The sequence below is a fragment of the Salimicrobium album genome (genome assembly GCF_900107115.1).
Classification (GTDB): domain Bacteria; phylum Bacillota; class Bacilli; order Bacillales; family Halobacillaceae; genus Salimicrobium; species Salimicrobium album.
Window position 1 is genome coordinate 57,672 of the sequence record NZ_FNOS01000001.1, and the last position, 115,343, is coordinate 173,014.

115 protein-coding genes (2 of these 115 cut by a window edge) are annotated in these 115,343 nt (G+C 46.2%); 4 read left to right on the forward strand and 111 right to left on the reverse strand.

Annotated elements, in window-relative coordinates; translation table 11 throughout:
* A protein-coding gene (gene miaA / locus BLU03_RS00320) for a tRNA (adenosine(37)-N6)-dimethylallyltransferase MiaA (protein WP_093104813.1) crosses the window boundary here: on the reverse strand, positions 1-726 show its 5' portion. 213 nt of this gene lie to the left of the window's left edge; only the first 726 of its 939 coding nucleotides appear in the window; it begins with the start codon at positions 724-726; its stop codon lies beyond the left edge, outside the window.
* Positions 727-949: 223 nt separating this feature from the next.
* Here miaA and BLU03_RS00325 point away from each other — a divergent pair, with 223 nt between their 5' ends.
* Entirely contained in the window at positions 950-1,306 is a 357-nt protein-coding gene (locus BLU03_RS00325; protein ID WP_093104816.1) for a helix-turn-helix domain-containing protein, read from the forward strand.
* 85 nt (positions 1,307-1,391) lie between these two features.
* Here BLU03_RS00325 and mutL read toward each other — a convergent pair whose 3' ends face one another.
* The 95 genes from mutL to smc form a co-directional block, all read right to left on the reverse strand.
* Complete coding sequence (gene mutL, locus BLU03_RS00330; protein WP_093104819.1) at positions 1,392-3,212, reverse strand: DNA mismatch repair endonuclease MutL; 1,821 nt, start codon at positions 3,210-3,212, stop codon at positions 1,392-1,394.
* Positions 3,213-3,225: 13 nt separating this feature from the next.
* A complete protein-coding gene (mutS, locus tag BLU03_RS00335; protein ID WP_076570468.1) occupies positions 3,226-5,763 on the reverse strand; it encodes a DNA mismatch repair protein MutS in 2,538 nt (845 codons plus the stop codon).
* Between the two features lie 188 nt (positions 5,764-5,951).
* Positions 5,952-6,371, reverse strand: a complete 420-nt coding sequence (locus tag BLU03_RS00340) for a RicAFT regulatory complex protein RicA family protein (protein WP_008587765.1) — start codon at positions 6,369-6,371, stop codon at positions 5,952-5,954.
* Entirely contained in the window at positions 6,371-7,927 is a 1,557-nt protein-coding gene (gene miaB / locus BLU03_RS00345) for a tRNA (N6-isopentenyl adenosine(37)-C2)-methylthiotransferase MiaB (RefSeq protein WP_076570466.1), read from the reverse strand. The genes BLU03_RS00340 and miaB overlap by 1 nt, the downstream gene beginning before the upstream one ends.
* 251 nt (positions 7,928-8,178) lie before the next feature.
* Positions 8,179-8,976, reverse strand: coding sequence for a TIGR00282 family metallophosphoesterase (locus BLU03_RS00350; protein WP_093104821.1), 798 nt, complete (start codon positions 8,974-8,976; stop codon positions 8,179-8,181).
* A gap of 70 nt (positions 8,977-9,046) precedes the next feature.
* Entirely contained in the window at positions 9,047-10,609 is a 1,563-nt protein-coding gene (gene rny, locus BLU03_RS00355) for a ribonuclease Y (RefSeq protein WP_093104824.1), read from the reverse strand.
* A 182-nt stretch (positions 10,610-10,791) separates the two neighbouring features.
* Entirely contained in the window at positions 10,792-11,844 is a 1,053-nt protein-coding gene (recA, locus tag BLU03_RS00360; RefSeq protein ID WP_008587773.1) for a recombinase RecA, read from the reverse strand.
* A gap of 157 nt (positions 11,845-12,001) precedes the next feature.
* On the reverse strand, positions 12,002-13,255 hold the full coding sequence (locus tag BLU03_RS00365) for a competence/damage-inducible protein A (protein ID WP_093104827.1): 1,254 nt from the start codon (positions 13,253-13,255) through the stop codon (positions 12,002-12,004).
* The gene (pgsA, locus tag BLU03_RS00370) at positions 13,252-13,830 is read right to left on the reverse strand and encodes a CDP-diacylglycerol--glycerol-3-phosphate 3-phosphatidyltransferase (RefSeq protein WP_008587777.1); all 579 of its coding nucleotides are present in this window, start codon (positions 13,828-13,830) and stop codon (positions 13,252-13,254) included. Before pgsA ends, BLU03_RS00365 begins: the two co-directional genes overlap by 4 nt.
* Positions 13,831-13,946: 116 nt before the next feature.
* Complete coding sequence (locus BLU03_RS00375; protein WP_093104829.1) at positions 13,947-14,840, reverse strand: helix-turn-helix domain-containing protein; 894 nt, start codon at positions 14,838-14,840, stop codon at positions 13,947-13,949.
* A 15-nt stretch (positions 14,841-14,855) separates the two neighbouring features.
* Entirely contained in the window at positions 14,856-15,659 is an 804-nt protein-coding gene (locus BLU03_RS00380; RefSeq protein WP_008587782.1) for a DUF3388 domain-containing protein, read from the reverse strand.
* Positions 15,660-15,820: 161 nt separating this feature from the next.
* Positions 15,821-16,516 carry an elongation factor P 5-aminopentanone reductase gene (gene ymfI / locus BLU03_RS00385; RefSeq protein ID WP_093104832.1) on the reverse strand — a complete coding sequence of 232 codons (696 nt, stop codon included), beginning with the start codon at positions 16,514-16,516 and terminating at the stop codon, positions 15,821-15,823.
* Entirely contained in the window at positions 16,513-17,799 is a 1,287-nt protein-coding gene (gene yfmH / locus BLU03_RS00390; protein WP_076570453.1) for an EF-P 5-aminopentanol modification-associated protein YfmH, read from the reverse strand. Before yfmH ends, ymfI begins: the two co-directional genes overlap by 4 nt.
* 1 nt (position 17,800) lies before the next feature.
* Positions 17,801-19,084, reverse strand: coding sequence for an EF-P 5-aminopentanol modification-associated protein YfmF (yfmF, locus tag BLU03_RS00395; RefSeq protein ID WP_093104834.1), 1,284 nt, complete (start codon positions 19,082-19,084; stop codon positions 17,801-17,803).
* Between the two features lie 107 nt (positions 19,085-19,191).
* A complete protein-coding gene (locus BLU03_RS00400) occupies positions 19,192-20,148 on the reverse strand; it encodes an ABC transporter permease (RefSeq protein ID WP_008587792.1) in 957 nt (318 codons plus the stop codon).
* Positions 20,149-21,195: an ABC transporter permease gene (locus tag BLU03_RS00405; protein ID WP_008587794.1), complete on the reverse strand. Its 1,047-nt coding sequence runs from the start codon at positions 21,193-21,195 to the stop codon at positions 20,149-20,151.
* Positions 21,195-22,721, reverse strand: coding sequence for an ABC transporter ATP-binding protein (locus tag BLU03_RS00410; protein WP_008587795.1), 1,527 nt, complete (start codon positions 22,719-22,721; stop codon positions 21,195-21,197). Before BLU03_RS00410 ends, BLU03_RS00405 begins: the two co-directional genes overlap by 1 nt.
* 117 nt (positions 22,722-22,838) lie before the next feature.
* Positions 22,839-23,957, reverse strand: coding sequence for a BMP family lipoprotein (locus tag BLU03_RS00415; RefSeq protein WP_093104837.1), 1,119 nt, complete (start codon positions 23,955-23,957; stop codon positions 22,839-22,841).
* Between the two features lie 108 nt (positions 23,958-24,065).
* Entirely contained in the window at positions 24,066-24,791 is a 726-nt protein-coding gene (locus BLU03_RS00420) for a GntR family transcriptional regulator (protein WP_008587799.1), read from the reverse strand.
* Between the two features lie 186 nt (positions 24,792-24,977).
* Positions 24,978-27,194 (reverse strand): DNA translocase FtsK, encoded by a 2,217-nt coding sequence (locus BLU03_RS00425; RefSeq protein WP_008587801.1) that lies wholly within the window; start codon positions 27,192-27,194, stop codon positions 24,978-24,980.
* 310 nt (positions 27,195-27,504) lie between these two features.
* A complete protein-coding gene (gene dapA, locus BLU03_RS00430; RefSeq protein WP_093104839.1) occupies positions 27,505-28,374 on the reverse strand; it encodes a 4-hydroxy-tetrahydrodipicolinate synthase in 870 nt (289 codons plus the stop codon).
* 13 nt (positions 28,375-28,387) lie between these two features.
* On the reverse strand, positions 28,388-29,608 hold the full coding sequence (gene dapG, locus BLU03_RS00435; protein ID WP_008587806.1) for an aspartate kinase: 1,221 nt from the start codon (positions 29,606-29,608) through the stop codon (positions 28,388-28,390).
* 25 nt (positions 29,609-29,633) lie between these two features.
* Positions 29,634-30,680: an aspartate-semialdehyde dehydrogenase gene (gene asd / locus BLU03_RS00440; RefSeq protein ID WP_008587808.1), complete on the reverse strand. Its 1,047-nt coding sequence runs from the start codon at positions 30,678-30,680 to the stop codon at positions 29,634-29,636.
* Between the two features lie 414 nt (positions 30,681-31,094).
* The gene (gene pnp / locus BLU03_RS00445) at positions 31,095-33,227 is read right to left on the reverse strand and encodes a polyribonucleotide nucleotidyltransferase (RefSeq protein WP_093104842.1); all 2,133 of its coding nucleotides are present in this window, start codon (positions 33,225-33,227) and stop codon (positions 31,095-31,097) included.
* 112 nt (positions 33,228-33,339) lie between these two features.
* Positions 33,340-33,609, reverse strand: a complete 270-nt coding sequence (rpsO, locus tag BLU03_RS00450) for a 30S ribosomal protein S15 (RefSeq protein ID WP_008587812.1) — start codon at positions 33,607-33,609, stop codon at positions 33,340-33,342.
* Between the two features lie 124 nt (positions 33,610-33,733).
* The gene (locus BLU03_RS00455) at positions 33,734-34,504 is read right to left on the reverse strand and encodes an FAD synthetase family protein (protein WP_076570435.1); all 771 of its coding nucleotides are present in this window, start codon (positions 34,502-34,504) and stop codon (positions 33,734-33,736) included.
* Positions 34,505-34,526: 22 nt separating this feature from the next.
* Positions 34,527-35,402, reverse strand: a complete 876-nt coding sequence (truB, locus tag BLU03_RS00460; protein ID WP_093104844.1) for a tRNA pseudouridine(55) synthase TruB — start codon at positions 35,400-35,402, stop codon at positions 34,527-34,529.
* 53 nt (positions 35,403-35,455) lie between these two features.
* On the reverse strand, positions 35,456-35,809 hold the full coding sequence (rbfA, locus tag BLU03_RS00465; protein WP_008587819.1) for a 30S ribosome-binding factor RbfA: 354 nt from the start codon (positions 35,807-35,809) through the stop codon (positions 35,456-35,458).
* 18 nt (positions 35,810-35,827) lie between these two features.
* Positions 35,828-36,106, reverse strand: coding sequence for a DUF503 domain-containing protein (locus BLU03_RS00470; RefSeq protein ID WP_076570429.1), 279 nt, complete (start codon positions 36,104-36,106; stop codon positions 35,828-35,830).
* Positions 36,103-38,160: a translation initiation factor IF-2 gene (infB, locus tag BLU03_RS00475; protein ID WP_093104847.1), complete on the reverse strand. Its 2,058-nt coding sequence runs from the start codon at positions 38,158-38,160 to the stop codon at positions 36,103-36,105. Before infB ends, BLU03_RS00470 begins: the two co-directional genes overlap by 4 nt.
* Positions 38,161-38,164: 4 nt before the next feature.
* On the reverse strand, positions 38,165-38,482 hold the full coding sequence (locus BLU03_RS00480; protein ID WP_008587825.1) for a YlxQ family RNA-binding protein: 318 nt from the start codon (positions 38,480-38,482) through the stop codon (positions 38,165-38,167).
* Positions 38,475-38,750: an RNase P modulator RnpM gene (gene rnpM / locus BLU03_RS00485; RefSeq protein WP_093104850.1), complete on the reverse strand. Its 276-nt coding sequence runs from the start codon at positions 38,748-38,750 to the stop codon at positions 38,475-38,477. The genes BLU03_RS00480 and rnpM overlap by 8 nt, the downstream gene beginning before the upstream one ends.
* Positions 38,751-38,771: 21 nt before the next feature.
* On the reverse strand, positions 38,772-39,878 hold the full coding sequence (gene nusA, locus BLU03_RS00490) for a transcription termination factor NusA (protein WP_040609073.1): 1,107 nt from the start codon (positions 39,876-39,878) through the stop codon (positions 38,772-38,774).
* Between the two features lie 17 nt (positions 39,879-39,895).
* Entirely contained in the window at positions 39,896-40,369 is a 474-nt protein-coding gene (gene rimP / locus BLU03_RS00495) for a ribosome maturation factor RimP (protein ID WP_093104853.1), read from the reverse strand.
* Positions 40,370-40,569: 200 nt separating this feature from the next.
* Entirely contained in the window at positions 40,570-44,859 is a 4,290-nt protein-coding gene (locus tag BLU03_RS00500; RefSeq protein ID WP_076570650.1) for a PolC-type DNA polymerase III, read from the reverse strand.
* 57 nt (positions 44,860-44,916) lie between these two features.
* Complete coding sequence (locus tag BLU03_RS00505; RefSeq protein WP_093104856.1) at positions 44,917-46,617, reverse strand: proline--tRNA ligase; 1,701 nt, start codon at positions 46,615-46,617, stop codon at positions 44,917-44,919.
* 90 nt (positions 46,618-46,707) lie between these two features.
* The gene (gene rseP / locus BLU03_RS00510) at positions 46,708-47,964 is read right to left on the reverse strand and encodes an RIP metalloprotease RseP (protein WP_076570420.1); all 1,257 of its coding nucleotides are present in this window, start codon (positions 47,962-47,964) and stop codon (positions 46,708-46,710) included.
* A gap of 15 nt (positions 47,965-47,979) precedes the next feature.
* Positions 47,980-49,125, reverse strand: coding sequence for a 1-deoxy-D-xylulose-5-phosphate reductoisomerase (dxr, locus tag BLU03_RS00515; protein ID WP_093104858.1), 1,146 nt, complete (start codon positions 49,123-49,125; stop codon positions 47,980-47,982).
* A gap of 14 nt (positions 49,126-49,139) precedes the next feature.
* Positions 49,140-49,931 carry a phosphatidate cytidylyltransferase gene (locus BLU03_RS00520; RefSeq protein WP_008587839.1) on the reverse strand — a complete coding sequence of 264 codons (792 nt, stop codon included), beginning with the start codon at positions 49,929-49,931 and terminating at the stop codon, positions 49,140-49,142.
* A gap of 11 nt (positions 49,932-49,942) precedes the next feature.
* Positions 49,943-50,710, reverse strand: a complete 768-nt coding sequence (locus tag BLU03_RS00525) for an isoprenyl transferase (protein ID WP_008587841.1) — start codon at positions 50,708-50,710, stop codon at positions 49,943-49,945.
* Between the two features lie 133 nt (positions 50,711-50,843).
* The gene (gene frr / locus BLU03_RS00530; protein WP_008587843.1) at positions 50,844-51,401 is read right to left on the reverse strand and encodes a ribosome recycling factor; all 558 of its coding nucleotides are present in this window, start codon (positions 51,399-51,401) and stop codon (positions 50,844-50,846) included.
* Between the two features lies 1 nt (position 51,402).
* Entirely contained in the window at positions 51,403-52,125 is a 723-nt protein-coding gene (gene pyrH / locus BLU03_RS00535) for a UMP kinase (RefSeq protein ID WP_008587846.1), read from the reverse strand.
* Between the two features lie 83 nt (positions 52,126-52,208).
* Entirely contained in the window at positions 52,209-53,093 is an 885-nt protein-coding gene (tsf, locus tag BLU03_RS00540; RefSeq protein ID WP_008587848.1) for a translation elongation factor Ts, read from the reverse strand.
* A gap of 95 nt (positions 53,094-53,188) precedes the next feature.
* On the reverse strand, positions 53,189-53,944 hold the full coding sequence (rpsB, locus tag BLU03_RS00545) for a 30S ribosomal protein S2 (RefSeq protein WP_008587850.1): 756 nt from the start codon (positions 53,942-53,944) through the stop codon (positions 53,189-53,191).
* 160 nt (positions 53,945-54,104) lie between these two features.
* Entirely contained in the window at positions 54,105-54,551 is a 447-nt protein-coding gene (locus tag BLU03_RS00550) for a hypothetical protein (RefSeq protein WP_093104860.1), read from the reverse strand.
* 74 nt (positions 54,552-54,625) lie between these two features.
* Entirely contained in the window at positions 54,626-55,399 is a 774-nt protein-coding gene (locus BLU03_RS00555; protein ID WP_008587854.1) for a FliA/WhiG family RNA polymerase sigma factor, read from the reverse strand.
* Between the two features lie 31 nt (positions 55,400-55,430).
* Positions 55,431-56,150, reverse strand: a complete 720-nt coding sequence (locus BLU03_RS00560) for a P-loop NTPase family protein (RefSeq protein ID WP_008587856.1) — start codon at positions 56,148-56,150, stop codon at positions 55,431-55,433.
* Positions 56,143-57,198 carry a flagellar biosynthesis protein FlhF gene (locus BLU03_RS00565; protein WP_093104863.1) on the reverse strand — a complete coding sequence of 352 codons (1,056 nt, stop codon included), beginning with the start codon at positions 57,196-57,198 and terminating at the stop codon, positions 56,143-56,145. The genes BLU03_RS00560 and BLU03_RS00565 overlap by 8 nt, the downstream gene beginning before the upstream one ends.
* On the reverse strand, positions 57,195-59,225 hold the full coding sequence (flhA, locus tag BLU03_RS00570; protein WP_008587861.1) for a flagellar biosynthesis protein FlhA: 2,031 nt from the start codon (positions 59,223-59,225) through the stop codon (positions 57,195-57,197). Before flhA ends, BLU03_RS00565 begins: the two co-directional genes overlap by 4 nt.
* Positions 59,226-59,246: 21 nt before the next feature.
* Positions 59,247-60,329 (reverse strand): flagellar biosynthesis protein FlhB, encoded by a 1,083-nt coding sequence (gene flhB, locus BLU03_RS00575; protein WP_008587863.1) that lies wholly within the window; start codon positions 60,327-60,329, stop codon positions 59,247-59,249.
* Positions 60,330-60,333: 4 nt separating this feature from the next.
* On the reverse strand, positions 60,334-61,113 hold the full coding sequence (gene fliR, locus BLU03_RS00580) for a flagellar biosynthetic protein FliR (RefSeq protein ID WP_040609076.1): 780 nt from the start codon (positions 61,111-61,113) through the stop codon (positions 60,334-60,336).
* A 4-nt stretch (positions 61,114-61,117) separates the two neighbouring features.
* Complete coding sequence (gene fliQ / locus BLU03_RS00585) at positions 61,118-61,387, reverse strand: flagellar biosynthesis protein FliQ (RefSeq protein WP_008587867.1); 270 nt, start codon at positions 61,385-61,387, stop codon at positions 61,118-61,120.
* A 10-nt stretch (positions 61,388-61,397) separates the two neighbouring features.
* A complete protein-coding gene (gene fliP, locus BLU03_RS00590; protein ID WP_008587869.1) occupies positions 61,398-62,063 on the reverse strand; it encodes a flagellar type III secretion system pore protein FliP in 666 nt (221 codons plus the stop codon).
* Complete coding sequence (locus BLU03_RS00595) at positions 62,056-62,631, reverse strand: flagellar biosynthetic protein FliO (protein WP_008587871.1); 576 nt, start codon at positions 62,629-62,631, stop codon at positions 62,056-62,058. The genes fliP and BLU03_RS00595 overlap by 8 nt, the downstream gene beginning before the upstream one ends.
* A gap of 5 nt (positions 62,632-62,636) precedes the next feature.
* Positions 62,637-62,999 carry a response regulator gene (locus BLU03_RS00600; protein ID WP_008587872.1) on the reverse strand — a complete coding sequence of 121 codons (363 nt, stop codon included), beginning with the start codon at positions 62,997-62,999 and terminating at the stop codon, positions 62,637-62,639.
* Positions 63,000-63,020: 21 nt separating this feature from the next.
* Entirely contained in the window at positions 63,021-64,187 is a 1,167-nt protein-coding gene (fliY, locus tag BLU03_RS00605; RefSeq protein ID WP_076570412.1) for a flagellar motor switch phosphatase FliY, read from the reverse strand.
* Positions 64,177-65,181, reverse strand: a complete 1,005-nt coding sequence (fliM, locus tag BLU03_RS00610) for a flagellar motor switch protein FliM (protein ID WP_093104865.1) — start codon at positions 65,179-65,181, stop codon at positions 64,177-64,179. The genes fliY and fliM overlap by 11 nt, the downstream gene beginning before the upstream one ends.
* 27 nt (positions 65,182-65,208) lie before the next feature.
* Positions 65,209-65,625 carry a flagellar basal body-associated protein FliL gene (fliL, locus tag BLU03_RS00615; protein WP_076570409.1) on the reverse strand — a complete coding sequence of 139 codons (417 nt, stop codon included), beginning with the start codon at positions 65,623-65,625 and terminating at the stop codon, positions 65,209-65,211.
* Positions 65,625-65,837: a flagellar FlbD family protein gene (locus tag BLU03_RS00620; RefSeq protein ID WP_008587881.1), complete on the reverse strand. Its 213-nt coding sequence runs from the start codon at positions 65,835-65,837 to the stop codon at positions 65,625-65,627. Before BLU03_RS00620 ends, fliL begins: the two co-directional genes overlap by 1 nt.
* 50 nt (positions 65,838-65,887) lie before the next feature.
* The gene (gene flgG, locus BLU03_RS00625; protein WP_093104869.1) at positions 65,888-66,793 is read right to left on the reverse strand and encodes a flagellar basal body rod protein FlgG; all 906 of its coding nucleotides are present in this window, start codon (positions 66,791-66,793) and stop codon (positions 65,888-65,890) included.
* A gap of 78 nt (positions 66,794-66,871) precedes the next feature.
* The gene (locus tag BLU03_RS00630; RefSeq protein ID WP_008587885.1) at positions 66,872-67,231 is read right to left on the reverse strand and encodes a TIGR02530 family flagellar biosynthesis protein; all 360 of its coding nucleotides are present in this window, start codon (positions 67,229-67,231) and stop codon (positions 66,872-66,874) included.
* On the reverse strand, positions 67,221-67,682 hold the full coding sequence (gene flgD / locus BLU03_RS00635) for a flagellar hook assembly protein FlgD (protein ID WP_093105582.1): 462 nt from the start codon (positions 67,680-67,682) through the stop codon (positions 67,221-67,223). Before flgD ends, BLU03_RS00630 begins: the two co-directional genes overlap by 11 nt.
* A 9-nt stretch (positions 67,683-67,691) precedes the next feature.
* Positions 67,692-69,095 carry a flagellar hook-length control protein FliK gene (locus BLU03_RS00640; protein ID WP_245698681.1) on the reverse strand — a complete coding sequence of 468 codons (1,404 nt, stop codon included), beginning with the start codon at positions 69,093-69,095 and terminating at the stop codon, positions 67,692-67,694.
* 29 nt (positions 69,096-69,124) lie between these two features.
* Positions 69,125-69,700: a MotE family protein gene (locus tag BLU03_RS00645; RefSeq protein ID WP_008587891.1), complete on the reverse strand. Its 576-nt coding sequence runs from the start codon at positions 69,698-69,700 to the stop codon at positions 69,125-69,127.
* A 4-nt stretch (positions 69,701-69,704) separates the two neighbouring features.
* On the reverse strand, positions 69,705-70,151 hold the full coding sequence (gene fliJ, locus BLU03_RS00650; protein WP_008587892.1) for a flagellar export protein FliJ: 447 nt from the start codon (positions 70,149-70,151) through the stop codon (positions 69,705-69,707).
* Between the two features lie 54 nt (positions 70,152-70,205).
* A complete protein-coding gene (fliI, locus tag BLU03_RS00655) occupies positions 70,206-71,522 on the reverse strand; it encodes a flagellar protein export ATPase FliI (RefSeq protein ID WP_008587894.1) in 1,317 nt (438 codons plus the stop codon).
* Position 71,523: 1 nt separating this feature from the next.
* Entirely contained in the window at positions 71,524-72,252 is a 729-nt protein-coding gene (gene fliH / locus BLU03_RS00660) for a flagellar assembly protein FliH (RefSeq protein ID WP_176765371.1), read from the reverse strand.
* Positions 72,245-73,252 carry a flagellar motor switch protein FliG gene (fliG, locus tag BLU03_RS00665; RefSeq protein WP_008587899.1) on the reverse strand — a complete coding sequence of 336 codons (1,008 nt, stop codon included), beginning with the start codon at positions 73,250-73,252 and terminating at the stop codon, positions 72,245-72,247. The genes fliH and fliG overlap by 8 nt, the downstream gene beginning before the upstream one ends.
* A gap of 12 nt (positions 73,253-73,264) precedes the next feature.
* Positions 73,265-74,860 carry a flagellar basal-body MS-ring/collar protein FliF gene (gene fliF, locus BLU03_RS00670; RefSeq protein ID WP_093104880.1) on the reverse strand — a complete coding sequence of 532 codons (1,596 nt, stop codon included), beginning with the start codon at positions 74,858-74,860 and terminating at the stop codon, positions 73,265-73,267.
* A 49-nt stretch (positions 74,861-74,909) separates the two neighbouring features.
* The gene (gene fliE, locus BLU03_RS00675; RefSeq protein ID WP_093104883.1) at positions 74,910-75,203 is read right to left on the reverse strand and encodes a flagellar hook-basal body complex protein FliE; all 294 of its coding nucleotides are present in this window, start codon (positions 75,201-75,203) and stop codon (positions 74,910-74,912) included.
* Between the two features lie 11 nt (positions 75,204-75,214).
* Positions 75,215-75,670 (reverse strand): flagellar basal body rod protein FlgC, encoded by a 456-nt coding sequence (flgC, locus tag BLU03_RS00680; RefSeq protein ID WP_008587905.1) that lies wholly within the window; start codon positions 75,668-75,670, stop codon positions 75,215-75,217.
* On the reverse strand, positions 75,670-76,056 hold the full coding sequence (gene flgB, locus BLU03_RS00685; RefSeq protein ID WP_008587908.1) for a flagellar basal body rod protein FlgB: 387 nt from the start codon (positions 76,054-76,056) through the stop codon (positions 75,670-75,672). Before flgB ends, flgC begins: the two co-directional genes overlap by 1 nt.
* 361 nt (positions 76,057-76,417) lie before the next feature.
* Entirely contained in the window at positions 76,418-77,197 is a 780-nt protein-coding gene (gene codY, locus BLU03_RS00690) for a GTP-sensing pleiotropic transcriptional regulator CodY (protein WP_008587910.1), read from the reverse strand.
* A 16-nt stretch (positions 77,198-77,213) separates the two neighbouring features.
* Positions 77,214-78,608, reverse strand: a complete 1,395-nt coding sequence (hslU, locus tag BLU03_RS00695) for an ATP-dependent protease ATPase subunit HslU (protein ID WP_093104886.1) — start codon at positions 78,606-78,608, stop codon at positions 77,214-77,216.
* Positions 78,609-78,621: 13 nt separating this feature from the next.
* The gene (gene hslV, locus BLU03_RS00700) at positions 78,622-79,167 is read right to left on the reverse strand and encodes an ATP-dependent protease subunit HslV (protein ID WP_008587914.1); all 546 of its coding nucleotides are present in this window, start codon (positions 79,165-79,167) and stop codon (positions 78,622-78,624) included.
* Between the two features lie 11 nt (positions 79,168-79,178).
* Positions 79,179-80,087, reverse strand: a complete 909-nt coding sequence (gene xerC, locus BLU03_RS00705; RefSeq protein WP_076570387.1) for a tyrosine recombinase XerC — start codon at positions 80,085-80,087, stop codon at positions 79,179-79,181.
* A gap of 325 nt (positions 80,088-80,412) precedes the next feature.
* A complete protein-coding gene (gene topA, locus BLU03_RS00710) occupies positions 80,413-82,497 on the reverse strand; it encodes a type I DNA topoisomerase (RefSeq protein ID WP_076570385.1) in 2,085 nt (694 codons plus the stop codon).
* A gap of 97 nt (positions 82,498-82,594) precedes the next feature.
* Positions 82,595-83,455 carry a DNA-processing protein DprA gene (dprA, locus tag BLU03_RS00715; protein ID WP_008587920.1) on the reverse strand — a complete coding sequence of 287 codons (861 nt, stop codon included), beginning with the start codon at positions 83,453-83,455 and terminating at the stop codon, positions 82,595-82,597.
* A gap of 84 nt (positions 83,456-83,539) precedes the next feature.
* The gene (gene sucD / locus BLU03_RS00720; RefSeq protein WP_093104888.1) at positions 83,540-84,442 is read right to left on the reverse strand and encodes a succinate--CoA ligase subunit alpha; all 903 of its coding nucleotides are present in this window, start codon (positions 84,440-84,442) and stop codon (positions 83,540-83,542) included.
* 15 nt (positions 84,443-84,457) lie between these two features.
* Positions 84,458-85,618, reverse strand: a complete 1,161-nt coding sequence (gene sucC / locus BLU03_RS00725) for an ADP-forming succinate--CoA ligase subunit beta (protein ID WP_093104891.1) — start codon at positions 85,616-85,618, stop codon at positions 84,458-84,460.
* Positions 85,619-85,859: 241 nt separating this feature from the next.
* Positions 85,860-86,150, reverse strand: a complete 291-nt coding sequence (locus tag BLU03_RS00730) for an EscU/YscU/HrcU family type III secretion system export apparatus switch protein (RefSeq protein WP_093104894.1) — start codon at positions 86,148-86,150, stop codon at positions 85,860-85,862.
* Positions 86,147-88,105, reverse strand: a complete 1,959-nt coding sequence (locus tag BLU03_RS00735; RefSeq protein ID WP_093104896.1) for a hypothetical protein — start codon at positions 88,103-88,105, stop codon at positions 86,147-86,149. Before BLU03_RS00735 ends, BLU03_RS00730 begins: the two co-directional genes overlap by 4 nt.
* A 15-nt stretch (positions 88,106-88,120) precedes the next feature.
* Entirely contained in the window at positions 88,121-88,879 is a 759-nt protein-coding gene (locus tag BLU03_RS00740; RefSeq protein WP_076570379.1) for a ribonuclease HII, read from the reverse strand.
* A gap of 106 nt (positions 88,880-88,985) precedes the next feature.
* Positions 88,986-89,825 (reverse strand): ribosome biogenesis GTPase YlqF, encoded by an 840-nt coding sequence (gene ylqF, locus BLU03_RS00745; protein WP_093104899.1) that lies wholly within the window; start codon positions 89,823-89,825, stop codon positions 88,986-88,988.
* 13 nt (positions 89,826-89,838) lie between these two features.
* Positions 89,839-90,387 (reverse strand): signal peptidase I, encoded by a 549-nt coding sequence (gene lepB, locus BLU03_RS00750; RefSeq protein WP_008587932.1) that lies wholly within the window; start codon positions 90,385-90,387, stop codon positions 89,839-89,841.
* A gap of 151 nt (positions 90,388-90,538) precedes the next feature.
* A complete protein-coding gene (rplS, locus tag BLU03_RS00755; protein WP_008587934.1) occupies positions 90,539-90,883 on the reverse strand; it encodes a 50S ribosomal protein L19 in 345 nt (114 codons plus the stop codon).
* Between the two features lie 129 nt (positions 90,884-91,012).
* Positions 91,013-91,738 (reverse strand): tRNA (guanosine(37)-N1)-methyltransferase TrmD, encoded by a 726-nt coding sequence (gene trmD, locus BLU03_RS00760; RefSeq protein ID WP_076570376.1) that lies wholly within the window; start codon positions 91,736-91,738, stop codon positions 91,013-91,015.
* On the reverse strand, positions 91,738-92,256 hold the full coding sequence (rimM, locus tag BLU03_RS00765) for a ribosome maturation factor RimM (RefSeq protein WP_093104902.1): 519 nt from the start codon (positions 92,254-92,256) through the stop codon (positions 91,738-91,740). The genes trmD and rimM overlap by 1 nt, the downstream gene beginning before the upstream one ends.
* A complete protein-coding gene (locus tag BLU03_RS00770; protein ID WP_076570647.1) occupies positions 92,257-92,646 on the reverse strand; it encodes a YlqD family protein in 390 nt (129 codons plus the stop codon). It lies immediately after the preceding gene.
* Between the two features lie 58 nt (positions 92,647-92,704).
* On the reverse strand, positions 92,705-92,932 hold the full coding sequence (locus tag BLU03_RS00775; protein WP_076570372.1) for a KH domain-containing protein: 228 nt from the start codon (positions 92,930-92,932) through the stop codon (positions 92,705-92,707).
* A gap of 15 nt (positions 92,933-92,947) precedes the next feature.
* On the reverse strand, positions 92,948-93,220 hold the full coding sequence (gene rpsP, locus BLU03_RS00780) for a 30S ribosomal protein S16 (RefSeq protein ID WP_076570370.1): 273 nt from the start codon (positions 93,218-93,220) through the stop codon (positions 92,948-92,950).
* A gap of 85 nt (positions 93,221-93,305) precedes the next feature.
* Complete coding sequence (gene ffh, locus BLU03_RS00785; protein ID WP_008587947.1) at positions 93,306-94,646, reverse strand: signal recognition particle protein; 1,341 nt, start codon at positions 94,644-94,646, stop codon at positions 93,306-93,308.
* A 13-nt stretch (positions 94,647-94,659) separates the two neighbouring features.
* Positions 94,660-94,980: a putative DNA-binding protein gene (locus tag BLU03_RS00790; RefSeq protein ID WP_076570366.1), complete on the reverse strand. Its 321-nt coding sequence runs from the start codon at positions 94,978-94,980 to the stop codon at positions 94,660-94,662.
* Positions 94,981-95,055: 75 nt separating this feature from the next.
* Positions 95,056-96,453 (reverse strand): signal recognition particle-docking protein FtsY, encoded by a 1,398-nt coding sequence (gene ftsY / locus BLU03_RS00795; RefSeq protein ID WP_093104904.1) that lies wholly within the window; start codon positions 96,451-96,453, stop codon positions 95,056-95,058.
* A gap of 15 nt (positions 96,454-96,468) precedes the next feature.
* Positions 96,469-100,029 carry a chromosome segregation protein SMC gene (smc, locus tag BLU03_RS00800; protein WP_093104907.1) on the reverse strand — a complete coding sequence of 1,187 codons (3,561 nt, stop codon included), beginning with the start codon at positions 100,027-100,029 and terminating at the stop codon, positions 96,469-96,471.
* Positions 100,030-100,175: 146 nt separating this feature from the next.
* On the opposite strand from smc, the gene BLU03_RS00805 reads away from it, so the two are divergent.
* Positions 100,176-100,403 (forward strand): DUF1128 domain-containing protein, encoded by a 228-nt coding sequence (locus BLU03_RS00805; protein ID WP_008587955.1) that lies wholly within the window; start codon positions 100,176-100,178, stop codon positions 100,401-100,403.
* 176 nt (positions 100,404-100,579) lie between these two features.
* On the opposite strand, the gene rnc is transcribed toward BLU03_RS00805, so the two are convergent.
* From rnc to sdaAB, 9 genes are all read right to left on the reverse strand, one after another.
* On the reverse strand, positions 100,580-101,263 hold the full coding sequence (gene rnc / locus BLU03_RS00810; protein ID WP_008587957.1) for a ribonuclease III: 684 nt from the start codon (positions 101,261-101,263) through the stop codon (positions 100,580-100,582).
* 83 nt (positions 101,264-101,346) lie between these two features.
* Complete coding sequence (gene acpP / locus BLU03_RS00815) at positions 101,347-101,580, reverse strand: acyl carrier protein (RefSeq protein WP_008587958.1); 234 nt, start codon at positions 101,578-101,580, stop codon at positions 101,347-101,349.
* Positions 101,581-101,680: 100 nt separating this feature from the next.
* Entirely contained in the window at positions 101,681-102,421 is a 741-nt protein-coding gene (gene fabG, locus BLU03_RS00820; protein WP_093104910.1) for a 3-oxoacyl-[acyl-carrier-protein] reductase, read from the reverse strand.
* Positions 102,418-103,353, reverse strand: coding sequence for an ACP S-malonyltransferase (fabD, locus tag BLU03_RS00825; RefSeq protein ID WP_093104912.1), 936 nt, complete (start codon positions 103,351-103,353; stop codon positions 102,418-102,420). Before fabD ends, fabG begins: the two co-directional genes overlap by 4 nt.
* Positions 103,350-104,348, reverse strand: a complete 999-nt coding sequence (gene plsX / locus BLU03_RS00830; RefSeq protein WP_093104915.1) for a phosphate acyltransferase PlsX — start codon at positions 104,346-104,348, stop codon at positions 103,350-103,352. Before plsX ends, fabD begins: the two co-directional genes overlap by 4 nt.
* Before the next feature lie 15 nt (positions 104,349-104,363).
* Positions 104,364-104,924 (reverse strand): transcription factor FapR, encoded by a 561-nt coding sequence (gene fapR, locus BLU03_RS00835; protein ID WP_008587967.1) that lies wholly within the window; start codon positions 104,922-104,924, stop codon positions 104,364-104,366.
* Between the two features lie 82 nt (positions 104,925-105,006).
* Positions 105,007-107,043 (reverse strand): ATP-dependent DNA helicase RecG, encoded by a 2,037-nt coding sequence (recG, locus tag BLU03_RS00840; protein ID WP_008587969.1) that lies wholly within the window; start codon positions 107,041-107,043, stop codon positions 105,007-105,009.
* 21 nt (positions 107,044-107,064) lie between these two features.
* Entirely contained in the window at positions 107,065-107,934 is an 870-nt protein-coding gene (gene sdaAA / locus BLU03_RS00845) for an L-serine ammonia-lyase, iron-sulfur-dependent, subunit alpha (RefSeq protein ID WP_076570352.1), read from the reverse strand.
* Between the two features lie 13 nt (positions 107,935-107,947).
* Positions 107,948-108,610 carry an L-serine ammonia-lyase, iron-sulfur-dependent subunit beta gene (sdaAB, locus tag BLU03_RS00850; RefSeq protein WP_008587974.1) on the reverse strand — a complete coding sequence of 221 codons (663 nt, stop codon included), beginning with the start codon at positions 108,608-108,610 and terminating at the stop codon, positions 107,948-107,950.
* Between the two features lie 214 nt (positions 108,611-108,824).
* Between sdaAB and BLU03_RS00855 the strand changes: the two genes are divergently transcribed.
* Positions 108,825-110,099 carry an NCS2 family permease gene (locus BLU03_RS00855; RefSeq protein WP_076570350.1) on the forward strand — a complete coding sequence of 425 codons (1,275 nt, stop codon included), beginning with the start codon at positions 108,825-108,827 and terminating at the stop codon, positions 110,097-110,099.
* Positions 110,100-110,166: 67 nt separating this feature from the next.
* Here BLU03_RS00855 and BLU03_RS00860 read toward each other — a convergent pair whose 3' ends face one another.
* Both BLU03_RS00860 and BLU03_RS00865 read right to left on the reverse strand, forming a co-directional pair.
* Positions 110,167-111,822 carry a DAK2 domain-containing protein gene (locus BLU03_RS00860; RefSeq protein WP_008587977.1) on the reverse strand — a complete coding sequence of 552 codons (1,656 nt, stop codon included), beginning with the start codon at positions 111,820-111,822 and terminating at the stop codon, positions 110,167-110,169.
* Between the two features lie 36 nt (positions 111,823-111,858).
* Positions 111,859-112,224, reverse strand: a complete 366-nt coding sequence (locus tag BLU03_RS00865; RefSeq protein ID WP_008587979.1) for an Asp23/Gls24 family envelope stress response protein — start codon at positions 112,222-112,224, stop codon at positions 111,859-111,861.
* A gap of 187 nt (positions 112,225-112,411) precedes the next feature.
* Here BLU03_RS00865 and rpmB point away from each other — a divergent pair, with 187 nt between their 5' ends.
* On the forward strand, positions 112,412-112,600 hold the full coding sequence (gene rpmB, locus BLU03_RS00870) for a 50S ribosomal protein L28 (protein WP_008587981.1): 189 nt from the start codon (positions 112,412-112,414) through the stop codon (positions 112,598-112,600).
* Between the two features lie 33 nt (positions 112,601-112,633).
* Here rpmB and BLU03_RS00875 read toward each other — a convergent pair whose 3' ends face one another.
* The 4 genes in view from BLU03_RS00875 to pknB are tightly spaced (at most 12 nt apart) and all read right to left on the reverse strand, a layout consistent with a single transcriptional unit that may run on beyond the window.
* Positions 112,634-113,293, reverse strand: a complete 660-nt coding sequence (locus BLU03_RS00875; RefSeq protein ID WP_008589821.1) for a thiamine diphosphokinase — start codon at positions 113,291-113,293, stop codon at positions 112,634-112,636.
* A 12-nt stretch (positions 113,294-113,305) separates the two neighbouring features.
* Complete coding sequence (rpe, locus tag BLU03_RS00880) at positions 113,306-113,956, reverse strand: ribulose-phosphate 3-epimerase (RefSeq protein ID WP_076570344.1); 651 nt, start codon at positions 113,954-113,956, stop codon at positions 113,306-113,308.
* Positions 113,957-113,959: 3 nt separating this feature from the next.
* Entirely contained in the window at positions 113,960-114,826 is an 867-nt protein-coding gene (rsgA, locus tag BLU03_RS00885; RefSeq protein ID WP_076570342.1) for a ribosome small subunit-dependent GTPase A, read from the reverse strand.
* 12 nt (positions 114,827-114,838) lie between these two features.
* Positions 114,839-115,343, reverse strand: the final stretch of a protein-coding gene (gene pknB, locus BLU03_RS00890) for a Stk1 family PASTA domain-containing Ser/Thr kinase (protein ID WP_093104918.1). Its footprint extends 1,403 nt past the window's final position; the window shows 505 of its 1,908 coding nt (coding positions 1,404-1,908); its start codon lies beyond the right edge, outside the window; its stop codon occupies positions 114,839-114,841.

Genomic DNA, 115,343 nt, shown 5'->3' on the forward strand with positions numbered 1-115,343 from the left:
TTTGTAACCGATAGCTTTCATCGCCTGGGTCTCTTTCGGATATTTTTCCAGCAGATTGCTGACTTCTCCCGGAAGTCCGCCTTTGACCATGGAATTGACTCTTTGGTCAATTCTGTTATACAACATACTCCTTTCCATCTCGAGACCGATCATTCTGAAGTTGTAAAATGGAGGCTGTTGCAGTGACTCATGCTCGGATTTTGTCTTTCCGGTGACTTCATAAATTTCTAAAGCTCTAAGTACGCGTTTCGTATTATTAGGGTGAACTCTCCCCGCTTCATCCGGATCGATCAAGGTAAGCCGTTCGTGCATCTTCTCTTTGCCTTCCTGTTCGAGTTCACATGCCAGCCTTTCGCTTTTTACAGGGTCCCGCGGAGTGTCGGAAAAGGAATAATCATATAGGAGGCCCTGAATATACATACCTGTACCCCCTACTATCACTGGCACTTTCCCTCTTGAGAAAATGTCTTCGATCAGCTCTCTTCCCCGGGCCTGAAACTCGGCAGCCGAAAACGTGTCATCAGGGTACTTGATATCGGTCATGTGATGAGGCACGCCTTCCGCTTCCGAATTCGTGATTTTCGCAGTCCCTATATCCATTCCTTTATAAATCTGCATGGAATCCCCGCTGATCACCTCCCCGTCAAATGCTTTACAGACTTCTACTCCCAGTTTCGATTTCCCTACCGCAGTGGGTCCCACAATGGAGACAACTTTTCTATTCATTCAAAAATCCCCGCTTTCTAATCTGTATTTTACACCATTCCCATCCCGAACTACAGAGGTAACTGAAAACGTTATGTGTTTGTATCTGAATCCGTTACTTAAAACTAACGTTTTCGGTTACACAAAACTAAACGTTGCCGTTAGTTTTTTTAAAGATTTTCGTTAGTTTCTCTTTCCAAATCCGTTATACTGTAGTACTATAGCATTTAGGAGCGTGATATCGATGCTTAACGAGAGAATCAAAAAGTTGAGGAAAGAAAATCGTTATACACAGCAGGAACTGGCCGAAGAAATTGAAGTCACCTCCCAAGTAGTGTCCAACTGGGAGAGGGCCTACACCTTTCCTGATGTAAATGACGTCAGAAACTTAGCCAGAGCCTTACATACAACATCCGACTACCTGCTTGGTCTCTCCGATTATTCGGTGGATCAATATTCGAGAATACTTCGTCACCTGGAAGAAATAGACCTTTCCTGTCCGCTGTTTCTCCAATATGACAAATTGACGGAGCTGGATGCACAAAATATCCATCAGCTGGAAAACTACTTTCAGTTTTTACTGCAGCAACAGCAGAACTGAAGCCCCTTTTCCGGCATATATTTTCACATAAGAAAAAGGATGACGTTAAAGTAATCTTAACGTCATCCTTTTTACGTATCTGAAATTAATTCATGACCCTTTTAAACATTTTCTCAATATCATATTCGGAAAAGAAGACGATGATAGGACGGCCGTGAGGGCATGTAAAAGGATCTTCGGCAGCTGCAAGATCATCAAGTAACACTTCCATATCCCTCATCGTCAAGTGGTGGTTAGCCTTTATTGATCCTTTGCAGGACATGAGCGCCGCCGCATCATTCCGGAAGCTTTCAATGTTAATGTTGTTGGACTGTTCCAATTCCTCTACAATCTCTTCGATAATCTCTCCTTCATACCCTTTCGGAAACCATTCAGGATGAGAACGAACAATAAACGTATTCGTTCCGAACGATTCGAAGAATACACCGATGTTTTCGAGTATGTGACTGTTTTCTTCAATTTTCAATGCGGTTTTGGCAGGAAATGTGAAGGTCAACGGGACGAGCAGTTCCTGCACTGTCTGATCCGGTTCCCCCAGCTTTTTTTTGAAACGTTCGTATTTGACCCTTTCCTGTGCAGCATGCTGATCTATCATGTACATGCCTCTTTCATTCTGTGCAATAATATAAGTTCCGTGGAGCTGACCGACCGGATACATATGAGGAACTCTTTGCGTGTACTCCTCTTCTTCCTGCCGGATATCTCCGGAGTCTTTCACTGTTTCTTCTGCCGGCTCAGGTTCCAAAGGGAACGGATTTTCTTTTTCCGGCCCGGGAGTACTTTCATCTATACGTTCTGTTTCGTAACTTTGATTGCTGTTGGCTGCAATCTCAGAAACCCGCGGTTTTTCAAAAACCATGGAGGTCTGTTCCCTTTTATCTTCTTTTTTGTTGATCGTCGATGTCCCTTCCGGTATCAGCGTTTCTTCCCGGAAGGCTTGTTTAATCGTATTCTGAATAAGTTCGAAAAGTTCCTGTTCTTTGCTGAATCTGACCTCAAGTTTGGCGGGGTGAACGTTCACATCCAAAAGGGAGGGATCCATATCAATATTAATAAGGGCTACGGGGTATTTTCCTAAAGGAAGCAGCGTATCATAGCCTTTGAGAATCGCCTGGACGAGTTTAGGGTTACGGATAAACCTTCCGTTCACTATCAAAGACATATAAGCCCTTGAAGCACGGGTGATTTCCGGTCTTCCAATCAGCATCTCAAGCTTGAAATCTTTATCTTCGGCAGACGTTCTCTTCATCTTTCTTGCTACGTTGCTTCCATATATTTGAGAAAGTACCTGCAGCTGATCTCCACGTCCGCTCGTCTGGAATAACGTTTTCCCCTGATGATCCAGACTTACTTTTACGTGCGGGTTAGCGAGTGCCATACGATTCACAACGTCAGTGACGTGCCCGAGTTCAGTATGGATAGTTTTCATATACTTCAGCCTTGCAGGCGTGTTGAAAAATAATTCCTCCACTTTTATTTCCGTACCCTGTCTTGCATCGCTTGCTTCATGGTTCTTGACTTCTCCTCCCTCAAGATAAAGACTGATTCCGGAGGTGTCACCGGTGGAAGTTTTTACGCTGAGCTTACTGACAGCCGCTATACTTGCGAGAGCCTCTCCCCGAAAGCCCAATGTTTTCACATGAAACAAATCACGTTCATCTCTGATTTTTGACGTGGCGTGCCGCTGAAAAGCTCTTACCGCATCCTCTTTTTCCATACCTTTGCCGTTATCAGCGATACGGATATATTCAAGTCCGGCTTCTCTCAGTTCTACATTAACTACGGAACTTCCGGCATCTATACTGTTTTCCATCAGTTCTTTAACGACGGAGGAAGGCCTTTCCACCACCTCTCCGGCAGCTATTTTATTTGCCAGCGCATCTGGCATAACGTGAATATTATCCATATATATCCCCCCTTCATTTCACCATTTTTTGCAGTCTGTACAAGGCGTTCATCGCTTCCATAGGCGTCATTTCCATCAGTTCCAAGCTGGAAAGTTCTTTTTTCACTTCGCTATCCCCTTCATCCTCCTGTTTCCGGGGTGTCTCAGGTTCAGGGTGAAATAAAGACAGCTGGGTCTCTTTTGTATCATGACTTTCAAATTCCTCCAGAAGCCGCTCCGCTCTTGTTATCACTTCCGACGGGAGCTCAGCCAGTTCCGCCACGTGGATTCCATAACTTTTATCCGCTGCCCCTTCTTTCACCTGATGGAGAAAAACCACTTTCCCGTCCACCTCTTCCGCACGGACGTGTACGTTCTTCAGGGAACCGAGCTCGGATTCAAGTGTGGTCAGTTCATGGTAATGAGTTGAAAAAAGCGTTTTCGCTTTAATATTTTCATGGATATATTCGACAATCGACTGCGCCAGCGCCATACCATCGTACGTACTTGTTCCGCGCCCGATTTCATCAAACAGGATCATACTCCTGTTCGTAGCATGAGTGATGGCGTTATTAGCCTCCAGCATTTCCACCATGAATGTACTCTGACCGGAAATAAGGTCATCCGCTGCTCCAATTCTTGTAAATATCTGATCGAAAACAGGCAGTACTGCTTCTTCACAGGGCACGAAGGAACCGATTTGCGCCATGACGGATGTGAGCGCCATTTGTCTCATGTAAGTACTTTTCCCGGACATGTTAGGGCCGGTAATAAGAAAGATATTCGTGGACTCATCCATATAAATATCATTGGGTACGAACTCGTCCTCCATCACTTTTTCAACTACCGGGTGACGGCTATTGACAAGATGCACGGTCCGTTTTGAAGAAAAAGAGGGTCTCTCATACCCGTTCATTTCAGCTGCGTAACTGAATCCCTGCAGCACATCCAGTTCACTGATGTCTTTTGCCAATTGCTGAATCTTGTTAACATAATCTTTTACCAGTTCCCTTATCTCCAGAAACAGCTCATACTCAAGCTCAATACTTTTCTCTTCCGCCTGTAAAATAGTCGTTTCCTTTTCTTTCAATTCCGGAGTTATAAATCTTTCTGCGTTCGCGAGCGTCTGCTTCCTTTCGTACCGTTCAGGTACGTGTGTAAGATTAGCGCGGGTCACTTCTATAAAATAGCCGAATACTTTATTATATTTGATTTTCAAAGACCTGATCCCCGTCAGCTCTTTTTCTCTTTTCTCTAAATCTGCAATCCATTTCTTCCCGTTAATCTGGGCATCCCGATATTCATCCAGACTTTCGGAATATCCGCTCTTAATAATGTTCCCTTCACGGATAGTCAGTTTCGCATCCTCATGAACGCTGTTTTCAAGAAGCTGTGCAAGTTCCTCCATAGGATCCATTCGTTGAACAAACGTTTGAATAACTGACACTTCAAGGGTTGAGAGCGATGAAAGTATGGATGGGACTTTTTGTAAAGAACGCTTAAGCTGAAGCATATCTTTCGCGTTAATATTACCAAAAGCGACTCTTCCTGCCAGACGCTCCAGGTCATAAACAGAAGTCAGGTCTTCCCGGAAGGCATCCCTGTATAAGAAATTATCCATGAAACCCTGAACGATTTCCTGACGTTTCTGAATAAGTGATTCGTCAAGAAGAGGACGGTCAATCCATTTTTTCAAAAGCCTGGCTCCCATAGCTGTCACAGTGGAATCGATGACTGAAAGCAGACTTCCTTTCTTTCCTTTCTTCATCAGTGTTTCTGTCAGTTCAAGATTTCTTTTGGAATACATATCCAGCCTCATGTAATCTTTTGTTTCAATGTACTGGACGGGCTGCAGGTGACTCATCGCCCTTTTCTGGGTACGATTGATGTAATTGTATAATCTTCCGAACACGGGGGTGAGTTCTTCACTCAGATTTCTGACAAGATGATGAGAATCCTCCGGGATATGTGTCTCCTCTTCGAAAGAGACGGTACAGTCCAGTTTTTCCCGCGCTTCTTTCTGTACATTTTCGGGAATTTCCCGGCTCATTACAATTTCTTTTACCGGCTGATGATACAGTTCGCCGATCAGAGAATGGGAATCTCTTCCGATATAAGAAGCGCTGGTCTCTCCCGTAGTAAGATCTGCATAACTTAACCCGAAGGAATGATCTTCGAGCAGGGAAACCGCTGCTAAAAAGTTGTTTTCTTTCTCTTCAAGCATCGAGCCTTCCATGACTGTGCCTGGTGTAATGAGTTGGACTACCTCCCGTTTGACTACGCCTTTCGCCTGTTTCGGATCTTCCACCTGTTCGCATACGGCAATTTTGTGCCCTTTTTCCACGAGCTGTTTAATGTAATTTTCCGAAGAATGATATGGGACGCCGCACATTGGTATTTTATCACCGCCTCCGTCTCTTGCGGTAAGGGTGATTTCGAGTTCCTGAGCTGCCTTCAAAGCATCATCAAAAAACATTTCATAGAAATCTCCCAGTCTGAAGAACAGAAAAGAGTCTTTGTAATCAGCTTTTATTTTTAAATATTGTTGCATCATCGGGGTGTATGTAGACATATATCTTCCTCCAGCACGTACTTATATTCGATCTAATTATAGCATAGTTGTCATTTCCTTTAAAAAGGTCATTGTTTCGTATCCATCAGATATTTACAGTTTTTATTTTTATACTTTGGAGTTGCTACTAAGTAATTTTATGAAACAACCACAAAAAAAGAAGTCCCGATTAAAGGACTTCTTTCTCTTTAACATCCGCCGCTTGCCTGCTTGGAGCCGGTCTCTCCGCTAAGGATATTCCCTCCGGTGGACTTGATCACTTCGTTCGTAACTTCTCTTGAGATGGTACGTGAAATCATTTGCAGCAGGTCATTCACTACTACCTGGGAATGCTTGAATTCCGCGACGACCGGAATTTCATCCAGTTCATCCTGAAGCCTGTCAATTTCTTTTTCCACTTTCTCAAGAGCTTCCGTTTTTCCGTAAGCCTGGAAATTCACCGCCTGCTTCTGAAGAGCTTTGATTTTCTTGATATACAGCTGTACTTTATCGTTTTCGTTAAGTTTCGCTTCCAGCTGCTTGAAGCGGTCGATCTCCTCCAGTTCGGAAATCATCTTCGCCAAATCTTTCGCTTCCCCGAGCACCTGTTCTCTAGTATATTCTGCCATTATTCTTTCACTCCTACTGTTGTCTCTGCCATTTCGCCATCCAGAGACCAAGTTTTTGCTTTCGTGATCCTTACGGGTACAATGTTTCCAATAGCGGACTCAGGACCTATAAAGTTAACGAGCTTATTCCTTTTCGTGTAGCCTGCGAGAACGTCCGGGTTATTTTTACTTTCCCCTTCAACGAGGACGTGAACTATTTCATTTTCGTACGTTTCCATCGTTTCTCTGGCCTGTTTATTGATAAGAGCATTCAGACGCTGAAGACGCTCTTTTTTCTCTTCCATAGAAACTTTATCGCGCATTTTAGCTGCAGGCGTGTTCTCTCTCGGTGAAAAGATGAACGTGTAAGCCGCTTCAAAGCCTACTTCTTCCACAAGGGAAAGAGTTTCCTGGAACTGTTCTTCCGTTTCGTTCGGAAAGCCTACGATAATGTCCGTCGTCAGTGTGGCATCTGGCATGGCCGCCCGGATCTTCCGTACGAGTTCCATGTAGTCTTCGCGGGAATATTTTCTTCCCATTATCTTCAGAACGTCACTGCTTCCGGACTGGACAGGCAGGTGGATATGATCCAGCATGTTGCCTCCCTTGGCCAATACCTCAATGAGACGGTCGTCGAAGTCCCTCGGGTGGGAGGTCGTGAATCTGACTCTCGGTATATCGATTTTGTGAAGGTCATCCATCAGATCTCCGAGCCCATAATCCAGATCGAGATCTTTCCCGTAGGCGTTGACGTTCTGTCCGAGCAGCGTCACTTCCTTATACCCCTGGGCTGCGAGATGCCGCACCTCCTGGATGATATCTTCGGGGAGGCGGCTTCTTTCTTTGCCGCGTGTATAAGGGACGATGCAATATGTACAGAATTTGTCGCATCCATACATTACGTTAACCCAGGCTTTAATTTTACCTTTTCTGGAACGGGGGAGGTTTTCGATAATATCCCCTTCTTTGGACCATACATCTATGACCATTTCCTTGCTGAACATCGCTTCCTTCAACAACTCAGGTATTTTGTGAATGTTATGGGTACCGAAAATCATATCGATGAATGGGTGTTTCTGTAAAATACGGTTAACAACCCCTTCTTCCTGTGCCATACAGCCGCACACACCGAGGATAAGATCGGGATTCTCACGCTTCAGCGATTTCAAGTGACCGATTTCGCCGAAAACTTTGTTCTCTGCATTTTCACGGATCGCACACGTATTCAGAAGAATGATGTCCGCTTCCTCCGCCTGTTTCGTCGGTTCATATCCCATCGTCTCAAAAATTCCCGCCATGACTTCGGTGTCGTGTTCGTTCATCTGGCATCCGTAAGTACGAATTAAATACTTCCGGTCTTCCCCGACTCCCTCCATTTCCTCAGGAATCGTGAAATCATAATGAACATCAACATCTTTTTTGCGTCGGCGCTGGGCGTCCCTCATGTTCGGGGGCTGGTATGTCGTTTCGAAATATTTCATGAATTCATCCGTGCTTTTATCTTTAATCCGCTCAAGATTGTTTTTCGGATCTTTCTGTCGAACCTGATCCATCTCTTTTCTTTGTTGTTCGTTCATAATTATCCCCTTTCCACCGTGCAAATCAACTACATAATTATAACAGGTTTTTCAAGATATGATAAGCGACTATAATTAGATGGTGCAAAAAGCGACAGAAATACAAAAGGAACTGGATCTTCGCCTCGAAAACAGCCCGGGTGGAAATGAACGGACACTACACCTTTTTCTTCAGGTACGGCACGATTGTAACATCCACTGCAAAAGCTGCTTTCTTCCATCGTGAGGGAATAATTTTAATTATTCAAGTTTCAACTGAAGAACGGGTGATCATCATTTATCATAATACGTCTGATCTTTTTAGCTTTCCCAGTTTTTTCGTCCACGTCCACGACGACCCCACTGAGCTGCGTCCGTCCGTCCTTAGGTACTTCGAATCTCACCGGAAGCTGTGTCAGAAACCGTTTCATTACAGCCTCTCTTTCCATTCCGAGAATACCGTCATAAGGTCCCGTCATTCCGACATCCGAAATGTAAGCGGTTCCTTGAGGAAGAATGCGTTCATCTGCCGTCTGTACGTGGGTATGGGTTCCTACGTTAACGCTTACTCTTCCGTCTACATACCAGCCCATAGCCTGCTTTTCACTGGTAGCTTCCGCATGAAAATCGAGGAATATGATATTCGTTCTTTTTTTCGCTTCGTTAATCAGTTCATCTATTTTCCGGAAAGGATCATCCAGAGGAGCCATGAACGTACGAGCCTGGAGGTTGATCACCGCAACTTCCGCATGAGGCGTTTTGATGAATGCCAGTCCTTTCCCGGGAGTACCTTCGGGCATGTTGGCAGGTCTCACCAGATAATCAGCGTCATCTATAAATTCAAAAATCTCCTTTTTATCCCAGGCATGGTTTCCCAGTGTGACTGCCTGAGCTCCCTTCTCAAGGAAACGTCTGTAGATCTTTTCATTGATCCCTTTACCGGATGCTGCATTCTCCCCGTTTATCACGGTCATTGTAGGCTGATATTTCTGCTTAAGTTTCGGCAAATATGTATCTATCATCTCCCGGCCCGGAGAACCTACAACATCTCCTATAAACATTATTCTCATCTTCCCACTCCTATCTTCCAAGTTTAAGGTTAAACATAAAGAAAAGCGGCAAGAGCCGCTTTTCCCAGGTTTATTTTGCATACTCTACTGAGCGTGTCTCCCGAATCACGGTGACTTTGATATGCCCAGGGTAATTCAGTTCATCTTCTATACGGCCACGAATATTTCTGGCCAGTTTCGTTGCCTCTAAATCATCAATTTCATCAGGGCTTACCATGATTCTGATTTCACGACCGGCCTGAATTGCAAAAGATTTTTCTACACCATCATATGATTCCGAAATTTCTTCCAGTCTTTCCAATCGTTTAACGTAGTTTTCCAGAGTCTCGCTTCTTGCTCCGGGTCTTGCGGCAGACAATGCATCTGCAGCCGCTACCAGTACCGAGATGATCGAAGTAGGTTCTTCATCTCCATGGTGTGAAGCGATAGCATTGATCACTGTGTCGTTTTCCTTATATTTCACTGCGAGTTCCTTACCGATTTCCACGTGACTTCCTTCCACTTCATGGTCGATCGCTTTACCGATGTCATGAAGAAGACCGGCACGTTTCGCAAGCGTCACGTCTTCACCGAGCTCGGCAGCCATAAGGCCGGATAAATGCGCCACTTCCGTCGAGTGTTTCAAAACATTCTGACCGTAACTGGTACGATACTTCAGACGTCCGAGAACTTTAACCAGGTCCGGATGAAGACCGTGGACACCTACTTCAAAGGTTGTCTCTTCACCGATTTCCCGAATGTAGTCGTCTATTTCTCTTCTCGATTTCTCGACCATTTCCTCGATACGGGCCGGATGGATACGACCATCCTGTACGAGTTTTTCAAGAGAAATACGTGCAATTTCACGGCGTACCGGATCGAACCCTGAAAGAATAACCGCTTCCGGTGTATCGTCTATAATCAGATCGATTCCTGTAAGGGTCTCCAGTGTCCGGATATTCCTTCCTTCTCTCCCGATGATTCTGCCTTTCATTTCATCGTTAGGAAGATTTACGACAGATACCGTAGTTTCAGCTACATGATCGGCAGCACAGCGCTGCATAGCCAGGGAAAGAATGTTTTTCGCCTTCTTATCGGCCTCTTCTTTCGCCTTATTCTCAGCTTCCTTAACCATGAGCGAAGTTTCGTGGGAAAGATCATTTTCCACACGATCCAGGATTACCTGTTTTGCCTGATCCGCAGTCAGACCCGATATACGTTCAAGCTCCGACTGCTGTTTCTCCACGAGCTGATGCATATCCTTTTCTTCCTGTTCCAGCTGTGTCTGTCTCTCACCCAGCATATCCTCTTTCTTCTCTACAGAAAGTTCACGCTGATCGAGAGTGACACTCTTACGGTCCAGGTTCTCTTCTTTCTGGTTCAAACGATTTTCAAACTTTTGCAGTTCCGTACGCCGTTCCCTTATCTCATTTTCCGCTTCCTGACGAAACGCCTGATTCTCTTCTTTCGCTTCCAGAAGAGCCTCTTTTTTAGCTGATTCTGCATTCCTTCGACCTTCTTCAACAATTTGCTTCGCAAGACCCTCTGCGCTCGAAATCTTCGCTTCGGCAATCGACTTCCGGACGAAATAACCTGCAGCCAATCCGATGATCAGGGCAAGCAAGATGAAGATGATCGTGGATACAATACCCATAGTTTCACCTCCTCGTGCTTCTAGAGCCCATTATTAGTTTTAACCATCATTACTTTTTTGTCTGTTTCGTATCGAAATCATAAGTAACATAAATGGAATGATACACGTCTATTTTATGCCTGCCTATAAAGGATGTCAAGATAGTACAATAAAAGCAGGACTCTGTGGAGTCCTGCTTTGTATTAAACGTCCAGTGATTCCTGATCTTCCTCGGAGGATTTCTCCTCTTTTTCAGGCGCACTGTTCTCTTCGTCCATGCCATAGTGCTCACGGATCAGACGTTTCAGCTCACTGTAAACTTCCGCGTTCTCTTTCAGATACTGCTTCGCATTTTCGCGGCCCTGTCCCAGACGATCACCGTTATAAGAGTACCAGGAACCGCTCTTATTGATGAGATCGAGTTCCGTAGCTATATCCACGAGCTCTCCTTCACGGGAAATACCTTCCCCGTACATGATATCCACTTCCGCTTTACGGAAAGGAGGAGCCACTTTGTTTTTGACCACTTTAATTCTCGTTTTATTACCTATCATATCGTTCCCCTGTTTCAGCGTTTCCGCCCGGCGTACTTCCAGACGTACGGAGGAATAGAACTTAAGGGCACGACCGCCCGGTGTCGTTTCCGGACTTCCGAACATTACACCCACTTTTTCACGGATCTGGTTAATGAAAACAGCTGTCGTGTTCGATTTACTGATAGCTCCCGAAAGTTTACGAAGGGCCTGGGACATGAGTCGCGCCTGGAGTCCCACGTGTGCATCTCCCATTTCACCTTCGATTTCCGCTTTCGGTACCAGTGCTGCTACCGAGTCGACTACAATCATATCTACTGCACCGCTGCGTACCAGTGCCTCCGCAATTTCAAGTGCCTGTTCCCCGGTATCAGGCTGGGAGAGGAGCAGCTCTTCAACGTCTACTCCAAGAGCTTTGGCGTACGTAGGATCGAGAGCATGCTCGGCATCGATGAAAGCCGCCTGCCCTCCTGCAGCCTGAGCCTCTGCGATAGCGTGCAGAGCCACGGTGGTTTTACCGGAAGATTCCGGTCCGTAAATTTCCACGATTCTTCCGCGCGGGTATCCGCCCACTCCGAGAGCGACATCCAGAGCGAGTGATCCACTCGGAACGGTACTTATACGGCGACCGGCCTGATCCCCCATTTTCATAATCGATCCTTTACCGAACTGCTTCTCTATCTGTCTTAACGCCGAATCTAAGGCTTGTTTGCGTTCACTCATCAAATTCCCCTTTCCTCTTTTCTATACCCATCATAACTCTTTTCAGTCTGTTTGCCAACTAAAACGCGAATAAATGTTCCCGTTTTTTTAAGACAAAAACATATAGAAAACGAGGAAATCTGAAGGAGAAAATCCTGTTTCTATATGTTTTTCGTTCTTAAACCCCATTATTCAATGTGTGGAATAAAAGTTGATATGCTTTTTTTACTGCTTTGTTCTGTACCTGCTCCCTTGATCCCTGGAGATGTATAAAACGGTGCCACGCTCTGTCTTCCCCTATTTTCACGCCTATATAAACGCTTCCGGGATCCTGGTTTTCACTCTTGGAGGGGCCGGCCACTCCCGTAAAACTTATGCCCACGTTGGAGTTGAAAATATGCTGCGCCCTTTCGGCCATAGCTTCTGCGCATTCGGCACTGATCGTTCCGTAACGGTTCGTCACGTAAGGAGAAACGCCGAGGGCTTTTTCTTTCGCTTCTTTGGTGTAGGAGACCATTCCTCCTGTACAGACTCCAGAGGCCCCAGGGAGACTGATCATCTGATTGATGAACTGCCCCCCTGTTAAACTCTCAGCAGCCGATATTGTCCATCCACGTTCCTTCAGGAGTTCAAACACTTTCTGTTCGATAGTGATGTCATCACTGCCGTAGTAGTAGTCCCCGACTATTTCGAGAATACGCTCCCTTTCTTTTGCAAGGAGGTCATCCGCTTCTTCTAATGAAGCTCCGGAGGCCGTCAGACGGACACCCACTTCCCCGAGGGAAGCCAGCGGGGCGATAGTAGGGTTGGTCTGATTACTGATACGTTCCGAAAGAAGGTCTTCAAGAGCCGATTCCCCTATCCCGATGAACCTGAGCATTTCGGATTTGATTTCTGTACTCAGCACGTATCTCTCCCTGAGATATGGGAATACACCATCTCTCATCAGCTGCTTCATCTCTACCGGAACGCCGGGGAGAAAGACCCACACTCTGCCTTCGTGTTCCACAATCTGCCCGGGAGCCATCCCCTCTTCATTAGTAAGTATATGCGCCTGTTCAAATACCTGAGCCTGTTTATAATTATTCGATGTCATCGATTGACGATTTTTCTTATAAAAGTTCTCTATTTTTTCTTTTGCTGTCTCATCCGTCCGAAATGGCTGGCGAAAAAGAGTGTTTACCGCTTCTTTCGTAAGATCATCTTCGGTAGGACCGAGTCCTCCGGTCACTATGATGAGATTAGAACGATCATGGGCCGTACGGAAAAGAGCAGCCAGCCGGTCCTGATTATCTCCGGCGGCCGTATGATAATACACTGATATTCCGTGAAAGGCCAGCTGCTCGGAGATCCACTGCGCATTAGTATTTGCAATCTGACCGAGAAGCAGTTCTGTTCCCACACCTATTATTTCCGATTTCCACTGTGTCATTTGGAATCCCTCATTACATGCCAGTTTTTCTTAAAGTAATCATATCCTGAGTAAGCCGTAATAATCATAGCCAGGTATAGGGCGATGATACCGAGAGGAAGCCCGACGAACGCAAAGGGAAAATTGTGCAGAAGCATCAAAGATACTGCTACAATCTGAATCCACGTTTTCAGCTTGCCCATCTGACTTGCAGCAAGAACCGAACCTTCCCCGGCAGCGACCAGACGGAGACCCGTTACTGCGAATTCCCGGCTGATGATTATAATAACGATCCAGGCAGGTGCAATTCCTGCTTCCACGAGAACTATGAGAGCCGCACTCACCAGCAGTTTGTCGGCGAGAGGGTCAAGAAATTTCCCGAGATTGGTTACGAGATTATATTTACGGGCTATGTAACCGTCCACCCAGTCCGTGGTGGAAGCGATTATAAATAAGATCGCCCCCAGAAGATGGGATACCGGCAGTTCTCTTTCTCCCATATCGAATGATCCCCAGCCGAACGGGACGGAAACCAGAATAATGAAAATCGGGATCATTAAAATACGGGCTAACGTAATTTTATTGGGCAAATTCATACAAATACTCCTTTTCTGCCCAGTACGAGTACACGCCACCGGACAGTAAAATTTTATAAATACCGTTCGTGTCACCTACTAACAAGAAGCTGCCCTGTAAGGGGACAGCTTCTCATTCAGTTGAAGTTGATAAGCAGCTTCTGTGTGGATACCTCAGCAGGGAATTCAAGCTGTTCCCCGTCCACTGTAACTTTGGTTACGGCAGCGTTTCCGGTTTTCAGATATAGCTGATCTTTCCCCGATACGTCAATCTCGAGCGGACTTTCCTCTTCACTGTAAGGAATAGGATCGATAAGACCCTCCCCGTCCTCGGAAGCAGCGGCTTCCAGATAAGCAGTTCCCGAGAGTTCCACTTTCACCTTTTTATCCGAAGCGCCCTTCACGTTGTACGTGTGCTCCGGAAAGTCCCCGCTTCCTTCCTGCTCCAGCTCAACTTCAGCCGTCGGCTCGCCGGTATCTTCTCCGGAGGAGCCATTTTCCGAGTCACCGGAAGCTTCCGATGCTTCGTCATCCGAGGCCTTTTTATCGTCCTGCTTCCCGTTTTTATCTTCGGAAATGACAACTTCATCCTGCGGACCCTCATCGGCAGGGTTCGTTTCATCAGTAGTTGTGATCTGCTGAGTAAAGAAATAAACGATAAAAGCTATCAGAACTACCAGCACCCCGGTTATAACTGCCGGAAGAATTCTGGAGGTGCTGCGGGAACTCCCGCTCCCCGCAGCTGCACGTACCTCTGTTTTTTTGGATCGCGGATAAACAGCGGCACTTCTCTCATCCACGGCGGGCAATTCATTCTCATGCTCATTCATTACCTCTTCCGGGTCGAGACCGACAGCAGAGGCGTACTCCCGAATGAAAGCCCGCGTATAAAATTTTCCCGGAAGAAATTCGAAATTATTTTCTTCCATGGCCTGTAAATATTTCTGCTGAATCTTTGTGGAAGATTCAATTTCTTCCTGGGAGAGGCCCTTTGCCTGCCGGGCTTCCTTCAACCTTGAACCAAGTTCCATTCTTTTCACCAACCTTTAAAAATCAAACATATTGAAACCGTCACCGAAATCCCCGAATCCGTGCTGCTTCTGTTTTTCTGCCGTTTCATAGGTGATTTCCTGATCTTCATGACTCCTCAACTCGATAATATAATCGAAGTCATCCATCTTATATTCCGTCTCCTGCACGAATATGTCCGGATGCTCAATCACTTTCATAGCCGGGAGCCTCATGATTTCGCGCACCAGCTGCCAGTGTTCTTCATCAGCACTCCTTGCGGAAACCATCCCGTCAATAATGTACACATTCTCCGGATTGAACTCTTCTTTAATCAACTTGTTGCGCACGGTCTGTTTCAGCAGCGTGCTGGAGAGAAACAGCCATCTTTTATTCGCACTGACACTCGCAGCTACGATCGATTCTGTTTTACCCACTCTCGGCATCCCGCGGATTCCAACCATTTTGTGACCTTCTTTCATAAACAGTTCAGCCATAAAGTCGACAAGAAGCCCGAGATCTTTCCGGACGAACCGGAATGTTTTACGGTCGTCTATATCGCTATGTATATATCTTCCGTGACGAACCGCCAGCCGATCCCTTAATTTGGGTTTTCTCAGTTTTGTTACTTCTATCGTATCCATCGTATGTAATATCGATCGCAACCGGCTGATCTGCACTTCATCTTTACACAAAAGAAGCATGCCCCGATGCGAATTTTCCACTCCGTTAATGGTTATGATATTGATGGACATCATGCCGAGTAGTGAAGCAATGTCTCCCAGAAGACCAGGCCGGTTGTATTGAATCTGATATTCGAGATACCATTCCTGTTTTTCCATAATTAGAAGCTCCTCACTGTGCCGGATAATGAGACGGCTTGGACTCACTTACTATCATATATGATTTTCCCCCAATAGGAAAGAATATATGCCACAAAAATGGCAGGAACCAACCGGGGGTTTCTGCCATTTTTCACTATTAAAGATCATGCAAATCGCCATTATTTCCATCCGCCCGAGACATTGAGGATTTCTCCCGTTATATAGGAAGCCTTCTCTCCGAGTAAAAAAGAGGCGGCCGATGCAACTTCTTCCGCCCGCCCCTGCCTTCCGAGCGGAATCTCCTCCTCGATTTCCAGAACGTCCTCGTCACGGAGCAGATGGTTCATTTTTGTATCGATCATCCCGGGAGCGATACCGTTCACCCGGACACCACTCGGACCGACTTCTTTGGCTAACGCGTTGATAAAAGCCCGCTGGGCGCCTTTCACCGAGCTGTAAAGCACTTCCGTACTCGCACCCGTCTCTCCCCAGATCGACGTAATAACGAGGATATTCCCCTGCTTATCCGTTATCATGGAAGGAAGTACGTGTCTCGTAATCTGCCACATCGATTTCACATGTACATGGTGGAGATAATCCATCATTTCCTCTTCGCTGTCCTGAAACAGTCCCTGCAAAGAAATGCCCGCGGCAAACACGACCGCATCCCAGTCCCGCGAAAGACCGGAAAGAAAACTGTCGATCCCCTCCGATGAGGACAGGTCACCCTGGACAGAACAGCTTTCGTCAGGCAAAACAAAATCAGGAGGGGTGGAGTTATAGTGGACGCCGAGAGACCATCCTTCATCGAGAAGTTCCTTACAGATGGCCTTCCCTATGTCCCCGCTTCCTCCGATAACCAGACACTTGTTCATTCCTTTGGTTTCACCTGGAACGTAGTCATCTGACTTTCCTGGATCCAGTTTTCAATAAACTCTTCCATATCCTCTTTTTTCAGTGACTCGATTTCAGGTAATACATTGAACAGGTTCACACCGAGCATGTGGTAATGAGTGTACTGATTCGCGATGAATTCCAGAGAGTTAAGTGCTCTCATGAATTCCCCGATTTTTTTTCGCTTCATTTTCTCGAAATCTTCCGCGCTGATTTTTTCTTCCTTTATGGAAAGCAGCATCTTTTTCAATCTCTTGAGAAAAGCATCAGGCTTGCGGGAGTCCCCTCCAAGAATGGTGAAACCGAATTCTCTTTCCCATTCCGTTTCAAAATGAAAACTGTCATCCACCAGGCCGCTCTGGTACAGCTCATCATAAAATTTCCCGCTCGTGGAAAAATAATGGTCGAGCAGCATATCCGACAGCAGTTCGTTATGCAATATCTCTTCCCCGGACAGACCGTCCACCTGTTCTTTCAGACCTACGTAGGCTTTCGGAGTCGAAACAGCCATTTCAATAGCCTCTTCCGATTTGAACGCGGAGACTGGCTCCCGTGGGAATCTCCGGTTGATTTCGGGTGCTTCCGGAAACTCTTTCCGCTGCTGATTTTCGCGGATGAAATCCATCATCTGTTCAGGTTCGAAATTGCCCGCGATAAACAACACCATGTTCGAAGGATGATAGAACGTTTCATAACAAGTGTACAGATCATCTTTTGTAATGTGCTGGATCGAATCCACTGTACCTGCAATATCGATTTTCACCGGATGCTTATGATACAGACTTCCTATCGTCCCGAAAAATCCTCTCCAGTCAGGCTGGTCATCGTACATGCGGATTTCCTGACTGATGATCCCTTTTTCTTTTTCGACAGACTGTTCGGAAAAATAAGGATCCTGGACAAAATCGACTAACGTTCTGACATTCTCATAGACGTGAGAGGTGGCAGAGAATAAATAGGCGGTTTTCGTGAACGACGTGAACGCGTTCGCCGAAGCCCCGAGTTTCGTAAAATCCTGAAAAACGTCCCTGTCCTCTTTTTCAAACAGCTTATGCTCGAGAAAGTGGGCAATCCCCTCCGGCACGGTTACTTCTTTATCTTCGCCCAGTGGAGTGAACGTCTGATCGATCGACCCGTAGTCCGTAGTGAATATCCCGTATGTTTTCACCATTTCGGGTTTCGACAGTAGAAAAACCTGAAGTCCGTTATCCATTTTTTCTTCGTGTATCGTCTCATTGATCTGATGGAATTCCTGCGTTTTCATTTTAGGCGTCCCCTTTCTCTAAGCTGGTCAGGAAATATACAGTGTCGAGCTCTATCTTCTTCGCAATCCGCACAACATCTTCACGGCTCACTTTTTCCAGACGTTCAAAAAGTTCAGATGCTTCAATCTGTCTGCCACTCAACTGCTGATGGTAAAGAATCTCGATAAGTCCATACGGATGCTCCATCGTTTCTTTAAGCTGGTGAATGATCTGCTGTTTGGCTTCTTCAACATCCTCATTAGTAAAGTCGCCATCTTCTATAGCCTTTTTCTGATCAAGAATGATCGTTTTCGCCTGATCGTAGTCAGCCGGATCGATGCCGCTGAATACGAACATAAGGCCTTTATGACTTTCAAATCTGGAAGCCGCGTAATATGCCAGGCTATGTTTTTCGCGAACGTTCATAAATAATTTCGAACTTGGAAATCCGCCAAATATTCCGTTGAACACCTGAAGTGCATAATAATCTTCTTCTCCAAAGAAGGTGTGGGTACGGAAGCCGATATGGAGTTTCCCCTGACTCATTTCTTCTCTTTCTATGATTTCGCGTGGCTCCTCTACCTGCATATCGCTTACAGTAGTTGCAGGCGCCGGTTCAGCAGCGTGACGTACGAAATACTCATTAAATAAAGGGATCATTTCTTCCTGTGAGACATCTCCTGTAATGTACACGTCCAGCTCGTCTTTCTGCAGCATATTTTTATAGTAGGAATAAAGTTCTTCATTCGTCAAAGGTTCCAGATCTTCCAGATGGCCCTGCGCATGTACCCCGTAGGCTTCATCCTCACACATATGATCGAGGAGACGGGTGTTGGCGTAACTCATCTTATCGTCTTTTATGGAACGGATTCTTTGAGCAAGCGTCTCTTTCTCCCGCTTGAATACGGAAGCCGAAAACCCTTCCCCTTCCGATTTCGGATGGAAAAGAACGTCATTCAGGATGTGTAATGCTTTCTTAAGGATGGAGTCTTCGTCTTTCAAGTAACGGTCATTCACAACTTCCATGCGGAACGTAATTACGTGATTTTCCCCTTTTTTCGAGGCGTCTGCACTTAAAGCGGTGCCGTATAAATCCTCCAGAGCCCCCTGAAGTTTACGGGCGGAAGGAAAATTTTCCGTAGCTTTCTCCATAATGCTCGGTAACAGAGCCCGCCTGGTAATCGTTTCTTTCTCAAGAGGAGCTTTCCACTTCACTACGATGGAAACTGTCTTATATTTATTAGTGGGAAGTACGTGCAGGCGGTATCCCTGCTGTTCTTCTGTGTATTGTTTGGCTGTCTTCATTTTCTTCCTCCTATACAACAACGGTAAGTTATTTCTCCCTATCCTATGCTAAATGATGATTATCCAAAAGTAAAAACATATAGCCCGGATAATACCGGGCTATATGTTTAACGACTTCCTTTAATATAAGGTGTGCCCAGAGATTTCGGAGCTTCGGCCCGGCCGATGAACCCTGCCAGCGCTAAAATGGTGAGCGCATAAGGGAGGATCAGCAGAAACACCTGAGGGATATTGGCGAATAACGGCCAGCTCGCCCCGTTAATGCTGATGGCCTGCGCGAATCCGAAGAAAATTGCTGCTCCGAGTGCGCCAAGCGGATGCCATTTCCCGAATATAACGGCAGCAAGGGACATGAAACCCTGACCGACGATAGTAGCCTGGGAAAAAGCCTGAGCTACTGTCAGAGCGTATGCAGCGCCCCCAAGACCACCCATGGCTCCTGAGATCATGACTGCAATATAGCGCATACGGTACACTTTAATACCGTTTGTATCAGCTGCCATAGGGTGCTCCCCTACAGCCCGGAGTCTGAGCCCGAAAGAGGTCTTGAATAAAACGAACCAGCCTAACAGAGCAACAGCGATAGCGAGATACGTGGAGGGATAATTCTCAAAAAACATCCTTCCGAGAACCGGAATATCCGACAGGAACGGCACGTCCCACGTATAGAACGGGTTACTGATGATATCCGTCTGACCGCGGTCATAAAACTCGCGGGTCAGGAACAGTCCGACACCGAGCGCCAGAAAGTTGATCGCCACCCCGCTTACCACCTGGTCTGCCCGGAAAGTTATCGAAGCTACGGCATGAACGAGTGCAAATATCGCCGAGAGTACCATAGCAGCAAGCATCGAAATCCACGGGGTCATTGATCCGAACATATCCGAAAATGTGAGGTTAAACACGATTCCGACGAAAGCACCCATTACCATCAGACCTTCAAGTCCAATGTTGATAATTCCGGAACGTTCACTGAACACCCCGCCTATAGCCGTAAAAATCAGAGGAGCAGCAAATACAAGTGCAGAAGAAACCATTATAGCCAAAGCGTCTAGAAAGTCCATTTATTTACCCTCCTTACTGAATTTCAGGAACACCCAGCGGATAATGTACCCGGATGCCACGAACAGAATAATCAATGCGATTACGATATCTACAAGTTCGGTAGGAACTCCGGCCTCGGTCGGCATATTCAGGGCCCCTATTTTCAGCGTACCGAATAAGATAGCCGCCAATATCACCCCGATGGCCGTATTCGCCCCGAGCAGAGCAACCGCGATTCCGTCGAACCCGATGTTCGTAAATCCGGAACTGACAGATGCGTACTGGAATGTACCGAGACCTTCCATGGCACCCGCAAGACCCGCAAAACCTCCTGAAATCACCATGGCAACGATAATATTTCTGCCGACTTTCATTCCGGCATATTCCGATGCAAAGGGATTACTTCCGACTGCGCGGAGCTCAAAGCCCCGAGTCGTTTTGTTAAGCAAAAACCACATGGTGAATGCCATTACCAGAGCAACGATAAAACCGTAGTGGATCCGGGAATAGAAAGTCAGTTCTCTCAGCCAGGGAGCAGCTAAAGATGCCGTTTCGGCTACGTTGCTCGTCCGGTCCTCTCCGTCCGTCAGTACACTCCGGATCACAGAGTTGGAAAGATAAAGAGCTATATAGTTCATCATAATGGTTACGATGACTTCGTGGACTCCGAGTTTCGCTTTCAGCAGTCCCGGCACAAAACCCCAGATTCCACCGGCTACAGTGGCTGCGAGCAGAGCAACCAGTACGTGGACGACCGGAGGCATACCAAAAGAAGAACCTATCCAGACAGCTGCCAGCCAGCCCACAATCACCTGTCCTTCCACTCCGATATTCAGAAGGCCGGCTCTCATTGCAAAAGCAACTGCCAGTCCCGAAAGTATGTATGGTGTTACCTGTCGAACCGTCTCACCGAGGAAGTAGGCATCTCCGAACGCCCCGTTCCACATGGCGGCATAACCGGCTACCGGATTGTAGCCGAAAGCCACCATAATAACAGCTCCTGCCAGCAGGCCGAGTAAAACAGATACGATAGGTACGACTATATTAAACGTCCGATTACTGAACATTACGCTTCCCCCTGCTTTTCTGACTTTCTGCCGGCCATCAACAGGCCGAGTTCCTGCTCATCCGTTTCTTCCGGATTAACTTCCTCGATAATTTTACCATCGAACATTACGGCTATACGATCACTGACGTTCAAAATTTCATCAAGTTCAAACGATACGAGCAGAACCGCACGACCTTTGTCTCTCTCTTCGATCAATTTATTGTGTATAAACTCGATCGCTCCTACATCAAGACCCCGTGTCGGCTGCGAAGCGATCAGAAGATCCGGGGAGCGGTCAACTTCCCGTGCAATAATCGCTTTCTGCTGGTTTCCTCCTGAAAGGGAACGGGCTTTCGTGTACTCATCCGGTGTACGGACATCATATTCCTCGATCAGGGATTTCGCTTTTTTATAGATATTCTTGAAATTCAGAATTCCTCTTTTCGAGTTGGGCGCCAGATAATAGCTCTGCATCACCATATTTTCCCCTATCGGAAAGTCCAGAAGAAGTCCGTGTTTGTGCCGGTCCTGAGGAATATGTGCAACCCCTGCTTCCGTCACTTTTCTCGGTTCCAGGTTATAGATGGAACGGTTGTTAAGCGTTATTTCTCCTGAACTGCTTTTCTTCAATCCCGTAAGTGCTTCCACGAGTTCAGTCTGCCCGTTCCCATCCACACCCGCAACACCGACTATTTCGCCCTGCCTGACGTGAAGGTTCAGATCCTTTACCATTTCCACTCCACGGGAGTCTTTAACTTTGAGATTTTTGACACTTAAAGCATTCTCTCCCGGAGTCGCTTTCGTTTTCTCCGTTTTAAACGTAACTTCTCTTCCTACCATCAGGGAGGCCAGTTCCGTCGCATTCGTATCCTTTACATCCACCGTGCCTATGCCTTTCCCTTTACGGATTATGGTACATTTATCACAAACCTGCATAATTTCTTTCAGTTTGTGGGTGATCAGAATAATCGACTTTCCTTCATTCACAAGGTCTTTCATAATTTGAGTCAATTCTTTAATTTCCTGCGGGGTAAGTACTGCGGTAGGCTCATCCAGAATAAGTATTTCTGCACCCCTGTAGAGCGTTTTCAATATTTCGGCTCTCTGCTGCATACCGACGGAGATATCCCTGATCTTAGCAGTCGCATCCACATTCAACCCGTACTTTTCAGAAAGAGCCTGCACTTCTTTTTCGGCTCTTTTTATGTCGACGGTACCGGCTTTATTAGGTTCACTGCCGAGTACGATGTTCTCAGTGACGGTAAACGTATCAACCAGCATAAAATGCTGGTGTACCATGCCGATCCCGAGAGCGTTCGCAACGTTCGGATCTTCCACATTCACTTCTTTCCCCTGAATCCTGATGCTTCCCTTTTCAGGTTTATAAAGTCCGAACAGAACGTTCATCAGAGTCGATTTCCCTGCTCCATTTTCTCCTAAAAGTGCATGAATCTCCCCTTTTTGTACCTGGAGCGTAATGTCGTCATTTGCTACTATACCCGGAAACTCTTTCCTGATATTAAGCATTTCTATTACGTAGTCCATGAAATCCTCCCCCACTCATGCTTATTTCTATTTCCAGATCATCCAGAGAAGAGTTTCCCTGAATGATCTGAAGATAGAAGGAGGCCGGTCATGGAAACCGACCTCGTAAACTTCCATCTATTTCAGAGAAGAAACATACTCTTCTGTTTCATCACGGGTCATTGGCACTTCGACCTCTCCGTCAATGATTTTTTGTTTCCACTCTTCCACTGTAGATATAATTTCTTCTGTCATAGCTTCTTCATTAGTGCGTGCAAGACTTACACCTTCATCTTCGAGTCCATACTCCACGACTTCCCCTCCAGGGAATTCGCCTTCCATCGCCTGTGTGGAAACGTCCTGAACAGCGATATCGACTCTCTTAACCATAGAAGTCAAGGTAACGTTCGTGTCATCGATGGCACCTTCTTCATGCTGGTCACGGTCTACCCCGATCACCCATACTTTTTCGTCACCACCGCGAACGCGGTCTTTCGCTTCAGAAAACACTCCGTTGCCTGTACCTCCGGCTGCGTGATAAATTACATCAGCACCCTGGGAATACATGTTGGAAGCAATCAGTTTACCCTGATCGGCGGAGTTGAAGCTTTCTGCATATTGCACGTCGATTTTAATATCGGGATTTACTGTTTTCGCACCGGCACGGAAGCCGGATTCGAATTTGTTGATAAGTTCACTGTCGACACCGCCTACAAAACCAAGGTGATCCGATTCGGTTTTATTAGCTGCAGCCACTCCTGCAAGGAAAGATCCCTGATGTTCTTTAAAAGTGATGCTTGCAATATTATCTCCCTCCGCTACTGCATCAACCAGTGAGAAGTTCGTTTCAGGGAATTGCGAAGCTACTTTTTCAACGTCGGGCTGTAAAAGGAAACCGATACCGAAGATCAGATTGTAATCTTCGCGTACGAGACGGTTCAGGTTTGTGGTATAATCCGCATCACTTTCCGATTGAGCATAATCATAACCTTTATTTTCTTCAAGGTTGTTCTCTTTACCGAATTCCTGCAATCCTTCCCAGGCTGACTGGTTGAAAGATTTATCATCCACTCCTCCGGTATCCGTAACCATCGCCACGGTGAAGTCACTATTGCCGCCTTCACCGGAACCTTCCTCTTCGGATTTCGAATCGCTTCCGGAACTTTCAGAATCCCCTCCGCTGTCCGAAGAACCGCAAGCTGCAAGAAAAAGTCCAAACGTAAGTACCAGTGTCAGCAAAAATAACGTACGACGCATAATAATTCCCCCTTAATTTTTTGAACATTCAATCTTCATCAATGAGAAAGGTACATCCACCCCGAAGTCTCACCTCCTTAAAAGATTATACTATACTATTGAAACCCCTTACACTCTCCGGCGCAAAACGTGAAAGCTGAACTTATCGGCTCTGAAGTAGTTTAACGATAGAAGCAGCGGTTCATCATCTGCAGTATAATGCATCTGTTTTAAAAGAAGAAGTGCTTCCTCCGGATCGGTGTTCAAAACCGGGGAAACTATCTCATGGTATCCGACAGGTTCAATATACGTCACGGCATAAGCGATCGGCTTCTGAGTATATTCTTCGATTAATCTGAACATAGATCCTTTTTCCTTCACATCCTGCAAAGATATGACGCCCTCCGGCAGTTTGTCCACACAATAGACTACCGGTTCCCCGTCCGCAGTCCGGACCCGTTCCAGTTTGGCTATTTTATGTAACTCTTTCGGGTGAAATCTCTCCCGGTCTTCTTCCGTAGGCTCTACGAGATCCGCAGATAAATACTGGGTACCCGGGGTCATTCCGGAACTTGTGATCATACCGGTAACGCTGTCCAATTCTTCGATTCCGGCTGAAAACATCGGTTTGGGGTTAACGAAAGTGCCCACCCCGTGCCTGCGGGTCACCAGATTGTCTTCTTCAAGAATTCTTAATGCTTCTCTTAAAGTCGCACGTGATACGCCCAGTCTTTTTGAAAGCTGGAACTCGGAGGGTAATTTTTCTCTTTCTTTGTATACTTCCTCCTGTATATCCTTTTTCAACTGCTCAATCACCTGCAGATAAAGATGTCTCGGATCTTGTTTTATTGCCATATGCGCACCTCCTGCTCCTGGAAATTCGTTTCGAATGTTGGAGATCTGACCTCTGACGTTCGACACATATTATTGAAATAAATATAACACTTTTTTCCCAATAAATAAATACTATTGTTGCAACTTTAATAGTTTTTTGAATTCGAAAGGAATTCCCTCCGATATACTCCATATCGAAGGGGCTTTTTATGATTCCCTGTTTTCCTCATCCACTCCGGAAACCAGAACCGTACGTGGCTTACTGCCCTCGGAAGGTCCCACTATCCCGTTTTCTTCCATTGAATCCACAAGTCGTGCTGCTCTTGTGTAACCTACACGGAATCTCCGTTGAATCATCGAAGCACTTGCACTTTGCATCTCTACTACCATCTGAACGGCTTCCGGATACAATTCGTCGTCCACTTCCTGCTGGACTTCCGTTTCTTCTTCAGGGATCATCTCTTCCTGATATTGCGCTTTCTGCTGTTCCACACAAAAGTCGACGATATTTTCCACTTCCTCGTCAGAAAGGAAAGCTCCCTGTACTCTCGTCGGTTTATTTGCGCCAACCGGCGTAAAGAGCATATCCCCCCGGCCGAGAAGCTTTTCAGCTCCTCCCGAATCAAGGATAGTTCTCGAATCAGTCTGGGACGACACGCTGAAGGCTATTCTCGAAGGGATATTCGCTTTGATCACTCCCGTAATGACATCTACCGATGGACGCTGCGTAGCAATAATCAGATGTATTCCTGCAGCTCTCGCCATCTGAGCCAGTCGCGTTATGGAATCTTCCACTTCATTTGAAGCTACCATCATCAAGTCCGCGAGCTCATCGACGAGAACGACAATGTAAGGAAGCGTAGGCTGGTCATCATCTTCCAGTTCATTATGTTTCTTAATATATTCATTGTACCCTTCGATGTTTCTCGTGCCGCTTTCCGAAAACAGGTCATACCGCCTGTCCATCTCACTTACTACTTTCTTCAGTGCCCGGGATGCTTTTTTCGGATCGGTGACGACCGGTGATAACAGGTGAGGAATGCCGTTGTAGACGTTCAGCTCCACTTTCTTCGGATCGATCATCATCATTTTCACTTCATGTGGCTTGGCACGCATAAGTATACTGGTGATGATACCGTTTATACACACGCTTTTCCCACTGCCTGTGGCTCCTGCCACGAGCAGATGGGGCATCTTGTTCAGCTCGGCCATGACAGCTTCCCCGGAGATGTCTCTGCCCAGCGCAAAACCTAATTTCTGATCTTTTTTGAGAGAAGCCGACTCCAGCACCTCTCTGAGTGTGACCATGGAGATCTCCTGGTTCGGGACTTCAATACCGACAGCGGATTTACCCGGAATCGGGGCTTCAATACGTATATCACGGGCAGCCAGTGACAGAGCCAGATCATCGTGCAGGTTAACGATCTTACTTACTTTAACTCCTGTATCGGGATTCACTTCGTATTTCGTGACGGAAGGACCAACATGTACTTTCGTCACTTTCGCCTTCACTCCGAAACTGTCGAAAGTGGCTTCCAATTTCCTGACCGTCTCCTGAATATGGCTTCTGTCTTGACTTTGCGGGGTCCCCTCCGGTGCTTTCAGCAAATCGAAGCCGGGGAGTTCATAATCATGGTTTTCCGTTTCCCCGGTAGCTAACGATACGTCTTTCGTCTCTTCTCCCGTTTCTTTTCCCGATTCCTGAACCGCAGGCACGGGTCTGTTCTTAGTCTGTTCCGTAAAGTCCTGAATAATCGGATGTTCCGTTTCTGTCTCCGGACTTTCCGGCGGAGCAGGTTTCTGCTCCTTACGCTCAGGCTCCACCGATGATTTGGAAGAAGTCTTTTTCTTCTTTCTTCCGGAGACCTTTTTCTTCCACTTTTTGAAAAATTTACTGATTTTCTCTGCAGGCGACCATTCCCTGATCATCATGCTTCCTATGACAATCATAAATACGGAAACTATAATCGAACCCGCCTGTCCAAAAAGAAAGTCAGTTATGCTGTAGAGGACAGCTCCACTGAAACCCCCGCCCATCTCAATGAAGGATACATCGCTTCGATAAATCCCCCAGGTGGCAGAGAACACACCTCCGTTCGACGGGTATAACGCCTGGACGTGCGAAAGAAGCAGTACTCCTGCAACGACAAGGAATGTACCTCCGGGTTTCTTAATGATCGGCCACGACCTCTTAAGCATGACGTATCCGCCAAGCACCAGCAGACCGAGCGGTATCATAAAATACCATAATCCAAAAATCAGCTGGAAAACGAAAGTCAGGAATTTCGGGACTGCTCCCGTTTTGAAAAAGGGCAGTCCGCTCCCAAATATTGCTGTAATAACAAACAGCAGACCGAACAATTCATAACGTATACGATTATTTATCTTTGATTTCTTTTTTCTGTTTCTCTTTCTTTTAGCCATGGAAATCCTCCTACTTTGACGAAAAAACAGGATGCCGTGGTTATCCGGGGCATCCTGGAAGGTTCATTCTATAATTATAGCATATTCCTTTCTTATACACCTATACCCTCCGGTCACAAAAACAGAAGGACTCTGATGAATTTTGCGGAGTGAAACGACTGGAGAATGCTTGAAAATACGTAACGACCGGTCTTTCGAAAAAGACCGGTCGAACATATAATTTCCCTCAACTGACAGATTGGGCACCGGAAATGCTGCAGGTACCGGCAACAGGACGTCAGGGAGATGTTGATGGAGAAGGACAGCCGGGTTACAGGTCGTCCACCAGGTTGTGGATGAATGTTTCTTCCTCCTTTGTAAGAGGCACCATCGGGAGACGTACACCTCCGACATCGAGACCTTTCCTTTTCAAAGCCTCTTTGATCGGTGCCGGCGAAGGAGCTATAAACATCCCTTTGCAGACCGGTACGAGCTTACGATGTATGGCGGCAGCTTTTTTTATTTCACCCTGGTCAAATAAATCAAGCATTTCCTGCATCGTTTTACCGGCTACATGAGAAGACACCGACACCACACCACGACCACCGATAGCGTACGTAGGATATGTCAGATGATCATCGCCGGTATAAACGTTAAAATCATCGGAGGCCCCCTCTATGATTTCAGCCATGGCGCTCAGGTCGCCGGTAGCTTCCTTAACGGCTGCGATATTGGGGATTTCGGAGAGCCTTACAATAGTCTCCGGATTCAAGCGTACGACTGTGCGACCGGGAACGTTATATACCATTATCGGTACGTCCACTTTCTCAGCAATCGTTTTAAAATGCAGATACAGGCCTTCCTGATTCGGTTTGTTGTAGTAAGGAACGACCAGCATCAGACCGTCGACTCCTGCATTCTGAGCCAGAAGGGACAGTTCCAGAGATTCCTGGGTTCCGTTAGTACCTGAACCGGCAAGGACAGGGACCCGTCCGTCCGCTGCGTAAACGGTCCTTTCCCATACTTTCACTTTCTCATCAAAAGAAAGAGTGGCAGATTCCCCGGTCGTCCCGGCTACCACCAGGCCGTCGCTTCCATTATTAACTAGATGGTCGACAAGTTCATCAATTTTCGGAAAATCCACCTGCCCGAAACTGTCAATCGGAGTTGCCATAGCAGTCAGTACCCGTCCGAAATCCATATTCATCTCCCCTTTATATATCTTCGCTCAGTTGAAATATCGAATGAAGAGCATTAACGGCTTCCTTAATGTCCTCTTCCTTGATCAGCATCCAGATGGTCGTATGAGAGTCTGCGGACTGAAGAATCTGCACTCCGGCACTGCTTAACGTATTAACTATCTTGGAAGTAACACCCGGGACCCCTGAAATTCCGGCCCCTACAGTCGATACTTTGGCACAGTTACGTTTTATTACCGGAGAAAACCCTTCCTGTTCGAAAAGCTCTTTCGCCTTCTCCGTATAAGGTTCGGCAATGGTGAATACAATCGAGTTCGGTGAAATATTGATGAAATCCACCGAGATACCCGCTTCTGCCATCATACCGAAGACTTTTGCCTGAACATTGCCGTTTTCCTCTTCCACCGGAATTTTTATTTGCGTAATTCCCGTCATATGGGCGATACCGGTAACGAGTCTGTCATCGATATCACTGCCATTCTCCCCATCCGTGGAAGCAGAAACGAGCGTGCCCGGTAAGTCCGAATATGTAGACCTTACCCGTAACGGGACTTTTGCGTGCATGGCGATTTCTACAGCTCTCGGATGTATCACTTTGGCTCCCTGATAAGCAAGGTTACTGATCTCATTATACGTAATCTGCTTCATCGTACGGGCCGATTCGACAATTCTCGGATCTGCAGTCATAATACCTTCGACGTCCGTAAAGATATCCACGTATTCTGCATTTAAAGCTGCACCGAGTGCGGCAGCAGTCGTATCACTGCCTCCGCGTCCGAACGTCGTGACATCCCCCTCTTCGGTTTTCCCCTGAAAGCCTGCCACTACTACTACATCTAAATCTTTGAGTTCCTGCAATATTCTGTCCGGTTTCATATCGACTATTTTAGCTTTGGTGAAATCACTGTTAGTGAAGAACCCTGCCTGAGCTCCGGTCAGAGCTGTCGATGAAACACCGGCCTTCGATAATTCATCCGAAAACACGACGGATGATATCACTTCTCCGCAGGACATGAGCAGATCCTGTTCCCTCGAAGACAAAGTTGTATTCGGATGATCCACGAGACTTAACAGAGTATCTGTCGCATAAGGTTCACCTTTTCTCCCCATCGCGGAAACCGCTACTACTACTTTGTATCCTTCTTTCACTGCTTTCTCAATGTGGGACATGGCCCGGGCACGGCTTTCTTCGTCCCGGACCGATGTTCCTCCAAATTTCTGAACTACGATATCCATTCCTTACACCTCTATAGTCATTGGATTACAACCAGTTATTTGTCACGACTCTTTCTGCTATCTGTATGGAGTTCCAGGCCGCGCCTTTGAGTAGATTATCCGAGACGACCCACATGTGAAAACCGTAATCGACATCCGGGTCTTTACGTATCCTTCCGACAAATACATCTTTTTTGCCGGCTGCCGACAGCGGCGTAGGATAATCCTGCTCGGACGGATTGTCCTGAAGTGTCAGACCTTCTCCATTACTGATGACTTTTCTGAAATCACTTACGCTTACTGCTTCTTTATCGATTTCGACATATACACTCTCCGCATGGGAAACCGCAAACGGGAGGCGTACACACGTCGCTGAAACGGGAAGTTTGTCCATATGCATAATCTTCTTCGTTTCGTTGATCATTTTCTTTTCTTCGAAGGTATAGCCGTCTTCTTCGAATACGTCGATTTGCGGCAGAGCGTTAAAAGCTATCGGAAAATGTTTTTCGTCTCCTTTGACAGGAAGTATATTTGTTTCGTACTCTTTCCCGTCGAGCATCGCTCTCGACTGTTCATTCATCTCATCAACCGCATCGTTTCCGGCTCCGGAAACTGCCTGATAAGTCGATACAAGGACCCGTTTCAGTCCATACTTGTCATCAATCGGCTTAAGAGCAGCGACCATTTGAATTGTGGAACAGTTAGGATTCGCTATTATCCCTTTGTTTTCTTTAATATCTTCTTCATTCACTTCCGGTACTACGAGAGGGACTTCCGGGTCCATCCTGTACGCGCTTGTATTATCAATAACAAGAGCACCGCGTTTCACCGCTTCCGGCGCAAGTTTTTTGGAAATCGATCCTCCTGCGGAGAACAATGCGATATCTACATTTTCAAAGCTTTCCGGTTTTGCTTCTTCCACTGTATATTCTTCACCTTTGAAAGAAATCTTTGAACCTGCAGAACGGCTTGAAGACAACAGCTTCAGTTCTTTAACAGGAAAGTCTCTATCTTCCAGTGTTTCGATCATTTTCTGTCCGACCGCTCCGGTAGCACCGAGAACGGCTACATTAACTTTTTTCTGCTCGCTCATAATTATCTTCCTTTCCCTGTAATTGATTTTGAAAATTAATTACAGTCTCACTATTTTGTTATTTTATCACATTTCCCTGCTTTCCGTCATAAGGAACAATACTCATTATACCCGGAACAGCAGTGCCGGTCAGCCCTGAAGAACGTATGGTGACTGCGCGCGAACTGCCGGTAAACCACACATGTAAACTCACACTACCCAATCGTAACCTAATACTTCGCCGGAATGCTAATACAATAGATGAGCCGATTCGGTAACTAACCTTCTCAATGGAGAACTAAGTATATCCTGGAGGCATATTCTCCGATTTCCTCCCGAAAGTTCTGAACTGCTTCGAAAACATGGGAAAAAGCCCGATTGTGCTATAGATTTTTAATTAAAAAAAGGAACTGGAATTATCCAGTTCGCTTTTCTTTACTCCGTCTGCTGTCCTTCTTCACTCTGCTCTTTTTCTTTCTGTTCCACAAGGATCGCTTTTCTGGAAAGGTTTATCCGTCCCTGTCTGTCGATCTCTTTCACTTTTACTGTCAGCGTATCCCCTACATTGGCTACGTCTTCAGTTTTTTTAATGTGTTCTTCCGCCAGCTCGGAGATGTGTACGAGGCCTTCTTTGCCTTTGAACAGTTCCACGAAGGCTCCGAATTTCTCCACCCGTTTCACTGTACCATCATATACTTCTCCCACTTCTACGTCACGAACGATATCTTCGATCACTTTTTTGGCGTTTTCATTCATTTCACTGTTTTGAGAGGAAATGAAAACAGTTCCATCCTGCTCAATATCGATTTTCACTCCTGTTTCTTCGATGATTTTATTGATCTGTTTACCGCTCGGACCAATGACATCACGAATTTTATCAGGGTTGATCGACATTTTCATAATTTTAGGAGCGTAGGAAGACAGTTCACTGCGTGTGGAAGGCATTACTTCAAGCATGTGACCGAGTATGTCCATTCTTCCTTTTTTCGCCTGTTCCAGCGCCTCTTTCAAAATATCTCTTGAAAGACCTTCAATCTTAATGTCCATCTGCAGGGCAGTGACACCCTTTTCGGTACCGGCTACTTTAAAATCCATATCTCCGAGAAAGTCTTCCATTCCCTGAATATCTGTCAGAATCGTATAATCGTCCCCTGATTTCACAAGGCCCATGGCGATACCGGCTACGGGTGCTTTGATCGGCACACCGGCATCCATCATTGCAAGAGTACTGGCACATATACTGGCCTGGGAAGTGGAACCGTTGGATTCAAGCACTTCGGAAACGAGCCGTATAGTGTACGGAAATTCCTCTTCGGATGGAATGACCACTTCAAGCGCTCTTTCCCCCAAAGCTCCGTGGCCGATTTCACGACGGCCCGGACCGCGTATCGGTCCTGTTTCACCGACGGAGAAGTTCGGAAAATTGTAATGGTGCATGAAGCGTTTTGATTCTTCCAGGTCCAGGCCATCCAGAATCTGGACTTCACCCAGTGCCCCAAGTGTACATACGCTGAGCGCCTGGGTCTGACCACGGGTGAACATCCCCGACCCGTGTGTACGTGGCAGCACATCCACTCTTGAGGTAAGAGGTCGGATTTCACGCGGACTTCTGCCGTCAGGTCTTATTTTCTCTTTTGTAATCAGCCTGCGTACCTCGGCTTTTACAATATCGTCAAGGATGGACTTGATCTGACTAATCTCTTCTTCTTCCAATTCCTCTTCGGCGACTTTATCCAGGTAGTCGTTCTTAGCCTTATCGATCGCTTCTTCCCGCGCTTTTTTATCATTAATCTGGATAGCTTCGACTATGGAAGCCGTAGCTTCCCTTTCCGTCTTCTGTTGAAGCTGTTCATCATTTGAAAGAAGTTGCACTTCCATTTTTTCTTTTCCGGAAGCTTTAATGATCTCTTCCTGAAATTCCACCAGGCGTTTAATCTCTTCATGCCCGAACATTATCGCTTCAAGCATATCCGCTTCCGGAACTTCAAGTGCTCCTGCCTCTACCATGTTGACAGCGTCTTTCGTTCCGGCCACTGTTAAATCGATGTCACTCGCTTTCTGCTGTTCGACGGTCGGGTTGATGACGAATTTTCCGTCCACCCGTCCGACGATAACCCCGGCGATCGGTCCCGCGAACGGGAGATCGGAGACACTGAGTGCAATAGAAGAACCTATCATCGCTGCGATTTCGGAGGAACAGTCCTGATCTACACTCATCACAGTGTTGATAACCTGGATATCGTTCCGGAATCCGTCCGGGAACAGCGGTCTGATCGGGCGATCAATCAAACGAGCAGTCAAAACCGCTTTGTCGCTCGGACGCCCTTCGCGCTTAATGAAACCGCCCGGTATTTTCCCTACGGCATATAGACGTTCTTCATAGTTAATAGTCAACGGGAAAAACGGAAGGTCTTTCGGCTCTTTGGAACCGGTCGCTGTGGAAAGAACCGATGTATCACCATAGCTGATCATCGCTGCTCCATTCGCCTGCTTTGCCATTTCACCTATTTCCACCGACAGCTTCTGACCGCCGATATCAATAGAAAACACTTGTTTATTATCTGTCATAGAAGATTGTACTCCTCTCTAATTTGCAATACCGATCAGTGTCACTAAACTTATACTTATAAATATGTAAACATACAGAAAAAGCGGGATCCCTCCCGCTTTTACCTGTACGTTAGCGACGCAGACCAAGACTTTGGATCAACTCACGGTAACGTTTAATATCATTATTACGTAGATAGCTCAACAGATTACGACGTCTACCGACCATTTTCAACAGTCCGCGACGGGAATGATGATCATGTTTATGATAACGCAAATGGTTGTTCAGTGTAGTGATTTGCTCTGTTAAAACTGCGATTTGAACTTCCGAAGACCCTGTATCATTTTCGTGAGTCTTGTACTGTTCGATAATTTCGTTTTTACGTTCCTTAGTTAAAGCCATTACAGCTCCACCTCCTAAAATTAATTCATTCCCTTGCCCCAAGCGATCGTCGGTGAGTCGAAGCGCCTAGCGAAGGTTCAATTTAAATCATACAAAACTGAAAGAAAAAATGCAACCTTTTGGGTCATTTTCGCAATTCTTTAAGAAAACGGACAGGCACATCCCCATTGCTCTTGTTACGTCCGTCTTTCCATTCAATTCTGCTTCCTTTCACCATTACCTTCCCTCTCTCACCATCAACCTCTGCTTCATATTCTCCGTCTTCGGGATGATGATAATAGAGGGGTATCTCCAGTTCCCCTGCCCCGGCCGGCTTTGCGTATATTACGTAGCTGCGACCGAGAAGTTCATTGGCCGCAATCACCTCTCCTTCGTCCAGCAGTTTTCTTATCCGGGTGGAACTGACCTTTTCGCTATCTTCCTGGAATTCCTCGACGGTGGAAGATGTAAATCGGCCATCAGCCAGCTGATCGATGATTTCCATATTACCTTTTCCTTTATGCCCGAATGAAAAATCGAATCCTGCTACTACATGAGCGATACATAGTCCTGCAAAATACTCATCCACAAACGTTTGCGGACTCAAAGATGCCAGTTCCTTCGTAAATGGTACAATGAACAGGTAATCGGCTCCCAATTCTTCTATTAGCTTTTCTTTCACCGGCAAAGGGGTTAAGTATTGGGCATTTTCCACTCCCTTCAATACTACTGAAGGGTGAGGATCGAAAGTCATCACTCCCCACTTCCTGCCTTCTTTCTCTGCTATTCCTTTCGCTTTCATCATTACTTTGCGGTGACCTGTATGCACACCATCGAAAAAACCGACAGCTGTTACGCTGGTCTCCACCTGCTCTTTCACACTACTGGTACGGTTATCCAATCGAAACACTTTCATACTTTCTCACCTGCTTCATTTATTACTGTTTAAGTACGCGGATCGGCTTTATCAGGCCCGGTTTATCAGGGTGGTCATGATACAGAGCAAGCAGCTCTCCCTTATGAACAGCGACGTGAATTTCTCCTGCACTCCAGTTGGCCGGGCGATCAAATCTCTGACCATTTCGGATAAGAGATGCCTCTTCTTCCGTGACCTCCCACTCAGGCAAATGAGGGACGGCTTTCTTCATCGGAAGCAGCCCATTGTTCAGTTTATCTCTGTCCAGATCTTCGAGTCTTACACAGTCGATTTCGGTAAAATCCCCGGTACCGGTCCTCGTTAATTCCTTCATGTGTGCAGGCAGCCCGAGAGCTTTTCCTATATCCACGCAAAGCGTTCTTATGTAAGTTCCCTTGGAGCAGACCACTTTCACTCTGAACGATTCCCTGCTCACTCTCTCCATCCAATGCAGTTCGTGAATCGTCACCTGCCGTTCAGGTCTTTCCACTTCCATACCTTCCCTCGCATATTCGTACAATCGCCTGCCATTTACTTTAACCGCCGAATACATGGGGGGCGCCTGCGTAATGTCTCCCTGAAAATCCTTCAGAACCTTCTGTATATAGTGATCGGAAATATCGGGTACTTCAGCCGTGTCGATCACTTCTCCCCAGGCATCTTCTGTCTCCGTAGCCGTGCCGAGAGAAATAACTGCCTCGTAAGTTTTTTCTGTATCAGTAAGAAAAGGAACGAGCTTAGTCGCTTTGCCGATACACAGCGGTAATACCCCTTCGACTTCAGGGTCCAGCGTACCGGTGTGACCGATTTTTTTCGTTCCGGCTACTTTTCTTACCTTCACTACACAGTCATGGGAAGTTAACCCTTTGGGTTTCCATAATGGAAAAATACCATCCATATTCCTGTTCCCCTCCAATTATAAATGTAACCCCGGTTTTTGAGAACCCGGGGTTACGTGTTATTCGTGTCGTTCAGATTGTTCAACAGGGACTCGATGCGGTTTCCGCGTTCTACTGCTTCGTCAATTTCGAAAGTAATTTCCGGTGTTTTCCTCAAACGGATTCTCTTTCCAATTTCAGAGCGTATGAACCCTCTGGCTTTGCCCAGTCCTGCAAGCGTATCCTGAAGTTCAGGTTCACCACCGAGCACGGTAATGTATACAGTTGCCTGCTGCAGGTCTCCGGTTACTTCCGCATCTGTCACAGTCACAAAACCTATACGCGGGTCTTTTATCTTTTTACTGATAATGTCCCCGAGTTCTTTTTTGATCTGCTCTGCTACACGATTCGCTCTCATTTCACTCATCTTTCTTCACCCGCTTTCCTAAAGACGTTCCAGAAAGGTATCCATTCGTTCAAATTCCGGAAAAGAATCAATAAAGTGTAACACTTTCTGAATGGTCTGTTCCGCTTTTTTATAATCGTACGAGATGGTGACAACTCCAATTTTGGTCCGTTGCCAGAGATTCTGGTGATCGATTTCGCTCACAGAGACGTTAAATTCGTTTTGAATCCTGGATTGCACACGGCGCAGAACCGCTCTTTTTTCTTTGAGCGATTGGGCACCGTGTATCATTCCATCAATCTCTGCACTTACAATCACGTTCGTTCTACTTCTTCCATGACGAATGGTTCAATGATATCTCCGATTTTTATATCGTTGAAGTTTTTGACGGTTATACCACATTCATAACCCTGCACTACTTCTTTAGCATCATCTTTGTACCGTTTCAGCTGGTCAATCTCACCTTCGAAGATTACGACACCGTCACGGATGACGCGTACGCCAGCGTTCCGGTTGATTTTACCGTCCGTAACATAAGAACCTGCGATGGTACCGATTTTTGAAACTTTAAAGATTTCGCGGACTTCCACCTGACCGATTATTTTTTCCTCGAATTCAGGATCGAGCATTCCCTTCATAGCGGCCTCAATTTCTTCAATAGCTTTGTAAATTACATTATGGAGTCTGATTTCAACGTTTTCGCCTTCGGCAGCCTTTCTTGCGTTACCGTCCGGTCGAACGTTGAATCCGATAATAACTCCGCTGGAGGCGGCAGCGAGGGAAACATCAGACTCTGTGATGGCTCCTACTCCGGTATGGATGATGTTAACTTTCACATCCTCAACTTCAATCTTTTCAAGAGAACCGGCCAGAGCTTCGACCGATCCCTGAACATCGGCTTTAAGGATAAGATTGATCTCTTTCAACTCACCTTGCTGGATCTGTTCAAAAAGATCGTCGAGACTGACTTTCTGGGTCGATCGTCTTTCTTCTTCAATTTTTTGCTGTTTACGTGCCTCACCGATAGACTTGGCTCTCTTTTCATCTTCAAAGACGAGGAAACGATCTCCTGCATGAGGTACGTCATTAAGTCCCGTCACTTCCACTGGTGTAGAAGGAGCAGCTTCTTTCACCCGGCGGCCGATATCGTTGACCATGGCACGCACGCGGCCGTAAGTGTTACCTACAACTACGGAATCTCCGACGTTGAGAGTTCCATTCTGTACAAGAAGTGTTGCGACAGGTCCTCTCCCTTTATCAAGTTCGGCTTCGATGACTGTTCCGAACGCAGGACGTGCAGGGTTGGCTTTAAGTTCTTCCATTTCGGAAACTAATGTAATCATTTCCAGCAGGTCTTCTATTCCTTCTCCTGCAAGCGCGGACATCTTCACAAAAATCGTCTCTCCGCCGTAATCTTCGGCAACCAGTTCGAACTGCATTAGTTCCTGCATGATACGATCAGGATTCGCACCTTCCACATCCATTTTGTTAACGGCAACGATAATCGGTACTTCAGCTGCTTTAGCATGTGAAATTGCTTCTCTCGTCTGCGGCATTACGCCGTCATCAGCTGCAACGACAAGAATCGCTATGTCCGTTACCTGCGCACCACGGGAACGCATACTTGTAAATGCCGCGTGTCCAGGCGTATCTAGAAATGTAACTTTTTTATCGTTTTCTTCGATCTGGTACGCTCCGATATGCTGCGTAATTCCCCCTGCTTCTCCTGCAGTGACCTTCGTATTACGGATCGAGTCAAGGAGAGTAGTCTTCCCGTGGTCAACGTGACCCATTATGGTTACAACGGCAGGACGTTCTTCAAGGTCTTCCGGGTTATCTTCGAAGGTGAGGTTTTCGATATCGGTTTCGTCCACCGCTTCTTTTTCTTCGACCTCCACACCGAACTCGTCACCGATCAGTTCAATCGTATCGCTGTCGAGAGTCTGGTTCTTATTGGCCATAACTCCCATAAGGAGAAGTTTCTTCAATATTTCGGAAGAATCCTTGTTCAGCTTCTCCGCAAGTTCGCTCACCGTAAGTGTGCCTTCGTAAAATACTTTTGAAGGGGTCTCGTTTTTACTTTTTGGTTTTCTCTCCTGCTGTTTGTGAGCTTCCTGTTTATTTTTCGCTTTTTTATTATTGCTTTTCTTTTTCTTAGGCTTTTTCTCTGTGCTTTTCTGCTTATTCTCAGCAGGCTTTTCTTCCTGACCGGAAGAAGGGTTGAACGTTTTATCCAGTTGCTGCTGGGTTTCTTCCGTTATGGCAACCATGTGGTTCGTAACGTCCATCCCCATTTCATTAAGTGTTTCGATCACTTTTTTATTTTCTACATTGTTCTTTTTGGCGTATTCGTAAATTCTCATTTTACTCATACTTTCACCCCCGATTAATTTCCTCGAGTAACGACTGCATTTTTTTGGCGAAACCTTTCTCCGTAACTGCGATCGCAACTCGTCCCGATTTCCCTATTGCCTGCGAGATCGTCTGACGATCGTCCACTTCGAAAATCGGGATTTGATAATAGCTGCATTTGTCATTCAGCTTTTTCTTTGTCTGTTTCCCGGTATCTGCGGCAACTAATACTAGTTTCGCACGTTTCGACTGGATGTCTTTTACGATGGATTCTTCCCCCACCGTTATTTTACCGGCTCTCATTGCCAGTCCGAGAAAATCCAGATAGGTACCTTTACTCAATTTCGGTCACTTGTGTTCTTAACTGTTCGAACACCTCGGAATCGATGCCCGTGTTCAAATGCCTTGCGAGCATTCCCTGTTCTTCTGCGGTATTGATTACAGACAGATCTTTAGAAATGTAGGCACCTCTGCCATTCTTTTTACCGGTCGGGTCTACGAAGACCTCTCCCTCTTTATTGCGAACTACGCGAATCAACTGCTGTTTCGGCTTCATTTCCTGGGTTACTACACACTTTCGTAAAGGTGTCTTTTTTTTCTGTCTAGGCATGAATATTCCCCTTTCTCCTTATCACTCTTCCAAAGGATCAGGATTATCCGCCGCCTCTTCCTCCAGGTCGCTGTCATCATCAAGAAGGCCGTTTTCGAGAGCTTCCGATTCACTTTTAATGTCAATCTTCCACCCGGTTAATTTAGCCGCCAGTCTGGCGTTCTGACCTCTTTTACCTATAGCAAGCGAGAGCTGATAATCCGGCACGATCACCGTCGTTGCCTGTTCCTCTTCATTGACGATGACTTTACGTACTTTGGAAGGACTGAGTGCATTAGTGACATATACAACCGGATCTTCCGACCACTGTACAATGTCTATTTTTTCGCCTTTAAGCTCATCCACTATAGTCTGTACGCGCTGACCGCCCTGACCGACACAGGAGCCGACCGGATCGATTTCCGGATCTTCCGCATATACGGAAATTTTAGAGCGGTCTCCGGCTTCACGTGCCACAGACGTCACTTCTACTGTCCCGTCGTATATTTCCGGCACTTCCATTTCAAAGAGACGCTTCAGTAAATTCGGATGCGTTCTCGAAACATAAACGTGTGGACCCTTATTATTGTTTTCCACTTTTGTAACATAAACTTTAAGACGTTCATGGACGTTGTACGTTTCTTTCGGCATCTGTTCTCCCTCGGGAAGCCGGGCTTCCACTTTACCGAGATTTACGTAGACGAACCGGTTGTCTTTCCTTTGGATAATGCCGTTCATAATATCTTCTTCGCGATCGACATACTCTCCGTAAATAATTCCGCGTTCCGCTTCCCTGACTCGCTGGGTCACTACCTGTTTGGCAGCCTGAGCGGCTATTCTTCCGAAATCTGCGGGAGTCACTTCCACTTCCACAACATCTTCGGCTTCATAGTTAGGGTTGATTTCCTTTGCTTCTTCAGTGGAAATTTCCTGCTGGTTATCTTCCACTTCATCCACTACTGTTTTTTGAGCAAAAACTTTCATAGCGCCTTCTTCTTCATTTATACTTACGCGAACGTTTGTAGCGGCATTAAAATTCTTTTTATATGCTGAAATCAAAGCAGCTTCCAACGCCTCGAGCAGAAAATCCTTATCGATGCCTTTTTCTTTTTCCAAATAATTCATGGCATCAAACAATTGCTGACTCACCTGAATCCACCCCTTTATTAATTAAACGTAACTGCCAGTCGTGCTTTGGCTATCTTATTAAACGGCACTTCCAGCGTCTTTCTTCTCGTTTTTATTCTTATTTCAACCTCAGCAACTTCATCATGGAAACTTCTGAGTGTTCCTTCAAATTCTTTTTCCCCTTCTACGGGCTCATAAAGCTTCATGTAGACGTATTCTCCGACATACTTCTCGAAATCCTCTTTCTTCTTAAGCGGTCTTTCTGCACCAGGAGAAGAAACATCGAGGAAGTAAGGGGAATCAACAGGGTCTTCTTCATCAAGTTTTTCACTCAACTTCTCGGAGACGATCCCGCATTCTTCAATATCAATACCATTTTCTTTATCAATAAAAACGCGTAGAAACCAGTTCTTTCCTTCTTTTTCAAATACTACATCGACTAATTCTGCATTAAGATCCTGTAAGATCGGCATGACTAATTGTTCTGTTACTTTAATTACGTCCTGACTCAACCACACGACCTCCTTACGCTATATTTTCTTTTTCTCATGAGAAACCGCTATGATCATTATCATAGCGGCAGCAATAAGCAGGGAGAAGCTCATAAAAAATAGAAACAAAAGAGTGGGCGTATCCCCACTCTTTTCCCTGCTTGCTATCACGTTTCCAACCATAATTAATATATCATAATTGGCTCCGGTACGCAACTTGCCTAGAACAGAGAGAGCTGGTTCTCATCAGGCATGTCTGATAAGCATCCATGATCGTCCAAATACTCAAGTACCGTTTTGGAGATACGGCTCCTTTCCCTCAAATCCTGTTTCGATAAAAATTCACCGTCTTCTCTGGCTTTCACAATATTGATCGCCGCGTTTGTTCCAAGGCCGTCGACCGCATTAAACGGAGGAACGAGGGTATTCCCGTCGACGATGAATTCCGAAGCGGTGGAGCGGTAGAGATCCACACTCCCGAAGTTGTAACCACGTTCACACATCTCAAGTGAAATTTCGAGAACTGTCATAAGATTCTTTTCTTTAGGAGTCGCATCCAGCCCTTTCTGCTGAATGTCTTCTATACGGCTCCGGATAGCTCCGGAACCTTTAACCATTGTATCCAGTTCAAAATCACTCGCTCTCACTGTGAAATAAGCAGCGTAGAAATAAACGGGATAATGCACTTTGAAGTATGCGATACGAACTGCCATCAATACGTAGGCAGCAGCGTGTGCTTTCGGGAACATGTACTTGATCTTCTTACAGGACTCGATATACCAGTCCGGCACGCCGTGCTTCTTCATTTCCTGGATCCATTCATCTTCAAGACCCCGACCCTTACGTACGAACTCCATAATCTTGAACGCAAGACCCGGTTCAAGACCTTTGTGCATAAGATAGACCATTATATCATCACGGCAGCCGATCACTTCCGGAAGTGTGCATATGCCGTCGCTGATCAGCTGTTCAGCGTTCCCGAGCCAGACATCAGTGCCATGGGAAAGTCCTGAGATGATAACAAGTTCCGCAAATGTTTTCGGTTTTGTATCTTCAAGCATCTGACGTACGAATTTCGTTCCGAACTCCGGCACGCCAAGAGTCCCCGTTTTACAGTTGATCTGCTCGGAAGTGACACCTAAAACATCAGGACCGCTGAAAATTTTCATCACTTCTTCATCATCCACCGGTATATCGTTCGGGTCGATGCCTGATAGATCCTGAAGCATACGTATAACGGTCGGATCATCGTGACCGAGGATATCGAGTTTCAACAGGTTATCGTGAATAGAGTGAAAGTCGAAATGAGTGGTACGCCAATTAGAATCGGTATCATCCGCCGGGAATTGGATTGGTGAAAAATCATAAATATCCTTGTCATCAGGAACCACTATTATACCTCCGGGGTGCTGTCCGGTAGTTCTCTTCACACCTGTACATCCCTGAACGAGTCTGTCGACTTCGGCATTTTTATACTGCAACTGATGATCCGACGCGTACCCTTTCACAAATCCGTAAGCCGTTTTTTCAGCTACCGTGCCGATAGTACCGGCCCGGTATACTTTCTCCTCCCCGAACAGTTCTTTCGTGTAATCGTGAGCTCTCGGCTGATACTCCCCGGAAAAGTTCAGATCAATGTCGGGAACTTTATCGCCTTTGAAACCGAGGAATGTTTCGAAAGGTATGTCCTGACCGTCTTTGACGTATGGAGTTCCGCATTCGGGACAGGCTTTGTCCTCAAGATCAAAACCACTGCCGACACTGCCGTCCGAGAAGAACTCATGATGTCTGCAGGACGGACATACGTAATGCGGAGGGAGCGGGTTGACCTCCGTAATGTCTGTCATGGTAGCCACGAATGAAGAACCGACAGACCCCCTCGACCCTACGAGGTAACCGTCGCTGAGTGATTTAGTCACCAGCTTTTGAGAGATAAGGTAAATTACAGCAAATCCGTTTCCGATAATACTTTCGAGTTCCCTTTCCAATCGGTTTACGACAAGTTCGGGCAGCTCATCTCCGTAAATACTTCGAGCCTTATTGTAGGACATATCCCGAATTTCCTGATCTGCCCCTTCAATATTAGGTGTGTACAAATTTTCTTTCACAGGGTGGACTTCTTCCATGAGCCCCGCTATTTTGTTCGTATTGGTAACGACAACTTCTTTCGCTTTCTCTTCACCCAGAAAAGAAAATTCTTCAAGCATTTCATTCGTCGTTCTGAAATGCACCTCAGGAAGCGTCTGCCTGCTCAGCGGGTTTCCGCTTTGGGAAGAGATGAGAACCTGTCTGTAAATTTTATCGCGCTCATTAATATAATGGGTATTTCCGGTAGCCGCTACGGGTTTATTCAGTTTTTCACCGAGGGCGGTAAGCTTTTTCAGAATGTCGTACACCTGAGCTTCCGTCTGAAGAATATCTTTTTCTATGAGATGGGCGTAATTACCCACCGGCTGAATTTCTATGTAATCATAAAATTCAGCCACCTTCTCGGCCTCCTCTTCGGATTTCTGCATCATCGTTTCAAAAAGTTCGCCTTTGTCGCATCCGGAACCTACAATTAGGCCTTCCCGGTGCATAGTGAGCCGGGAACGGGGGATGCGAGGGACTCTGTAAAAATAATCGATATGCGATTCCGATATGAGACGGTAAAGATTCTTCAGTCCGGTATCATTTTTAGCAAGTATGATGCAGTGGCTCGGTCTCGAACGCTGATAAGCTTTTCCTTCCCCCATATAGTCGTTTAAATTTTTGTGGTTATATATTTCTTTTTCGTCCATCGTCTTTTTAACCAGCTTCCACAACAGGTATCCTGTTGCTTCCGCATCATAAATAGCCCGGTGATGCTGGGTGAGTTCAATATCAAACTTTTTGCACAACGTATTCAGCCGATGGTTCTTAAGATCCGGGAGCAGGAATCTGGCCAGCTCGAGCGTGTCGATGACCGGGTTCTGAGATTTACTGATTCCCACCGATTCGTATCCCGTATTCAAAAATCCCATATCGAAACTTGCATTGTGAGCAACGAGAATATCTTCTCCGGCCCACTCTTTGAAATCATTAAGTACTTTTTCAATTTCAGGAGCATCGTTTACCATATCGTCGGTAATCCCGGTCAGTTCCACAGTGGTCTCCGACAATGGCTGATGCGGGTTGGCGAATGATTCGAACCGATCCACAATCTCGCCTTCCTCGATTTTCACAGCAGCAAGTTCAATGATTTTATCGTAAACGGCTGAAAGCCCCGTAGTTTCCACGTCGAACACCACATATACCGAATCCTTCAACGGACGGTCCCTGGGCTCATAAGCAATGGGGACCCCGTCATTAACGAGATTCGCTTCCAGCCCATAAATGACCTGGATATCGTTCTTCTCCCCGGCAGCGTGCGCTTCAGGAAAAGCCTGGGCTGCGGCGTGATCCGTAATGGCAACCGCTTCATGACCCCAGTCTGCCGCCTGCTTAATGAGTGCGGAAGGAGAAACAGGGGCGTCCATTTGACTCATCGTCGTGTGAGCGTGCAGTTCCACCCTTTTTTCTCCTTCAGGGGCTGTATCTTCACGTTCCTTCACTTTGATCTGAATGATGTCGTTCGCCATCATAGTAAGTTCGTTTGTAAAGTTGTCAGTCTGGATCCCCCCGCGCATTTTCACCCACATTCCGGCTTTCACCTGTTTGAAGATTACAGCCTGGTCGTCTCCGCGGGAAAACATTTTCACAGAAAATGAATCGGTGTAATCTGTCACTTTCAGAAGAAGAAGATGACGGCCGGACCGCAATTCTTTTACTTCAGCGTCAAAAATATATCCCTGAAGCACAATACGGCGCTCCTCTTCTTCAATGGAAGACATCGGTACGGCCTCTTCCTGTATTTTATAACCGATTTCCACCGGACCTTTGGGACCCTCCGACTCTTTGACTTTCTCTTTCTCCTCTTTTTCTTTAACAGCTTTCTGGACGAGCAGCTGATCTTCCTGCTTTCGCTCTTCTTTAAATTTCGTTACCGCTTCTCCCTGCTCTTCGAGACGAACGCTGATCTGACACGAAGGGAGGCCTGCCTCTTTACAGTACTCCTGAAATGCTTCCTGAAGTTTCTTCTTCATCGCTTCCCCTTCTGCTTCATTTCTGCATGTTAACATAATTCTGTTACCGTTAACTTCCGGTTTTTGTTCGCATACATAGTCTTTATAAGCAGGAGAAAGCTTTGTCATTTTATTCGTGAATAATTTCCAGTAGTCAAGGATGGCCTCCTCATCGAAAGAGGCTTCCACCTGTGTTTCCCAGCTTACGTGAGCCAGTGAACTGAACGTCGATTGAAGAGTTGAAGTGAATAAATCATATACTGTCGCAGGCAACGGGGTCGGAAAGTGAAAGTGGAAATGCCAGCGCTTTTCTTTTCTGTAGACAGAAAGTTTCACCAGTTCACTATCCCTGAAATAACTCCGTATATCCTCCGGCAGCTGCAGCTGTTCGATCAGGTAATGCATTTTCTCCTGATTATTGACGCTCAAATTTTCTTCCTCCCTCACGGCAACAATACCCCTGCCGGATGAGCAGGGGTATTCATTTTATGCCAGCAGATTTTTAATTTCATCCATAAGCGAGGAACGGGCAATTTCCGTTTTGCTTTCCTCATTTCTCATTTTCACTTCCACGATTTCTTCACCTGCCCGTTTCCCTACAATAATTCTCAGGGGAATACCGATAAGGTCACTGTCTGCAAATTTTACTCCGGCTCTTTCCGGACGATCATCGTACAGTACCTCGATCCCCTCATCAAGAAGATCTGCGTAAATATTGTCGGCAAGCACGCGCTGTTCTTCTTTTTTAGGATTGAGGGACAGGATATGAACCAGGTATGGAGCTGCCTGTTTCGGCCATACGATGCCTTTGTCGTCGTGGAATTGTTCCACCATGGCAGCCAGCGTTCTGGATACGCCGATTCCGTAGGAACCCATCACCATCGTCCGGGACTTTCCGCTGTTATCCAGGAAAGTGGCGCCCATGTTCTCGGCGTAAAAGGAGCCCAGCTTGAACACATGACCGACTTCAATACCGCGGGCGAACTTGATTACCCCTTCCCCGTCAGGAGAGGGATCACCTTCCTCGACAAAACGCATATCAGCATACTTATCCGGCACGAAATCTTTCCCGGGAGTTACATTTTTATAATGGTACCCTTCTTCATTCGCACCACAACTGACGTTTACAAGAGGTTCCACTGCATAATCCGCAACCACTTTCACTTCTTGCGGAGCACCGACGGGGCCGAGGGAACCGAAACCTGTTCCCATAAGCCGGACCGTATCTTCTTCCGTAGCCAAATCTACCACTTTCGCATCCATGAAGTTTTTCACTTTAACGTCATTTACTTCATGATCCCCCCGGGTGACTACGAGAACATACTCGTCATCCACTTCAAACATAATGGACTTCAATCCCCGCTCCAGTTCATGACCGAGATAATCAGCTACTTCCTGCATCGTTTTCCTGTCAGGTGTAGAAACCTTTTCCATTTCTCCGGGAGTTTCCACAGATTTTTCATACACTTTCGTTACCGGAGCCATTTCTACGTTAGCGGCGTATTTGGAAGTATCCGAATAGGCTATAACGTCCTCTCCCACTTCAGAAAGAACCATAAATTCGTGAGTCTCTTTTCCGCCCATGGCCCCCGAATCGGCTATTACTGCCCGGTAGTTCAATCCAAGCCGTTCGAAAATACGGCAGTAGGCATCATACATGTTCTGATAACTCTGATCCAGGCTCTCAAAGGACTCATTAAATGAATAGGCATCTTTCATTAAAAATTCACGACCGCGTAACAGTCCGAATCTTGGTCGCTTTTCATCCCTGAATTTATTCTGAATCTGATACAAAGTCATCGGAAGTTTTTTGTAAGTGCCCACCTCATTACGTAAGATGCTTGTCATCGCTTCTTCATGAGTTGCACCAAGGGCAAATTCCCGGTCATGACGATCTTTCATTCTCATCAATTCAGATCCGTACGTATACCATCTCCCGCTTTCCTGCCAAAGTTCGGCGGGCTGTAAAGCGGAAAGCAGCATTTCCTGGGCCCCTGCGCGATCCATTTCTTGCCTTATGACAGTCTCTATTTTCGTCAACACGCGTTTACCTAAGGGTAAAAGCGTATAAATGCCCGAGGCCAGCTGCCTTATGTAACCTGCTCTTACCAGAAGCTGGTGACTTGCTATGTCAGCTTCAGCCGGATTTTCTTTTAACGTGGGAACTAGCATTTTACTCTGTCTCATTCCTGACACCTCTCCTCTTTTTAAAAAGGGAAAAGGCGCGAACGCCCTTTTCCCGCTTCTTTTATGTGATTACTGCCTAATATCCGATACTTACAGAAACAGGCGCTGAATATCGTTCCACGTCACCACAATCATAAGCAGAAGCAGTAAAGCGAAACCGAAAAATGTGATTGCTCCTTCTTTCTGAGGGTCCACCGGCTTCCCGCGGATCAGTTCCACGCCGATGAACAACAGCCGCCCTCCGTCGAGCGCCGGGATAGGCATAAGGTTTACAATCCCGAGGTTTACACTCAATACAGCTGTCCACATAACGAAATTCGTAAGCCCGGTCTGCACAACCCGGTCTGTAGCATCATAGATTCCGACTGGACCGGACAGCATATCTATAGAGAACTGGCCAGTAATCAGTTTCCCGAGGTTCGTCAGTATGAGCGTGGACCATTCGTACGTCTGCGTAAATCCGAAGGTCGCTTTCTTCGCAAAAGAATCTTCGAAGGCTCTCGTCACTCCAACCTGACCAATTTCTCTTTCCTGAGCTTTTACGGATCTCGGGGTCACTTCTACCTCTTCTGTTGTACCGTTCCTCGTAAGCGTAACGGTCATCGTTTCTTCCGGATGTTCCTGTACAATTTTTGTGAAATCTTCCCAGGACTCCACCTGCTGCCCTTCGGCCTGGATAACTTCATCCCCGGCCCGGAAACCTGCTTCACTTGCAGGAGAATTGTCCTGTATCTCCCCGAAACGTGCTTCATCTGATGGGATACCCTGGACGAATCCCAGTATCGTAAATAAAATAAGTGCAAGCACAAAATTCATCATGGGTCCGGCGAAAAGCTGCATAGCTCTTTTTCTTTTCGGTTTCGAAGCGAACTGCCGATCATACGGGGCAATCTGGGTTTCTTTTTCGTCCATTACGAACATCGCTTCCGGATGTACATTAAATGACAGTTTCTCTTCTTCCCCGGGTTCATACCCATTTATGGTAAGAGTGTGATCGAGGTCTGCGTGCTCCACTTCGACAATGCGGGCATCGGGATGCCTCGATTTATTGTTTACAACTATTTTATTGACGAGACCGGATTCATCGAACTCGAGACCGATGTGGTGTCCCGGCTTAAGATCTATGATTTCCGGGTCCTCCCCGGCGACTCTTACATATCCCCCGGCAGGTATAAGCCGAATCGTATACAGCGTTTCATTTTTGGTAAACGAAAACACTTTTGGCCCGAACCCGATAGCAAATTCACGAGCAAGCATCCCTGCACGCTTTGCAAAGATCAAATGCCCCCACTCATGCACAAACACCAGGAGACCGAACATGAGTATAAACGCAATAACCGTCGTCACATGAAGCACCTTCCTTTATTTAACGTAACGTTCCACACGTTTTCTCGTTTCTTTATCAATCTCTATTATATCTGATAATGAAGGTTCAGAAACAGAATTATGCTCTGTAAGCGCCCGTTCGACAAAAGCTTCTATATCCAGAAAAGAGATCTGTTCATTCAGAAACATAGCCACTGCCTGTTCATTGGCAGCGTTCAATACTGCCGGCATGGACCCTCCCTGCCGGCCGGCCTGAAAGGCGAATTTCAGGCAGCGGAACCGTTCCATGTCCATCTTCTGGAAATGAAGTTCAGCTAAATCCTCAAGTTCCAGTGATTCGCTGCCACTGAGAGGAATTCTCTCCGGATAACTGAGGGCGTACTGGATAGGCACTTTCATATCCGGAGACCCCAGTTGGGCCATGACGCTGCGATCCTGAAACTCCACGAGCGAGTGGATGACGCTTTCTCTGTGAAGCAGGACGTGTATCTTGTCATACGGCATATTGAAAAGCCAGTGGGCTTCAATTATTTCCAGCCCTTTATTCATCATCGAAGCGGAATCCACGGTAATTTTAGCTCCCATGCTCCAGTTCGGGTGATTCAGAGCATCTTTTACATTGACCCCCTGAAGTTCTTCCCTCGTTTTATCGCGGAAACTGCCTCCCGAAGCGGTTATAATCAGTCTGCGTACATCTTCATTTCTTTCCCCATTCAGCGCCTGAAAAATTGCCGAATGTTCACTGTCCACCGGAAGGAGAGGAGTATCATACTTTCTTGATTCTGCCATAACGAGATGGCCGGCTGTAACGAGCGTCTCTTTATTCGCGATAGCTATCCGTTTCCTTGACCGGATAGCTTCAAGGGTAGCCGGAAGACCGATACTTCCCATCACCGCATTGACGAACACATCGGCACCGGGATCTTTCGCAACCGCAACCATGCCTTCTGAACCGACCATGATGTTTTTGTGGGAAGTAGCTTCGAACACCTTCTGCCGTGTTTCTTCGTCCGCGGTCACCACCGCTTCGGGTTCGAATTCCCTTATCATAGGAATCGCTTTACCGGCATTCGTTCCAAAAGCTAAAGCGAAAACGGAAAACTTATCTTTGTGCTGCCGAATCACTTCCAGTGTCTGTTCTCCTATTGATCCGGTGGCTCCTAAAAGTGCAATATTTTTCATAACAACGCTCCTAATTATGGTATAAAGTTAATCAGATGCAAAACCGGAAGCATAAAGATGAGGCTGTCGAAACGATCCAGCACTCCTCCGTGGCCCGGCAGAATATTCCCCGAATCTTTGACTAAGTAATGACGTTTGAAAGCTGATTCCACCAGGTCGCCGATCTGACCGGCTACAGAAATGAGAATCGTTACGGCGATAAGTACAAACATGGATGAATGGAGTGGATGGAAGATCTGAAAAATGACTGCAGTGATGCAGGCAAGTGCTACTCCTCCAAGAGCGCCCTCCACCGTTTTTTTCGGACTGATCTTGGGCCATAACTTCCTTTTTCCGAACATACGTCCGAATACGTATGCCCCGGTATCAGTAGCCCAAACGACGAACAGGGCATAAAATACGTAATCAAGTCCTCCCTCGATTCTCGTCTCGATCAGGTAATAAAATCCCATTCCGACATAGACGGCGGAAATAAGAAGAAACCCTGCATCATCGAATGTAAATTTATTATTTACAAGGACGGTGTAACTCAAAAGAAGCAGGACCGTCACCAGCGATAGCTCAGCCTTCGTTACAAAAGAGCTCAGTTCATAGGAGTTTATTTCCGGTAACATAAGTGCCCACATAAATAGCAGTATAATGAGCGAAGATACGGAATACCTTGCAATTTTCTTCATTCTCATAAGTTCGAATATAGCTATACTTGCCAGTAAATATACAAACAAAGTAAATAAAGTTCCGCCAAGCAGAACGATAGGTATAAATATCAAACCTGCAATAATCGCTGTTACAGTACGCTGTTTCATTTAATCACACCTTACACGCCGCCGTACCGACGCTTTCGATTTTGATAATTGATAATGGCTTCGTTCAACGTATATTCTGTGAACGAAGGCCAGTAAACCTCCGTGAACCAGAACTCCGCATAAGCCAGCTGCCACAGCAGAAAATTACTTAACCGCTGTTCCCCGCTCGTCCGGATGAGCAGATCAGGCTCACAGAGGTGGGAGGTGTATAGATAGGAGTTGAACGTTTCTTCAGTGATGCTGTCGGCCGCAAGTTCCCCTTCCTCCACTTTGGACGCAAGCATCCGCGTCACTTCCACGATTTCATTTCTGCTCCCGTAATTCAACGCGAAGTTAAGCACCATGCCTGAATTGTTTTCCGTGCGATGAATAGCTTCATCGACAGCTTTTTGAGTATGTTTCGGAAGAAGATCTTTTGTGCCGATCGTCTGGACCCGTATGTTATTTTCAACCAGTTCCGGAAGATACGTCTGTAAAAAATCGACCGGAAGTTTCATAAGAAAATCGACTTCTTTTTTCGGCCGCTTCCAGTTCTCCGTGGAAAATGCATAAAGGGTCAATACTTCGACACCAAGATCCGAAGCATGCCGAACCACTTTCTTAACAACGTCCATACCTTCTTTATGACCGGCAATTCTCGGCAACCCTTTATCCTTTGCCCAGCGGCCATTTCCATCCATTATAATTGCTATATGTTTTGGTATATTTGTCGTATCGATTTCTGTTTCTGCTTCCGGCTTCGGATCTCTCCGATTTATAAATGGAAGATTTAGTGGCATGGATACCATCCTTTTCTTAATTCACTATATGTAATTCGGATAAGCGCTATCCCTTCCTAACAAAACTACCACATATGATAGCAAAACAAAAGCCGTACTGCCAAACAAATACAGCACGGCTTCCCCTTTAATTTTATACTTCCAGCATCTCTTCTTCTTTTTGTTTCGACAGGTCATCTATTTCTTTTACGTACTCATCTGTAAGTTTCTGTACGTCATCCTGATAAGAACGGAGGTCATCTTCCGTAAGTTCCCCGTCTTTCTCATTCTTCTTAAGAGCGTCGTTCGTTTCACGACGGATGTTTCTGATCTGCACTTTTGCTTCTTCTGTATATTTCTTGACGAGTTTTGTCAGGTCTTTACGTCTCTCCTGCGTAAGTGCAGGGATATTGATACGGACCACGTTACCATCACTCGAAGGGGACAGGCCGAGGTCGGCTTTCTGAATAGCTTTTTCCACTTCCGAAATAGCTGATTTATCGTAAGGTGTGATCACAAGGAGTCTCGGCTCCGGAGCTGAAACCTGGGCCAGCTGCTGAAGCGGAGTGGAAGCTCCGTAGTAATCGACATATACCGGGTCGAGAATCGACGGGTTTGCACGTCCCGCCCGCACGGTAGCCAATTGTTTCGAAAAAGCCTGGGTAGCTTTTTTCATCTGTTCCTTCGTTTCTTTGATAAGTTTGTCAGACATGTTATTTCCCCCTCACTAACGTTCCAATATCCTCACCGAGGACTGCTTTTTTAATATTTCCTTCTTCCATAATCGAGAATACCAGTAAATCGATATCGTTGTCCATACATAATGATGAAGCAGTAGAATCCATCACTCCAAGACCTTCATTCAATACTTCCATGTAAGAAAGACGATCATACTTACGTGCATCGTCATTCAGTTTCGGATCGGATGTATATACCCCGTCGACGTTATTTTTAGCCATAAGGATAACGTCCGCTTCCACTTCGGCAGCGCGGAGAGCAGCTGTTGTATCTGTGGAGAAATAAGGGTTACCGGTTCCGGCTGCGAAAATCACTACCCGTTTTTTCTCCAGATGGCGCATGGCCTTCCTGCGAATATAAGGTTCTGCCACCTGGCGCATTTCGATGGATGTCTGTACACGTGTAGGAATACCGATGTTCTCAAGACTGTCCTGGAGAGCAAGGGAATTCATAACCGTTGCCAGCATACCCATGTAATCAGCGTTTGCACGGTCCATGCCCATCTGGCTTCCTACTTTCCCGCGCCAGATATTTCCGCCTCCCACAACTACTGCAACTTCCACTCCCAGTTCAGCCACATCTTTGATCTGCTGTGCGACCGACTGGATGATACTCGGTTCTATTCCAAATCCTTCTTCCCCACTTAATGCTTCCCCACTTAATTTCAGCACGATTCTGTTATATCGGGTTTTATTCATAATAACCTCCATGGCAGTATTCAACTAAAGTTTCACTTTTAAAATAGGGAACACAGCGTGTCCCCTATTTTAAGTGAATGTTATTATTTTTTAACCTGACTCATCACTTCGTCAGCGAAGTTCTCTTCACGTTTTTCCATACCTTCACCAACGCCGAAACGTGTGAATTCGTTGATTTTTCCACCCTTGGATTCCACGAACTGTTTCACTTTCTGATCCGGGTCTTTAACGAAGTCCTGTTCAAGCAGGCAGATTTCCTGTAGAAACTTGTTCAGGCGGCCTTCCACCATTTTCTCAACGATATTTTCAGGCTTTCCTTCATTCAGCGCCTGAGTTTTCAATGTTTCACGCTCTGTATTAAGTTCTTCTTCAGGTACCTGCTCACGGGAAGTGTAGCGGGGATTAACGGCTGCGATATGCATAGCTACATCTTTTGCAGCAGCTTCATCCGTAGAACCTTCAAGTACTGTCAAAGCACCGATGGAACCGCCCATGTGAAGATAAGAACCGAAAGCGTCGTTATCTGTTTTTTCTTTCACGACGAAACGGCGAAGAGAGATTTTCTCACCAATCTTCGCGATGACATCAGTGATGTAATCGCCGACCTTCTGTCCTTCGCCGTGAAGCGGCTGTTCCAGTGCAGTTTCTACATCGGAAGGGTTCTCGGAAAGAATGTGGTTCCCAAGTTCCTGAAGGAGGTGCTGGAACTGCTCATTCTTAACTACGAAGTCTGTTTCGCAGTTCACTTCGATCATAGCTGCTGTATTTCCGGAAGTAACGATATGAGCGGAACCTTCCGCTGCAATTCTGTCAGCTTTCTTGGCTGCTTTCGAAATTCCTTTTTCGCGAAGCCAGTTCTGAGCTTCTTCCATATCACCATTTGTTTCTGTAAGAGCTTTTTTACAATCCATCATTCCTGCACCTGTAATTTCGCGCAGTTCTTTAACCATTTTTGCATTAATAGCCATGTAATTTTCCTCCTTGGGATTAAGTTTGGACGAAGCGCCCTCCTCTGTAAAAAAGGTGATAAAAGGTTTCCCTCTTATCACCCCCTGAAACCTGCCTACTCTTCTACAGTTTCCGTCTCTTCTTCTGTCTCGCCGGATTCTTCTTCACCGGCTGCTTCAGCTTCCTCTTCACCTTGTTTAGCTTCAAGGATGGCGTCAGCCATTTTTCCTGTAAGAAGTTTAACGGCACGAATAGCATCGTCGTTTGCAGGAATTACATAATCAATTTCATCCGGATCACAGTTGGTATCCACCATACCGACGATCGGAATATCCAATTTATGAGCTTCCGCAATCGCGATACGCTCTTTACGAGGGTCGATTACGAAAAGTGCATCCGGCAGGCTCTCCATATTACGGATACCGCCGAGGAATCTTTCGAGTTTTTCTCTTTCTTTATTCAGTTCCATAACTTCTTTCTTAGGAAGAACATCGAAGGTTCCGTCTTCTTCCATACGCTCGATTTCTTTCAAACGACCGATACGTTTACGGATTGTTTTAAAGTTAGTTAGTGTACCACCCAACCAGCGCTGGTTGATGTAATACATACCGGCACGGTTCGCTTCTTCACGAACTGTGTCCTGTGCCTGTTTTTTAGTACCTACAAATAGTACTGTACCGCCGTCTGCAGCAAGATCACGTACATAGTTGAACGCTTCATCGACTTTCTTTACAGTTTTCTGAAGGTCAATGATGTAAATACCATTACGCTCCGTGAAAATGTACTTCTTCATTTTAGGGTTCCAGCGACGTGTCTGGTGACCGAAATGAACTCCTGCTTCGAGCAGCTGCTTCATTGAAATAGCTGACATAATAAAATCCTCCTGTTTGGTTTATTTAGTATCCTCCATCCCCTTCTTTTTTCATTGCAAACTCCCTGTCTAATAGGAAGCAACCTACAACGAAATCCGGAGACGTGTGTATTGACACCGGAGGTTACTATACCATACATGAGAAAAATTAGCAACCTCCTTATTGCTGTCTTCGAATCAATTTCATCATCATCTCCACTTCTGTTTTTCCCGTACCCAGCAGTTTTGCCATTTCCTCCAGGCTTTTCCCCTCTTCTGCCATCTTTTTCACTTTCAGTTCTTCCGAAAATTCCACTTTTTCTCTGCTTTCAGTAACCGGCGGTTGAAACTCTATATGGTCTTCCGACTTCGTCCGCCTGTTTCCGGACACTTCTTCTTTCTTTTCGGTGAGAGAATCTGACCTTCGGGAGACGGTATTCTGTTCAAATTTCCTGTTCTCCTCTCTGATTTCCTCCAGGTAGGATTGGAAGGTTCCTTCTATTTCTCTTGCTATCTGCTTTTGTTTCTGCATTTCCTCCCTAGAAGGGTCTTTCATAAACAACAGGAACATCCCGATAAGGATGATCCCGTCCACGATAAAATTGATTATCAGCAAGTACATCGTCATTTCGTTTTCACCAACTTAATTCTCTGCTTCATAAGCCTGTGCAACTTCAGTCCGCCCCCCCGGCAAGTCACAGATCAATTCCGATACTTCCCGAGCGCTTCGCGCAGTTTGAATATTGCACGTCCATGAATCTGGGATATTCTCGAAGTAGTTAGATTCATCACTTCTCCTATCTCGGTGAGGGAGAGTTCCTCTTCATAAAACAGACTCAACACCAGTCGTTCCTTTTCATTGAGCATTTTAATCTCTTCAGTAAGCTCCCGGATATTTTCACCTTTGACTGCCTGTTCATCCGGAGAATTTTCCAAATCCTCAGGAACCAGATATCCTGCCCCCTCTTTGTAATCGCCGCCGTCGTCATGTGGTTTTTCTTCCACAGAGAGTACATTTGAGAAATAGACGTCCCTTGTCGTTTCTTCTACTTCTTCGGGTCTCATATTTAAAACTTCGGCAATTTCCTCCGGTGCCGGTTGTCTGCCGAAATTCTGTTCCAGCTGCTCCGCGGTCTTTTCGATCTTTTTTGCCTTATCCCTGACTGTACGGGGAAGCCAATCTTCTTTTCTGAGTCCGTCAATAATACTGCCTTTGATTCTGAAGGAAGCATACGTGACGAATTTCAAATTACGGGACAGTTCGAACTTCTTCAGTGCGTCGTAAAGCCCGAAATATGCTAAACTCCTTATTTCTTCCCTGCTTACACTTTGAGGCAGGTGCTGGGATACACGCTGGACCTGATAATTGATGAGATACTCATATTGAGCTACCAGTTCATTGGCAGCATTTTTATCGTTATGTTCGATCCACCTGTGCCACAATTTCTTTTCTTCGGGAGAAATTGGATTAGACATAGTAGCCCTCCTTTAGTACTGATGGTTCTTTTCAGATTTCTGCCATTAATTTTTTCAGCCTGATCAGAAACGAATCCCCGGTTCTCCTTTCCTTTTTAAGCTCGTTTACAGAAGCGGAAAATACGGATTGACTTCCGCCCGTGCCAGGGAGTGGAACCGGCAGATTCACCTCTTTGCCGAGAAAATCGGCCGTCACCTTTTTGACCCTTTCGAGAGCTTTTCTATCATTACGTTCATCCGAAATCCTGTTAGGCAATAGAGAAATGCGCTGTTCTCGAGAAGCGGAGTGTAACTTCTTTATCATTGCATACGCTTTTTTAAGGGAAACATCACTATTTTCCATTATAATGAACGTTTCGTCGGCACATGCGGCTAATCCGGCTTCTTCCCGTAATATTCCACTTCCCAAATCGAGGAATATATAGTCATGTTTGAACAGCATCTTTTCGAAATCCGGAAAAGAATAGGGAAATGAAGTCGTTTCCACCTGATACGGAGCTTCTTTATACACTCCGGAAGCTGTATGAATGGCTGCCTCTTCCGATAAAATCCCTGATGATGTACGTCTTTCTCTGCCTCTTCCGATGATGAGAACTTCCGAACCGGTCAAGCTTAATTCCATCGCAAAATCTGCAGCTATATCAGTACGCTTCTCCGTGCTTTCGGCATTGAGGATAGAAATGACTCCCGCTTTGGTCGTAACGTGCCGAGCCTCCAATTTTCTTCTGAGATTTTCGGCCTGGTCACTCACTCGTTTCTATCTCCTTCAGCATTTGCTCCGTGAGTTCCGACAATGGGAGTGTAGTTATATCATCAGGAACATTCTGACCGGTAGTAACGAAGGAAACAGTTTTTTTATATTTAACGGCTAAGCTTACCGCTGCACCGAAGCTTCCGGATTCATCCATCTTTGTGAAAATCAATGAGTGGAGAGGCACTTCTGAAAATCGTTTATACACTGCCTCTATATCTTTAAATTTACTTGTCATCGAAAGGACAAGGATGGTATCTGCCTCTTCATCGAAGTCAATTATCTTCTGCAGCTCGCTTACGTAGGAAGAATCTTTGTAATTTCTTCCTGCCGTATCAACGATTACAAGATCTTTATCTTTCATTTCCTCCCTCGCTTTCCTGTAATCCTCCAGATTGTAAACAACCTCCATCGGGATGTTCAAAAGCCTGGCGTAGGTACGCAGCTGCTCGATAGCTGCTATCCGGTACGTGTCTGTGGTAATGAAACCTACCGACAAATTATCATCCAATATTGCATTGGCGGCCAGTTTAGCAGCCGTAGTCGTCTTGCCGACCCCTGTAGGTCCAATAAGATGGATGTATTTATTATTCCCCGGACGGGAGGTGGCCGGGATTTCTGTGATTCCTTTGTGTAAATGATCTCTCACCCTTCCCCAGAAGGGATCCGTACCATTTTTTTCTCGTCTGATTTCCTGAAGGATCTCCGGATTAAGCTCGTGTTCTAAAAATGCGGAAATTTCCGTCTGTTCTTTTGCAGCCTTCGCTGAAGCTGAAGAGAGGGGCCGGACTGTTTCTTTACGCTGCTGTCCCCCCGCTTCGGAGGAAGTGCGTGGGGGAACGTCTTTCTCACTGACTGTATGACCAGTTTCCGGAGGTTCGGATTCTATAGCAGCCGTTATTTCTATCCGAATCTTTTTGAACAGCCCGAAGACCCCTTTCGTTTTCTTTTTCCTGGAATTTAGAATGATCGCCTGGACACCCATCTCTTCTTTAACTTTTTTCATGACCAGAGGCATCGTTTCCGCCTCAAACTTCTTTACGATCATCCCAGACTCACCGCCCCGACGCTCTGCACTTCTACATTCGGGTCGATTTCATTGTAGGAAAGAACGATTACCTGAGGTAAGAAACGGTTGAGTAATTGTTTCACGTACATTCGTATTGCTGGTGAGCAGAGAATGATGGCGTTTTCTTCCTGCAGGGATAACTTTTCCACCTTATTCGCCACACTCTCCGTAATCTGCTGCTGTCTTTCCGGATCAAGGGCGAGGAAACTCCCATGTTCCGTCTGCTGAACATGATCTGCAATTAATTTTTCTACCTGCCCTGAAATCGTAACCACTTTAATTACACCTTCTTCTTTTTTGTACTGATTCGTTATTTGTGTAGCCAGCGACTGACGTACATATTCGGCCAGAAGATCCGTGTCGCTCGTCATTTTGGCAAAATCGGCGAGAGTTTCGAAAATGACCGGCAGGTTTTTGATTGACACATTTTCCTGCAGCAGTTTAGCCAGCACTTTCTGCACCTCTCCAATCGCCATCGGCTCCGGTGTAACTTCTCCGGCAAGCACCGGGTATGATCCCTTCAGGTGATCGATCAGTTGCTGGGTCTCCTGATGTCCAAGAAGTTCGTGAGCATGCCGTTTAATCGTTTCAGTTACGTGAGTGGAAACGACCGAAGGAGGGTCGACGACTGTATAGCCCAGTAACTCGGCTTCGTCTTTCATATCTTCCTCCACCCACTTGGCCGGCAATCCGAAAGCAGGCTCCACCGTATCTATACCTTCCACCATTCCGTCGTCCTCCCCTGGTGTCATCGCCAGATAATGATCCAGCAGAAGTTCTCCTTTCGCCACTTCGTTCCCTTTTATTTTCAGCCGATATTCATTCGGATTAAGCTGAATATTATCCCTTATTCTCACTACGGGTATGACAATTCCAAGTTCGATCGCAATCTGCCTGCGTATCATGACTATTCTGTCCAGCAGATCCCCTCCCTGATTTGCATCAGCGATAGGAATGAGCGCATAACCGAATTCAAATTCAATCGGATCCATACTGATGAGATCCACTACATTTTCCGGAGCCTTCATCTGCTCACTCTCGTTTCTCTCTTCATCCTCCTCTTCGATATCAAGCTCGCCCGTTTCTCTCGACAGCCAATATCCTCCGAATATCATAACTGAGGAGATTAACATTGTAAGTGTAAACGGGATGGGAGTGAGACCGAGCAGAAAAATCGCTCCGCCGGCCACGTACAGGAGTTTCGGAAAACGAAATAATTGATCAGTCAAATCGTTACCCAGGTTCCCTTTGGAAGCTACTCTTGTAACCACTACACCCGTTGCCGTGGAAAGGAGAAGGGCGGGGATCTGACTTACAAGCCCGTCTCCGACCGTAAGTCTCATATATGTATCAATTGCTTCCTGAAACCCGAGCCCCATCTGAACCATTCCTATGATAAGCCCGAATATGATGTTCATTAAAACGATGATGATTCCGGCAATAGCGTCTCCTTTTACAAACTTACTAGCCCCGTCCATCGCTCCATAAAAATCAGCTTCCTGCTCCACTTTATCTCTACGTTCTTTCGCCTGATGCTCATTGATCATACCCGCATTCAAATCAGCATCGATACTCATCTGTTTCCCGGGCATGGCATCGAGAGTGAAACGGGCAGCAACTTCCGATACCCGCTCCGCCCCTTTCGTGATGACGAGAAATTGAATGATTACCAGGATGATGAAGACGACGAAACCGACCAGAGGATTTCCCCCGATGACAAATGTACCGAAAGTTTCGATCACCTCTCCCGCTCTGGCTTCAGAAAGGATGGACCGGGTCGTCGACACGTTCAAACCGAGCCGGAAAAGAGTCATTAGTAAAAGAAGAGTGGGGAAAACCGCAAACTGCAGCACGTCGTCCATATTCATCGAAACGAGAATAACAAGAAGAGCCAGAGTGATGTTCACCATGATCAAAAAACTCAATAACCACCCGGGAAGAGGTATAACCAACATGACTATAATTAATATAATTCCTAATAATACAGATAAGTCCCTCGCTGACATTTTCGTCTCTCCTTAATGAATTCAAACTTTTTTCTGCAATTTATATACATAAGCCAGAACTTCGGCCACCGCCTGAAAAAATTCTTCTTCAATCGGTTCATTGATTTCCGTACGACTGTAAAGCCCTCGGGCGAGCGGGCGATTCTCAACTGTGATAACGTCATGCGCCCTGGCTGTTTCCTTAATTTTAAGAGCGATGAAATCGACTCCTTTCGCCACCACAAATGGAGCGTCCGATTTCTGTTCGTTATACTTGAGAGCCACGGCGTAGTGGGTCGGGTTAGTAATAATTACATCCGCTTCCGGAACTTCACTCATCATTCGTGCAGCAGACATCTGCCGCTGTTTTTCCTTGATTTTAGCCCGGATCTGAGGGTCACCCTCCATATTTTTATATTCATCTTTTATATCTTTTTTGGACATTCGAATGTTTTTTTCGTGATCATACTTCTGATAGGTGTAATCGATCACGGAAAGAAGCAGCAGGGCCATAGCCGAAGCAAGTCCCATTATCATAGTCGTATTTCCGAAAAAAGAGAGAGCCGCATCCAGGGATTTCTGAGCCGACATGATCATATCGTTTTTATTGGTCCAGATGACCGAAAAGGTTATGACACCGATCACAGTTATTTTCAACAGTGACTTCACCAGTTCCACCAGTGCCCTCGCGGAAAAAATACGTTTAAAACCCTGGATGGGGTTCAATTTCTTCGGGTCGACTTTCAAAGGTTCTGCCGTAAACATCACCCCGACCTGGATAAGGTTGGAAGTCAGCCCGGCCACGATCGCTATCCCCATGACAGGGGCCAGTACCTTGGAAATCTCGAGCGACATTTTGTTGAGTACGTGACTTACAGTCTGTTCGGTTATGTCCAGATGTATGTATTCCGTAAAGGATTGTTCGTACATCGTCAGCAGCGTGTCTTTGAGCATGGGACCGATAAGGTAAAGAGTACTGAACGTAAGCAGCAGAAGAAATCCGGTGTTCACATCCTGACTCTTTGCCACCTGCCCCTTTTTACGGGAATCCTGTTTCTTCTTGGGCGTAGCTTTTTCCGTTTTCTCATCAGCAGCGAAGTATTGCAGATCAAGTTTCAGTCGCATTCCTCTAAGACCTCCCCAGCACATCGATAAAGCCGCGCATAGTTTCAAGAACGAGATCGAAAATCTCTTCGATCAGAAGCACATAAAAGCCCATTACGATTGTTAAAACTGCCAACGCTACAAATATTTTCAGAGGCAGCCCCACTACAAATACGTTCAGCTGCGGTACGGTACGGGCGATAATCCCAAGTGCCACATCCACGAGAAACAGACAGCCGACCAGTGGAAGAGCCATAAGAAAAGCTGAGATGAACATTTCATTGAATGTATAAATGACGAATTCTATCCAGGACTCGTTTTGAAACTGCAGGAACTGATCGATCTCTATGGCTTGATAGCTGTAAAAGATACCGTCAATCATTAAATGATGGCCGTCCGTTACGAGAATGAACAGAAGAGTCACCGTATATAAATACTGACCGATCAAAGGGCTTTGGGCACCCGTCTGGGGATCGACGACGTTCGCTATGGCAAAGCCCATCTGGAAGTCGATGAATCCCCCGGCCACCTGGACTGCAGTAATGGCAACGTATGCCAGTAATCCTATGAAAAGACCCGTAATCGCTTCTTTCAACATCAGCATAAAAAACATTTCATCCAGCGAGAATTGAGGAGGTTCAATAGAAATATATAATATTAGTGCAAGAAAAAATGAGAAACCCACTTTATATTGTGCAGGAATTGTCCGATATGAGAATAGTGGGAGAGTCGCAAAAAAAGCGGTGATTCTTATAAAAACCAGTAAAAATGCGGGGACGTTTGCAAGTGTAGCCCATTCCGCCACGGGGTTACCCTACCAGCATGTTCAAATTCCTGAACACTGAAGCCGTAAATTCCACCATATTGGTCAACATCCATGGACCAAAAAACACAAGACCGATCAGAACCGCTACAATCTTCGGGACGAAAGCGAGCGTCTGTTCCTGAATTTGAGTAGTAGCCTGAAAAATACTCACAATTAACCCGACTGCCAGAGCGAGAATCAGCAAAGGACCTGTCACGATCAAAACAGTATACACCCCATCTTTGGCAAACTGTATAACCATTTCACTATTCATTTTTTTCCTCCTAGAAACCTTCCAGTAAAGAATGTGTAATCAAATACCAGCCGTCCACAAGAACGAACAATAAAATTTTGAACGGAAGAGAAATCATAACCGGTGGAAGCATCATCATCCCCATAGACATAAGTACACTGGCGACAGCCATATCAATGACAAGAAAAGGTACAAAGATCATGAAGCCCATCTGAAAAGCAGTTTTCAATTCACTGATGGCATAAGCCGGCACGAGAGTAGTCATCGGAATTTCCTGTACAGTTTCCGGAGCTTCGGCACCGGAGTAGTTAAGGAACAGTTCCAGATCTTTCTGTCGTGTATGGGAAGACATAAATTCTTTCATCGGTTCGCTCGCGTTCGTATAGGCTTCTTCGAGTGATATCTCTTCTTCGAGGAGTGGTGTCAGAGCATTCTCATTCACCTCATTGAAGGTAGGCGCCATTATAAAGAACGTAAGAAACAGCGCCAGACCGATCAAAACCTGATTGGGAGGCATCTGTTGGGTGGCCAGTGAAGTCCGGACAAATGAGAGTACAATGATGATCCTCGCAAAACTTGTCATTAAAATGAGAATACCCGGAGCTATCGACAATATTGTCAAAAGCAGAAGCAGCTGAACGGAAGTCGATATACTTTCAGGGTCAGCCCCCGAAAACAGGTCTACAAATTCACTCATCTGTATGATCCTTTCCGCGGCCGTTTCTCATCCTGTTCTCTTTCATAAGAGAAAGCTGCTTATCAAAGAGCTGGTGAAACTGCTTGCCGGAATTTTCATTGTCGCCCGAAAGATCGGACTCACCGTTTAATAACTGTTTCCTCGTTTCCTCATCGGTGATTTCCGTTAGCATCTCCACTGTGTCTCCCACTCCGATAATATAGACGTGTCCCCCGATTTTCACTGCCTGTACGGAGCGATTCTGACCGAGAGGTACTCCGCCGAGATTGTGCATCTGTCGCGTATTGGAAAAGAGATTATTCTTTTTCTGTATGAACTTCAGCACACCATATATCAGTCCGAGTACGAACACTAAAGCGAGAATCAGCTTGGTTGCACTCCACCATAAAGGTTCGGCAGCAGGCTGCTCTTCATTTTCCTCTTTGCTTTCCCCTCCTTCTTCGCTGCATCCGTCGATTCCCGGATTCTTCGCACATTCACTCACGCTGGGGCTTGAACTGTAAGCGACTGCCGGACTCAGACACAGAAAAGAAAACATGATAATAATAAGGGTTATGAACTTTTTCATAAAACCTATTTCAGAGCTTTTTGGATCGCTTCGATCATACGATCCGCCTGGAATGGTTTTACAACGAAATCCTTTGCCCCTGCCTGTATGGCCTCCACGACCATCGCCTGCTGCCCCATAGCAGAACAAATCACTACCCGGGCTTCCGGATCCGACTGCCTTATCTCTTTCAGAGCCTGTATCCCGTCTTTCTCCGGCATTGTTATGTCCATCGTTACGAGGTCAGGTTTATATTCGTGATACATATCTACAGCCATCTGCCCGTTTTCTGCTTCCGCTTCCACTTCGTATCCATTCTTCGCTACAATATCCCGGATCATCTTCCTCATAAATGCAGCATCATCCACGATCATTATTCGCTCGCTCATTCTTACAGTCACTCCCTGGTTCTACCTTAATTTTTTCAGTCTGTCCTGCTGGCTTAAAATGTCGGTCACTCTTACTCCGAAGTTTTCATCAATCACTACTACTTCTCCAGTGGCCATCAGCTTTTCATTTACGAATATTTCTACCGGTTCCCCCGCAAGTTTATCAAGTTCCAAAATCGACCCGGAACTCAGATCAAGTATTTCTCTGATGGATCTTTTCGTCCGTCCCAGCTCGACCGTAACGTTCAGCGGGATGTCCAGCAGCATATCAAGATTATTCCGACCGGAAGGAGCGGCATGGTGGTTGTGGAAATTTTCAAACTCTACCGATTCTGCATGACTTTCTCCGGTCGAGTGCCTGCCGAGCATTTGAGGTTTTCCGTTTTCGGCAGAAGAAAAAGAGGCAGTTTCCTCCGGGTTCTGTTCGTGTGCCGCCGGCTTTTTGACGTCCGAATATTTCGCTGTACTATTCGAACGATTTTCATTCCTTTGTTCTTGTTCATTCTCAGGACTCATCAGCTGCTCTACAAGCCCCTTCGAGAAATCAACGGGAAGCAGCTGCATAATTTCGGAATCGACTACCTCTCCGATTTTAAGGCGAAAAGATATTTTCGTCAGCAGATCCTCCGTGGGGATGTAATCAACACCTATTTTATTATCAATATCGAGCATCGTTATTTCCGGCGGGGATATATCAATTCTCGTGCGGAACATCGAAGACATGCTTGTGGCGGCGGAACCCATCATCTGGTTCATCGCTTCCTGAACGGCACTTAAATGAATGTCTCCAAGCTCCTCTTCCGGAGAAGTTCCATCCCCACCGAGCATAAGATCGGCTATAATTGCAGCGTCTTTCACCTTCAGGACGAGCAGATTGTCACCGGAAATACCGCTCGTATATGTAACCAGAACCGCCACGTAAGGTTCGGGGAAGGTATCCTCCAGTTCTTTACGTAAAATCGTAGTCGTCTCGGGCGTAGTGATTTGAACTTTCTGATTTAAGAGTGCAGAAAGCGCCGTTGTGGAATTGCCGAAAGAAATATTACCTATTTCCCCGAGCGTATCTTTCTCGACTTCGGAAAGTCCCGGCTGTTCCTCGTCATTCACAACGTTTTCCGCTACTTCTTCATCATCACTCTCATTTAATAGTGCATCGATTTCATCTTGAGACAGCATATCATCCTTCATCGTCTTTCTCCTCCCTTTCCAGGGTTTCTAAAACCTGTACAGCTATTTTATTTTTCACTTTACCGGGCTGCACCAGGAACTTGTCCTCTCTTCCCACTTTCAGCTGCAGCGGTTTGTCCACCGGCTGGTTCAGCTGGATCGTATCTCCCTTTTTCAAATGCAGAAACTCATCTATACTGATGTCTGTATTACCGAGTTCAGCACTTACATCGACCTTCGTCTTTTCCACCGTTTTCGTCAGTGCCTGATACTCTTTCGGGTCTCTTTCCTTCAATTGTTTCTGCTGCATCCAGTAGTGGACGGACAAATTAGGAACGATCGGTTCAAGTACTACCTGAGGAATGCATATATTCAGCATCCCGCTTGTCTCCCCTATCGTTGTATTCAGCGAAACGACAACTACAGTCTCATTGGGAGAGACCATCTGAAGAAATTGTGTATTCACTTCAAATTCTTCGAGAACCGGTTCGATTTCCACTATGGAGCCCCATGCTTCCTGATAGTTTCCGAGCGCCCGTTCGAACAGTTTAGACATAAGAGTGGTTTCTATCTCTGTCAGATTCTCCACTTTGTTTACACTTTCCCCACGGCCGCCGAGGACCCGGTCAAGCATGGCGTATGCTATATTCGGGTTCGCTTCGAGCAGGATACGTGACTCGAGCGGCTGCACACTGAATATATTGAGTATAGTCATGGAGGGAATGGAACGGATGAACTCTTCGTAGGGCAGCTGATCGACAGAAGCTACACTGATATTCACATACGCTCTCAGTTGAGCGGAAAAATAAGTCGTCAGAAGTCTCGCGAAGTTTTCATGTATCCGTGCGAGTGACCGGATCTGATCCTTGGAAAAACGGAGGGCTCTTTTAAAATCATATACCCTCACTCTTTTTTTCTCTTTATCGTTCCTTAACTCCTCTGCATCCATTTCTCCGGTGGAGATGGCCGATAGTAAGGAGTCGATTTCACTTTGTGATAATATATCTTCCGCCACTGTTCCGCCTCCTTCTGCCAATCTGCTTTACTGCAGAACTTTACTGATTGTATACACCTTTGTGACTTTCCCCTTCTTCATAACCTCATTAAGTTTTGAACTTATGGAATCTTCAAGGGTGGTTAAATCAGCTTTGAAATCCTCTTCGTTCATCCGGGCCAGCTGTTTGAGGATTACGTTCTTCATTTGAAAATCACGTTTCTCAAGTTCTTTTAATGAATCTTTACTATCCGTTACAATACGGAAGCTGATACGGACAAAACCTCCATCTTTAAGATCCGTCGTCATCTCTTCTGTCTCCAGAGAAGCATTCCTTATGTCGTCGATACTTCTTTCTCCATCAGCTTTTGTGTCGTTCATGTTGAGTACGAGAACTATCGCTCCTACCCCCAGTACTGTTAATACGGAAAGTATGATAAGTGTAGTTTTCATCAATTTCGACATTATTCTTCACCTGCTTTACTGACTACCTGCCACAGACCGATCTCCCTGTAGAAACGTTTTATTTTTCCTACGACTTCTTTTTTCTCCTCTTTCACTACAAACGTTTTCCCCCTGGTAGTCGTAATGGTCGTATCCGGCGTCGATTGAACCTGCTCAATGTAAATAGCATTGAAAACAAACTGTTCTCCGTTAAATCTTGTCAGCTCAATCATAGTATGTATGGAGGGCGATACGCCCTCCTTCTCCTTCCTGTTGATGATAATTAACGCTTAAGATTGATCAGTTCATTCAAAATCTCATCCGACGTAGTAATGATTCTCGTGTTAGCCTGAAATCCTCTTTGTGCCGTTATCATTTCCGTAAATTCTTCAGCCAGATCAACGTTCGACATTTCAAGAGTACCTGATACGAGCTGACCGGCTCCGTCCTCGCCGGCTATACTCAAGTTATCGATACCAAGAGGCCCGCCTGCCGGACCGCCCACCCATCCGGCGTTGGCCGTTTCCTGAAATTCATTGTTGCCGATTTTCCTGAGTCCGGACGGGTTGGAGAAATTTGCCAGCATCACACGTCCCGCTACCTCTGTTTCCCCCTCCGGGTTCACGTAGTTAATGGTTCCGTCACTTTGTACACTGAAACTCTGGGCGTCAGAAGGAATGGTCAGCGCGCCTGCCCGGCCCGTCAATCCGGTTCCATTCCCCTGATCTCCGATGATATACTTACCATCTCCATTCACAAGGACACCGTCACTGTCGAGGTAAAAATTTCCGGCTCTTGAAAAAGTGACATTCTCATCCCCCTGCAGGCTTCCGCCCGTAGCTGTTCCATCCCCGCTTTCATACATAGCGAACATCCCGTCCCCTTCTATGGAAAGGTCCAGAGGCCGGTTAGTTGTTTGTCTGTTTCCCTGGGTGTGCAGGTTATCGATGGTGCCTACTTTGGAACCGAGACCGACCTGTTTAGCATTCACTCCGCCGAGCGTACGCCCGGGGCCGCCCCCAAGCGGGCCCTGAGCACCCTGCATCGTCTGACTCATCATCCCCTGGAACGTCGTTCTTCCTTTTTTGAAACCGAAAGTATTTACGTTGGCAATGTTATTTCCTATCGTATCAAGCTTCGTCTGAAAACCTTTCATTCCTGAAATTCCCGAGTACATGGATCGTAGCATGTTATTCATCCTCTCTTTAATTCAATCGCTTCTGTCCATCCGCGATTGGAAGGCTTCCTTTATAAGGTCCGGCCTTTGTTACATAATTATCGTCCCGTCGATGTTGGTGAAAAGACGGCTGTTCGCCGATTGTTTATCCATCGCGGTGACTACGGTATTGCTGTTCGTGTTTACCACCAGCACAGCTTCCTTCGTAAGTACAAGCGAATCACGTACGCCTTTTCGTTTCGCTTCGGTCAATTTCTCCCCGATTTTATTCCACTGTTCGGAGGGTATTTCTATATTTCTTTCTTCCAGTCTCTGTCTGGCATGTTTACTTAACGTAAGCTGCTGACCCAGCACTTCCTGAAAGGAGCGGTCCGTTTCTTTCGGTTTCGACCTTTCACGATTCACATCCAGTGGCATCGGGTGATAGGACCTGTGGATTTTAGGTTCCATGTTGGTCGCCATCCCTGTTATTTCTCACTTCCTGGATGCTGCTCACAGGTACACGGGCTCCATCATCTAATTTAAGGAAAACCTCTCCTTCTTTCAGACTCACGGCTTCCACAACTCCGCTTTTCAGTTCTCCCCGGTCCCCTTCACTTTGCTCTTCCGGGAAATACGCAATCTCTTTAGCAATCATGTGACTGTATTCGGCTACGGAACCTTCTGATTTATTAAAATACTTTTCGAATGTATTACTCATATTCGTCATCTGTTCCAGCTGAGTAAATTGTGCCATTTGAGCAACGAAATCCTTGTCTTTCATCGGATCAAGCGGACTCTGATTCTGCAGCTGACTCATAAGTATTTTCAGGAAATCATCTTTTCCGAGAGTGCCGGCTTCCTGATTATCTCTTTTTTTTATGTGGTTCTCGAGATAATACGTAGAATCGATTGTGTTCAATTCGACCACCTAAACTTTCTCATTTAGTATTTCGGAAAAAGAGAGTTCTTCCGTTTTCAATTCTTCGTCTGTCTCTTCTTCAAAAGTCGGGGTGCGAGCTTCTTCTTCCCTCTCTTCTCTTCCATCCGGAGAGTCTCTTTCGTAAAGGAACTGCTGATTAAAGTTCGGTTCGACTTTTTCAACGACTACCTGATGGGGAGCGAACATGGAACGTAGTTGATGCATGTTGCTTTCGAGTGTTTCCTTCGCCGCCTGCGTACTCACTATCATCCTGACAGTGGTCTCACCGCCTGATTGGGAGAATTTCAGAATCATTTCACCGAGAGACGACGGTTTCAACTTAATCAGCATACGCTGATTCCCCGCTTCATCATGAAAAATCCGGCTGGTAGTAATCATTTCCTGGATCTGTTTAAGGAATTTCTGCCGTCCCGGGTTTTGCGAATCCGTGGAAACGTTTTGGACCGTCATCTGCTCCGCTTTACTCATGGGCATAAAAAAACCGGGGAGGACATTTTTCTCTGTTTTCACTTCCGATACTGCAACGGGATGGTTGGAGCGACTTGAAACAGCTTGCGTTCCCCATTTTTCCGTTTCTTTTACGGGTAACTTCCCTCTCTCCCGTATTGGAGCAGGCAGAGATGTTTCCTCTTTTATAATGTTCACCAGTTTCCTGAACAGCTTTTTCTCTTCTTCAGAACCTGTTGTTTCAGCTGCCGGAACGGTGCCGGTCCGACCTTCCGGAGTTGCGATGAATTTTTCAAGCAGACTTTTAAGAACTTTCACATCTTCTTTATTTACTCTTCCGGCTGCTTTTAGCGTGTGCAGAAGAGTCCGGAAGGTCTGAAACGTATTTTCTTTTTCCTCTCCGGAAGCGCGCTCGCCTCCTTTACTTTGTGGCGGCGGTTCTGAAGCTAAAAGGTTCATAAGCAAAGTGAAAACAGTAGATGTCTCACCGGAAGGTACTCTGTTCAGCAGGTCCGTCAATTCACCGATCGTCGTTCCGTCACTTTCGTGCGTTGCTTGCAACGGCGATTCAGGGATGACCGTATTCTCTTCAATCGCTTTCAAGACTTTGTTTATCATTTCGATTTCCGTGGATAAATTTCCGCTTACCGCTTCTTCACTTAAAAACAGCCCTGGTTCCACTTCCGCCTCTGTCGCCTTTATATAAAACATATCTGTAACTGCCTCTCCGTTTGTCCGCGAAGGCTCGGGCAAGAGCACATACTCTTCAATCGCTTTCATGATTTTGCTAATTATTTTATTTTCCGAGGATGCTTCCATTCCATCATTGGCTGATTTCATGTTCAAAATCAACTCGGCAAACCCGCCTGAAGCCGACTGCGATACGGCTTTTTCTGTGAAGGGAACGGATTTCTCCGATAAATTAACGGCTGGCAAAGGTCCCATTATTTTCAACACTTTCACCTCCTTTCCATTCAGTCAGACGCCAGAAGCTCCGCTACAGTTGCTCCGGTTTCCGGCTCCATTGCGGCAAGTATTTCTCCTCTGGCTTCACTTTCCGTTTCTCTCAGTACTTCTACAACAATAGCCAACTCCATATTTTCGGATATCGAAGCAGCTTTCTCAGGATCCATTTCTTCAAAGGAACCCGCCAATTCTGTAACATTCGTATTTTGTTCATTTTCTTCCTTATCTTCTTTATCGGTTGCACTGCTTTCCAATGTAGCTATTTCCTGTTTCATATCTTCAATTTTACTGTCTTTGGCTTTAACGGTACCTTTAAGCTCCTCGATTTCTTTTTTGTAGTTTTCCACATTTGATTCGAGCTCGGCACTTTTCCGCTCGTTCCGCTTTTCTTCTTCCGCATTATCCGTTTCAGTGAATCCCGGAATTTTCCGGCCAACTTCAGCAGCTTCCTCCATTACGTTCATCCCCATCATCTTCATTACAACAATAGTAAAAATGCCCACAAAAATGAGGGGGACTACTATAACGAAAAAGAACCATTGTAATTTTCCGGCCTTCTGTTCCTCATTGTTTTTCCTGCTCATCTCATCACCTGTTCACTCTGTTTGAGTATTGCTGTAGAGATATCTCGTCCATTTCCCGGGCTTCCTCTTTTTTCAGCCAGCTGCTGTGTTCCTCTATTTTCAGCTCAATCAACTTCTCATATTTTTTCACTTGTTTAAACGCTTCATTACGCTGATCTTCCAGCTCATTCATTTTGAATCTTGCTTCCTGCACCCGGGGATGGAGCTGTTTCACTTCATCTTCTACCATTTGCACCGCATACTGATGATGCTGGATGGACGAAAGGTCCACCATCCCCCCGGAAAGATTATCATCAATTTTCATCTCCAGTTCCTCCTTTTCTTTCAGGAGGTTGTACAGAGACGTCGCTTTTTCTTCAAAAGTATCAACGGCTGCCTGATAGTTCTTCTGCATCTGATCTTTTTCCCGTTCCTTGAATTTCTTCAAATTCAGAAAAGCATTTATGTTCACTATTATTCCACCTTCTACAGACGCTTCTTTTATCTGTGGGCTATGTCTTTGAAATTATCCATCTGTCAGAAACAATTCTTCAAGCTCTGCTACTGTCAGCTCGTAAGGTGCTTTTTCCATAGTTTCCTGCGAAAGGAAATTAATCAGTTCCGGGTACTTGCCGATGGCCGCATCAATACTTTTGCTGCTCCCTTTTTTATAAGCGCCGATCTGGATTAATTCTTTATTCTCTTCGTACGTCGACAGCAGGGAGCGGAACTGCTTCGCTGTCTGCAGATGGCGTTCGGTGACAATCTGATTCATAACTCTGCTTACTGAACTGAGTACGTCCAGTGCAGGATATCTCCCCTGCTCCGCTATTTTACGGTTAAGGATAAAATGGCCGTCCAGTATGCCCCGGACAGTGTCCGATATAGGTTCGTTGAAGTCGTCTCCGTCCACGAGTACAGTGTAAAAAGCAGTGATAGTACCCTCTGCACTGCTCCCGGTCCGTTCCAGCAGCTTTGGAAGCATAGCGAATACGGAAGGGGTATACCCTTTAGTGGTCGGCGGCTCTCCTGTAGCGAGGCCGATTTCCCGCTGAGCCATTGCGACCCTGGTCACCGAATCCATCATTAAATTTACGTCGTACCCGAGAGATCTGAAATATTCACTGATGGCTGTGGCCGTATACGCTCCCTTTTGCCTGAGCAGAGCCGGCTGATCCGAGGTAGCCACGACAACGATTGAACGTTCAAGCCCTTCTTCTCCGAGATCGTTCTCCAAAAATTCCCTTACTTCTCTTCCCCGCTCCCCTATAAGGGCTATGACGTTAATATCTGCCGAGCTGTTACGCGCTATCATACCGAGCAGCGTACTTTTCCCGACGCCACTCCCAGCAAAAATACCTATTCTCTGCCCTTTCCCGACGGTCAACAGGCTGTCTATGGCCCTTACCCCGAGTTCAATCGGCTCTCTGATTCTCGGACGGGAAAGAGGGTTCGGAGGAGACTGGTTCGTTTCGAATTTATCGAGTCCGAGAGGGTGGGCACCTCCATCCATCGGCTCTCCGAGCGCGTTCAGTACCGAACCGATGAGGCCCCTGCCGACTTTAATATTCAAGGGACTGTGGGTAGCTTCCACAAGACTTCCCGGTCTGATTTCAACCATCTCCTGATAGGGCATCAACAGTATATTTTCTCCCTGAAATCCCACAACTTCCGACAGGATCATCCCGTTTTCCGCTTTCGGACAATGGATATAGCACACATCACCTATGGAAGCTTCCGGTCCTTTCGATTCCACCATCAGTCCTACCACTCTGTGAATCCTCCCATAATGCTTATACCTTTGCACCTGAGATATTTCTTCGGTGACTGCCGTTATATCCATTTCATTCTCCTTCCTTCACAAGCTCAATGACCGCTTTTCTGATCAGATCCAGCTGACTGTCGACACTTGCATCTATTCTTCCGAAAGGTGATTCGACATAGCAATCCAGTGGATCGTCAAAATGCTTAACATAGACGGAGACACGGGCTTCGGAATTAATCGTTTTTCTGAGCTCCTCCCGGTATACAGCTACCTGTTCATAAAAATCGGGATGCACATAAATAGAAACAGCCGGCTGATCGGCCACTTCTTTCACGGCTTCAGCGACCAGATGCTGGAACTGTTCAGGATGGTCCTGAAGTGATTGCCCGAGTATGTTTTTGGCTGCGTGCATGGCAATATGCAGCACATCCATTTCGGCACTTTTAATTTTTTCCATCCGCTCTTTTTCTGCCTGATTGATAAGATTGTTCAGTTTTGCAATTAATGAGTCGTACCTTGCTTCGGCCTGCTGCATCCCTTCGGTGTAACCTGACTCGTATGCCTCTTCTCTGGCTGCTGCAAAAACGATCCCCCTTTCTTCCTCAAGGGCCTCTCTTTCTTTTTCTGCCCTGGCCTTCGCACCGTTCAGCAGCTTCTCTGCCTGCTGTTTTCTTTGTTCAAAAAAAGACTCTGCTTCCTCTTCTCTCTGCATGATTTCTTCGTTTTTTGCCGGCAGCCGCTCTTCACTTCCGCGTGAGTGTCCTTCACCCGCAGGGAAAGAGCGGATGGGTATGATACGTTTAGACAATGATGTCATCTCCTCCTCCGCGGGCGATGACAATCTCACCTATCTCTTCAAGTTGTCTGATAGTGCCCACCACTCTCGTCTGGGCTTCTTCGACATCTCTCAGGCGGACAGGGCCCATAATTTCCATTTCTTCTCTGAAATTCTCAACCATTCTTTCCGACATGTTTTCAAACACCACTTCCTGTACTTCGTCACTCGCAACTTTGAGAGACAGCTGTAAATCTTCGCCGTTAACCTCTCTGATCACCCGTTGTATCCCACGGTTATCGAGCGTTACTATGTCTTCGAAGACAAACATCCGTTTCTTAATTTCTTCTGCAAGTTCAGGGTCCCGGGCTTCAAGTGCATCCAGAATTGTTTTCTCCGAACTTCGATCCACCCCGTTCAGCACTTCCACTACAGCCTCTATACCGCCGGTTTCGGTATAGTTATTCGTTAACGTAGCCGACAGCTTATTTTCAAGTATCTGTTCCACTTCATAAATAACTTCCGGCGAAGTGGAATCCATCGTGGCGATTCTGCGCGCAATGTCCGCCTGTACTTCCTGGGGTAGCTCGGATAGAATCTGACCGGCCTGAGATGCATCCAGATATGAGAGAACTAAAGCTATAGTCTGAGGGTGTTCATTCTGGATGAAGTTGAGTACCTGGGCAGGTTCCGCTTTTCTGGCAAAGTCAAAAGGTTTTACCTGAAGGGAGGAAGTAAGTCGGCTCAGGATATTCGAGGCCTCGTCAGTCCCCACGGCTTTTTCCAGAACTTCTTTCGCATAAGAAATCCCGCCCTGTGAAATATAGTCCTGGGCGAGGGCGATCTGGTGAAATTGTTCGACTATCTCTTCTTTCTGAGTGCTGTCCACTTTCTGTACGGAAGAGATCTCAAGCGTCAGCTGTTCCATTTCTTCTTCACTCAGGTGTTTGTAAACCTGGGCGGCTACGTCCGGACCGAGCGATATAAGTAAGGCAGCCGCCTTCTGTTTACCCGAGAGTTTTTTCTGCGGCATTCAGCCACCTCCTTAATCTTCCGAAATCCAGGTTCGCAATAACTTAGCAAAATCTTCCGGATTTTCTTTTGCTATGAGTTCAAGCTGCTTTTTCCTTCTGGCTGCTTCATCATCCCGATCTTCCATGTCTGGTAACGGTTCGGAAACGGTCGTTGCTGGTGCTGTTTCTTCATAATATTCTTCTTCGGTTCTGCGATTGCGGATAATTCTGAATACTAAGAAGATAAGACCAAGGATAAGCAGACCTCCGACGATGTATATCCACAACGGAATCTTCTTCGATTCTTCTTCTGTGAAAGAAGCACCCTGGAATTCCTGGAAAACGATGGACACACTGTCTTCCGGATTTACGTTCTCTTCATATTGAGTATTTATTGAAGTATTGATCATCGAGTTAAGCAGGGTATCGATTTCCCCGGAAACCTCTTCCTGTTCGGCTTCCGTCAAATATTCGAGTTCCCCGTTTTCATTCTGGCCGCTGGCAGTATCCACCGCTACCTGTATACCGAGATCCCGGATTTTGAAGGGACTTTCCTCTATATCCTTATAAATGCGATTGAACTCATTATTAACCGTTTCTTTCGTCATTTCATAATCACCCGGTCCCTCTCCGTCTTCTCCGGGGTAATTCTGCACGTCTTCATCGCCTGATCCTGCCACGCCCCCGGGGGCTCCTCCTCCGGTATAGGCTTCTTCGATCTTTTCTATACTGACAGGAAGCCCTTCCATTTCATCCGGATTTACGGATTCGACAAGTTCTTCCTTACGCTTTTCCTGAGTGAAGTCGATATCCGCAGTGACACTGGTCACCGCTTTCCCGGGACCCATCATGGCTCCGAGCATTTTCTGCACACGCTGCTGTATGTCCCGTTCTATCTGCTTTTTAGTTTCCTGCTGCTGAGTATAATCTGCAGCTCCGGCTACTGCATCAGAACTTTCGGGATCATAATATTCGAAATTCTGATCCATAATAGCTATATTTTCATTAGTAAGATTGGGCACGGATTTCGATGCCAGGTTATACAATGCTTCGACCTGTCCTGCCTCAAGGCGGTGCCCGGGTTCCGTGTTCACTACAATGGAAGCCGACGTCTGCTGCTGATCGTCCGAGACGAATACTTCTTCTTCCGGAATGTTGATCATCACTTTTGCATCATTGATCCCCTCGATGCTGCTCATGAGGGCGGCGAGTTCCGTCTGCATGGAGTCGACACGTATCATATCGAATTCATTATCCGTCATCCCCCAGGATACGTTGTTACTGAAGAAACTGTAATCGATGTTCCCGCTTTCCGGGATCCCGGCCGCTGCCAGGTCCACAAGAAGAGACTCTGCGTTCTCGGCGGGTACGCTGATGGTAGTACCCCCGTCCGTTATCTCATATTCTACTCCCCGGGCTTCAAGTTCCCCTTTCACCTGCCCTACTTCCGACTGGGAAAGCTCCTGATAGAGCGGGACCATATTCGTTCTGGAAGCAAAAATACTAATAACTACTATAATGAACAAAAGAGCAAAAACTGATCCGACCATCAGTCTTTTTTGCCCTTTTGACCTATCTCTCCAGTAAGCAGTCGCTTTATTTTTAAAATCGTCAAATTTCTCGTTCATATTAGCCCCCACAAAAAACAACCATATATTCGTATTTGTTTGTCAGAATTTACACTTGCATTCTCATCACTTCTTTATAGGCCTCAATCACTTTGGACTGAACTTCCGTGGCAGTAGACATCATGATGCTTGCTTTCTGAGAAGTGATCATTACGTTGTGCAAATCGTCCACCTCACCGCGGGCCAGCGCTTTAGTCATTTCATTGGATTCACCCTGCGCATTATTTACTCCGTCGATAGCGTTCTTCAAACTATCTCCGAACTTCGAGTGGACCTCGGAAGCCGACGGTCCGGGATTATCGCGTACTGCTATCTGGGGCAATCCGTTAATCGGGTTTACCATATCTCCGCCTCCTACCTTCCTATTTCTAGAGCTTTCATCAGCATGCTTTTCGACGCGTTCATGGAAGTGACGTTAGCCTCGTATGACCTTGTAGCACTCATAAGTTCCGTCATTTCCCTTAAAGGATCGACGTTGGGCATCTGTACATACCCGTCTCCGTCTGCATCCGGGTGTTCCGGCCGGTATACGTTTTTGAAAGGTTCATCATCTTCCGTTATTTTTGTGGCACGCACGCCCGTTCCCTGCCCTGGAGTTTTCCCCGAGGCGTGATTCAGGTAAGACCGGAAAGATTGTTGACCTGGTTCAAGGACGGCCATTTTACGACGATACGGCTCCCATTCCCCCTGTTCATTGAGGGTCGCCCGTGTAGAATCGGCGTTCGCTATGTTGGAAGAAGCCAGATCCATCCGCAGCCTCTGCGCCGTCAGACCACTGGCACTGTTATTGATGGAATGGAATATACTCATCAGGCGCCTCCTCCTTTGATAACATTTTCAAGGGAGCGGAATTTACCGCTCATCCGATCGACAAGCGCCTGGTAATAAATTTGATTATTTGCAAGCTCCGTCATTTCCTTATCTATGTCCACATTATTCCCATTATGGTTATATGTAGTGCCGGATCGTTCGAATTTGTGATAGCCTGCTTTTTGTCCTTCGCTGAACGAAAGATGTCTCGCATTGGTACGCTCGGCTTCAAGTGCTCCATTCAGAACATTTCCAAATGAAACATCCTTTGATTTATACCCGGGCGTATCCACATTGGATATATTGTTTGAAATTGCCCGGTTTTTTGCCGTGGCGTAATTCAATGAATTTTCTAATACGTTGAAAGTATTATTGAATAACTGCAATTTTTCACCCCACTCAATTTTATCAGCCCCATTCACCGCCGTTATTTTAAAACCGGGGCAAGAGACTTTTTAACCGTATGATTTCAAACATGACCGAATTATTTCGCTTAGTTAAGACCTCATCTTAAAAGCAAACCTTCCTTATCGTCATTTTCCCACAATTATTAATAAAAATAAACGTTTTTTTGTAAATTTTTTTCAAAATAGCTTAAATTAGCAATTTTTATCGGTTATTTTATTTCTAAAAACAGGCATGGAAACTGCTTTATATATAAAAAAAGCCACAAAACAGATGTTAACGTCTGCTTTGTGGCATTCAGTGGAATGAATCGTCTTTAATTGTTCGACCGTCGTATGTCTATCAGTCGGTTTTAAGTCTTTGCAGTTCGAGCAGGAAATTATCATTAAGCACTTTAATATAAGTTCCCTTCATTCCGAGAGAGCGTGACTCGATTACCCCGGCACTCTCAAGTTTACGGAGGGCATTTACGATAACGGAACGGGTAATACCGACCCGGTCTGCAATTTTACTGGCAACGAGCAGGCCTTCTTTCCCTTCAAGTTCTTCGAAGATGTGCTCAATTGCTTCAAGTTCACTATAGGAAAGAGAGCTTACAGCCATCTGGACGACGGCTTTGTTCCTGGCATCTTCCTCTATTTCTTCCGTTTTTTCGTGCAGAATCTCCATGCCCACTACAGTGGATCCATATTCAGCGAGCAACAGATCGTCTTCATTGAAGCTCTGATCAAGTCTGCTGAGAATCAACGTTCCCAGACGCTGGCCGCCGCCGATAATCGGACAAATGGTCGTCAAACCTTCTTCGAACAGATCTTTGTTCTCCTCCGGAAAAGCTGTGTAGCGGCTTTCGATATCCAGGTTCGACGTAGTCTCCTGGATATTGAAGAGGCTGTCCGTATAGTCCGCAGGGAACTGACGGTTGGAAAGCATGGAATTCATGCGTTCGTTTTCGATTTCCTGTTTGATTGCAAAACCGAGCAACTTTCCTCTCCGGCTTACCACGAAAATATTAGCTCCGATTACGTCTCTGAGCGTAGCGGACATATCGTTGAAGTCCACTGATTTCCCTGTAGTAGTTTGCAGCATAGCGTTTATTTTTCTCGTACGTTCTAGCAAGTTCATTTTCATTCCTCCAGTCCTAAAGTATAAATCTGCTTAAATCTTTGTCATCTACAATCGCAGACAGTTTGCTGTCTACGTACTGCGGTGTGATTTCAATGGTTTCCATCGTTACTTCGGGAGCTTCAAAGGATAGATCCTCGAGAAGCTTTTCCAGAATAGTGTGGAGCCGGCGGGCCCCTATATTATCTGTGTCCCTGTTAACAGTAGCCGCAATCTCCGCGAGTCTCGTAATCGCTTCGGGAGTAAAGTTGATTTCGATACCTTCCGTCGAAAGAAGTGCTTTATACTGCTTTAACAGTGCGTTCTGCGGTTCCTTCAGAATATTCTCGAAATCCTCGACGCTCAGTTTGTGCAGTTCCACGCGAATCGGGAAGCGTCCCTGTAATTCCGGTATCAGATCCGACGGCTTCGACATATGAAAAGCACCGGCAGCGATAAACAGTATATGATCGGTGGAAACCGCTCCGTGCTTGGTCATAATTGTGGAGCCTTCGACTATCGGAAGGATATCTCTCTGTACACCTTCCCGGGAAACATTACCCTGGGATTCTCCCTTTGCAGCCACTTTATCTATTTCGTCTATGAAGATCATCCCGGACTGCTCCACCCTGTTCACAGCTTCCTGATTCACTTCATCCATGTCGATCATTTTTTGGGCTTCTTCCTGGGCAAGCACCTTCCTGGCGTCCTTTACTGCCAGCTTACGCTTTTTCTTTTTGTTTGGCATGAACTGACTGAAAGCATCCTGCATATTCATTCCCATCTGGTCCATACCCGAACCCGGGAACATGTCAAACGCCCCCGCCTGGGACTCTTCCACTTCAATCGTAACCATTTCATCTTCCAGTTCGCCGTTTTTCAGTTGTCTTTCAACGGTCTGACGCTTGTTTTTCGTATCATGGGCTTCGTCTTCTTCTTTCTCTTCCTCTTCACTGTCCTGATTGAAGAGCATTTCAAACGGATTTTTCATCGATGGTCCCTGCTTCTCCGAAGAAGAAGGAACAAGAAGTTTTACGAGACGCTTGTCTGCCTGTTTTTCAGCTTTCTTCTGCACGCCTTCTGTCTTCTCTTCTTTCACGACCCGGATGGAGGCTTCTACGAGATCTCTGACCATCGATTCCACATCCCGGCCTACGTAGCCCACTTCCGTAAACTTTGTAGCCTCCACCTTGATGAACGGGGCGTTCGTCAATTTGGCCAGACGTCTTGCCACTTCGGTTTTCCCGACCCCGGTCGGTCCAATCATGAGGATATTTTTCGGGACTATCTCTTTGCGCATATCTTCATCCAGCTGCATTCTCCGGTATCTGTTTCTCAGCGCAATCGCCACGGATTTCTTTGCTTCTTTCTGACCGATGATATACTGATCCAGTTTTTCTACGATCTTCTGTGGTGTCAAGTCTACAGACATATTCTGGCCTCCTTTATTCAAGTACTTCCAGCGTCAGCTGGTCGTTAGTGAACACACATACTTCACCGGCGATTGTGAGTGCAGCTTCAGCGATTTCTGCAGCCTGTTTTTCCGGCGCATATCTCATCAGCGCACGACCCGCACTCAGGGCGAAGTTTCCGCCGGACCCGATAGCCAGAATGTTGTCATCCGGCTCGATGACTTCGCCGGTGCCTGATAAAAGGAACATTTTTTTATCGTCCATCACGATGAGCATAGCTTCAAGTTTGCGGAGCATGCGGTCGCCCCTCCACTCTTTAGCCAGCTCAACGGATGCACGCGCCAGATTACCGTCAAAAGCTTCAAGTTTAGCTTCGAACTTTTCGAATAGAGTGAATGCATCGGCTACGGAACCTGCAAAACCGGCAAGCACCCGGCCTCCGTACAATTTTCTTACCTTCGTCGCTTTATGCTTCATGACTACCTGGTTCCCCATTGTAACCTGACCGTCTCCACACATGGCACTTTTCCCATTATGCCGGACGGCAAATATAGTTGTTGCGTGGAATGTATTTTCCATTGCTCTGACCCTCACTTTCTGGCTCTCGGATGACTGTTTCTGTATACATCCTTCAGTCTGTCTTTTGAAACATGGGTATATATTTGAGTGCTTGATAAATGATCATGACCGAGCAATTCCTGAACGGAACGTAAGTCCGCCCCTTCATTCAGCAAATGCGTAGCAAACGTATGCCTTATTTTATGGGGATGGATGTCAATTGTCATAGCAGCATCTTTGACGAGTTTGTCCAGTACTACTCTGATCCCCCTCGGGGTTATCGGATGCCCCCGGTTGTTAAGAAATACTTTGGAGGAGGCGGTGCCACTTTTATTCAGCAGCTGTACACGTCCCTCATTCAAGTATCGTTCGAGAGCGTTTTTGGCATATTCACCGAAGGGAACATATCTTTCCTTCCGCCCTTTCCCTGTGACCAGAATCGTCGACAGAGAAAAATCTATTCGATCCACATCCAGACCGGCACATTCACTCACCCGTATACCGGTACCATACAGCAATTCGAGAATTGCCATATTCCTCTGTCCAAGCGGTGTTGAAGTCTCCGCTGCTTTGAATAATTCATTTATTTCCTCTTCATAAAAGAACTGAGGAATGTATTTGTTTTCTTTGGGCAGGTGCATTTCCATTACAGGGTTCTTTTCAATCCCGCCTTCTCTTTCTATGAATCGGAAGAATCCCCGTAAAGAGGAAAGCTTTCGGGAGACCGACCTTCTTGAGAGACTGTTGTCATATAATTGCGACAAATATAAACGCACAACCCCCATATCGATATGTACGATGCTCTGGATGACTTCCTGTTGAAGAAATTGTTCAAATTCCTCAAGATCTCTTTTATACATTTGTATGGTGTTAGATGAAGCATTTTTTTCAATCTGCAAATATTCCATATACTGACGCAACCACTCTTCGTATCCCGTCATTCACTTCACCTCACAAAACGACTAAATGATATCATTGAAAACAAGTAATTACAACATATTTAACAAAATTGTAACAAAATTCAGAATTGTCGCCGACATCAAACATTTTTACCACAAGCGCTTATTATATAGAAGCGTTTTGCTACTGTCAACGATTAGCTTCCGCAGAGAATGAAACGGAAACAAAATTGAACAGACCCGGCAAAACCGCACAGTGATATACGGGTTCGCCGGGTCTGTTATTTATGGAACAATCGTGGAAGAACATGGTGCCGAATTGAACATCCGGTTTTTGTCCTTTCGTCATCAGCTTCGTTTCACATACTCATTTTTCCTGAAGTTCCTCTTTGTAATCACATTCCGTACACTGTATCTGATTACCCTTTTTCAGTCTTTTCTCTACGAGAAGGGACTCACATTTCGGACATGGCCTGCTGATCGGTTTGTCCCAGGAAATGAAATCACAATCAGGGTATCGTTCACAGCCATAAAATTTCCTGTTCTTCTTACTTTTTCTTTCTACAATCTCTCCCTTTTCACACTTAGGGCAAGTGACATCTATTTTCTTCAGAATAGGCTTTGTATTTCTGCAGTCAGGGAAGTTGGAACAGGCGAGGAACTGACCGTATCTCCCCATCTTGTAGACCATTTCGTGACCGCATTTTTCACAGGCGATCCCTGCCGGTTCATCTTTTATCTCAATTTCTTCCATTTCTTTCTCAGCAGTAGTCAGTCTGGGTTCGAATCCTTTGTAGAACTCCCGGAGAACGCGTATCCAGTCTTCCTCCCCGTCTTCAATACTGTCCAGATCATCCTCCATCTTCTTCGTGAATTCCACATCGAGGATTTCCGGAAAATATGCGAGCAGCTGCTCCAGCACTATTTCTCCAAGCTCTGTAGGAATAAACCGTTTATTGTCGAGAGACACGTAGCCTCTTCGCTGTATCGTATCCAGCGTAGGAGCAAAAGTGGACGGACGGCCTATACCGAGTTCCTCAAGCGTACGTACGAGCCTTGCCTCCGTATACCTCGGAGGCGGTTGTGTAAAATGCTGGCTGGGTTCGACAGTTTCTGCTTCGACCGTCATCCCTTCCTCGAGGTGAGGCAGCTGTTTATTCTTATCTTTACTGCTATCATCTTCTCCCTCTACGTACACTTTCATGAAACCTTTAAATTTAATATCCGATCCCGTTGCTCTGAATTCCACTCCTTCATTATACAAATGAACCGTCATCGTATCCATGACAGCAGGGGCCATCTGGCTGGCTACGAAACGTTCCCAGATCAGTTTATATAATCGGTACTGATCTCTCGAAAGGATCTTTTTAAGAGAAGAAGGTTCTTTCAGCGTGGAAGTGGGACGAATAGCTTCGTGAGCGTCCTGGGCCCCTTCTTTTTTCTTTTCCTTCTTTTTCTCTGATGCGCTGAACTCCTCCCCGAATTCTTCCACAATGTAATCGAGCGCTTCCGATTTGGCCGTTTCGGAAATACGGGTGGAGTCGGTACGCATATACGTAATAAGGCCTGCCGTCCCCTGTTTTCCTCCAAGGTCGACACCTTCATAGAGCTGCTGGGCAAGCATCATCGTTTTCTTCGCCCGGAAATTGAGTTTCCTTGCAGCTTCCTGCTGAAGTGATGACGTAGTGAACGGGGGGGCCGGATTTTTTCTTCTTTCCCTTTTATTCACTTTCTGTACTTCGAATTTGTCTCCCTGAAGACGCTTCGTAATGGCTGTGACGTCTTCTTCGGAATTTAAATTCTGTTTTTTGCCATCTACTCCGTAAAAGGAACCTTCGAACGATTCTTTACCTTTTTTGAAGTTCCCTTCAATGGACCAGTATTCTTCGGGTGTGAAATTATTTATTTCTTTTTCCCGATCGATGATCAGTTTCACAGCAACCGACTGCACCCGTCCGGCACTGAGACCTTTTTTAACTTTCTTCCATAAAATCGGACTGATGTTGTAACCGACGAGACGGTCAAGAATACGACGCGCCTGTTGTGCTTTTACAAGATCTTCGTTGATGGTCCTCGGATTTTTGAAAGATTCCTTGACGGCATCTTTCGTGATCTCATTAAACACAACCCGGCACTCACTTCCCCCGTCTATATTAAGAGCGTGGGCCAAGTGCCAGGCGATCGCCTCTCCTTCACGGTCGGGGTCGGCAGCCAGATATACTTTTTTCGCTTTTTTTGCAGCAGTTTTAAGTTCTTTCAATACGGGTCCTTTACCGCGTATCGTTATATATTTCGGGCTGAAATCTTCCGCTTCCACATCTACCCCCATCTGACTCTTCGGCAGATCACGGACGTGTCCGAGAGATGCTTTCACTTTATATTTCTTGCCCAGATACCTTTCAATTGTTTTAGCTTTAGCAGGTGATTCGACGATTACCAGATAGTCTGCCATGTACAAGCCTCCCATAGAGGTTTTTATAAATTAAATCTTACTCATTATTGAATAGATACAATCACTTTGTCAAACCGGTTCAACTTTTTTCTTCCATTTAAGGGTTCAGGATATCCCGATGAGTATGGACTATTTTCGCCCCCTGGTCAATGATGGCGTGACAGCCTTCGCTCGTTTTGCTGCCTACCGGTCCCGGGAACGCATAGACATCTTTTCCCTGCTCGAGAGCCTGATCCACCGTAATCATCGTACCGCTCCTCATCCGGGCTTCCACTACTACAGTAGCCTCACTTAATCCTGAAATGATCCGGTTCCTTTCCGGGAAATGAAATTTTCGGGGCGTGACGTGAGGTGCATACTCCGTTATGACGAGCTCTTTATTCATCAATTCCTGATAAAGAGCAAGATCGTTCACCGGATAGACATTGTCCAGACCGGAGCCGAGAACAGCGACAGTCCTCCCCCCGTTCCGGAGAGCAAGCCGGTGAGCATATTGATCAACTCCTGCAGCCATTCCACTTACGAAACAGATGTCTTCTTTGATCAGGGGGAGAAGAACTTTCTTCATAGCCGGCAGAGCGTATGAGGAAGGCTTTCTCGTACCGATTACGCTTATACTCCGTTTATGACCGAGAAGGGCGGTGTCTCCGGATGCGTAAAGTACAAGCGGCGGATCGGGTATACATTTCAGCTGTTCCGGATAAACGGTATCTGAAATGATAATGGCGTGGTACCTGTTCAGAGCTTTCTCGAGGGACTTATTGGTGTGGGGGAGAGAGACGTGTCTGCTTATTTTTCTTGCACGTTCCAGAGGAATATTAAGCTGTAGATACCAGCGTTCGGGGGGAAGGTGAATATATGTAGTAAGATCAGGGTCCCGGGCAATCATTTTTCTTAGCAGATTCCGGGTTACGTTCGGAGAACTTTGCAACAGTAACAAATTCCATTTATCGTCCATTTTACACCTCATCCGATCTATTCGGTTTTTTGTTTTTTATAAAGATAGAGAAGGAGGCGGACCTCCTTCTCTACCTGAAAATGATTAATGTGTTTTACATTTGTCGTAAAGATCGCTTGATTTCAGTACGTTAATAAGAGTTTCGCCCATTACAGAAGGCGTTTCAGCAACTTCAATACCACATTCGTTCATGACGCGGATTTTTTCGTCTGCTGTACCTTTTCCGCCGGAAACGATGGCTCCTGCGTGACCCATTCTCTTGCCTGGAGGTGCCGTACGCCCTCCGATAAAGCCGACGACAGGTTTGTTCATATTGGCTTTCACCCATTCTGCAGCTTCTTCTTCTGCCGTACCGCCGATTTCACCGATCATAATAACAGCTTCCGTATCTTCATCTTCTTCGAATGCTTTTAGTACATCGATAAAGTCCGTACCGTTAACCGGGTCTCCTCCGATTCCTACAGCTGTGGACTGTCCAAGACCTGCTTCTGACAGTTGATGAACAGCTTCATAAGTCAGTGTACCGGAACGGGAAACAACGCCGACATGGCCTTTTTTGTGGATATAACCGGGCATGATACCGATTTTACATTCATCCGGAGTAATGACACCCGGGCAGTTCGGACCTACGAGACGTGTCTTCTTACCTTCCATGTACCGTTTAACCTTGACCATATCCAGTACCGGAATGTGCTCTGTGATACAGATGGCCAGATCCAGTTCAGCGTCCGTCGCTTCCATGATTGCATCAGCTGCGAAAGGAGCCGGAACATAAATGACAGAAGCGTTCGCTCCTGTAGCTTTTACAGCTTCCTCAACAGTATTATATACCGAAATACCTTCAACTTCCGTGCCACCTTTTCCAGGAGTTACTCCGCCCACAATCTGTGTCCCGTATTCAAGCATCTGTTTAGCGTGGAACAATGCTGTGGAACCGGTGATCCCCTGGACAATTACTTTTGTATTCTTATCAACATATACACTCATCCTATTCCCGCCTTTCTACTTCACAAATTCTACGATTTTTTGTGCACCGTCAGCCATGGAGTCTGCTGCTGTAATATTCAATCCGGACTCGTCGAGAATCCTCTTACCTTCTTTTACGTTCGTACCTTCAAGACGGACAACGAGAGGCAATTCGAGGCCGACCTCTTTGGATGCTGCTACAATTCCTTCTGCAATTACGTCACACTTCATGATTCCTCCGAAAATGTTCACGAAGATTCCATTAACGTTTTCGTCGGAAAGAATCAGTTTGAAAGCTCCGGTAACTTTTTCTTTGCTGGCCCCTCCCCCTACGTCAAGGAAGTTAGCGGGCTCTCCGCCGTAGTGTTTGATGGTGTCCATAGTTGCCATGGCAAGGCCTGCGCCGTTGACCATACAACCGATGTTTCCATCAAGTGCAATATAACTCAGATCATATTTGGAAGCTTCGATTTCTTTCGGATCCTCTTCATCGAGGTCTCTGAGATCAGCGATATCCTTTTGACGGAAAAGAGCGTTGTCATCGAAGTTCAATTTGGAATCAAGTGCAAGAACTTCTCCCTCTCCTGTCGTTACCAGCGGGTTGATTTCCGCAATGGAGCAGTCTTTTTTCATAAATACGTCATATAGCCCAAGCATGAACTTGACCGCTTTTGAAAGAGACTCTTTCGGAATATTGATGTTAAAAGCCAGACGGCGTGCCTGAAAAGGTGTGAGGCCGACAACCGGATCGATGACTTCTTTGAAAATCTTCTCCGGTGTTTCTTCAGCTACCTGCTCGATTTCTGTTCCACCTTCTTCAGAGGCCATCATAGTGACCCGGCTCGTATTTCTGTCAAGCACAAGACCTACGTAATATTCATTTTTAATATCGCAGCCTTCTTCGATCAGTAAGCGCTTAACTTCTTTCCCTTCTGAACCGGTCTGATGCGTTACCAGAGTTTTCCCCAGCAGTTCCTCCGCATATGTACGTACGTCATCCAGACTTTTGGCGATTTTTACACCGCCGGCGTTTCCGCGTCCGCCTGCATGAATCTGCGCTTTGACGACGGTTACGTCAGTACCGAGTTTTTCTGCTGCTTCTACTGCCTCATCGACATTATATGCAACGTGTCCATTCGGTACGGCTACGCCGAAATCACGCATGATCTGTTTTCCCTGATACTCATGAATGTTCATGTTTCATCCTCCCATCAATTTCTACTGCATGTCTTATTGTATAAAAGTTTAACTCCCATTGTCCACCGTTATACAAGCAATGACAAAAAAATTCAGACCACCGGCCTCTGCAGAAAGAAAGCGCATCCCTCCTCTTCCGGTGTTTTTGTACGATGAAATCAAAAAGCGCAGTTACTTTCCGCATAAGAAAAAAGAGCGGTTCAGTACCATTACTGTAACACATGAAGCTCAATGACTTGTCCTACATGGAGTCTTTTCTATTTTTCATTTCCTTGTCAGACCGGTAAATGAATGCAAATACTTCCGCAACTGCCAGATATAACTCTTCAGGTATTTCTTCGTTGATATTTATTTCGGACAAAAGGCTGAGCAACGTAGGGTCTTCCTGCACCGGCACCCCTGCCTCCTGCGCATTTTCCAGAATCCTCTCGGCAATATACCCCTGCCCTTTTGCGGTGACGCGGGGAGCTCCACTCTTTTCTGAATCATAGCGGAGCGCCAGCGCTTCTTTTTTAATTTTATTTTCTCTCATATACGAAAATCCACTCCCTTTTCCTTCTTATGAAAGGAATTCGACTCTGCCGCGTCGTTCTGGCCACGATCCTGCTTTATCTGCAGATCACCGAGTGAGTATCCGGCTTTATCCATTCCTTCCCTAAGGTCGTTCTTCAGCTCTTCGGCAATCCGGGGAAGCGCTTCTTCGCCGTTGTAAACGGTAACATATACTTTCCGATTTTGTACCTGCATGTCTATTACGGTCTCATTCAAGGACTGAAGGTCGAGATAGAAAAGAATGTGACAATTATCAGGGCTGATCGCCCCTGTTTCTGTTTTTTCACTTTCCAGAAGCACGTGTGCATCTTCGCGGGCCCCCAAAAGTTGACCCGGGAATTGCAGGGTAAGCTGAAGAGAGAGTGCACTGTCCTGTAAGGAGGTGAGCTGCATGGAATTGAACATCTGCAATAAATTTCTCGCTGTCTCCGCACGCTGCCCTCCGCTTTCCGTTATCAACCGGACCAGGCTCGATTTAAGGGAGATGTCCGATGTGTTCCGGCTCTGGTTCAGAGTTGCTTCATCGTCCATTCCGCTCAGTTGCTGAAAAGCTTTCATCTGAAGGAGAATCCTTTCCTGAAGAGGTAAAGGTAGCTCCTTTTGGGATAAGATAGTCCATTCGCTCAACAGTTTCGCGAAATGGGGGGGCACCTGTCTGCTTACAGAACGCTCTACTGTCCTGATGGCTTCATTCATCACTGAAGACCGGTACTGCTCAGAAACGCTGCCGGGGCGCTTCTCCAGCAAATTAGCCACCTCACGTGGAATTTGTTGGATTATCCTTCGGAAAGATGACTTTTCCTCTCCTGAAAGCTTTCCTGTCACCTTTTGGAAAACCCCCGCTGTTTCAAGTTTCCGGTGATTGGTGACGAAAGCTTCCAGCAGAGCCCGGGACGGAGGTTCTTCCGAATGGACTATTTTATTAAGCTGTTCTTTCCACCCCTTCATCTGCTGGAATTGCTTCGAAGAAACGTGAAGCTGGCCGTTGAACAGCTCCTGAATTTTACCGGCATTCTTCCCTGAAACCACTTCATGATTCCCGGAAGCATGGACGGCTGATAAAGAATTTTTTCCTGAAATGGGAAGGAGTCTGTTCATGTCGCTGACGATATGGGGGGAAATCTGTTTCCCCGTCCCTGAGGCTATCGTACTTTTTCCGTCAGGCCCTCCCATTACGGAAAGCAGCACCTTCTTTTTAAACTGAGCGTATGTTTCAGTTTCCGGAAGGATTCCGGCCTGTTTAAAAAGCTGGAACGATTGCCGGCTGTTGCTTTGAACTTCCTGAAGCAGTTTCACCTGTGCGGCTTTCTCGAAACTGGCGTCTGCAGCGGGAGGCATTATGGAATTTACCAGCAGGGATGCCCGGGACCCGGGTGAAAAAGGTGCACCTCCTTCTCCAAGGGCACGGAAGAGTTCACTTAGCTGGTGCTGTTTCCCTGCAGCTAAAGCTTGAAAAACCGGGGTTCTTATCGGAAGCTGTTTTTCAAACATATCTTTAATGACTGACATAGCCGGACCGGATTTTCCGTTTTGAAGAATGGTGACGGCCTGTCTCAGTTCCTGGGGAGTGAAAGGAATCTGTTTGTTTAACAGCGTTTTTATAAGCGCCATCGTTTGCCTGTTCGTCTTTATCCCCCGCTCATTCATCCACGTTTGCAAAGGGGTGTCCTTCCCTGCCCCTGTCTGTTCCGATACAACTTTCAATCGGACGGGGGTAGTGCGGGCATCCACCTGAAAAAGATACCTTCCTCCTTTGGTGAGAGAAGTTTCCAGACGGGCGTTTATCTGTTTTCGTCCAATGTCCACTACGGCACGATTTCCGGGTAAAAGGTCGATCACCCTCCCGTTAATCACTTTCCCGTTGTTCAGGGAGAGCGGGGCCTGTTTATGTATTTTTTGAATCGATTGGAACAAATTATCCATGATAGAACTCATCCCGTCTCTCCTCTCTCATTTTATACCGTCAGGAACAAAGCTTTTTCTGTGATAAGGGGTAATACCTTTTTCTTTTATAGCTTCCATATGTTCTTTCGTTCCGTATCCTTTGTTCTTCAGAAAGTTATATCCCGGGTACTTTTTATCCACTTCTTTCATAAAGCGGTCTCTCGTAACTTTAGCTATTACACTTGCAGCTGCAATCGATACGCTCCTTTCGTCTCCTTTGACGAACGACTCCTGTTTGATCGGCACCGGTACTTCCATTGCGTCCACTAATAGATGATCCGGTGTTTCCCGCATATTCAAAACAGCACGTTTCATTGCGAGCTTCGTCGCCCTGTATATATTCCATTCATCTATTTCTTCGGCACTGGCCGCTCCGACACCCACATCAGCACGGGCCATAATTTCATTATAGAAGTGATCTTTGTCTCTCTCGGACAATTTTTTCGAGTCATCCAGTCCATAAAGTACAAAGGATTCCGGCAGACGCACAGCTCCAGCCATTACGGGGCCTGCTATCGGTCCGCGGCCCGCTTCATCTATTCCTGCAACGTATGCGTGCCCGCGGTCCTTCGCATCTTCTTCGAGCCCGTTCATCCGGTCCCATTTGTCTTTTAACTTAAGCTTTTTCTCTTCCTTTGTTCTTATCCGTTTCACGATTTGCTGGACACCTTTGCGCTCATCTCCATACAGTTCATGAAGATTTGCAAGGGTGAGCAGCCCTGTCTGTTCTTCTTCTTTTAACTTCTGAATAGACTTTTTTTCCATGACATTATCCCTTCCTTTCTTTTGTATCGGATGACCGGTATCTTTATAAACTACGCCTTCTTTCGATCCCCATAAAAAAACGCGTCACGGACTGAATCCATGCGCGTTACGGTCGTTCGAAGCTGATTCTGCCTATGCGGTTACTTCTCAGGTCCTGAATTATGATTTCAGCCACTTTTTCATAATCGACTACACCCCCGGCTTCAAGTGCTCCTCTTTTCTTTCCAATTTTATCGAACGCCTCTACCACATCTTCGAAGTCCGAAAATCCGAACCTCTCTTCAAGCTGTTCCGGGTAACGTTCTTTTAAATGATTCAAAATAAAGATGGCTACTTCATCCTGGGGCAGAATCTGATCTTTGATGGTTCCGATGGCGGCTAGACGGAAGCCGGTCACTTCCTCTTCGAATTTCGGCCAGAGAATACCCGGGGTATCCAGCAGTTCAAACTCGTTCTTGACTTTAATCCACTGCTGTTTTTTAGTAACTCCCGGCTTATCTCCGGTTTCCGCTTTTTTCTTATGAGCCAGGCGGTTAATGAGGGAAGATTTACCTACGTTCGGTATACCTACGATCATCGCCCTGGGATTCCTAGGATTGACCCCTTTGGCCCTTTGTTTCTCCAGTTTTTCTTCGGTTATCTGCCTTGAAGCTTCAGCGATTTTTTGTATATTTTTAGGATTGTTTACATCTACAGCCACAGCATGGGAAAACGTTGAATCGAAGTAGTCGATCCATTCCTTCGTCACGCCGGGATCGGCCAGATCCTTCTTCATCATTACGACAAGTTTCGGTTTATCCTGGATTTCTTCCTGCAACATGGGATTCTGCGATGAAAGAGGGGCTCTTGCATCCACCAGTTCGATGACGAAATCCACAAGTTTGAGGTTCTCCTTCACTTCACGTCTGGCTTTGGCCATGTGACCCGGATACCACTGTATACTCATTTGTCTGCCTCCTTTAGTCCAGCCACTGAATACGCCCGGGAGGCCAGTAAGAAATGACCGCTTCTCCTACGACTTTGTCCAGGGAGAGCATGCCGAATGCACGGCTGTCCGTAGAGTTTTGCCTGTTGTCTCCGAGAACGAGTACGGAATCTTCCGGCACTTCTTCAAAATTCCCTTCGAGCTGCTCCAGTGTGAAGTCCCTTGTATAGTTCATGTTGTCCCCCATGGACGCCACCTCGTTTTCGAGAAACGGTTCTTTAACCGGTTCCCCGTCTATCAGAAGCTGATCATCTTCTACCGCTACGTGTTCTCCCGGGAGCCCGATAACCCTTTTAATATAATCACGTTCTTCGGTGGCATGGAAAACTATAATATCAAAACGATGCGGTGAGCCGATGGTATAGTTCAGTTTGCTCACTATCAGATGATCCCCATTATGTAAATTAGGAAGCATGGAAGGTCCTTCCACAATTACCGGAGTAAACAGAAAGAAGCGCACAAAAATAGCAAGTAAAGCTGCGACCGTTAAAGCTTTTACCCAATCAATAATCTGTTTTTTCATTTCAGACACCTTCTTCAAAAATCTATAATGCATGGCAAAGTCCTGGCAGGTATCCAGCCGGGAATTCTTCCAAGTTCACAGGTAGGGGTAATCGAATGGTTTCTGTCCAGTTAGAAAAAAGGAGCTTGACGGTGCAAGCTCCTTTTCCCTATTAGATAATTTCTTTAATACGCGCTGCTTTCCCGCGTAGATTACGTAGATAATAAAGCTTAGCCTGACGTACTTTACCACGACGGGTACGTTCGATTTTTGCGACTCTAGGGCTATGAAGCGGGAAGGTACGTTCCACGCCTACACCGTAGGAAACTTTACGTACAGTGAATGTTTCACTGATTCCTCCGTTTTGACGCTTAATGACGACCCCTTCGAATACCTGGATACGCTCACGAGTCCCCTCAACAACTTTCACGTGTACTTTAAGAGTATCTCCTGCACGGAAAGTCGGATGATCGGTACGAAGCTGATCTTTAGTGATTTCATGAAGTAGTTCCTGCATTGTTTTCACTCTCCTTTTAACTAATGCTCTTCCCTCTATGAGTGAGCGGAACATCGTTTCTTTGCTTAAACCGAATGTTTAAACACAACGTTTAATATAGCATAATTCCTCTTGAGGTACAAGGGTTTATTAACTATTTTTCCATTTGTCTATCTGCTTTTTATCGCCTTTGGACAGCTCGATCTTTTCAAGAAGATCAGGACGTCTCAGGGCCGTCCGTTTCAGAGACTCTTTGTGGCGCCACTCCTCGATTTTTGCGTGATTACCCGAGGTGAGGACCTCCGGCACTTCCATCCCCCGGAAATCCTGGGGTCTCGTGTAATGAGGATGCTCCAGCAGCCCATCCGAAAAAGAATCTTTGGGGGCCGATTCCTCGTTCCCGAGAACTCCGGGCACCAGTCTTATGACTGCATCCATCGTTACCATAGCCGGCAACTCTCCTCCGGTCAGCACGTAATCTCCGATCGAAATTTCATCTGTCACGAGATGCTCTCTTATCCGCTCATCATAACCTTCGTAATGCCCACACAAAAAAACGAGATGCTCTTCTTCGGAAAGTTCTTCCGCCTTAGCCTGAGTGAACGGTTCTCCCTGTGGACACATGAGTATCACTCTGGCTTTTTTTTCAGAGTTAATCGACTCCATAGCATCAAACATCGGCTGAGGGGTGAGGACAAGCCCTGCCCCTCCTCCATAAGGATAATCATCCACCTTGTTGTGTTTGTTCGTTGAATAATCACGGAAATTAATGAATCTGTGTGTGAATGCCCCGCTATCCTGAGCTCTTTTCAGTATGGAAGAGTTCAGTACACCTTCGAACATTTCCGGAAAAAGGGTGAGAATATCGATATGCATCAGTCCAACAGCCCTTCCATCGGTTCAATTATGATCGTTTTTTTCGACACGTCCACCTGTACCACTACCTCTTCGATATAAGGGATGAGTGCATCTCCTTCTTCTTTCCTGTCGATCACCCATACGTCATTGGCCCCCGGGGTCATAATCTCTTTCACTTCCCCGACATAATGCCCTGCGGTCGTGTATACGTGACAGCCGATGATTTCATGAAAATAGTATTCCTCCGCTCCGAGAGGGGTCGTATCTTCTTTATGAATCATCAGTATACCGTTTTTTAACGGCTCCACTTCATTGATAGTAGGGTAGCCCTGGAACTTCAGCAGGTCGAATCCCTTGTGAATACGGTGGGCTTCCACTATCAATCTGGTCACCTCTCCGGTTCCTCCTGGGGACCAGTAAAGAATGTTTCCTTCCCGGAAACGTTCCTCAAAATCCGTGATTCTTTTTATTTTCACTTCCCCTTTAATTCCGTGTGTATTAATAATCCGCCCTACATTAAGATACTCTGTCTCCATTTATTCATCCCTCACTCGCTTTACATGTCCGTCTTCGATTACAATTTCCCTCTCCTTCACCGTCTGCCACTTCATTCCTTCTAAGACCTCCACTACGCTCTCGACCTCATCAATCGTCAGCTCGTAGAATTCGGGCAGAAGCTGCATCTGTTCCATGTGATAGTGAATACCTTCTATTTCGGCTTTTCTCTTTCTTATCTCTTTATTGAGGCGGTCATCGATGTTGGAAGGAAGGGATCCATGCTTCTTTTCCATTTTCTTCCGCTCAAAATGGAACTGTTCGACTTCTCTTTCCAAATCACTTTCTCTTGTCTCCCATTTTTTTATCTGGGCTTCTCTTTCTTTCTCCGTAAGAACCACTTTAACCGGAACTTTCTTAATGATTTTCAAGGAAGCACCTCTTTTCGGATGCAAAAAGAGGGAAAGGCCTATGTCCCTCTCCCTCTTCTTACATAATATCAACATAAACCTTCCTGGTTTTGTCTCTATTAGCCGCATATACGACTGTACGGATCGATTTTGCTACACGTCCGTTTTTACCGATTACACGCCCCACGTCATCCTGATGTACTATAACGTGATAGACTGCCTTGTCCGGCTCTTCTTTCACATCAATGTTCAGATATTCAGGATATTCAATGAGTGGGGTGATCATCGTTTCAAGTAATTCTTTCATGTAATCACACTACTTTTACTTTTTGTTTTTCTTCTCGTGGAACTGTTTCATAATACCTTCTTTGGAGAAAAGGTTACGAACCGTGTCGCTAGGCTGAGCACCGTCACTCATCCACTGCATAGCTTTCTCCGCGTCGATGTCGACTGCAATCGGGTTAGCTACAGGGTTGTATGTTCCGATCTGCTCAATGATACGACCGTCACGTGGAGCACGGGCGTCAGCTACTACTACACGATAGAAAGGGTTACGTTTTGCACCCATACGTTTCAAACGAATTTTTACTGCCATATTTGTTGCACCTCCGAATTAATTTAATGACTCATACAGATAGAAATTGTAGCAGAAGTTATAAACTGTGTAAAGTATTTTTCCATTACATAAAAGGAAAATTCATTCCCTTTCCTTTCTTGCCTTTCTGGTTACTGAACTGTTTCATCATTTTTTTCATTTCATTGAACTGTTTTAAGAGCCTGTTCACTTCTGATACGGAAGTCCCGGACCCTTTCGCAATACGCTTTTTACGGCTCGCATTCATTACGGAAGGGTCATTTCGCTCCTTCTTCGTCATTGACTGGATAATCGCTTCTACGTGTACGATCTGCTTGTCATCGAAGGATGCGTTTTTCAGGCCTTTCATTTTACTGGCCCCCGGTATCATTTCGATGATTTCATCGAGCGGCCCCATATTTTTCACCTGGGCCATCTGTTCAAGAAAATCATCGAACGTAAACGAAGCATTCCTCATCTTGGCTTCAAGTTCTTTCGCCTGCTTTTCATCCACCTGAGTTTCGGCCTTTTCGATAAGGGAAAGCATATCTCCCATACCGAGGATACGGGAAGCCATACGTTCGGGGTGGAATACTTCAAGTGCATCGAGTTTTTCCCCCATACCGACGAACTTAATAGGTTTACCGGTTACGGCTTTGATGGATAACGCAGCACCACCCCGGGTGTCTCCGTCAAGTTTCGTGAGGAGCACACCGGAGATATCCAGCTGCTCATCGAAACTCTCGGCAACGTTTACTGCATCCTGTCCCGTCATGGCGTCCACAACGAGAAAAATCTCATCCGGGTTGACTGCTTCTTTCACGCGACCAAGTTCTCCCATCAATTCGCCGTCGATGTGAAGACGTCCGGCCGTATCTATGATGAGATAGTCATGGTTCTGTTCCTTCGCTTCTTCCACTGCCTGTCTGGCTATATCAACCGGATCTGCATCCGTTCCTTCGGAATAAACCGGGAAATCAAGTTGCTTTCCGATCGTCTCCAGCTGATCGATTGCTGCCGGACGGTACACATCGGCTGCAGCCAGCATCGGTTTACGGTTGTAGCTCTTTCTTAAAAGATTTGCAAGTTTACCGGCTGTAGTCGTTTTACCGGCACCCTGAAGACCTACCATCATGATGACGGTAGGAGGCTTTTTAGCTACGGCTATCCTGCTTTCATCCCCGCCCATCAATTCAGACAGTTCCTCTTTGACAATCTTAATTACCTGCTGACCTGGTGTCAGACTCTCCATTACTTCCTGGCCGACCGCCCGTTCACGGATTTTTTTTATGAAATCCTTGACGACTTTGAAGTTTACGTCTGCCTCAAGCAATGCCAGACGGACTTCCCTCGTCATTTCCTTTACGTCCTGTTCGTTGACTTTCCCTTTACCTTTGATCTTCTGAATCGTTCCCTGTAAACGGTCCGAAAGCCCTTCAAAAGCCATCTCCAAGACCCCCTTATTCTAGTTCCCGCAACTCATCAATATATGACCTGAACGGGTCGCTCTCTTCAAGCGATTGTGACATCATTTCCAGCAGCTTCTGCCGCTTACTGAATTTATCGTATAAAAGTAATTTTTTTTCGTATTCTTCAAGCATCATTTCTGTACGCCGGATGTTGTCATAGACAGCCTGCCGGGATACATCGAATGTCTCCGATATTTCACCGAGGGAATAATCTTCCAGAAAATAGAGCTCCATATAATTCCTCTGTTTCGGAGTTAAAAGAGACTGGTAAAAATCAAATAAAAAATTAACTCTCGTAGTTTTCTCTAGCATCCTTAAAACTCCTTGTTAAGTGAAATGCCTTTACAAAATTCAATACTAACGGAGATATTTCTGTACTGTCAAGGATTATTCCTTTTCCTCCGGCTCCTCATATTCATCAATCATGTCCGCAAACAGTCCGTAGACGAAGGCGTGAGCATCGAATGGTTCCAGATCATCGACACTTTCCCCGAGCCCCACCAGCTTCACGGGAATCTCCAGCTCTTTTCGTATGGCAAGAATGATACCGCCTTTGGCAGTTCCGTCCAATTTCGTCAGAACAATCCCGGTAACATCCGTAGCTTCAGCAAACGTTTTAGCCTGGCTCATCGCGTTCTGGCCGGTAGTGGCATCCAGAGTCAACAGAACTTCATGAGGTGCTTCAGGTATTTCTCTCGTTATCACTTTTTTCACTTTAGAGAGTTCATTCATCAGATTGACTTTATTTTGAAGTCTGCCGGCAGTATCACATATGAGGACGTCCGCCTTCCTCGACTTAGCGGCTTTGATGCCATCATATACTACTGCCGCCGGGTCGCTTCCCGCACTATGTTTCACAACATCTACACCGACTCTGCTTCCCCAGGCATCAAGCTGTTCGATAGCACCGGCCCGAAATGTATCTGCAGCGGCCAGCATCACTTTTTTGCCATCCTGTTTCAACTGATGAGCCAGTTTACCAATAGACGTCGTTTTTCCGACGCCGTTCACTCCGACGAAGAGATAGACAGTCAGCCCGTCTTCCACTTCCTTCAGACCTTCCACTTCTTCTTCGTCTTCATCCCCGTAATAAAGCTCCACGAGTTTCTCTGAGATTACTTCCCGCACTTCCTTCGTATCTTTTATATTGCGGCGCTTCACTTCCGCTTCAAGTTCCTCAATCAGATCCATAACGGCATGGACCCCGACATCGGCTGAGATCAGTACTTCTTCAAGCTCCTCGAAAAAGTCTTCGTCGACTTCCCGATATTTTGCTACGAGTTCGTTGATTCTCGTCGAAAATGAATTACGGGTTTTGGTGAGCCCCATTTTGAATTTTTCTGCAAGGGAGACCCGCTTCTGTTCTTCCGTTAGTCCCTCCTCGGGCTCTGAAGTTTCCGTTTCTTCCGGCTCCAGCAGAGGCAGGGCTTCTGCGGTTTCAGATTCAGGGGCTTCGAGTTCCTGCTCGGGTTCCGTAACTTCCGGTGGCTCCAGCTCTGCCTGATCCGGTTCTTCCGTCTCTTCCGGTTCCCGGTCTTCAGTAACCGGCTCCGTCTGCTCTTCTTCCGCTTCTGCCGCCTCTTCAGCAGGCTCCTCACTTACTTCTCCGGCTTCTTTCACCCGTTCTTCTTCCCCGTTCTTTTCTTCCGGCACAGCTTCCGACCGTTCAGCTTCCTGATGATCTCCTTCACTCTCCCCCGTATCGGAGACCTTATCGTCATGATCTACAGGTTCTTCCACTTCAATAGGTGTGAACTTTTCCTTCAATTTCTTAAAAAATCCCATATAATCTTCCTCTCTTTACACTTCTAGTAGTGATTCCGATTCCTCCAGCCTGACCGAAACTACGCTTGAGACGCCGGACTCCTGCATCGTGACTCCGTAAAGAACATCAGCATGTTCCATCGTGCCTTTGCGGTGGGTAATTACGATAAACTGTGTATCGGTACTGAACTCCGTAAGGAATCTTGCAAATCGGTCCACATTGGCTTCATCCAGAGCCGCTTCCACTTCGTCGAGTACACAAAACGGAACGGGGCGAATTTTCAAAATGGAAAAAAGCAGGGTAATGGCCGTTAATGCACGTTCTCCCCCGGAGAGAAGGCTCATATTCTGAAGTTTCTTACCCGGAGGCTGGGCGATGATCTCCACCCCGGTCTCCAGCATATCATCAGGGTCGGTAAGTTTCAGATCGGCTTTCCCTCCGTCGAAGAGCTGATTGAACACTCCGTTGAACTCTCCCCGTATCTGTACAAATGTCTCTTCGAACTTGCGTTTCATTTCGTCATCCATTTCGTTCATTACGTTACGTAAGGTTTCTTTAGCGGATATGAGATCCTCTTCCTGGTCTTTGAGGAAATCAAAACGTTCTTTCACTTCTTCATATTCATCAATAGCCGAAAGATTCACATTTCCGAGTTCATCGATCCCGCGTTTGATAAGTTTTACTCTCGTAACAGCTTCATCTGTGTTGTCTACGCGATGATAGATGCTTTTCGCTTTCTCAAACGTCATTACGTATTCTTTTTCTAAATACCGCAGTGAATTTTCGAGTTCCACATCAAGACGATTCGCCTTCACTTCTTTGTCCTGAAGATTCTGCAGATAATTCGAATGGATTCTGTGATCCTCCCGCAACTGTGTATCGAGTTCTTCCATTTCCTCCTGGTAGGAACGACGCTTTTCTTTCAGGTTGTTGAGAGTTTCTGACAGTGTTTTCTCCTGTTCTTTCTTAACAGTGATCTTCTTTTCTATCTCTTCTTTCGTCTCTTTGTTATCAAAAAATTCCATGAGCTCCGTGTGATTCTTCTCGACTTCTTTGAGAGCATTCTGCTTCTCTTCGTATGCTGAAGTAACCTGAGCATAGTGATCTTCCGCATTTTCGGCTTCTGCTTTCTGAGTGGCAAGAGCAACTTTCAGCTCCTGTTCCTTCGCAACGAGCGTTTCCCTGTTCTCTTCCTTCTCCTTTTTCACGAGAGTGAGGCGATCCACTTCCTCACTCGTACGGCTGATTTTGTCTTCCAGATCTTTTAATTCCAGTTCAATTTTTTTTCCGTCTTCTTCCGTTCTGACCTGCTCCTCTTTCTGCTGGGAGTATTCCTTATCCAGGAAAGAAAGGCGCTCTTCATAATTAGAGAGGGAGAATTGCAGCTCTTTTTCTTTTTCCCGGCATCTGCGTGCCTGCTCTTTGATGGAGTCATTTTCCTCTTCCAGCTCACGAAGGGATTTTTCTTTTTCATTCATACTTTCCTTGAGGTTTTTCACTTTTTTCTCGGCATTTTGCATCTTCCGGTCGTAATCCGCCACCTTTTTCCGGAGTTCTTTAAGCTCCTGTTCCTGAGTGAAAAGAGAAGAGGATTTCCCTGATTTCGCCCCTCCGGACATCGATCCTCCCGGGTTCACTACGTCTCCTTCAAGCGTTACAGCCTTGAATTTTCTTCCGGTAGCCTTTGCAATAGCGTTTGCGCTCTGAAGATCCCGGGCAATTATTATATGACCGAGCAGATGGTCAGGAATGACGCGGTGTTTCTCCTCGGCCTCAACAAGAGCGCTCGCCACTCCTATGAAGCCGTCGAGAGTCCGGAGGTTCTCGATCGTCCTTTCCGGAACGAAACGTTCTTTCACAGCATCGAGCGGCAGAAAAGTAGCCCGTCCCTGATTGGTTTTTTTCAACCATTCGATAGCATTGCGGGCAGATTTTTCATTTTCGGTTATTACGTGCTGAGCCTGAGCGCCGAGAGCCGTTTCGATAGCCGTCATATACTCCTCGGGTATAGACAGAGCTTCAAGCACAGAAGCTTCTATTCCGCTTATCTTTCTTTCTTCACGCGCTTTCAGCACAGCTTTCACGCCCTGAAAATAACCGGCGAATGATTCTTTCATCTCCTCAAGAGCGTTTTTACGGGACTTGAAACTTTCCATATGCTGATAACCCTGGTAAAGCTTCTGACGCCATTCTTCATAGGAGTCCTTCGTCTCTGTCCACTCTTTCGACTTCACGTCACAGGCGTCCTTGAGCCGTTGCTCCTCTTCTTCCAGAGGGCGCAGTTTCTCAGAAACCTCCTTAAGCTGATTCTTCACATCTTCGAGTTCTTCCCGAAGTTTTTTCGTTCTGGTATCGGAGTGAGCGGTATCTAGCTGATGAAGACGTTTGTTCAAATGCTGTTTCTCATTTCGTTTTGCAGCCTGCTCGTTAAGCAAATCGATATAATCGGCTTTCAGGCTTTCAATCGTTTCATCGATGGTTTCGATTTCTTCGTAGAGCACACTTGCAGTCGTCTTAAGTTCGGCTTTCGTGTTCTGCACTTTCTGTTTTTTCTCCGTCCTGGTCTGTTCTGCTTCCCGGGAAAGGTCCTCAAGCTCTTTCAGTTCTTCACGTAATTTACTCTGATTATGCTCAAGGGCTTCTTTTTTCTCTTCATAATGTTTCTTCTTCTCCTGGAACAGTTCGCGCTTCCCGGTAAGACTTTCCAGTTCTTTTGTACATTGAAGCAGCTGCCCGTGCGTCTCTTCAATGGAGTTATCCGTATACGAGGATTTCTCGCGGATTTCAGCGATTTTCTGTTCCTGTCCGGCAACTTTTTCAGCAAGTTTACGCTCCTGCTGACGCTGGTTTTCAATCGTTTCTTCCAACGTCTTCCATTCTTCATCCATGTCTTCAATCTGAGTTACTAATAAAGCCACTTCTTCTTTCTTCAGATCTTCTTTTTTCTCAAGATAGTCGGAAGCTATCGAGGCCTGCCTTTTTAAAGGTTCGACTCTTCCTTCGATCTCAGAAAGAATGTCTTTCACTCTGTGTAGATTGGCTTCCGTTTCTTCAAGTTTTCCTTCCGCCTTCTGCTTACGCTGTTTATATTTCAACACGCCGGCAGCTTCTTCAAAAATAACACGGCGATCTTTCGGTTTGGAGTTCAGAATCTCCTCAACCTTTCCCTGACTGATGATGGAAAACGTTTCTTTACCAAGCCCCGAATCCATAAACAACTCCACAATGTCTTTAAGTCTGCATGGTTCTTTGTTTATCAGAAATTCACTTTCCCCCGTACGGTACACTTTTCGACTCACCTGAACCTCATCATATTCGAGCGGCAGTGTTTTATCCCGGTTATCCAGGGTGAGACTGACTTCAGCATAACCCAGGGAACGCCTCGTCTCGCTGCCGGCGAATATCACATCTTCCATTTTGCTTCCTCTCAGTGAGCGTGCCGACTGTTCTCCGAGCACCCAGCGAATGGCATCCGTAATATTACTCTTTCCACTTCCGTTCGGCCCTACCACTGCTGTGACCCCGGGCACGAACTGTACATCTATTTTATCAGCGAAGGATTTGAATCCTACAGTTTCCAAGTTTTTGAGGAACATTTATTAATCCTCCTGTATGTGAATACTTACTCTAACCCGTACATTTTATCATACAACAAAGACGTCGCGCACCTGTCATTTGGGGGTTTTAAAATCGTGGATAATCCTCTATCATGGACATTAGTAAAATTAAAGGGAGAGAGACTATGAATCTTGAGGAAGCAAACAGAGAGAATCTGGATTACATGATTGAGACACTCGCAGATAAACTACAGCTCGTCAACCGGAGTATGCTTAAGTCGGAAGATTTCGACATGGATCATTACTATGATATCAAAGAGCTGTACGATGTCGCCGAAATGAAAGGCCAGCTCAGCGTGCCTGAAATCCAGGCTTTCGTCTCCGAAATGTCGCAGTACAGAAAAGCACAATAAATCAGCAATGCCCGCTCCGCCCCTCCCGGTTTACAGAACCGGTCTGAGAGGAACCGAAAATTGACCACTAATAAAAAGACCCTTTGCACCGCTGCATCCGGAAGCAGGATTTCTTTTTTGAAATCCGTCCAGGTATAGCGTGTGCCCGGGTCTTTTTTCGTTGATTGTGACTTATATTACTGTAATTTGTCCAGAGCTTCTTCAGCAGCTCTCTGTTCTGCCTCTTTCTTCGTTCTTCCTACTCCGATGCCCGCAGTATCCCCGTGAATATGGACGTGAGCGACAAACTCCCTGTTATGGGCCGGCCCTCGCTCATCCACTATTTCATAGTCAATGTCCGCCTGTTTTTCACGCTGGATATGTTCCTGCAGCTGACTTTTATAATCCATCGCATGAGAAAAAGCACCACGCTTGATTTTAGGGTAAATATAGTAGCCTAAATAAGATAATACCCGGTCAAACCCCTGATCCAGATAAAGAGCGCCGATGAATGCTTCGAACACATCAGCCAAGAGAGCCGGTCTGTGACGTCCGCCGGTCATCTCCTCCCCTTTACCGAGGAGTACGTATTCCTGGAAATTGAGATCATTGGCAAAGTCTACGAGTGATGCTTCACATACGATAGAAGCCCGCAGCTTGGTCAAATCTCCTTCTTCCATGTTCGGGTATTTTCTGTATAAGTACTGGGATACCCCGAGCTCAAGTACGGCATCTCCGAGAAATTCGAGACGCTCATTGTCCTTGCGCTCCGTGTGCCGATGCTCATTCACATAAGATGAATGGGTGAAAGCCTGTTCAAGAAGCTTTACATCAGAAAATCGGACGTTCATTTGTTTCTGAAGTTTGTTAAAATCCCCCATGACTCACCCGTCCCTTTACTTTGTTCTTGTACTAACCCGTTCTTTACAGGAAAGGCTGCCTGTGGTTCAGGCAGCTCTCTGTTTTAAGACTGACTGTCTATGTAATTGACAGCGTCTCCCACTTTATTGATTTTTTCAGCTTCTTCATCGGAAATTTCCATATCAAACTCGTCTTCAAGTTCCATTACAAGTTCGACTACGTCAAGTGAATCAGCTTCCAGGTCTTCCTTGAAAGACGCTTCCATCGTTACTTTGGATTCTTCAACATCCAGACGATCTACAATGATTTCTTTCACTTTTTCAAATGTCTCTGCCATTGGAGCTCACCTCCCTTCAGATATTATAGTAAATTTTCCCCTAAAAAACCATATGTTTAAGATCTATTTATAAATTTTTCTTAAACATTCGTCTTTCCGGCTACATAACCATACCGCCATCCACATGGAGGGTCTGTCCGGTCATATAGTCGGAGCCCGAATCCAGAAGAAAACGGACGACTCTGGCTACTTCTTCTCCGCTTCCAAGACGATTAAGGGGAACGAGAGAAAGCATCTGTGCTTTTTGTTCGTCCGTCAGTTCGTCCGTCATATCAGTTGCTATATAGCCGGGTGCTACGGCATTGACACGGACGTTTTTAGCAGCCAGTTCTTTAGCATTTGATTTCGTAAGACCGATAACCCCTGATTTTGCAGCTACGTAGTTAGCCTGACCCGGATTCCCGGACACTCCCACTATCGAGGAGACATTCACAATACGTCCGAATTTCTGACGCATCATTTGTCTTGTCACTGCTTTTGTAGTTAAAAATACACCTTTCAGATTCGTATCGATAACCGCTTCAAAATCTTCTTCTTTCATTCTCATCAGCAGATTATCCTTAGTGATCCCGGCATTATTCACGAGCAATTCCAGACTGCCGAAGGTATCCACCACTTCTTTAATCATCGCCTGCACATCTTCCCCGTTTGAGACATCCGCCCTGATCTTAATTGCTTCCCCACCTGAGGATTGGATCTCTTCGACGACTTCCTGAGCTTTCTGTTCGTTTCCGGCATAGTTCACCGCAACTTTTGCGCCGTGTGAGGCGAGCTCGAGGGCTATCGCTCTGCCGATTCCGCGGGATGCCCCTGTTACGAGTGCAGTTTGTCCATTTATCATTTTTCTCCCTCCCTGTACCAGTTGATGAATGTTTCAAGGCTTTCTTCATTATTGATCTGGAAAGTTTTCATTCTTCGGGCCACTTTACGGACAAGCCCTGACAATACTTTCCCTTCCCCGATTTCCACTACTGCATCCACACCTTCGTTCACAAAAGCTTCAACCGTCTCCTGAAACCGTACCGGAGAATACAGCTGCTCTACGAGAAGGCGGCTTATTTCGTCTTTTTCCGTGACAGGAGCAGCAGTCACGTTCGCGTATACCGGAATCTCTGCATCCCTCACAGTAGCTTTGTGCAGATGATCCTCGAAGTCATCCGCAGCCGGTTTCATAAGATCGGAGTGAAACGGTCCGCTTACATTCAGAGGCCTCACCCGTTTCGCTTTGTCCTGCAATATCTCACCGGCACTCTGTACCGCAGGTTTATCACCGGAAATCACTATCTGTCCGGGACAGTTGATATTCGCCACGTTCACAACTCCATCGACTTGCTCCAGCTTCTCCTGTATTTCTTCAACGGAAAGACCAAGTACAGCACTCATGGCGCCTTTACCTGAAGGATACGCTTCTTCCATAAGCTTTCCGCGGTTATGTACCAGACGAAGAGCTTCAAGACTTCCGAGAGAGCCGGAAGAAACGAGAGCACTATACTCCCCAAGACTGTGCCCTGCAGTCATAGCTGGTCTGATTCCTTCTTCCTTCAGCAGCTGATCTATAGCCACACTCACGAGCAGCAGTGCAGGCTGCGCATTTTCCGTCTTTGTAAGCTCCTCTTCCGGCCCTTCGAACATAAGCGATGTAAGCGAGTAGCCGAGAGCTTCATCAGCTTCGTCGAATAACTTTTTTACCTGGGCAGAGGAATCATACATCTCTTTCCCCATACCCACTTTTTGAGATCCCTGACCGGGAAAAACAAATGCAACTTTTTTCATTCTTCTTCGCCTCCTTTTTGTTCAAGAGTAGTTTTGATCGTTTCGGAAACATTATTCTCCACCATGTCACGGGCCTGCCGTACAGCGTTGACCACCGCTGTACGATTCGAAGAACCGTGTGCTTTGATAACAGGGGCGGAAAGTCCAAGCAGGCCTGCCCCGCCGTACTCGGAATAGTCCATCTTATTTTTCAGCCCTCTCATGTCATTCTTCACGAGCGAAGCGGCGATTTTCGTTTTGGCATTCGACATGAACGTTTCCTTTATCATCGAAAACAGGGTCATGGCTGTACCTTCGATGGTCTTAAGTGCTATATTTCCAGTGAAACCATCCGTTACCACCACGTCCGCAGCACTGCTCAAAAGATCCCTGGCTTCCACATTGCCGATAAAATTGACAGGGGCCTCCTGTAAGAGCGAGAAAGCCTGTTTCGTCAGTTCACTGCCTTTACCGTCTTCCGTACCGACGTTCAGAAGTCCTACTCTCGGGTTTGCGATGCCCCTGACCTTTTCGGCATAAATGGAGCCGATGATTCCGTATTGAAGGAGGTGTGCCGCTTTTGCATCGGTGTTGGCACCGACATCAAGCATGAGGAATCCGCGGCCATCCAGTGTCGGCAGAGTTGGACTGAGCGCCGGACGGTCCACCCCTTTGATCCTGCCGATGACAAAAAGCCCCGCGCTCATGAGCGCTCCTGTATTACCCGCTGATATGAAAGCCTGCGCTCTCCCCTGCTTCACTTCTTCTGCAGAAAGGACGAGGGAGGACTGTTTCTTCCTTCTTACCGCCCTTACAGGTTCATCTTCATTCGTTATCACTTCCGGGGCATGAAGGACCTGCAAACGGTTGTGAGGAGATAAAAATCTGTTTATTTCCTTCTCATCCCCGACAAGTGTAATCTCCACGTCTTCGTATGTATTGACGGCTTCCATTGCTCCATACACCATCTCTTCCGGAGCGTGGTCTCCGCCCATAGCATCCAGTACAATCTTCATCCTGTCTCTCTCCTTCTACTCCTCAGAACGATACATATAAAAAGTACCCTGAAACACTTTTTCCTGACCTACATAACTGTCCACTTCGACTATCGTTCTGTTTTTATCGTCTGTACCACCTACGCGTGCTTTTGCTACCACCCGTTCCCCGCGCTTCACCTGTCTTGTGAATTTAAGGGTGGAGCGGGCTGTAAGCGCCAGTTCGTCATTTATAACTGCAACAGCAAGTGAGTTGGCCTGAGCAAACAAGTGGTGCCCGCGGGCGATATCATTTCTCGAAAATACGTGTTCTTCCCTGATGTCCATAACGGAAATAGCTTTGGAATCAAGTTCAAGGTCGATCACTTCTCCGATTACATCGTCTATAGCAAGCGCCTTAACCGTTTCCGTCCACTCGTTAGTCGCAACGGACTTGATCCGTTCGCGGACCTCAGGTATTTGAAGTTCCATTCTGTCGAGCCGTATCGTCTGAATACTGACTGAAAATTTTTTCGCGAGTTCGTCGTCCGTTACGAACGGGGTGGCCTCGATCGTCTCCTGGAGCTCCTGCTGTCTTATCTGTTTTCTTTTTTTCATCTTATCTTATCCACCGTCCATTTTATGACTAGGTACTAACAGTAATATATTATAGTACGGGCTTAAACGCAACAATTGAGTGCTAATCGAGTGATTCGTCCAGTTTCTCCATATCTCTTCTCAGCATTTCTTTCAACGGCTCAAAACTCTGATTCCGGTCGAGCCAGCCGTTTTCAATGATTTCGGCGGCATCTTTTCTCGCCGTCTCGAGCGCCCTGTAATCGTGTACCATATCCGCAACTTTGAATTCCGGCAAACCGCTCTGTTTCTTTCCGAAAAAATCACCCGGTCCCCTTATTTTCAGATCCTCTTCCGAAAGACGGAAACCATCCGTCGTTTCGGTCATGATTTTCATTCTCTCTTTCCCGGTCTCCCCTTTGGGATCGGCCAGTAAAATACAGTGGCTCTGCCGTTCCCCTCTTCCGACGCGACCGCGAAGCTGGTGAAGCTGCGAAAGGCCGAAACGATCGGCATCATAGATAACCATAAGGCTGGCGTTAGGAACATCCACTCCTACTTCCACCACTGTCGTGGACACAAGGATTTGTATCCGGTTATCAGAGAAACGGTGCATTATTTCCTCTTTCTCTTCATTGGACAATTTCCCATGCATTAAACCGACAGTAATGTCCGGGTGGTATACTTCCCTGAGCTGTTCGAAGAGCTCTACGGCATTCTGGATATCGAGTTTGTCCGACTCCTCGATCAAAGGACAAATAACATATGCCTGTCCTCCGTCCTCCACTTCTTTACGAATAAATCCCAGTACCCGCTCCGTCATTTTACCTTTTACCCAGTAGGTTTCTATTTCTTTTCGGCCCGAGGGCATCTGATCGATGGAGGATACGTCCATGTCCCCGAATGCAGTAATCGCCAGCGTACGCGGAATCGGAGTCGCCGTCATAAATAAAACGTCAGGTTTCATCCCTTTCTCGCGGAGCGTTCGTCTTTGTTCGACCCCGAACCTGTGCTGTTCATCAATAACAATAAACCCGAGGGAGTTGAATTTCACTTCTTCCTGAATAAGGGCATGGGTGCCTACGAGCACATCAATCGTACCGTTCTCCATTTCCTCCATGATGTCTCTTCTCCGCTTCCCTTTTACGGACCCGGTCAGCAGAGCGATAGTCAGTCTTTCTCCGAACATCCGGCGGAGAGATGCCGCATGCTGTTCAGCAAGAATTTCCGTAGGGACCATCAGTGCAGCCTGTTTTCCAGAAGTTACTGCTCCATACATACTGATAGCTGCAACTACCGTTTTTCCTGAACCCACATCTCCCTGCAGGAGGCGGTTCATCCGGTGCGGTGACTTCATATCTTTCAATATTTCTGCCAGAGATCTCTTTTGTGCTTCCGTAAGCGTAAACGGCAGTGATTGCACGAATTCCGTCAAAAGTCCGTTATCGTAGTGGAGCGACGTGCCGGAGGTCGCTTCCTTGTACTTCTTCCGCAACAGTTGCATACGCAGTTGAAAAACGAGGAATTCCTCATACGTAAACCTTCGCCGGGCATGTTTCAGCAAAATACGCGATTCCGGAAAGTGCATATGACGGACCGCTTTTGACCGCGCCGGCAATTTATACATGTCGAGATAATCCGGAGGGAGCACCTCCTCAATTTCCGATCCATATTCTTCCACCGCCTGTTTCATCACTTTCCGCAGTGCGGCTATTTTCACATTTTCATTTACGGAATAGACCGGCTGTATAGGTTCTTCGGATTTCGCTTCTCCCTTTTTAAAGTGGGTAGCCGTCAGCTGCAGACGGTGCATGTCAAATTTACCGGTGACAGTTACAACATCTCCGGTTTCCAGGTTCTTCTTGGCAAATGCCCTGTTAAACATGACGACTTTAACCGCAAACTCCCCCACCTGCATCGTAAACGTCAAACGTGACTTTTTCTTTCCATAATAAGCAAGGGAAGGCTGCGTGGCTACCTTCCCCTCCAGTGTGGCTGTTTCATTGTGTACGAGCTCCGTCAGCGGTTTCACTTCAAACTCATCATATCGGAACGGAAAATAAAACAGCAGATCACTTATCGTATATATTCCCAGTTCATTCAAATAAGAGGCCAGTTTCTCACCGACACCTTTTATTTGCTGTACCGATTGCTCCAACAATTCTTCTCACTCTTTCCCGGTTCAAGACCCATAAATTTTCTTCTCCAGTGCTTTGCCGGTAGGTGTTGCTGCAAGACCTCCTTCAGCTGTTTCACGAAAAGCCGAAGGCATGCGCTGGCCGACCTTGAACATAGCATCTATCACTTCATCGCACGGAATTCTGCTGGTAACTCCTGCAAGAGCCATGTCCGCAGAGACTATAGCCTGAGATGCCCCCATCGCATTTCTTTTAACGCACGGAACTTCAACCAGTCCGGCCACGGGATCACAAATTAATCCTAGCATATTTTTCAGAGTGATAGCCATAGCTTCAGCTGTCTGTTCAGGAGTCCCTCCTGCCATCTCGACGATAGCTGCCGACGCCATACCGGCAGCCGAACCGACTTCAGCCTGACATCCTCCAGCAGCCCCGGAAATGGAAGCATTGTTTGCAACCACGAATCCGTAAGCACCTGAAGTGAATAAATAGCGGAGCATGTCCTCCCGGGAGGCGTTAAGTCTGTCTTTCACTGCGAAAAGGGTTCCCGGAACACACCCGGCGCTTCCCGCCGTCGGAGTAGCACAGATCCTCCCCATCGCAGCGTTCACTTCGTTCGTTGCCACCGCCTTGCTTACTGCATCAAGGAGAAGACCTCCCGATAACGGCTGTTTTTCTTTCATGTACTTCTGAATAAGTACAGCATCCCCACCAGTGAGTCCACTGTGAGATTGTACTCCTTTGAGTCCTTCTTCCACCGCTTCCTCCATTACAGTAAGGTTCTCTTCCATCTGAGCCATCACCCTATCCCGGCTCAGTTCTTTCGCTTTCATCTCCTGTCTGATCATCACTTCGGATACAGGGATATTCTCTTCTTTTGCTTTTTTAATCAATTCTGATACATTACGAAACATGCCGTTCTCCCCTTTATTCTGAAATACGTGCAGCTCTCGAGATATGATCAGCTTCCTGAAGTTCTTCCATAACCGAATCCGTCAGGTTCTGATCCACTTCGATAATCATTAAAGCCTTAGCACCTTCTGCTTTCCGTGAAACTTCCATTCTTCCTATGTTTATCTTTTCTTTAGCCAGTATGGCGGTAGCCGAAGCTATTGCACCGTAGCGGTCATCATGCAAAAGAACGACTGCGGGATGTTCGCCTGTGAGATGAAGAGGGAAACCGTTCAGTTCGGTGATTTCAATTTTTCCTCCCCCGATGGATATACCTGTAAGTTCAAGCTCTTCAGTACCGCTTTTCAGGCGCAGCCTGGCAGTGTTCGGATGTTCCGGTTCAGCTTGTTCTTCGTGTATAAGTACTTTAATCCCTTCTTTTTCCGCAGTTTCAAGAGACGTTTTAATCCGGTCATCGAACGTCTCGTACCCGAGCACACCTCCGACAATCGCCACATCTGTCCCGTGACCTTTAAACGTAGACTTGAAAGAACCGTAAAAATGTATATCGATTTCTTCCGGTGTCCTTCCGAATAAATCTCTGGCCGCTCTTCCGATACGTGCGGCTCCAGCCGTATGAGAACTTGACGGACCTATCATAACCGGACCAATTATGTCGAACACAGACCTGTACTTCATCCTACCCTTCCTCTCTCCATAAATCATCTATTGTCATTTTATCACAAAAATCTCATTTCCCCTACTTTCATCCGTTAATGTAATGCTGATATGACAGCATAGATAGCGCTTACAAATTCCCTGTTTGCTATATTATCCCGTAACGGGTACAATAATAAGCTGTGGGTTCCTACGAAACCGGGCGGGAGAGGGACAATTTCATAAGGAGATCGAAATGCTGAATAAAAACGGAAAGCAAAATTCCTGGAAACAGGAACTGATCGCCGGATTTATCGGTTATTTCACGACCGTATACATCGTTGCCGTTAACAGTCAAATACTCTCTGATGCAGGCCTTCCCCTGGAAACAGGAATGGTGGCCACCATAGCAGCAAGTGCACTCGGGTGTCTTCTTATCGCCCTGTATGCCAATGCTCCTATGGTACTCATACCGGGTATGGGGATTAACGCACTATTTGCTTACTCCATTGTCGAGGGTGCGGGATTCACTTATGAACAGGGTCTGGCTGTCGTTGTCGTCGCCTCCCTGGTCTTCCTGATTACTGCTTTCACTTCTCTTGGAGCCTGGCTGAGCAGGGCACTGCCTGTATCGCTTATACATGCGATTACGGTGGGTATCGGATTTTTCCTTGCTCTTCTCGGTCTTGAAAAAGGCGGTATAGTAGTGAAAGGAGAACAGTCGCTCATTGCTCTCGGGGAACTGTCTTCGCCGGTCGTTCTTACCAGTGTTGCGACACTGTTTATTGCGATTTTTCTCTTTGCGAAGAATGTTCCGGGCAACTTCCTGATCACCCTTGCAGTCGGCACAGGGATAGCCTATTTTGCCGGAATATTGGGCGAACCCCAGCCTTCCCTTAATTTCAGGGAACAGCAGTGGGTTTTCGCGCCTGATTTTTCCGTGGTCACTGAGTTCGGCTTCTGGATGGGAGTCTTCCCATTAGCTCTTGTGCTTATATTCGAAAATATGGGACTGATACACAGTCAGCTGGATATGGTCGGAAATAAAACCGATACGAAATTCCATAAATCCTACCAGGCTACCGCTTTTTCTTCTTTTACCAGCGGATTTCTCGGCACATCCCCTACCGTCTCTTCGGCAGAAAGTGCAGCCGTAATTGCAGCTGGCGGGAAGACCTGGCGCGCCTCTTTAACAATGGCGATACTTTTCATCGCCACACTGTTTCTTATTCCGTGGATATCTATTGTTCCGTCCACCGCCATCAGCCCGATTCTCATTATCGTCGGTTCCCTGATGGTTCAGGAAATCAAGCACATTCCTTTCGATGACTTATCAGAAGCACTCCCGGCATTTCTTATGATAGCGATGATCCCTTTCACTTACTCCATTCCCGATGGGTTGGCATTCGGATTTATCGCCTATCCTCTCGTTAAAATAGCGATGGGAAAACAGAAAGAGCTGACCGTGCCGATAATTCTTATCGCCTCGGCCTTTCTCATAGAATTACTGCTCAGGGCTCTATCTCTGTAGTATAAGAATGATTAAACTGTTATATTTTTCCATAATAAAAAGCGCACCTTTTGTGGTGCGCTTTTTATTATTCAACAGAGAATATATAAGAGTAGATGGGCTGACCGCCTTCATGCACCTCTATTTCCACATCTTCGAATTCCGCTTCAATAAATGATTTCAGATCGGTCAGTTCCTTCTCTGACACTTCCTCTCCGTATATCACCGTCAGAATTTCGTCTTCCTCAGCAATCATATCGGAAAGCAGTACCTTGGCCGTCTGCAGACGGTCAGAATCCGAAACCGCTATATCACCGTCATGGATCCCCATGAAATGATCTTTCTCTATCGAGACTCCTTCTATTTTTGTATCCCGTACTGCATAAGTTACCTGGCCGGTCTTGACTTCTCCAAGCAGCCCGTCCATCGCTTCCTTATTTTCCTCAAGACTCAATTCAGAGGAGAATCCAAGCATAGCGCTCATCCCCTGGGGTATGCTTTTGCTCGGAACTACAGCCACCTCTTCTTCTGCAAGATCGGCTGCCTGTTCTGCAGACATTATAATATTCTTATTGTTAGGGAGAATAAGTATGTGTTTCGCATGAGCTTTTTTGATAGCTTCCGATATATCTTTCGTAGACGGATTCATCGTCTGTCCGCCTTCGATAACTACCGATACGCCGAGGCTTTCAAAAAGTTTCTTCACCCCGTCACCCATAGCAACTGTTACGATGCCTAATTCGCTTTTCTCACGGGGACGGGACGCTTTGTCACCTACAATAGACGTGTGCTGTTCCCTCATATTTTCTATTTTAATATTCGTCAGACTTCCGTATCGCTGACCAAGACTCAGGGCTTTGCCCGGGTCTTCCACATGAACGTGGACTTTGATAAGCTCTTCATCCGATACTACGAGAAGAGAGTCGCCGAATTCACTTAAATCTTCGCGAAAAGCATCTTCATCATAAGCGGTTTCTTCAAGCTTTGCTTCTTCGAACTTCACCATGAACTCCGTGCAATATCCATAGTGGATATCTTCCGTATTCATAAAATCCTGGTTCAATTTATGGTGTTCGGCACTGACCATGTCTTCCATATCAATTGAAGTATCTTCTTCCTGCACCTCTTCTCCTTTGAGATTGGCAAGAAACCCTTCATAAATAGTCAGAAAACCCTGGCCCCCGCTGTCGACGACTCCTACTTCCTTCAATACAGGAAGCAGTTCGGGTGTGTTTTCCAGAGACTTTTTCGCAGCTGTTACTACCCGTTCGAGAAACGGGATGAACTCTTTTTCCTCTTCCGCGGCCTTCTGAGCTTCTTCACTTGCCTCGCGGGCCACCGTAAGAACCGTGCCCTCCACCGGTTTCATAACTGCTTTGTAAGCCGTTTCCACCCCTCGGGCCATGGCGGTGGCATAGTCTGTGGTCGTTACTGTCCGTTTCGTTTCCATCGATTTTGAAAATCCGCGGAACAGTTGGGACAAAATGACACCCGAGTTGCCCCGTGCTCCCATCAGCAACCCTTTGGCTAAAGCTTTGGAAACCTCTCCGGTATGATCACTCGTAATACTTTTAACTTCTTCCTGACCTGAAGTCATGGAAAGGTTCATGTTTGTACCCGTATCCCCATCAGGAACGGGAAACACGTTCAGAGCATCAATCATTTGAGCATTCTTCGACAAGTAGCGGGAACCCTGAAGCACCATCGCTGCGAAGGTCCGCCCATCCAACTCCTGTAAACTCACGCTTCTTCCTCCTTTAGCTGACTTTCTCAGTTTGATCTAATCGTCACTCGTCACTCGTACGCCCTGTATATAGATGTTAACGGAGCTTACCGTGAGTCCGATCGTTTTGCCTAAAGTATATTTAACCTGAGATTGTACGTTGTGGGCTATCTCGGAAATTTTCGTACCATAACTCACAATGATGTACATATCAATATGTACTTCTTCCTCTTCCTGACGCACTACCACTCCCCGGGAGAAGTTCTCTTTCTTCAACATTTCCGACAGTCCGTCTCTCAGCTGATTTTTCGAAGCCATGCCTACTATACCGTAGCATTCTACTGCAGCCCCACCGGCGACTGTGGAAATAACTTCGGTGCTTATTGTAATTTGACCATTATTTGTATTCATTTCTACCGACATTCGGATCCTCCTTTAACATGTTCTCCATGCCCAGCAATTATAACACAGGACGACCTTCTTCCCTATAATACTCTGTAACAATTGAATCGTTCTGTCAAGAGGAAATTCTTGATATAATGGATTGCATTACGTTTTTGACTATGATAGAGTAATTAAGTATCTAAATTGTAAATTGGAGGGATTCGATATGGCACGTCGTTGTGTCGTTTCTGGACGTAAAACCCGGAGCGGGAACAATCGTTCTCACGCTATGAACGCAAATAAACGTAAATTTAAAGCTAACGTACAAAAGGTTCGCATCCTCGTTGATGGAAAACCGAAAAAAGTTTACGTTTCTGCCCGCGAGCTGAAATCAGGCAAAGTAACTCGCGTATGATGCTAAAAAGCACCCCTCGGGGTGCTTTTTTTATTATTCAGGAATGTATGGAGCTGCATCTCTGCTTTTGATCGTCAGCACGATCCCCTCTTCAAAGGAATAAGTTCCAGTTTCCTTTTCCAGTTCGTTGGAAAGGCACAACGTGGAGCCGATAGGCAGATCCTCCGCTTCCAGATGATACTTGAACCCCTGCAGGGACAAGCTCTTCACCTTAAGGGAAAGGGGGATGAAAGACACGTAAGGGTAATCGTCACTATATTCAACGGTATGCACCCCCGGAAGTTTCACTTCGATTTCGTTTTGACGGTCCACAATCGTCCCTTTAAGATTTTGCTGAATCATGGGGTACAGAAGTTGAATGTTAGCCAGCGTGTGATCCATCCTTCCGCCTGTAACCCCGTAAAACAGAATGTGATCCGCTCCTTTCGAAATGGCTTCCTGTACTGCCAGTTCAAGGTCTGTCTCATCTTTTTCACGGGAGTAAACCTTCGTTTCGTAAGCTTCTTCTTTGATTTTTCGAAGCGTGTCGGAAGTGACCGAGTCAAAGTCACCGATTGCCAGATCCACACGCATCCCTCTTTCCAAAAGCACCTGCGCTCCACCGTCTGCTCCTATCCAGAAAGATACATCCTCGTAAAAGTTCTCCGGTATATACTGCGACGGTCCCCCGCCTACAATTGCAATTAAGCTCATATCTGAAAGCCCCTAACTGTCACGAATTTCTGATACAGCTTTTTCCCGGTCCCGGTCGTTGAATATCGCACTTCCGGCCACGAGCACATCAGCTCCTGCCTGTTTGCATAAGCCGGAGGTTTCTTTATTGACTCCTCCGTCCACTTCAATTTCGTAGGAATAATTGTTCATTTCTTTTCTCCACGTATAAAGTTTCTCCACTTTCTCCATGACCTCCGGAATAAACTTCTGACCTCCAAAACCGGGGTTTACGGACATCACCAGTACAAGCTCCACTTCATGCAGAATCGGTTTTAGCATTTCGACAGGGGTTGCCGGATTAATAACCACGCCGGCTTTTGTCCCGCTGTTTTTTATCAGCTGAATGGTTCGGTGCAGGTGAGATGTAGCCTCCTGATGAACAGTAATTATGGATGCGCCCGCTTCGGCAAATGCCTCCACATAATTTTCCGGGTCACTGATCATCAGATGAACGTCCAGCGGCAGATCAGTTACCGGACGAATAGCTTTTACGACAGGTATACCTATAGAAATATTAGGTACGAATTTTCCATCCATAACATCAACATGGATATAATCCGCTCCTGCCTGTTCCACTTCCTTAATTTCCGATTCCAAGTTGGCAAAATCTGAAGCAAGAATAGATGGGGCTATTTTGGTCATAATTCAATACCTCGGCTTTCTGTTTTGTATTTCGTGTAAAAATTCAATGTAATGGTCGTACCTGAACTCATGGATATTCCCATCCTCGACTGCCTGTTTCACAGCACACTTTGGTTCCCTGTCATGTATACATCCCCTGAATTTACAATCGGGAGCGTACTCTCTGATTTCCGGAAAGCACTCTGCCAGACTCACAGATGTTACCGGATCAAAATCGAGAGAGCTGAACCCGGGGGTGTCCGCCACCAGACCTCCATTGATTGAAAACAGCTCGACTCTCCTCGTCGTGTGTTTTCCTCTGCCAAGACTGCGGGATATTTCTCCCGTCTCGAGAAAAAGAGAGGACTGCAGAGCATTCAGCAGAGTGGACTTCCCTACCCCCGATTGTCCTGCTATCACAGTTGTTTTGCTTTTGAAAAGATCTTTGACCCGGGTGAGTGCCTCTTCGTTTCCGGGATCAGTCAAAATGACCTCGTATCCTGCCTGCTCGTAAATTCTGCGGTACTTTGCTATATCTTCCGAAGCGGTAACCCGGTCCTGTTTTGAAATGACAATTACAGGATTTATCATTTTAGCCTCTATTAAAACTAAGAACCTGTCGAGCAGTCGGGAGTTGAACTTAGGTTCCACCGCAGAGACTACCACGATTGCCTGATCAATATTGGCAATAGGAGGACGAATGAGTTCATTCGATCTTTCTTCCACAGAAAGAAGGTACCCTTGTTCAGGGTCGAATTGAACGACATCCCCGACAAGCGGGCTGATTTTTTTGTTTCTGAACAATCCACGACCTCTACAACGGTAAACTTCCTCACCCATCAACACATCGTAAAACCCGCTCAGTGATTGGATAATGATACCCCGAGCCATCCAATTCCTCCTCTAATATTCCGTCTTACCTTCTTTCACAATGTCCCCGTGCTTCTCTACACGGTATACAGCTTCCTCTCCTTCTCTTATCTGCACATCTATTTCCACAGTTTTCTCTTCCGTAATGACTTTTTCCAGGAAAACTTCTTTATCTTTCGTATTGGCATCTTTCAAAAATATCTGATACGTCTCCTCTTCCCCATTTTCCCCGGTGTAGGGCAGATCGAAAGTCAACGTCTTTTCTTTCATCGGTTTCTCCTTCTGGCCCAGTGAAAGACTTATAGTGACCTTGGTACCTCTCTCAATTTCCGAGAAAGCGTCCGGAGACTGGGAGACTATTTTTCCGGCCTCCACTTCCCCCGAAAACTGTTCCTCGACTTTCATTTTCATCCCCTCTCCTTCCAGGTATTCCCGGGCTTTGTCCTCACTCATTCCCCTCAGGGGTCTGAGCAGAACCTTCGGAGGACCGGAGCTTACTCTGAACAATACACTGGTCTCGCCGGGGATCACTTTGCGA

What these genes read in the sequence shown, in the direction of transcription:
- BLU03_RS00425 (WP_008587801.1), bottom strand. Translation starts at nt 27,194, where the DNA reads ATGGCTAAAAGAAAGAGAAACAGAAAAAAGAAATCAAAGATAAATAAT.
- miaB (WP_076570466.1), bottom strand. Translation starts at nt 7,927, where the DNA reads ATGAACGAACAACAAAGAAAAGAGATGGATCAGGTTCGACAGAAAGAT.
- flhA (WP_008587861.1), bottom strand. Translation starts at nt 59,225, where the DNA reads ATGTCAGCGAGGGACTTATCTGTATTATTAGGAATTATATTAATTATA.
- rpsB (WP_008587850.1), bottom strand. Translation starts at nt 53,944, where the DNA reads ATGTCAGCTATTTCAATGAAGCAGCTGCTCGAAGCAGGAGTTCATTTC.
- fliY (WP_076570412.1), bottom strand. Translation starts at nt 64,187, where the DNA reads ATGAAGGATGATATGCTGTCTCAAGATGAAATCGATGCACTATTAAAT.
- sdaAA (WP_076570352.1), bottom strand. Translation starts at nt 107,934, where the DNA reads ATGTTTCGTAATGTATCAGAATTGATTAAAAAAGCAAAAGAAGAGAAT.
- rpe (WP_076570344.1), bottom strand. Translation starts at nt 113,956, where the DNA reads ATGACCAAAATAGCCCCATCTATTCTTGCTTCAGATTTTGCCAACTTG.
- recA (WP_008587773.1), bottom strand. Translation starts at nt 11,844, where the DNA reads ATGAGTGAACGCAAACAAGCCTTAGATTCGGCGTTAAGACAGATAGAG.
- fliQ (WP_008587867.1), bottom strand. Translation starts at nt 61,387, where the DNA reads ATGAATAGTGAAATGGTTATACAGTTTGCCAAAGATGGGGTGTATACT.
- fliL (WP_076570409.1), bottom strand. Translation starts at nt 65,625, where the DNA reads ATGTCGAAATTGATGAAAACTACACTTATCATACTTTCCGTATTAACA.
- BLU03_RS00420 (WP_008587799.1), bottom strand. Translation starts at nt 24,791, where the DNA reads ATGGCAATAAAACAAGATCCGAGACATCTTTATCTGCAGGTGATTGAG.
- plsX (WP_093104915.1), bottom strand. Translation starts at nt 104,348, where the DNA reads ATGAAGATTGTACTGGATGCTATGGGCGGAGACCACGCTCCGGAAGAG.
- rsgA (WP_076570342.1), bottom strand. Translation starts at nt 114,826, where the DNA reads ATGGCTCGGGGTATCATTATCCAATCACTGAGCGGGTTTTACGATGTG.
- asd (WP_008587808.1), bottom strand. Translation starts at nt 30,680, where the DNA reads ATGAGCGAGCAGAAAAAAGTTAATGTAGCCGTTCTCGGTGCTACCGGA.
- BLU03_RS00325 (WP_093104816.1), top strand. Translation starts at nt 950, where the DNA reads ATGCTTAACGAGAGAATCAAAAAGTTGAGGAAAGAAAATCGTTATACA.
- dapA (WP_093104839.1), bottom strand. Translation starts at nt 28,374, where the DNA reads ATGGATTTCGGACGGGTACTGACTGCTATGGCAACTCCGATTGACAGT.
- fliF (WP_093104880.1), bottom strand. Translation starts at nt 74,860, where the DNA reads ATGAACGAGAAATTTGACGATTTTAAAAATAAAGCGACTGCTTACTGG.
- rpsP (WP_076570370.1), bottom strand. Translation starts at nt 93,220, where the DNA reads ATGGCAGTAAAAATTCGTTTGAAACGTATGGGTGCAAAACGTAACCCT.
- BLU03_RS00805 (WP_008587955.1), top strand. Translation starts at nt 100,176, where the DNA reads ATGAATCTTGAGGAAGCAAACAGAGAGAATCTGGATTACATGATTGAG.
- acpP (WP_008587958.1), bottom strand. Translation starts at nt 101,580, where the DNA reads ATGGCAGAGACATTTGAAAAAGTGAAAGAAATCATTGTAGATCGTCTG.
- xerC (WP_076570387.1), bottom strand. Translation starts at nt 80,087, where the DNA reads ATGACGGGATACGAAGAGTGGTTGCGTCAGTATATGGAATATTTGCAG.
- BLU03_RS00620 (WP_008587881.1), bottom strand. Translation starts at nt 65,837, where the DNA reads ATGATTGAGCTGACAAGATTTAACGGAGAACAGTTTGTTTTCAATGCT.
- ylqF (WP_093104899.1), bottom strand. Translation starts at nt 89,825, where the DNA reads ATGAGTATACAGTGGTATCCGGGTCACATGGCCAAAGCCAGACGTGAA.
- BLU03_RS00505 (WP_093104856.1), bottom strand. Translation starts at nt 46,617, where the DNA reads ATGAGACAGAGTAAAATGCTAGTTCCCACGTTAAAAGAAAATCCGGCT.
- fapR (WP_008587967.1), bottom strand. Translation starts at nt 104,924, where the DNA reads ATGAAAAAAAGAAAACAGATAAGACAGCAGGAGCTCCAGGAGACGATC.
- fliG (WP_008587899.1), bottom strand. Translation starts at nt 73,252, where the DNA reads ATGCCGCAGAAAAAACTCTCGGGTAAACAGAAGGCGGCTGCCTTACTT.
- BLU03_RS00790 (WP_076570366.1), bottom strand. Translation starts at nt 94,980, where the DNA reads ATGCTAGAGAAAACTACGAGAGTTAATTTTTTATTTGATTTTTACCAG.
- smc (WP_093104907.1), bottom strand. Translation starts at nt 100,029, where the DNA reads ATGTTCCTCAAAAACTTGGAAACTGTAGGATTCAAATCCTTCGCTGAT.
- tsf (WP_008587848.1), bottom strand. Translation starts at nt 53,093, where the DNA reads ATGGCTATTAATGCAAAAATGGTTAAAGAACTGCGCGAAATTACAGGT.
- ffh (WP_008587947.1), bottom strand. Translation starts at nt 94,646, where the DNA reads ATGGCTTTTGAAGGGCTTTCGGACCGTTTACAGGGAACGATTCAGAAG.
- BLU03_RS00400 (WP_008587792.1), bottom strand. Translation starts at nt 20,148, where the DNA reads ATGGACTTTCTAGACGCTTTGGCTATAATGGTTTCTTCTGCACTTGTA.
- lepB (WP_008587932.1), bottom strand. Translation starts at nt 90,387, where the DNA reads ATGAAAAAACAGATTATTGATTGGGTAAAAGCTTTAACGGTCGCAGCT.
- rplS (WP_008587934.1), bottom strand. Translation starts at nt 90,883, where the DNA reads ATGCAGGAACTACTTCATGAAATCACTAAAGATCAGCTTCGTACCGAT.
- flgG (WP_093104869.1), bottom strand. Translation starts at nt 66,793, where the DNA reads ATGCTACGATCCATGTACTCGGGAATTTCAGGAATGAAAGGTTTTCAG.
- rimM (WP_093104902.1), bottom strand. Translation starts at nt 92,256, where the DNA reads ATGGAGACAGAGTATCTTAATGTAGGGCGGATTATTAATACACACGGA.
- BLU03_RS00855 (WP_076570350.1), top strand. Translation starts at nt 108,825, where the DNA reads ATGCTGAATAAAAACGGAAAGCAAAATTCCTGGAAACAGGAACTGATC.
- BLU03_RS00525 (WP_008587841.1), bottom strand. Translation starts at nt 50,710, where the DNA reads ATGCCACTAAATCTTCCATTTATAAATCGGAGAGATCCGAAGCCGGAA.
- sdaAB (WP_008587974.1), bottom strand. Translation starts at nt 108,610, where the DNA reads ATGAAGTACAGGTCTGTGTTCGACATAATTGGTCCGGTTATGATAGGT.
- BLU03_RS00640 (WP_245698681.1), bottom strand. Translation starts at nt 69,095, where the DNA reads ATGGGACCTTTGCCAGCCGTTAATTTATCGGAGAAATCCGTTCCCTTC.
- trmD (WP_076570376.1), bottom strand. Translation starts at nt 91,738, where the DNA reads ATGCATATCGATATTCTCACCCTTTTTCCGGAAATGTTCGAAGGTGTA.
- BLU03_RS00730 (WP_093104894.1), bottom strand. Translation starts at nt 86,150, where the DNA reads ATGAGAGAAAATAAAATTAAAAAAGAAGCGCTGGCGCTCCGCTATGAT.
- BLU03_RS00415 (WP_093104837.1), bottom strand. Translation starts at nt 23,957, where the DNA reads ATGCGTCGTACGTTATTTTTGCTGACACTGGTACTTACGTTTGGACTT.
- ftsY (WP_093104904.1), bottom strand. Translation starts at nt 96,453, where the DNA reads ATGGGATTTTTTAAGAAATTGAAGGAAAAGTTCACACCTATTGAAGTG.
- BLU03_RS00565 (WP_093104863.1), bottom strand. Translation starts at nt 57,198, where the DNA reads ATGATCGTAAAGAAGTTTGAGGCGGAAACGATGCCTCTGGTCATGAAA.
- BLU03_RS00595 (WP_008587871.1), bottom strand. Translation starts at nt 62,631, where the DNA reads ATGAAAAAGTTCATAACCCTTATTATTATCATGTTTTCTTTTCTGTGT.
- flhB (WP_008587863.1), bottom strand. Translation starts at nt 60,329, where the DNA reads ATGCGACTGAAACTTGATCTGCAATACTTCGCTGCTGATGAGAAAACG.
- rnc (WP_008587957.1), bottom strand. Translation starts at nt 101,263, where the DNA reads ATGGGGGATTTTAACAAACTTCAGAAACAAATGAACGTCCGATTTTCT.
- yfmF (WP_093104834.1), bottom strand. Translation starts at nt 19,084, where the DNA reads ATGAAGACAGCCAAACAATACACAGAAGAACAGCAGGGATACCGCCTG.
- BLU03_RS00735 (WP_093104896.1), bottom strand. Translation starts at nt 88,105, where the DNA reads ATGAGTTCTATCATGGATAATTTGTTCCAATCGATTCAAAAAATACAT.
- fabG (WP_093104910.1), bottom strand. Translation starts at nt 102,421, where the DNA reads ATGATAAATGGACAAACTGCACTCGTAACAGGGGCATCCCGCGGAATC.
- BLU03_RS00410 (WP_008587795.1), bottom strand. Translation starts at nt 22,721, where the DNA reads ATGGACTACGTAATAGAAATGCTTAATATCAGGAAAGAGTTTCCGGGT.
- sucC (WP_093104891.1), bottom strand. Translation starts at nt 85,618, where the DNA reads ATGAACATTCATGAGTATCAGGGAAAACAGATCATGCGTGATTTCGGC.
- fliP (WP_008587869.1), bottom strand. Translation starts at nt 62,063, where the DNA reads ATGAGTGAATTTGTAGACCTGTTTTCGGGGGCTGACCCTGAAAGTATA.
- mutL (WP_093104819.1), bottom strand. Translation starts at nt 3,212, where the DNA reads ATGGATAATATTCACGTTATGCCAGATGCGCTGGCAAATAAAATAGCT.
- infB (WP_093104847.1), bottom strand. Translation starts at nt 38,160, where the DNA reads ATGAGTAAAATGAGAATTTACGAATACGCCAAAAAGAACAATGTAGAA.
- truB (WP_093104844.1), bottom strand. Translation starts at nt 35,402, where the DNA reads ATGGATGGTATTTTTCCATTATGGAAACCCAAAGGGTTAACTTCCCAT.
- rpsO (WP_008587812.1), bottom strand. Translation starts at nt 33,609, where the DNA reads ATGGCTTTAACTAAGGAACGTAAAAACGAAATTATCGAACAGTACAAG.
- dxr (WP_093104858.1), bottom strand. Translation starts at nt 49,125, where the DNA reads ATGAAAAATATTGCACTTTTAGGAGCCACCGGATCAATAGGAGAACAG.
- BLU03_RS00555 (WP_008587854.1), bottom strand. Translation starts at nt 55,399, where the DNA reads ATGTCTAATCCAATTTCTCCCGAAGAAAAGAAATTGTGGCACAGGTGG.
- BLU03_RS00875 (WP_008589821.1), bottom strand. Translation starts at nt 113,293, where the DNA reads ATGAGCTTAATTGCAATTGTAGGCGGGGGACCGTCGCAGTATATACCG.
- BLU03_RS00350 (WP_093104821.1), bottom strand. Translation starts at nt 8,976, where the DNA reads ATGAGAATAATGTTTATAGGAGATGTTGTAGGTTCTCCGGGCCGGGAG.
- BLU03_RS00520 (WP_008587839.1), bottom strand. Translation starts at nt 49,931, where the DNA reads ATGAAACAGCGTACTGTAACAGCGATTATTGCAGGTTTGATATTTATA.
- ymfI (WP_093104832.1), bottom strand. Translation starts at nt 16,516, where the DNA reads ATGAACAAGTGTCTGGTTATCGGAGGAAGCGGGGACATAGGGAAGGCC.
- BLU03_RS00375 (WP_093104829.1), bottom strand. Translation starts at nt 14,840, where the DNA reads ATGGAACTTGGTTCAAGGTTGAAGGAAGCCCGGCAGGCAAAGGGCCTC.
- BLU03_RS00365 (WP_093104827.1), bottom strand. Translation starts at nt 13,255, where the DNA reads ATGACACAGTGGAAATCGGAAATAATAGGTGTGGGAACAGAACTGCTT.
- fabD (WP_093104912.1), bottom strand. Translation starts at nt 103,353, where the DNA reads ATGAAAAAAGTTGCATTTGTTTTTCCCGGTCAGGGATCTCAAAAAGTG.
- pyrH (WP_008587846.1), bottom strand. Translation starts at nt 52,125, where the DNA reads ATGAATAAAACCCGATATAACAGAATCGTGCTGAAATTAAGTGGGGAA.
- mutS (WP_076570468.1), bottom strand. Translation starts at nt 5,763, where the DNA reads ATGTCTACATACACCCCGATGATGCAACAATATTTAAAAATAAAAGCT.
- dapG (WP_008587806.1), bottom strand. Translation starts at nt 29,608, where the DNA reads ATGGATATCGTAGTTCAGAAATTTGGAGGAACATCGGTCCGGGACGAA.
- BLU03_RS00405 (WP_008587794.1), bottom strand. Translation starts at nt 21,195, where the DNA reads ATGTTCAGTAATCGGACGTTTAATATAGTCGTACCTATCGTATCTGTT.
- pnp (WP_093104842.1), bottom strand. Translation starts at nt 33,227, where the DNA reads ATGACAGATAATAAACAAGTGTTTTCTATTGATATCGGCGGTCAGAAG.
- BLU03_RS00340 (WP_008587765.1), bottom strand. Translation starts at nt 6,371, where the DNA reads ATGGCAGAATATACTAGAGAACAGGTGCTCGGGGAAGCGAAAGATTTG.
- rpmB (WP_008587981.1), top strand. Translation starts at nt 112,412, where the DNA reads ATGGCACGTCGTTGTGTCGTTTCTGGACGTAAAACCCGGAGCGGGAAC.
- BLU03_RS00455 (WP_076570435.1), bottom strand. Translation starts at nt 34,504, where the DNA reads ATGAAAGTGTTTCGATTGGATAACCGTACCAGTAGTGTGAAAGAGCAG.
- rbfA (WP_008587819.1), bottom strand. Translation starts at nt 35,809, where the DNA reads ATGAGTGAAATGAGAGCGAATCGTGTAGCAGAGCAGATCAAAAAAGAA.
- hslV (WP_008587914.1), bottom strand. Translation starts at nt 79,167, where the DNA reads ATGGAAAATACATTCCACGCAACAACTATATTTGCCGTCCGGCATAAT.
- hslU (WP_093104886.1), bottom strand. Translation starts at nt 78,608, where the DNA reads ATGTCTGTAGACTTGACACCACAGAAGATCGTAGAAAAACTGGATCAG.
- pgsA (WP_008587777.1), bottom strand. Translation starts at nt 13,830, where the DNA reads ATGAATTTGCCCAATAAAATTACGTTAGCCCGTATTTTAATGATCCCG.
- BLU03_RS00865 (WP_008587979.1), bottom strand. Translation starts at nt 112,224, where the DNA reads ATGTCGGTAGAAATGAATACAAATAATGGTCAAATTACAATAAGCACC.
- frr (WP_008587843.1), bottom strand. Translation starts at nt 51,401, where the DNA reads ATGTCTGACAAACTTATCAAAGAAACGAAGGAACAGATGAAAAAAGCT.
- sucD (WP_093104888.1), bottom strand. Translation starts at nt 84,442, where the DNA reads ATGAGTGTATATGTTGATAAGAATACAAAAGTAATTGTCCAGGGGATC.
- BLU03_RS00630 (WP_008587885.1), bottom strand. Translation starts at nt 67,231, where the DNA reads ATGGAACCTAAAATCCACAGGTCCTATCACCCGATGCCACTGGATGTG.
- rny (WP_093104824.1), bottom strand. Translation starts at nt 10,609, where the DNA reads ATGGGTATTGTATCCACGATCATCTTCATCTTGCTTGCCCTGATCATC.
- BLU03_RS00550 (WP_093104860.1), bottom strand. Translation starts at nt 54,551, where the DNA reads ATGACGATGTACTTGCTGATAATCAATTTTATCGTGGACGGGATCATC.
- codY (WP_008587910.1), bottom strand. Translation starts at nt 77,197, where the DNA reads ATGAACTTGCTAGAACGTACGAGAAAAATAAACGCTATGCTGCAAACT.
- BLU03_RS00380 (WP_008587782.1), bottom strand. Translation starts at nt 15,659, where the DNA reads ATGGAAAAACAGGAATGGTATCTCGAATATCAGATTCAATACAACCGG.
- yfmH (WP_076570453.1), bottom strand. Translation starts at nt 17,799, where the DNA reads ATGAAAACGCAGGAATTCCATCAGATCAATGAGACGATACACGAAGAA.
- flgC (WP_008587905.1), bottom strand. Translation starts at nt 75,670, where the DNA reads ATGAGTATATTCCATTCCATCAATAACAGTGCCAGTGGTCTGACGGCG.
- BLU03_RS00600 (WP_008587872.1), bottom strand. Translation starts at nt 62,999, where the DNA reads ATGAGCGAGCGAATAATGATCGTGGATGATGCTGCATTTATGAGGAAG.
- fliE (WP_093104883.1), bottom strand. Translation starts at nt 75,203, where the DNA reads ATGGTAAACCCGATTAACGGATTGCCCCAGATAGCAGTACGCGATAAT.
- dprA (WP_008587920.1), bottom strand. Translation starts at nt 83,455, where the DNA reads ATGGACGATAAATGGAATTTGTTACTGTTGCAAAGTTCTCCGAACGTA.
- BLU03_RS00645 (WP_008587891.1), bottom strand. Translation starts at nt 69,700, where the DNA reads ATGAGCAGGAAAAACAATGAGGAACAGAAGGCCGGAAAATTACAATGG.
- BLU03_RS00775 (WP_076570372.1), bottom strand. Translation starts at nt 92,932, where the DNA reads ATGAAAGAATTACTTGAAACGATGATCACCCCACTCATTGAATATCCT.
- fliI (WP_008587894.1), bottom strand. Translation starts at nt 71,522, where the DNA reads ATGGATATAACGGCAGTCACCGAAGAAATATCTCAGGTGCAAAGGTAT.
- topA (WP_076570385.1), bottom strand. Translation starts at nt 82,497, where the DNA reads ATGGCAGACTATCTGGTAATCGTCGAATCACCTGCTAAAGCTAAAACA.
- BLU03_RS00740 (WP_076570379.1), bottom strand. Translation starts at nt 88,879, where the DNA reads ATGGAAAAAAAGTCTATTCAGAAGTTAAAAGAAGAAGAACAGACAGGG.
- rnpM (WP_093104850.1), bottom strand. Translation starts at nt 38,750, where the DNA reads ATGCCTAGACAGAAAAAAAAGACACCTTTACGAAAGTGTGTAGTAACC.